84 protein-coding genes (2 of these 84 running past the window's edge) are annotated in these 115343 nt (G+C 35.8%); 29 read left to right on the top strand and 55 right to left on the bottom strand.

Annotated features, from left to right (window positions below; genetic code table 11):
• On the bottom strand, positions 1-2436 hold the 5' portion of the coding sequence (gene priA / locus GTR01_RS05320; protein WP_160136825.1) for a primosomal protein N'. It extends 12 nt beyond the left edge of the window; the window shows 2436 of its 2448 coding nt (coding positions 1-2436); it begins with the start codon at positions 2434-2436; the stop codon falls past the left edge of the window.
• A gap of 151 nt (positions 2437-2587) precedes the next feature.
• Positions 2588-3496 (bottom strand): AEC family transporter, encoded by a 909-nt coding sequence (locus tag GTR01_RS05315; protein ID WP_160136824.1) that lies wholly within the window; start codon positions 3494-3496, stop codon positions 2588-2590.
• 523 nt (positions 3497-4019) lie between these two features.
• On the opposite strand from GTR01_RS05315, the gene GTR01_RS05310 reads away from it, so the two are divergent.
• Together GTR01_RS05310 and GTR01_RS05305 are read left to right on the top strand one after the other, a co-directional pair.
• Positions 4020-5129 (top strand): alkene reductase, encoded by a 1110-nt coding sequence (locus GTR01_RS05310; RefSeq protein ID WP_160136823.1) that lies wholly within the window; start codon positions 4020-4022, stop codon positions 5127-5129.
• 18 nt (positions 5130-5147) lie between these two features.
• Complete coding sequence (locus GTR01_RS05305) at positions 5148-5909, top strand: DJ-1/PfpI/YhbO family deglycase/protease (protein ID WP_160136822.1); 762 nt, start codon at positions 5148-5150, stop codon at positions 5907-5909.
• Between the two features lie 211 nt (positions 5910-6120).
• Here GTR01_RS05305 and GTR01_RS05300 read toward each other — a convergent pair whose 3' ends face one another.
• The 6 genes from GTR01_RS05300 to GTR01_RS05275 form a co-directional block, all read right to left on the bottom strand.
• Positions 6121-6366: a type II toxin-antitoxin system ParD family antitoxin gene (locus GTR01_RS05300; RefSeq protein ID WP_160136821.1), complete on the bottom strand. Its 246-nt coding sequence runs from the start codon at positions 6364-6366 to the stop codon at positions 6121-6123.
• Between the two features lie 96 nt (positions 6367-6462).
• Entirely contained in the window at positions 6463-8928 is a 2466-nt protein-coding gene (locus GTR01_RS05295) for a beta-mannosidase (protein ID WP_160136820.1), read from the bottom strand.
• Positions 8921-9307 carry a GxxExxY protein gene (locus GTR01_RS05290; RefSeq protein WP_160136819.1) on the bottom strand — a complete coding sequence of 129 codons (387 nt, stop codon included), beginning with the start codon at positions 9305-9307 and terminating at the stop codon, positions 8921-8923. The genes GTR01_RS05295 and GTR01_RS05290 overlap by 8 nt, the downstream gene beginning before the upstream one ends.
• A gap of 345 nt (positions 9308-9652) precedes the next feature.
• Positions 9653-10315 carry a copper homeostasis protein CutC gene (locus GTR01_RS05285; RefSeq protein ID WP_160136818.1) on the bottom strand — a complete coding sequence of 221 codons (663 nt, stop codon included), beginning with the start codon at positions 10313-10315 and terminating at the stop codon, positions 9653-9655.
• A 21-nt stretch (positions 10316-10336) separates the two neighbouring features.
• The gene (locus tag GTR01_RS05280; RefSeq protein ID WP_160136817.1) at positions 10337-10897 is read right to left on the bottom strand and encodes a hypothetical protein; all 561 of its coding nucleotides are present in this window, start codon (positions 10895-10897) and stop codon (positions 10337-10339) included.
• A gap of 209 nt (positions 10898-11106) precedes the next feature.
• Entirely contained in the window at positions 11107-12102 is a 996-nt protein-coding gene (locus GTR01_RS05275; protein ID WP_160136816.1) for an isoaspartyl peptidase/L-asparaginase family protein, read from the bottom strand.
• 108 nt (positions 12103-12210) lie between these two features.
• On the opposite strand from GTR01_RS05275, the gene GTR01_RS05270 reads away from it, so the two are divergent.
• From GTR01_RS05270 to GTR01_RS05255, 4 genes are all read left to right on the top strand, one after another.
• The gene (locus tag GTR01_RS05270; RefSeq protein ID WP_160136815.1) at positions 12211-12816 is read left to right on the top strand and encodes a Crp/Fnr family transcriptional regulator; all 606 of its coding nucleotides are present in this window, start codon (positions 12211-12213) and stop codon (positions 12814-12816) included.
• Positions 12817-13034: 218 nt separating this feature from the next.
• A complete protein-coding gene (locus tag GTR01_RS05265) occupies positions 13035-13406 on the top strand; it encodes a DUF3302 domain-containing protein (protein WP_160136814.1) in 372 nt (123 codons plus the stop codon).
• Positions 13407-13411: 5 nt separating this feature from the next.
• A complete protein-coding gene (locus tag GTR01_RS05260) occupies positions 13412-14569 on the top strand; it encodes an HlyD family secretion protein (protein WP_160136813.1) in 1158 nt (385 codons plus the stop codon).
• 1 nt (position 14570) lies between these two features.
• Positions 14571-15971, top strand: a complete 1401-nt coding sequence (locus tag GTR01_RS05255; RefSeq protein ID WP_160136812.1) for an efflux transporter outer membrane subunit — start codon at positions 14571-14573, stop codon at positions 15969-15971.
• A gap of 63 nt (positions 15972-16034) precedes the next feature.
• Here the strand turns inward: GTR01_RS05255 and GTR01_RS05250 are convergent, their stop codons facing one another.
• From GTR01_RS05250 to GTR01_RS05225, 6 genes are all read right to left on the bottom strand, one after another.
• Positions 16035-16523 carry a DUF6691 family protein gene (locus GTR01_RS05250; protein WP_160136811.1) on the bottom strand — a complete coding sequence of 163 codons (489 nt, stop codon included), beginning with the start codon at positions 16521-16523 and terminating at the stop codon, positions 16035-16037.
• Positions 16524-16547: 24 nt separating this feature from the next.
• A complete protein-coding gene (locus GTR01_RS05245) occupies positions 16548-17111 on the bottom strand; it encodes a YeeE/YedE family protein (RefSeq protein WP_160136810.1) in 564 nt (187 codons plus the stop codon).
• A 12-nt stretch (positions 17112-17123) separates the two neighbouring features.
• Positions 17124-18536 (bottom strand): MBL fold metallo-hydrolase, encoded by a 1413-nt coding sequence (locus GTR01_RS05240; RefSeq protein WP_160136809.1) that lies wholly within the window; start codon positions 18534-18536, stop codon positions 17124-17126.
• Between the two features lie 238 nt (positions 18537-18774).
• Positions 18775-19569 (bottom strand): sulfite exporter TauE/SafE family protein, encoded by a 795-nt coding sequence (locus tag GTR01_RS05235; protein WP_160136808.1) that lies wholly within the window; start codon positions 19567-19569, stop codon positions 18775-18777.
• 144 nt (positions 19570-19713) lie between these two features.
• The gene (locus tag GTR01_RS05230) at positions 19714-20349 is read right to left on the bottom strand and encodes a Crp/Fnr family transcriptional regulator (RefSeq protein WP_160136807.1); all 636 of its coding nucleotides are present in this window, start codon (positions 20347-20349) and stop codon (positions 19714-19716) included.
• Positions 20350-20367: 18 nt separating this feature from the next.
• Positions 20368-22617 (bottom strand): family 20 glycosylhydrolase, encoded by a 2250-nt coding sequence (locus GTR01_RS05225; RefSeq protein ID WP_160136806.1) that lies wholly within the window; start codon positions 22615-22617, stop codon positions 20368-20370.
• A gap of 320 nt (positions 22618-22937) precedes the next feature.
• Between GTR01_RS05225 and GTR01_RS05220 the strand changes: the two genes are divergently transcribed.
• On the top strand, positions 22938-23768 hold the full coding sequence (locus GTR01_RS05220) for a DUF4197 domain-containing protein (protein WP_185155094.1): 831 nt from the start codon (positions 22938-22940) through the stop codon (positions 23766-23768).
• 264 nt (positions 23769-24032) lie between these two features.
• Here the strand turns inward: GTR01_RS05220 and GTR01_RS05215 are convergent, their stop codons facing one another.
• Entirely contained in the window at positions 24033-24686 is a 654-nt protein-coding gene (locus GTR01_RS05215) for a CoA transferase subunit B (protein WP_115970983.1), read from the bottom strand.
• A 257-nt stretch (positions 24687-24943) separates the two neighbouring features.
• Here GTR01_RS05215 and GTR01_RS05210 point away from each other — a divergent pair, with 257 nt between their 5' ends.
• A complete protein-coding gene (locus GTR01_RS05210) occupies positions 24944-26749 on the top strand; it encodes an ABC transporter ATP-binding protein (protein ID WP_160136805.1) in 1806 nt (601 codons plus the stop codon).
• A gap of 65 nt (positions 26750-26814) precedes the next feature.
• Here the strand turns inward: GTR01_RS05210 and GTR01_RS05205 are convergent, their stop codons facing one another.
• Positions 26815-27516: a CoA transferase subunit A gene (locus GTR01_RS05205; protein WP_068942396.1), complete on the bottom strand. Its 702-nt coding sequence runs from the start codon at positions 27514-27516 to the stop codon at positions 26815-26817.
• Positions 27517-27902: 386 nt separating this feature from the next.
• Here GTR01_RS05205 and GTR01_RS05200 point away from each other — a divergent pair, with 386 nt between their 5' ends.
• Positions 27903-29441 (top strand): membrane-binding protein, encoded by a 1539-nt coding sequence (locus GTR01_RS05200; protein ID WP_160136804.1) that lies wholly within the window; start codon positions 27903-27905, stop codon positions 29439-29441.
• 181 nt (positions 29442-29622) lie between these two features.
• On the opposite strand, the gene GTR01_RS05195 is transcribed toward GTR01_RS05200, so the two are convergent.
• Positions 29623-32370 carry a fibronectin type III domain-containing protein gene (locus GTR01_RS05195; protein ID WP_160136803.1) on the bottom strand — a complete coding sequence of 916 codons (2748 nt, stop codon included), beginning with the start codon at positions 32368-32370 and terminating at the stop codon, positions 29623-29625.
• Positions 32371-32664: 294 nt separating this feature from the next.
• Here GTR01_RS05195 and rplS point away from each other — a divergent pair, with 294 nt between their 5' ends.
• Complete coding sequence (gene rplS, locus GTR01_RS05190; RefSeq protein ID WP_002980648.1) at positions 32665-33021, top strand: 50S ribosomal protein L19; 357 nt, start codon at positions 32665-32667, stop codon at positions 33019-33021.
• Positions 33022-33150: 129 nt separating this feature from the next.
• Here the strand turns inward: rplS and GTR01_RS05185 are convergent, their stop codons facing one another.
• Entirely contained in the window at positions 33151-33597 is a 447-nt protein-coding gene (locus GTR01_RS05185) for an SRPBCC family protein (protein WP_160136802.1), read from the bottom strand.
• Positions 33598-33776: 179 nt separating this feature from the next.
• Entirely contained in the window at positions 33777-34559 is a 783-nt protein-coding gene (locus GTR01_RS05180) for an AraC family transcriptional regulator (RefSeq protein ID WP_160136801.1), read from the bottom strand.
• Between the two features lie 77 nt (positions 34560-34636).
• On the opposite strand from GTR01_RS05180, the gene GTR01_RS05175 reads away from it, so the two are divergent.
• On the top strand, positions 34637-35791 hold the full coding sequence (locus GTR01_RS05175) for an MFS transporter (protein WP_160136800.1): 1155 nt from the start codon (positions 34637-34639) through the stop codon (positions 35789-35791).
• On the opposite strand, the gene GTR01_RS05170 is transcribed toward GTR01_RS05175, so the two are convergent.
• From GTR01_RS05170 to rpsA, 6 genes are all read right to left on the bottom strand, one after another.
• Positions 35781-36293 carry a DUF3592 domain-containing protein gene (locus GTR01_RS05170; protein WP_160136799.1) on the bottom strand — a complete coding sequence of 171 codons (513 nt, stop codon included), beginning with the start codon at positions 36291-36293 and terminating at the stop codon, positions 35781-35783. The two genes, GTR01_RS05175 and GTR01_RS05170, sit on opposite strands and share 11 nt — an antisense overlap.
• Positions 36294-36374: 81 nt before the next feature.
• On the bottom strand, positions 36375-37370 hold the full coding sequence (locus GTR01_RS05165; protein WP_160136798.1) for an alpha/beta fold hydrolase: 996 nt from the start codon (positions 37368-37370) through the stop codon (positions 36375-36377).
• A gap of 87 nt (positions 37371-37457) precedes the next feature.
• On the bottom strand, positions 37458-38444 hold the full coding sequence (locus GTR01_RS05160) for an EamA family transporter (protein ID WP_160136797.1): 987 nt from the start codon (positions 38442-38444) through the stop codon (positions 37458-37460).
• A 128-nt stretch (positions 38445-38572) separates the two neighbouring features.
• Positions 38573-41215 carry a T9SS-dependent M36 family metallopeptidase gene (locus GTR01_RS05155; RefSeq protein ID WP_228452164.1) on the bottom strand — a complete coding sequence of 881 codons (2643 nt, stop codon included), beginning with the start codon at positions 41213-41215 and terminating at the stop codon, positions 38573-38575.
• 207 nt (positions 41216-41422) lie between these two features.
• A complete protein-coding gene (locus tag GTR01_RS05150) occupies positions 41423-44023 on the bottom strand; it encodes a T9SS-dependent M36 family metallopeptidase (protein WP_228452163.1) in 2601 nt (866 codons plus the stop codon).
• Positions 44024-44389: 366 nt separating this feature from the next.
• On the bottom strand, positions 44390-46180 hold the full coding sequence (gene rpsA / locus GTR01_RS05145; RefSeq protein ID WP_066691910.1) for a 30S ribosomal protein S1: 1791 nt from the start codon (positions 46178-46180) through the stop codon (positions 44390-44392).
• 517 nt (positions 46181-46697) lie between these two features.
• On the opposite strand from rpsA, the gene GTR01_RS05140 reads away from it, so the two are divergent.
• Positions 46698-48005, top strand: a complete 1308-nt coding sequence (locus GTR01_RS05140) for a DEAD/DEAH box helicase (RefSeq protein ID WP_160136794.1) — start codon at positions 46698-46700, stop codon at positions 48003-48005.
• A gap of 102 nt (positions 48006-48107) precedes the next feature.
• Here GTR01_RS05140 and GTR01_RS05135 read toward each other — a convergent pair whose 3' ends face one another.
• Entirely contained in the window at positions 48108-49001 is an 894-nt protein-coding gene (locus GTR01_RS05135; RefSeq protein ID WP_160136793.1) for an SMP-30/gluconolactonase/LRE family protein, read from the bottom strand.
• Positions 49002-49259: 258 nt separating this feature from the next.
• On the opposite strand from GTR01_RS05135, the gene ccoG reads away from it, so the two are divergent.
• Complete coding sequence (gene ccoG / locus GTR01_RS05130; RefSeq protein ID WP_160136792.1) at positions 49260-50702, top strand: cytochrome c oxidase accessory protein CcoG; 1443 nt, start codon at positions 49260-49262, stop codon at positions 50700-50702.
• 183 nt (positions 50703-50885) lie between these two features.
• On the opposite strand, the gene GTR01_RS05125 is transcribed toward ccoG, so the two are convergent.
• Both GTR01_RS05125 and GTR01_RS05120 read right to left on the bottom strand, forming a co-directional pair.
• The gene (locus GTR01_RS05125; RefSeq protein ID WP_160136791.1) at positions 50886-51764 is read right to left on the bottom strand and encodes an AraC family transcriptional regulator; all 879 of its coding nucleotides are present in this window, start codon (positions 51762-51764) and stop codon (positions 50886-50888) included.
• A gap of 116 nt (positions 51765-51880) precedes the next feature.
• A complete protein-coding gene (locus tag GTR01_RS05120; RefSeq protein ID WP_160136790.1) occupies positions 51881-54583 on the bottom strand; it encodes a reprolysin-like metallopeptidase in 2703 nt (900 codons plus the stop codon).
• A gap of 182 nt (positions 54584-54765) precedes the next feature.
• On the opposite strand from GTR01_RS05120, the gene GTR01_RS05115 reads away from it, so the two are divergent.
• Positions 54766-55110, top strand: coding sequence for a MerR family transcriptional regulator (locus GTR01_RS05115; protein WP_160136789.1), 345 nt, complete (start codon positions 54766-54768; stop codon positions 55108-55110).
• A gap of 143 nt (positions 55111-55253) precedes the next feature.
• Complete coding sequence (locus GTR01_RS05110) at positions 55254-56540, top strand: helix-hairpin-helix domain-containing protein (protein ID WP_160136788.1); 1287 nt, start codon at positions 55254-55256, stop codon at positions 56538-56540.
• Between the two features lie 79 nt (positions 56541-56619).
• Here GTR01_RS05110 and GTR01_RS05105 read toward each other — a convergent pair whose 3' ends face one another.
• The 6 genes from GTR01_RS05105 to GTR01_RS05080 form a co-directional block, all read right to left on the bottom strand.
• Complete coding sequence (locus GTR01_RS05105) at positions 56620-57843, bottom strand: YncE family protein (RefSeq protein ID WP_160136787.1); 1224 nt, start codon at positions 57841-57843, stop codon at positions 56620-56622.
• 220 nt (positions 57844-58063) lie between these two features.
• Positions 58064-58786, bottom strand: coding sequence for a 23S rRNA pseudouridine(2604) synthase RluF (gene rluF, locus GTR01_RS05100; protein ID WP_160136786.1), 723 nt, complete (start codon positions 58784-58786; stop codon positions 58064-58066).
• Between the two features lie 26 nt (positions 58787-58812).
• Positions 58813-59511: a tRNA pseudouridine(55) synthase TruB gene (truB, locus tag GTR01_RS05095; protein WP_160136785.1), complete on the bottom strand. Its 699-nt coding sequence runs from the start codon at positions 59509-59511 to the stop codon at positions 58813-58815.
• Positions 59512-59537: 26 nt separating this feature from the next.
• Positions 59538-60356, bottom strand: a complete 819-nt coding sequence (locus GTR01_RS05090; protein ID WP_160136784.1) for an undecaprenyl-diphosphate phosphatase — start codon at positions 60354-60356, stop codon at positions 59538-59540.
• Positions 60357-60453: 97 nt separating this feature from the next.
• A complete protein-coding gene (locus GTR01_RS05085) occupies positions 60454-60750 on the bottom strand; it encodes a DUF3098 domain-containing protein (RefSeq protein ID WP_160136783.1) in 297 nt (98 codons plus the stop codon).
• A 2-nt stretch (positions 60751-60752) separates the two neighbouring features.
• Positions 60753-61652: a cell division protein FtsX gene (locus GTR01_RS05080; protein ID WP_160136782.1), complete on the bottom strand. Its 900-nt coding sequence runs from the start codon at positions 61650-61652 to the stop codon at positions 60753-60755.
• 92 nt (positions 61653-61744) lie between these two features.
• Here GTR01_RS05080 and rsmA point away from each other — a divergent pair, with 92 nt between their 5' ends.
• Positions 61745-62515: a 16S rRNA (adenine(1518)-N(6)/adenine(1519)-N(6))-dimethyltransferase RsmA gene (gene rsmA, locus GTR01_RS05075; protein ID WP_160136781.1), complete on the top strand. Its 771-nt coding sequence runs from the start codon at positions 61745-61747 to the stop codon at positions 62513-62515.
• Positions 62516-62611: 96 nt separating this feature from the next.
• Here rsmA and GTR01_RS05070 read toward each other — a convergent pair whose 3' ends face one another.
• The 8 genes from GTR01_RS05070 to GTR01_RS05035 all read right to left on the bottom strand — a co-directional run bounded on the left by GTR01_RS05070 (position 62612) and on the right by GTR01_RS05035 (position 75437).
• Positions 62612-64969 (bottom strand): choice-of-anchor L domain-containing protein, encoded by a 2358-nt coding sequence (locus GTR01_RS05070; protein WP_160136780.1) that lies wholly within the window; start codon positions 64967-64969, stop codon positions 62612-62614.
• A 277-nt stretch (positions 64970-65246) separates the two neighbouring features.
• Positions 65247-68840, bottom strand: a complete 3594-nt coding sequence (locus GTR01_RS05065; RefSeq protein ID WP_160136779.1) for a choice-of-anchor L domain-containing protein — start codon at positions 68838-68840, stop codon at positions 65247-65249.
• Positions 68841-69009: 169 nt separating this feature from the next.
• Positions 69010-71373 carry a choice-of-anchor L domain-containing protein gene (locus GTR01_RS05060; RefSeq protein WP_160136778.1) on the bottom strand — a complete coding sequence of 788 codons (2364 nt, stop codon included), beginning with the start codon at positions 71371-71373 and terminating at the stop codon, positions 69010-69012.
• Positions 71374-71576: 203 nt separating this feature from the next.
• Complete coding sequence (locus GTR01_RS05055; RefSeq protein ID WP_160136777.1) at positions 71577-72152, bottom strand: DUF1003 domain-containing protein; 576 nt, start codon at positions 72150-72152, stop codon at positions 71577-71579.
• A gap of 12 nt (positions 72153-72164) precedes the next feature.
• Complete coding sequence (locus GTR01_RS05050; RefSeq protein WP_410492568.1) at positions 72165-72935, bottom strand: TIGR02757 family protein; 771 nt, start codon at positions 72933-72935, stop codon at positions 72165-72167.
• A 6-nt stretch (positions 72936-72941) separates the two neighbouring features.
• Positions 72942-73856, bottom strand: coding sequence for a ribonuclease Z (locus GTR01_RS05045; protein WP_160136776.1), 915 nt, complete (start codon positions 73854-73856; stop codon positions 72942-72944).
• Positions 73857-73991: 135 nt separating this feature from the next.
• A complete protein-coding gene (rdgB, locus tag GTR01_RS05040) occupies positions 73992-74576 on the bottom strand; it encodes an RdgB/HAM1 family non-canonical purine NTP pyrophosphatase (RefSeq protein ID WP_410492567.1) in 585 nt (194 codons plus the stop codon).
• A 30-nt stretch (positions 74577-74606) separates the two neighbouring features.
• Positions 74607-75437, bottom strand: coding sequence for a CPBP family intramembrane glutamic endopeptidase (locus GTR01_RS05035; protein ID WP_160136775.1), 831 nt, complete (start codon positions 75435-75437; stop codon positions 74607-74609).
• Positions 75438-75530: 93 nt separating this feature from the next.
• Between GTR01_RS05035 and GTR01_RS05030 the strand changes: the two genes are divergently transcribed.
• The 5 genes from GTR01_RS05030 to GTR01_RS24750 all read left to right on the top strand — a co-directional run bounded on the left by GTR01_RS05030 (position 75531) and on the right by GTR01_RS24750 (position 80374).
• Positions 75531-76244: a hypothetical protein gene (locus GTR01_RS05030; protein ID WP_160136774.1), complete on the top strand. Its 714-nt coding sequence runs from the start codon at positions 75531-75533 to the stop codon at positions 76242-76244.
• Positions 76245-76253: 9 nt separating this feature from the next.
• Positions 76254-76958 (top strand): hypothetical protein, encoded by a 705-nt coding sequence (locus tag GTR01_RS05025; RefSeq protein ID WP_160136773.1) that lies wholly within the window; start codon positions 76254-76256, stop codon positions 76956-76958.
• A gap of 206 nt (positions 76959-77164) precedes the next feature.
• On the top strand, positions 77165-78760 hold the full coding sequence (locus tag GTR01_RS05020) for a peptide chain release factor 3 (protein WP_160136772.1): 1596 nt from the start codon (positions 77165-77167) through the stop codon (positions 78758-78760).
• Positions 78761-79095: 335 nt separating this feature from the next.
• On the top strand, positions 79096-80043 hold the full coding sequence (locus GTR01_RS05015; protein ID WP_160136771.1) for a DUF4349 domain-containing protein: 948 nt from the start codon (positions 79096-79098) through the stop codon (positions 80041-80043).
• Between the two features lie 205 nt (positions 80044-80248).
• A complete protein-coding gene (locus GTR01_RS24750; protein WP_262885742.1) occupies positions 80249-80374 on the top strand; it encodes a hypothetical protein in 126 nt (41 codons plus the stop codon).
• 310 nt (positions 80375-80684) lie between these two features.
• Here the strand turns inward: GTR01_RS24750 and GTR01_RS05010 are convergent, their stop codons facing one another.
• Positions 80685-81050, bottom strand: a complete 366-nt coding sequence (locus GTR01_RS05010) for a hypothetical protein (protein ID WP_160136770.1) — start codon at positions 81048-81050, stop codon at positions 80685-80687.
• Between the two features lie 23 nt (positions 81051-81073).
• Positions 81074-82213 (bottom strand): acyl-CoA dehydrogenase family protein, encoded by a 1140-nt coding sequence (locus GTR01_RS05005; protein ID WP_160136769.1) that lies wholly within the window; start codon positions 82211-82213, stop codon positions 81074-81076.
• A 356-nt stretch (positions 82214-82569) separates the two neighbouring features.
• Here GTR01_RS05005 and GTR01_RS05000 point away from each other — a divergent pair, with 356 nt between their 5' ends.
• Complete coding sequence (locus GTR01_RS05000) at positions 82570-84348, top strand: AMP-dependent synthetase/ligase (RefSeq protein WP_160136768.1); 1779 nt, start codon at positions 82570-82572, stop codon at positions 84346-84348.
• Positions 84349-84739: 391 nt separating this feature from the next.
• On the opposite strand, the gene GTR01_RS04995 is transcribed toward GTR01_RS05000, so the two are convergent.
• Together GTR01_RS04995 and GTR01_RS04990 are read right to left on the bottom strand one after the other, a co-directional pair.
• On the bottom strand, positions 84740-85516 hold the full coding sequence (locus GTR01_RS04995; RefSeq protein WP_129058254.1) for a zinc ribbon domain-containing protein: 777 nt from the start codon (positions 85514-85516) through the stop codon (positions 84740-84742).
• A 2-nt stretch (positions 85517-85518) separates the two neighbouring features.
• A complete protein-coding gene (locus GTR01_RS04990) occupies positions 85519-86616 on the bottom strand; it encodes a Nif3-like dinuclear metal center hexameric protein (protein WP_160136767.1) in 1098 nt (365 codons plus the stop codon).
• A gap of 729 nt (positions 86617-87345) precedes the next feature.
• Here GTR01_RS04990 and GTR01_RS04985 point away from each other — a divergent pair.
• Complete coding sequence (locus GTR01_RS04985; protein WP_160136766.1) at positions 87346-88173, top strand: ion transporter; 828 nt, start codon at positions 87346-87348, stop codon at positions 88171-88173.
• Between the two features lie 294 nt (positions 88174-88467).
• Here GTR01_RS04985 and GTR01_RS04980 read toward each other — a convergent pair whose 3' ends face one another.
• The 4 genes from GTR01_RS04980 to dnaE all read right to left on the bottom strand — a co-directional run bounded on the left by GTR01_RS04980 (position 88468) and on the right by dnaE (position 102116).
• Positions 88468-91266 carry a T9SS type A sorting domain-containing protein gene (locus GTR01_RS04980; protein ID WP_160136765.1) on the bottom strand — a complete coding sequence of 933 codons (2799 nt, stop codon included), beginning with the start codon at positions 91264-91266 and terminating at the stop codon, positions 88468-88470.
• Between the two features lie 293 nt (positions 91267-91559).
• On the bottom strand, positions 91560-93527 hold the full coding sequence (locus GTR01_RS04975; RefSeq protein ID WP_160136764.1) for a T9SS type A sorting domain-containing protein: 1968 nt from the start codon (positions 93525-93527) through the stop codon (positions 91560-91562).
• Between the two features lie 126 nt (positions 93528-93653).
• A complete protein-coding gene (locus GTR01_RS04970) occupies positions 93654-97106 on the bottom strand; it encodes a T9SS type A sorting domain-containing protein (RefSeq protein WP_160136763.1) in 3453 nt (1150 codons plus the stop codon).
• 342 nt (positions 97107-97448) lie between these two features.
• Complete coding sequence (gene dnaE, locus GTR01_RS04965; protein ID WP_160136762.1) at positions 97449-102116, bottom strand: DNA polymerase III subunit alpha; 4668 nt, start codon at positions 102114-102116, stop codon at positions 97449-97451.
• 405 nt (positions 102117-102521) lie between these two features.
• Between dnaE and GTR01_RS04960 the strand changes: the two genes are divergently transcribed.
• The 3 genes from GTR01_RS04960 (at position 102522) to GTR01_RS04950 (ending at position 108065) form a co-directional block, all read left to right on the top strand.
• Positions 102522-104678 carry a S8 family peptidase gene (locus GTR01_RS04960; protein ID WP_160136761.1) on the top strand — a complete coding sequence of 719 codons (2157 nt, stop codon included), beginning with the start codon at positions 102522-102524 and terminating at the stop codon, positions 104676-104678.
• A 76-nt stretch (positions 104679-104754) separates the two neighbouring features.
• Complete coding sequence (locus GTR01_RS04955; protein WP_160136760.1) at positions 104755-106827, top strand: thiamine pyrophosphate-dependent enzyme; 2073 nt, start codon at positions 104755-104757, stop codon at positions 106825-106827.
• 206 nt (positions 106828-107033) lie between these two features.
• Positions 107034-108065, top strand: a complete 1032-nt coding sequence (locus GTR01_RS04950) for a bestrophin family protein (RefSeq protein ID WP_160136759.1) — start codon at positions 107034-107036, stop codon at positions 108063-108065.
• A 46-nt stretch (positions 108066-108111) separates the two neighbouring features.
• Here the strand turns inward: GTR01_RS04950 and GTR01_RS04945 are convergent, their stop codons facing one another.
• Entirely contained in the window at positions 108112-108570 is a 459-nt protein-coding gene (locus GTR01_RS04945) for an Lrp/AsnC family transcriptional regulator (RefSeq protein WP_160136758.1), read from the bottom strand.
• Between the two features lie 157 nt (positions 108571-108727).
• Here GTR01_RS04945 and GTR01_RS04940 point away from each other — a divergent pair, with 157 nt between their 5' ends.
• Positions 108728-109954, top strand: a complete 1227-nt coding sequence (locus GTR01_RS04940; protein WP_160136757.1) for an aminotransferase class I/II-fold pyridoxal phosphate-dependent enzyme — start codon at positions 108728-108730, stop codon at positions 109952-109954.
• A gap of 96 nt (positions 109955-110050) precedes the next feature.
• Here GTR01_RS04940 and GTR01_RS04935 read toward each other — a convergent pair whose 3' ends face one another.
• The 3 genes from GTR01_RS04935 to GTR01_RS04925 form a co-directional block, all read right to left on the bottom strand.
• On the bottom strand, positions 110051-111055 hold the full coding sequence (locus GTR01_RS04935; RefSeq protein ID WP_160136756.1) for a glycosyltransferase: 1005 nt from the start codon (positions 111053-111055) through the stop codon (positions 110051-110053).
• An 84-nt stretch (positions 111056-111139) separates the two neighbouring features.
• A complete protein-coding gene (locus GTR01_RS04930; protein WP_160136755.1) occupies positions 111140-111556 on the bottom strand; it encodes a branched-chain amino acid ABC transporter substrate-binding protein in 417 nt (138 codons plus the stop codon).
• 5 nt (positions 111557-111561) lie between these two features.
• Entirely contained in the window at positions 111562-112728 is a 1167-nt protein-coding gene (locus tag GTR01_RS04925) for a class I SAM-dependent RNA methyltransferase (RefSeq protein ID WP_160136754.1), read from the bottom strand.
• Positions 112729-112865: 137 nt separating this feature from the next.
• Between GTR01_RS04925 and GTR01_RS04920 the strand changes: the two genes are divergently transcribed.
• Together GTR01_RS04920 and GTR01_RS04915 are read left to right on the top strand one after the other, a co-directional pair.
• The gene (locus GTR01_RS04920; protein ID WP_160136753.1) at positions 112866-113591 is read left to right on the top strand and encodes a class I SAM-dependent DNA methyltransferase; all 726 of its coding nucleotides are present in this window, start codon (positions 112866-112868) and stop codon (positions 113589-113591) included.
• Positions 113591-114298: a ZIP family metal transporter gene (locus GTR01_RS04915; protein ID WP_160136752.1), complete on the top strand. Its 708-nt coding sequence runs from the start codon at positions 113591-113593 to the stop codon at positions 114296-114298. The genes GTR01_RS04920 and GTR01_RS04915 overlap by 1 nt, the downstream gene beginning before the upstream one ends.
• 85 nt (positions 114299-114383) lie before the next feature.
• Here GTR01_RS04915 and GTR01_RS04910 read toward each other — a convergent pair whose 3' ends face one another.
• Positions 114384-115343 carry the 3' portion of an OmpP1/FadL family transporter gene (locus GTR01_RS04910; RefSeq protein WP_160136751.1) on the bottom strand. Its footprint extends 444 nt past the window's final position, so only the last 960 of its 1404 coding nucleotides appear in the window; the start codon falls outside the window, past its right edge — the gene reads right to left on this strand; its stop codon occupies positions 114384-114386.

Raw genomic sequence — 115343 nt, 5'->3', positions numbered from 1 at the left:
AAAAACATCCTTTTTAATGCTTTGATAAGCAGTAATTTCATCAAATTCTTTTAGACTTATCAATACCAAGCTTTTAAACTTTTCATAGTTTTTCCCTCGTGGTAATTTCAATAAAATCTGGAACTGATATAAATTATTCAGTCTTGCAATCTGAGCCCTTTCCGGCCCTAAAACACATTCCTCAGGAAGGTATTTTCTCAGAATAGATCCTAAAAACTGGGAGGCACGGTCTGCTTTATCATCTCTTCGATGCTTCAGTTCGATCATAATCAGTTTGGTAAACGGCGGATAGTGGAATTTCTGACGTTCGGTAAGGATATATTTATAGATCTTCGCCGGATTATTCATTTTAATCAACTGAAATACTGAATGATCAGGATTATAAGTTTGGATAAGGATTTTACCTTTCCCGGAAACTCTTCCGGCTCTTCCCGAAACCTGAGTAATTAATTGATACGCTCTTTCTTCTGCTCTGAAATCCTGTACATATAATAAGGAATCAGCTTTAGGAATAGCAACCAGTTCTATATGATCAAAATCGAGTCCCTTGGAAATCATCTGTGTTCCTACCACAATATCGGTTTCTCTGTCTTCAATTTTCTCATACAGTTTTTCGTAGGCAAATTTCTTACGCATGGAGTCTACATCCATTCTGTCTACCTCATTTTCAGGAAACAGTTTGGAAACTTCCTCGTGAATTTGTTCTACCCCTACTCCTCTTTCATTCAGGTTTTCGGAGTTACATTTAGGGCAGGTTCTCGGCTTGGATGCTCTTTGACCGCAATAATGACATTTCATTTCATTGGCAGCCTTATGATACGTCATGACCACATCACAATTGGAGCAATAGTTGACATATCCGCAAGTCTCACATTCTATGACGTTGGCATAACCACGTCTGTTGTGAAGAACGATAGCCTGGTTCTTTTCGTCAATAGTATGCTTGATAGCATCAATAAGCCTTGTAGAAAAATTTCCGGATACGTTTTTAGACTCCTGAGCTTCTTTGAAATTAATCAGTTCATATTCAGGAAGGCTTACATTCCCGAATCTTTCGTTCAGGAAAATGTATTTCATTTTATCTTTTCTGGCTCTGTAATAGCTTTCAACAGAAGGTGTTGCTGAGCCCAGAATGACTCCGGCTTTATATAAACCACCCAACACCAACGCAGCATCTTTAGCATTAAAATAAGGAGTAACTTCTCGTGGTTTATACGCTGAATCATGTTCTTCATCTACAACGATCAGTCCTAAGTCCTGATACGGTAAAAACAAAGCATTTCTTGTTCCTACAAGAATACGAATGTCATTCTGCCTGATTCTACGCCAGACTTCTACTCTTTCAAAATCTGTAAGTTTCTGATGATAAAAGCCTAATTGTCTACCGTATTTTTTCTCCAGTCTCTGGGTAATCTGCTTTGTCAGAGAAATTTCAGGCAGTAAAAACAGAACATTTTTTCCTTCCCTGATACATTCCTCGATTTTCTCTAAGTAAATATGAGTTTTTCCAGATGATGTTACACCATGAAGCAATACATTTTTTCCTTCTTCAAAAGCTTCATCAATCTCAGATTTTGCAATTTTCTGCTCCTCAGAAAGCTCTTCCAGGTCTTCAATTTCTCCTTCATAGCTTTCAATCCTATCTTTTTGCATATAATACTCTTCAACGAGACCTTTGTCTGACAATGCCTTGAAATGAGAGCTTCCAAAATAGCCATCTTCAAACAGTTCAGCTTTTTTAATATGAAGATCAGGTTTTTCAGTCTGCTTTTCCAAAATAAGAAGAAACAGATCTTTCTGTTTAGGGGCTTTATTTAATTTTAAAAGAATTTCTGTAAGATTCTGATTGCTTAAAACACTATCATTGATTCTTACATAAGCGACCTCTTTAGCCTTATATTTTTCTGCAATTTTCTCATCAATTTCTATATACTGAAGATCGATCAGAGAATTGATGGTTTTAATAATTTCTTTCTTAGGAATGAATGCTTCGATATCTGTAAGATTGACTAGTTGTCTTACTTCCAGCGCCTGCACCAAATACATTTCATTGACATCCAGATTTTCAAAGTCAACAACTACTCCTGGTTTTAATTTTAAATAGGTCTCACTTTCCAGTTTTAATGAAGATGGAAAAGCCAATCTGTAAATTTCACCAAGGTTACACAGATAATAATCGGAAAGCCAGTTCCAAAAACGGATTTGCTCTTCAGGAAGGATAGGTCTTTCATCTAAAATACTGATGACATCCTTTGCTACAAAGTTATCCGGAGCATTATCATGAAGTTCCAAAACAATTCCGGTATAAATTTTCTTTCCACCAAATGGAACCAGCACACGCATTCCCGGCTGAATTTCAGACATCAGTTCTTCCGGAACCTTATACGTAAAGGATCCTTTTAAATTCAGAGGTAAAACAATTTGAGCGTATGACAAGGGAAATATTTAAAGTGTAAAATTAGATTTTTCTGAAGAGAACTGCAACTTTTGAGATCGTTTCAGTGGTATGACCATCCCGTCAAATTTTTGATTTGACACCCCTCCAGCGGAGGGGAATGTTCAGCCTTTCGACCTGAGCATTGAGTAATTAAAAGAAATATTCAGTAATCTCGTACCACATCGCAGAGGTGAAGAATCCTACAATAATGCTGACTCCGATAATCAGGTTGGTCAGTTTTGTATTCAGCCTGAACTGTTCTGCAATGATACTGGAGGTTACCAAGGTTGGCATGGCCGCTTCAAATATGGTAATTTTTGCTACATCTCCTTTTATTCCAAATAATAAAGCCATTCCTAACACCATTGCCGGAGCCAGAATCAATTTATATAACATGGAAGCTGACATTTGAGGAATCAGTTTTTTCCAGCCATTAAATTTCAATTGCAATCCAACAGAAAACAAAGCTAATGGGCTTACTGTAGCTGCTAATTTATCAAAAAGTGGTTCTGCAACAGTTAAATCGATAAATTGAGACAACACCAATGCAGAAATACAGCCTATTAATGGCGGAAATGTAATTAACCTTTTAAAAATAAATGCTGCACTTACCTTTCCTGATTTGCTTCCTCCTTTCACCGCGGCAATAATCCCTAATGTTGAAAGGGCAAAAAACATGGTTTGGTCGCAAATAATGGCAATACTTAAAAGACTCTCTCCATAAAAAGCACTGATCAAAGGAAATCCTATAAAAGAGGTATTGCTGTACCCGCTGGCCAGTTCTAAGGTACTTCTGGAACGTCTTGAATATCCCCTACTTTTACTGTAAAACATTACATAAAAAAAACAAAATACAGAGACTAAGAAAGTGGCTGCAATTGGAAAAAGCATTTCCGTTGTCCATTGTACTTTCGGCAGATATTTGAATGAAACTGCCGGTAGAGCAAGATAAAGAATCCAGGTATTGATCCCCTTATGGGCATCCGGGTGGATAGATTTTGTTGCTTTGAATATCATTCCTGCAATAATGCACACTGCAATCAGAACAAAATTTACCATAACTATAAAGAAATATACTGCAAAGTTACGGCTGATTTTTGAGGTGAGAATGGAAAAACACCTTTTTTTGATGATAAGTTCCATTCATCACATGGTATTCTTCTGAAAATGAAAATTCTAAACAGCCGGGGTTTGAAGCCGGGAGCTGGAAGAAGGAGTTATAGAAGTCATGAATAATAGCTTTTGTCTTTTTTTAGAAGTTCAATTGTATAACAGGTAGGTCTTATTCTTAAAATTAGCTTTCTCTGTTGTGCTTCCCTCCGTCTACAGTTTCTTTACTCAACTCTTCTTACTTATAGATTCCCGATCAAGAAATCTAATTTTACAAACTATTATTTTTATTATAACTAAATATAAATTATATAATTTTTATAATAACAAAATATAGCAGAAATTTGTACCATCAATTACAAATAAGATCATTAATTAAAACAAACAGCAAAATCGATTCGATTATTTCAATTTGTAAAATTATAGATCAAACAGCAATTAATCATATTATTAATACCTAAATTTTCAAGCTATGAATATTAATATTTTTAAAGAAGCAACCATTGGTTCTCTACAACTAAAAAACAGAATTGCCATGGCACCTATGACCAGAGCCAGAAACGAAGATGGTATTCCAAAAACGTTTAATGCAGAATATTATGCACAACGTGCAGACACAGGATTAATTATCACAGAAGGAACCGCAATCTCTCCGACTTCAAAAGGAGTGCTTCACATTCCTGGACTCTATACTTCCGAGCAGACTGAAGGTTGGAAACTGGTTACAGATGCCGTTCACCAAAAAGGAAGCAAAATATTTACCCAATTATGGCATGTAGGCCGGGTTTCTCACGTTACCAATCAACCGGATGGACAGGCTCCTGTATCGTCATCTGATATCCAGGCAGGAGAAACTCATGCATGGGGTTATGATGAAAACGGAAAAGAAGGTTTTGTGATCAACTCTAAACCAAGAGCACTCGCCACAGAAGAAGTAAAACAAGTAGTTAAGGATTTTACAGTAGCCGCTGAAAATGCTATAAAAGCGGGTTTTGACGGAATAGAACTTCACGGAGCCAACGGATATCTTATTGAGCAATTCCTCAATCCTTTTGTAAATAACAGAACTGATGAATATGGTGGAAGTATCGAAAACCGTTCCCGATTTTTACTGGAAATTGTAGATGCTGCAATCGCTGCAATCGGAGCTGATAAAGTCGCTATACGATTGACTCCTTATGGTGGTTTATACGAGATGCCTCATTATGATGAAATTGAAGCTACTTATGAATATCTGGCGAAAGAGCTTTCAAAAAGAAAAATCGTTTACATCCACATTATGGATCAAAAATCGAGAGGAAGCTTTGCTTTACCTGAAGATTTCATGAAACGTTTCCGTACCTGGTATGATGGAATTATCATCCTTGCCGGTGGTATGGACAGAGAAAGATCCGAAAAGCTTATCAACGAAGGAACCATTGATATCGCAGCATTCGGCGAAGCTTTTATATCTAACCCTGACCTTGTGAGCCGTCTTGAAAACGACTGGCCTCTAACCCCTCCTAAAAGAGAACTTCATTATGGATTAACCATGGAAGGATACCTTGACTGGGAGACTTATCAACAAAAACAATCAAATTAACATTTTAAATCATTAAAAATGGAAACCAATATAGATGCTCAAAACGTAGCAACACAAAATGGTGTTAACACCCTAGAAATCCTTACTCAATTATCATCAAAAACTGCTGTGGGAAGCTTTCCGCTGGCTCAATTCTTAAATGCACCGGGAAATGAAAAAGTAAAAGACTTCTTCTTTACTCCAGTAACAGAAAAAACATTAGCTGGAAAAAGAATTGCTGTGATTTCATCAGACGGTTTTGAAGAGATTGAATTAACGGGTCCAGCCTGGTACTTTCGTCAATTAGGTGCTCAGGTAGACATCATCGCCCCTAAATACAAACCAGCTCCAGCCAACTTTGGATTAAGCATGCCTGAAGAGATGTCAAAAACTCACATCATGGCAATACAATACCTATTACCTGTAGGCTGGATCAAAGTAGATCATACTGTAGATCAAATCAATGTAAATGATTATGATGCGGTCTTTATTCCTGGTGGCGCATGGAATCCGGATAACCTTCGTCATGATCCTGAAGTGGTACAGTTTGTTAAAGATTTCAATGCTACAGGTAAACTGGTTGCTGCGATCTGTCACGCCACTGTAGTATTAATCAATGCTGAGATCATTAAAGGTAAAAAATTAACCGGATACTGGAATATTCAGATTGATCTTAAAAATGCAGGTGGAATTGTGTCTGATGTACCTGTTGTTGTAGACGGCAACCTGATTACGAGCAGACACCCTATTGATATTGCTGATTTCTCAAAAGCGGTAGAAAACTGGCTGATTGAGAACTAAGATATTGATTAAATACTGTTTAAATTTTTCTCTATACTATTGAAGAAAGCTGCCTTTAGGGGCAGCTTTCTTTATTGTTCTATTGTAATTTTTTCAAACCTTATAGGTTTCAGAAACCTATAAGGTTTGATTATTTTCTCTCGCAAATTAGGCAGGATTTAGTAGATCTTGGTCAATGCATTACTCATCTATCCTATTACTTCCAACCCATTTATTTTTTCATTTTAGACTTTAGAAACTCAAGATGCTTTTCATAGTTAAAGTCTGTTGCAATCTCACTGTAAATTCCTTCCTTAATTGCATTTTTAAGAAGCTGAAATTTATTTTCTTCTTCTTCCAGCAATCTTAATCCAGCACGAATAACTTCACTCACGTTCTTATACCTACCTTCTGAGATTTTATGATCTACAAAATCTTCAAAATAATCTCCCAAAGAAACAGATGTATTACGTCCCATAGCATTCTGATTTTAAATTTCATATCAAATTTATCAAAAATTGGTAACTTTAATACTCCTAATTTACCAATTTATGGTAATTCAAAAAACTGTTTTTCAAAAAGTATCAAACAAGCTCATCACCTCAACTTTCTCCAAAGATCTAGAAAGGGTAATTTTCTTTGAAGTTCCCGGCAACAGATCAAAGAAGTTATCACTGAAATGAGCATCACCGATAAGATATACGTCTTTTGCCAGAACATCTGTTGAGACTTCAATTTCTGTTGGAGATATTTTTTTAATAATGATATTAGGTTTTGAAAGTTTTAAATCTTTTGGACTCTTAAAGAAAAACAACTTTTCATTTTTTACTGAATCGTTATTGAAATAAACCTTAAGTACTGCTTTTGACAGATCAAATCCTGAAAATTGACTTTTCGAAATATCAAAATGTTTCTCACTAGAGTTGGCTGGCAATTTGTCAAGAGCATCTATTCCCCACAGAAGTTTACCCTCGAAATCAAATAACCTGGCTCCTGACTCTCCTTCATACTCTTTAATAAGATCATTAATAAAGTAGATATCATAAGTATTTTCTGTTTCTATAACTGATGGCAATACAGATTCATAACTTCTTTTTGCCTGATAGTGAAATGCTTTCCAATTTCCTAAATAATCAATAGATGCCCATGAAACCACCGGCCAACAGTCATTAAGCTGCCAATATAAAGTCCCCATATTATAAGGTTTTGCACGGCGGTGTGCTTCTATCGCAATCTGCATTCCTCTCGCCTGCAACAGTTGAGAAACATAATTGTATTTTACAAAATCTGTTGGGATCTTATAGTCCCGTTCCATATATTTATTGATGATTTCCCAACCTCTTGAATGCTTTTCATGAGCTTTAATGGTCGCGTTTTTAAGATTCAGATCCGGAGCCCCCGAAAACATTGATTGTGTAGTTTTCAAAGTGGGCATTCCCTGAAAACCATATTCAGATATAAAGCGGCCTACTTTTTCATTATAGATTTCAAAAGGCTGCTCTCCCCACCAAACGCCCCAATAATGAGAATCTCCTTCTGTAAGACTTTCCTTATGCCCCCATCCTATTAACGGCGAACTTGGCCAATATATATTTTTATTCGGTGTCAGGTTTTCCCTTAATGTATTGGGAATAACTTCATGAAACAGTTTTCTATAATTTTTCCAGACCTGTAATGAATCTTCTTTTGAATATTTAAACTGCTTCTGATATCCCCAATTGACAATGGCTTCATCAATTTCATTATTTCCGCACCACAACACGATGGATGGATGGTTCTGAAGTCTGTTGACCTGATCTTTTACTTCTTCTTTTACATTGTCCAGAAATTCGCTGTCTGCCGGATAAAAACTTCCTGCAAACATAAAGTCTTGCCATACCAAAATTCCGTTCTCATCACAGGCTTTGTAGAATTCTTCATCTTCATAAATTCCACCGCCCCAAACACGGATCATGTTCATATTGGCATCTTTAACCGCCTTAATCAATTCCTGATATTTTTCTTTTGTTGTTCTAGGCGAGAAACTATCCGCAGGTATCCAATTTGTTCCTTTAATATATAAAGGATGCCCATTGACTTTAAAATAAAAAGATTTTCCCTTTTCATCTTTCTCCTGAACAAAATCCACTGTTCTTAACCCGATCCTGATATTCTTGGTATCAATACTTTTATGATTTTTTGAAAGTTTAATTTCAAAATTATGGAGATTAGCCTCCCCTCTGCCATTAGGATTCCAAAGTTTCATTCCACCCATGTCATAGGGAATCATCATTGTGTTAATCCCTTTTTTCAGGCGGATTTCTTTAATCATCTTATTGATACCCAGCGTATACACCCCTTCTTTATCTGCATAAATTTCTATTTCAAATCTGAAATCATTAAATGCTTCAGGAGACATATTCTGATGATCTTTAACGATATTGATTTTTGCATGATTCCAAAACTGCAGTTGAACATCTTTCCATACTCCCGCAGTTACCAATCTCGGCCCCCAATCCCAGCCAAACTGATATTGCGCTTTTCTTACCAGGCTTCTGGGGGATTCAGGCAAAGTAAATGGAACTTTTTTTGCAAGTTCTTTTCCTGTACTTACTGCTGATTTAAATTTTACCTGTAACAGATTGGTTCCCTGTTTCAAATATTCTTTTACAGGAATCTCCCATTTCCTGAACATATTATCTGTTTTCTTCAACAGTTTTCCGTTCAGATAGATTTCTGAAAACGTATCCAATCCATTAAAAACAAGATCGATATTAGTAAAATTAAATTCTTTGGATGAAATCTCAAAATAGGTTTGATAATCCCAATCCTCATTTTCGACCCATTGAACTTTTTTCTCATTTTCATCCTTGAAAGGATCAGGAATAAGTTTGTTCGCCATCAGATCCAGATGCACCGTTCCCGGGATCTTGGCGGGAAGCCAGTTTTTATCTTTTGAATTTTTGAACTTCCAGCTTTCAGAAGAGAGACTTCTCTCTGAATACTGAGCAAAAAGAACATTCTGAATGAGAATAAAGGCAAAAAGTAGAGTTTTATGCATCAATAATTTTGTTTACAATTCTGTGAATCCCATATTTAATGAGTTCACTATTAAAATTAATAAGAAGCCCAAGTTTTATCTGAGTTTGTTTTAAATAAGTCAATATCTGAGCATTAAAAATAGGATGTAATTCCAGTACAGATTTAACTTCAACAATCACTTTATCTTCTACAATTAGATCAATTTTATATGCGTTTTCTATTGAGATTTCTTTGTATTGTAATGGCAACGCAACTTGCTGTTTTACATTAAAACCTAAAGTTCTCAACTCGTAAGCCAAAGCTGTTTCATACGCATTTTCTAATAGTCCCACGCCTAAGTTTTTATGAACCTCTATAGCAGCTCCTATTATTTTGTAAGATAATTCGTTTTCAGTCATTTGTATGTTTGTTTTTTTAACGCAAAGTTTTTATTTTAAGTACGCCTTATTTTTAAGGGAGCTAAGAAAGAATCGATTAAAAATCGATCCTGATGAAGCGAATGGTATCTTTCAGCTTATTCAGCGGCTTCGCCGCATTACTTTGCTTCCTTAAAATATAACAGTATATTAAATAAAACTTTGCGTTTAAATTAAAGATTAATATGTAAAAGTTTAACATCAATAAATGAAAATCATTTACATTATATCATTAAAAACTAATAGTAGTTTTGTCATTACGAGGAATCTCTATAATGCTTTGAGATTTTTCACTACGCTCAGAATGACAAATGAAAGATATAATGACTATTTATTCTTTAAAGCAACTACCTCATCAGGATTGGCAAAAGCACCACCATCAGTAATGGCTGAAGAATGGAAATAGCCTGCTTTTGTAGCTTCTCTGATTCCTTCAATATTTGAGGAACGAAGCCCTCCACCCACAAGAATTTCAATTCTTCCATTGGAAAGAGCAACTAATTTTTTCAGGTTTTCTTTTCCTTCAGATACATTAGGTTTCTGACCTGATGTAAGAATCGTTGTAAAGCCACATTCAATTACTTTCTCCAGAGATTCTTCCAGTCCTTTTGCCCTGTCGAAAGCACGATGGAATGTGCATGGAAGCGGTGAAGCCAGTTCTACCAAAGTTTTATTATGTTCTTTATTCACCTCATCATTTTCATCCAGAATACCAAATACAAAACCATCAACATTCAATGATTTTAATGTGGTCAAGTCTGATTTCATTTGCTCAAATTCAGCATCAGAATAAGTAAAATTTCCACCTCTCGGACGGATCATTACGAAGATTGGAATGTTGATTTTCTCTCTTAATTTTTTGGTAGTTTCAAAATCAGGAGTGGTTCCTCCTTCACTTAATCCTGCACATAATTCTATTCTGTCGGCTCCATTTTCAAAAGCAATTATTGCTGATTCAGGATTGAAGCATGCTATTTCTATTTTTGACATTTTTATTTTGTATGCTTAATGTTATTTTGGTTCTTCTTGCAATACATCTGCAATCAGAAAAGATCCGTTTTCTTTTATTACTTTAACCACGGACGGGTATTTAGCTTTAAAGCCATCATCTCTCAATACCACATTGAAGGTATATTCATCTTTGGAAGCGGATTTTAATTCGCAGCTTCCAACTTCAATATTGATCCAATCCTGTGCGGGAATAAGAAACCCAATGCCAATTCCAGCTTTACTTGTATCAAATTTACCCTTCCATTTATCTTTGAATTCCTGTTCAGTAAGACTTCCATCTACATCAAGATCTACATTCGTGGCATCTGTTTTATAGTCGTAATAGTCTTTAGTAGTCATTTTCTGCATATTTTTGTCCTGCTTGACAAGATCTGCTTTAAAATAATCTACAATGCTTTTCTCCAGCCATTTCTGAGCGGTTTCAGATTCATTGGATTCATTATTCAAAACCACTTTTTCTTTTACCTGTTCAGCTTCAGGTTGTGTTATGGTTGTGTTCTCCTTCTTTTCTTCCTTACATGCTATGATTAAAAATAAGGAAGCGATAATCGTTCTTTTCATATTTTATTTTGATCTCTATTTTGGATAAAGACTTTCTTTATTCAGTTCTTTATTTCTGCTTATGGGCTGGATGGCACAAAGACGCAATTTTCCTTTCTATATGAGAATTAAGGCGCAAGAATACGGCTTATAACAGCCACGAATGCACGAATAAAATAATTTGTGCATTCTTGGTAAAAACAGCTGTTTTTGTGTGCTCCTGCACAATATTATTTCACTGCAAATTCAGGTTTTTCAAGGCGGTTTCCTTTCTGATCGTATACGGCAAAGTTAAATCCGTCCTGAATACAGTAAGCTCCGTATTCTCCTTTTTTATTGATGGCAATAAAGCCCACCTGAATATCTTTAAGGTTTTTATTTCTTCTCTGATTGATCTTTACAATTCTGTCTACAGCTTCTTTACATGCTTGTTGTGGGCTTCTTCCTTGTCTCATTAGTTCTACCACAAGATGTGTACCTACTGTTCTTATTACTTCTTCACCATGTCCGGTTGCGGTTGCCGCTCCCACTTCATTATCTACAAATAAGCCAGCTCCGATAATAGGAGAATCCCCTACTCTTCCATGCATTTTGAAAGCCATTCCGCTGGTGGTACACGCTCCGGAAAGATTTCCTGCAGTATCAAGGGCGATCATCCCTATGGTGTCGTGATTTTCAATATTGGCAATGGGTTTATACTGGCTTGTTTTCAGCCATTCTTTCCATTCTTTTTCAGATTCTTCGGTAAGAAGATTTTCTTTTTTAAAGCCTTGGGAAAGGGCAAATTGTAGAGCTCCATCTCCTACCAGCATGACGTGAGGTGTTTTTTCCATCACAGCTCTGGCTACGGAAATCGGGTTTTTGATATGTTCAAGACAAGCAACTGAACCAATATTGTAATTATCATCCATGATACAGGCATCCAATGTTACCCTGCCATCTCTATCTGGACGTCCGCCATAACCAACACTCCTCTCTTTGGGATCCAATTCTACCAGTCGAACTCCTTTTTCAACAGCATCCAGTGCTTTTCCTCCTTTTTCAAGGATTGTCCAGGCTTCTTCATTGGCTTTGATCCCGAAATTCCAGGTAGAAAGAACGATAGGCTGGTTGGTAACTGTATTATTTTCAGGCAATTCTTTAGCCATCAGATCCAAAGGATTTACAGCCAGTGCTGCTGTAGCGATTCCCAGTTTTTTGATAAAACTTCTTCGGTTATTGTTCATTGTATATCAAAATTATAGTATTAACAAATCTAAAAAAAACTTCTCTGAAATCCTTATGATGTTGCAACGAATATCTATATCTAATTTTTAATTATCTTTACTGCTGTAATGGACTTATTTAAGACTTTTAAGAATATTGTTTTCTTCCAGGATTTATCTGATGAAGAGATTAATGTTTTGATACGTCTCAGTACCCCCAGACTTCTTAGAAAAAAAGAAACGCTGGCAGAACCTGGACAGTCTTTTAATCAATTATTTATTCTTTCCAACGGATTATTGAGATTTTTCTTTGATGATGAAAATGGTGTTGAAACCAATCTTTTTCTACCTTCTGAAAAAGAAGCTGCCATTATGGAAAGCCCGGAATCATTTTCGGGAGAAAGTGAAAGAAAATATACGATTGAAGCCGTTATAGAATCTCAGATCTTTTTATTTAACAAAGCTGAATTTGAAGAAGCTGCATTTCAGCACCGGGGAATTTACAATGCTTATCTAAAATCTTTAAAACAGATCATTAACACCCTAAAAGTGCGCACGGAACAGCTTTGCTCTACTTCTCCACATTCACGATATGAAGAGTTTCTGGAGAGCCGTCCTTTCACCTCTCAAAACGCTAACAGAAAGTACATTGCCAATTTTCTGGGCATTACTCCCAACTCCCTTTCAAGGATGACCGCAAGGGTTCATAAAAAAAGGAACGAAAGAAAAAAATAACTTAGGAATACTTTTTCTCACTTTATTCGATCTATTTTTGCTTCATCAAAATACTGTTACACAAATCATTAAAAGCAAAAATGAGAAAAAATATTATTCACAAAAACGTATCACATTAAATCATCTCCATCCTTCATGAAGATGTAAGCTAACTGACTGGCATTTACAGTCCGGTTGCCTATTGTTATACCTTTAATTATACCTTATACCAATATATTATGCAAAGAATATCCATACTTCTCTGCCTGTTACTTTCATGCAATTTTGTTCAGGCATCTACAGGAATAGAAGACCATATAGCTGATGTTGCATCCTGGGTCATTTTACTTGTTTTACCTTTGGCCGGGATCTACCTTTTCTGGAAAGTTCACATTTATCCGGAGAAAGTAGCTGAAAAGAAGAATCATCCTCAGCTCAACGCCATAAAGAGTATGTGCCTCCTTTCTCTTGTGTTTGGAGGCCTTTTATGGCCTGTTGCCTTAATCTGGGCGAATTATGATTACGGCAATCAAAATCAATCTAAAAATAATTCTGATACGCCTAAAGAACAGGAACAGGAAGAAGAAGAACTTAACACAATTGAAAATTAACCAACATGCTAGAATTACTCATCGCTATATATGCCGGAATCTGCTGGCTGCTTATCAAAAAATTAAAATTAATTCCGTGGACATTTACCACTCAGGTTGTGGTGTACTCTCTTCCTATTTTTGGATCTATCGCTTTAATATTAAGCCTTAATTACTATTGCCCCATTACTTCTGATGTGAAAGTCGGGAACAGAAGTGTTGATATTACCACTCAGGTGCTAGGAAAGGTAAAAAAAGTATATGTAAAGACCAATCAGGAAGTGAAGAAAGGTGATACTTTATTCGTATTAGACAGAGAACCTTATCTACAGGAAATTAAATCATTGGAAGCGAGACTTAGCAATATGAAAGCCACTGTGAGCTCTTACAATACGGATATATCTGCTTCTCAAAAAAATATTGCAGGATTGCAATCGCAATTGGATCTGGCTAATAAAAGGGTTTCTCAATATAAAGAGCTTGTGGAGGCAGGTGCTGCCAACAGATTTGATCTGGAACAGGCCATAACCAATGTAAATGATCTTCAGTCGCGAATCAGTGCGGCTCAAGCCCAGCAACAATCTTTGGAAACCAAATCGAATGCTTCTTATAATGGAGAAAACTCATCGGTCTCTGAAATTCAGGCAAAATTGGATCAGGCAAAATGGAACTTGTCCCAAACGGTTGTTTTAGCTCCTACAGATGGTATTATTCCCAATGTTCAGCTTAATGAAGGGGCAATCATGGCTCCTTTTAAATCTGCTTTTGTCCTGATCCAGAAACAACAGTCTGTCATTGGGTTCTTTGCTCAAAATGAGCTTGAAGCAGTAAAAAACGGAGATGAAGTAGAACTTGCTCTTAAAACAGAACCGGGAAAAGTCGTTAAAGCCAAACTTGAATATGTGATTGATGCAACCAGCCAAGGAATCATGAATAATGCAGGCGGAATGCTGGGTGGAAACGGATCTACAGCAGGACTTCCCGATACAGCCAGACAATTACCGGAAACAGATGGGAAGCTGATTGCTAAATTTATACTGGAAGACAGCCAGAAACAATTGACCGTGGGAGCTAGAGGAACGGCTGTAGTTTATTCGGATCATATCAAACCTTTACATCTTATCCGAAAGGTAATGGTAAGAATCAACAGTAAAATCAACTTCGTTATTCCTAAACTTCATTAATATGTATAAAAGATTCATTACGGCAGGAATCCTTGTTTTAAGTCTGAGCTCATGCATAGGCTACAAGGAACCTACCAAAGAAAACATAGCTGAGTTAAAGGAAAAAAGTGAAGTAGCCTCTCATATTATGATTCCTGATGAATGGATTTTTGATAGAAATGCCGATGCAAGGGCTCTTTCTTATGAATGGATTAAAGATCTTAAAACACCTCAACTGAATGCACTCATTCAGGAAGGAATGTTATATAATGCCGATATTATCATTGCTAAAGAAAAACTCAATCAGATTGAACTGGCGATGGAAATTGCAGGGACTAATCTTTATCCAAGTGTAAGTGCGGTTGCCAATACATCCAATAATCTGGTAAGTGAAAGCCAAATCCGCCGAATTGGATTGAAAGCCAATTGGGAAATTGATTTATGGGGTAAAAATAAATCAGCACAAATGGCCAGTACCAGTGATTATTATTCTGCTAAACAACAAAATATCTTGTTGCATCAGTCTATAGCGGCTATGATTGCAAAAGCTTATTACCTTAATATTACCGGAAATATTCAGGAGGATATGATTACAAGCTATATTCAGAAGACAAAAGAACTGGAGAAATTATACGCGGTTCAGAAAAAGGTTGGAACAGCTAATGCTTTGGATCTATCAAATATCTCTGCTGAAATCATTTCTTTGGAAGGATATCTTGAAAAGATCAGGAATGCCAATACCCAGTCCAGAAGGTCTCTTGAACTTCTGACCGGAAAATATCCTGAAGGAAAATTGGAGACTCAAAACTTTTTTAATCCTATAGAAAATAAGATTCCTTCTTCTTTTCCATTAGAGCTTTTAGAGAGCAGATCTGATATTCAGGCTTATCATTTTCAGATAGAAAAATCTTTTTACGAAGTACAGCAGGCCAAAGCAGCAAGGCTTCCTTCTCTTACTATAAATACTTCTTTAGGAACAGCAGGAAGTAATGTGGAAGCCATCAACTCTTTATTTTCAAACCCATTGCTTAGAGTTGGCGGTGGATTGGTTTCTCCTCTCTTCAATAATGGAAAGCTGAAAAAGAATGTGGAAATTAAAAACTCACAACAAAAACAAGTGGTTGAGGAATATTCAAAAGCGGTTCTAAATGCTTTGAATGAAGTGGAATCTTCATTAGCCAACCTGAATTCTATTGAAAAACAAATGGATTTCAACGGTAAAGCAATCAACGAGCTGAAAAACAATATTAATCTCACTCAAAAACAAATCAAAGTGGGAACTAATAATAGTTTCGTTCTGATCCGTAAGCAGCGGGATCTTCTTAAAAATGAGATGAACCTCATCAATCTGGAACTTCAGAACAGAATGGAGCGCATCAATCTTTATATGGCTCTGGGTGCAAAAGACTTCATATTTTCATAATTTTATACTGAATAAAGACTGCTGAAATAGAATCAGAAGTCTTTATTGTTATATTCATTTACCTTAATGAGGCAACTTATCTCTAAAATAGCCATATACCCAGGTTCCGGCAACAGCACTTAAAAGGGTTACGGATACTGCCAACGCTCCTGTCCCGATCTGAGCAAAAAGCGGCCCCGGACAAGCTCCGGTAATTGCCCAGCCAAAACCGAAAATCAGTCCTCCATAAATCTGACCTTTATTGAATTGCTTTGGAGCCAGCGTTATGGGTTCTCCGTAGATTGTTTTGATATTAAATTTTTTAATCAGCCAAACGGAAATCATTCCCACCAAAACAGCACTTCCGATAATTCCATACATGTGAAACGATTGCAGACGAAACATTTCCTGAATTCTGAACCAACTGATGACCTCAGCTTTTACGAAAATGATCCCAAATATAATTCCTGCTGCCAGATATTTCAAATGATGATACCATTTGTGTTCTACTCTACTTTCGTTCACACCAACCGATGCCTGATAACGAATATTTTGTTCTTGTTCTTTTATCATTGATTTGATTCTTAAAAATTAAACTTACAGGGCAAGGATCATCGGCAGAATAAAATTTGCCATCAAAAATCCACCGATCATAAAGCAAATAGTAGCGACCAAAGAAGGCCATTGCAAATTGGAAAGCCCCATAATAGCATGACCACTGGTACAACCGCCTGCATATCGGGTTCCAAAACCTACCAGAAATCCACCTACAACCATCATGATAAACCCTCTTAAGGTCAAAAGGCTTTCAAAATTCATCAGCTGAGCCGGAACAAGATGGGTATAATCTGTAATTCCGTAGCCTGCCAATTCCATTTTTAAATCAGGATTAACTACAATTTCAGATGGATTAAGAAGAAAATTGGCAGTGATCATTCCGCCAAAGAAAATACCTAATACAAAAAATAAGTTCCAGGCTTCCTTTTTCCAGTCATATTTAAAAAAGCTGACATTAGCCGGTATACAGGCAGCACATACATGTCTCAGTGAGGAACTTATCCCAAAAGATTTATTTCCCATGATCAACAAGGCAGGAACGGTTAATCCAATCAAAGGCCCCGCTACATACCATGGCCACGGCTCTTTTATCATCTCCAACATATTTTTATTCTTTTATTTTAAAATTTTAGTTTGACAAACAAATTCACTTTTAGGGATATCTGTAGAAGCAATGGCATTAAAACCACCTTCTATTTCCGTAAAATTTCTATATCCTCTTGCCTGAAGAATACTGGCTGCCATCATACTTCTATATCCTCCTGCACAATGCAGATAAAAATGTTCTTCCGGCCAGATCTCTTCCATCCATTCATTAATATACGCCAAAGGTTTACTGTAGGCTTCATTCACGTGTTCGGCAGCATATTCACTTTCTTTTCTTACATCAATAATTTTCACTACTCTACCTTCGATTTCTTTCTCAAATTGTCCGGCAGAAATACGGTTTACAGAATCAGTTTCATTTCCACTGTTCTTCCATTCTTCAAAACCACCTTGTAAAAAGCCCAAAATATGATCGAATCCTACCCGGCTTAAACGGGTTACTGCTTCTTCTTCATCTCCTGGTTTTGTCACCAACAGAATAGGTTGATTAACATCTGCAATCAATGCGCCCACCCATGGTGCAAAATCACCATCCAGCCCTATATTGATAGATTGAGGAATAAATTCTTTGGCAAACTCACTATTATTTCTCACATCCAGCATCAAGGCTCCGGAAGCTTCGGCTATTTCTTCAAACTGTCTGGGAGTAAGAGCTTGTAATCCTTTTGACAATATTTCCTCAAAGCTATGATATCCTTTTTTATTCATCATCACATTCATTCCGAAATAAGCTGGCGGAGGTAAAAGTCCATTTGTTACTGCTTGAATAAAGCTTTCTTTTCCGTTCTGATTAAGAGCATAATTCGTTTTCTTTTGGTTCCCTAATGTATCAATGGTTTCCTTCTGCATATTCTTGCCGCATGCTGAACCTGCACCATGAGCAGGATAAACTGTAATATTGTCATTTAAAGGCAAAATTTTATTGTATAAACTATCATAAAGCAATCCTGCCAGGTCTTCCTGCGTCATATCTGCTGCTTTTTGAGCAAGGTCCGGACGACCTACATCTCCGAGAAACAATGTATCTCCACTGAAAAGAGCGTGCTCATTCCCCTGTTCGTCAATCAATAGATAACAGGAACTTTCCAATGTATGCCCTGGCGTATGAAGAACCTTAATTTTAACATCTCCTATTTTAAATACCTGCTCATCTTCTGCAATGACAGCATCAAACTCTGGTTTTGCAGTAGGCCCATAAACGATGGGAGCGTTGGTCTTCTTGCTTAAATCAATATGTCCGCTCACAAAATCAGCGTGGAAATGAGTTTCAAAAATATATTTTAATTGTACTCCATCTTTTTCTAATCTTTCCACATAAGGTTGGGTTTCGCGTAAAGGATCGATAATTACAGCTTCTCCGGCTGAAGTAATATAATAAGCACCTTGTGCTAAACATCCTGTATATATCTGTTCTATTTTCATCTTCTTTATTTTTGATTTTGTTTTCTCAGACAAATTTCCTGTTTCCTGTTTTCTCCTACAGCTACTTTTGTTACATAACAGAATTTTGAGTGTAACCATTGCTTGTATTTATTTTTTTAACCACAAAAGGCACAAAAGTTTTTAAATACTCTAGTTTATTTTAAGTAACATACTTCATATATTGTAAGAGCTTATCGTTACTTAAATTTCAGCATATTTTCTGCCTTATTATACAAGCTTAGAGAAATATTTCCCTGGTGATTATATAAATTCCCATTATCAGAACAAACCATCCAAAGGCTGGTTTTAATTTTTTACCATCTATCTTTTTTGAAATTTGTGATCCAATGATAATTCCAACAATAGCAATCACAGCAATGGTAATGAGTAAATTCCATTCTATTTTTGCATTGTCGATAGATGAAGAAAAACCGATGAGAGAATTTAAAGAAATAATAACCAATGAAGTTCCTATTGCAGTTTTTACCGGAACTTTCAAAAGATTCACCAATGCCGGGATAATCATAAAGCCTCCTCCAGCACCAACTAATCCTGTTAAAATACCGACTATCATTCCTTCGCCGGCAGCCAATAAAGCTTTATTGTTGTTCAATTCATTTCCACCTGCCTCTTCCGAGGTTTGGCTTTTAATCATTTTATAAGAAGCCAGCATCATCAGAACAGCAAAAATCAACAGGAGAAAAATATTTTTGGTTACGGTAAAACCTTTTATGCTGAGCAGCTCCTCCGGAATCAGAGGCAACACATACATCCTGGTTAGAAAAATTGAAATGATAGAAGGGATGCCAAATATCAGAGCCACTTTAAAATCTACTAATCCTTTTTTAAAATAGGTTATAGAGCCCACAGCACTGCTGATGCCCACAATAAAAAGAGAATATTCTGTAGCCAGTAAAGCATCGATTCCAAAAAGATACACCAATACAGGAACAGTGAGAATACTTCCGCCACCACCGATTAAGCCTAAAGAAACACCGATTAAAATAGATGCTATATATCCTATGATCTCCATTTGTTCAAATATTATGATGCAAAAATGAGGTTGTTTGCGAAGACCTACAGCTACTTTTGTTACATAGGGAATTTTACCCTAAAGAAGATAAAATTTTTATTATTAACTGATAGGCGGAAAAGACCAAGAAGAAGGAAATTGGAATTAATTTGTAGAGATCAGAAGGGTAATCTTGTTTCTTCCAAGTTTTAGTCTTCCATCTTCTTCAAGCTGTTTGAGCAGCCTGGATACAACTACTCTGGCAGTACCTAATTCGTTAGCAAGCTGTTCATGGGTAATTGTAATGATATCAGAACCTGTAAGATCAGATTTTTTCTGAAGAAGATTCAGGAGTCTTTCATCTACTTTCTTGAAAGCAATCGCATTGATAATATCAAGCAATTCTTCAAAACGCTTGTGATAAAGTCTGAAAATATAGTCCAGCCATTCCGGATGTTCTTTGATGAATAAAGAAACCTTATCTACAGGAAGAAAAAGAATCTCAGCATCTTCTTCAATTTCGGCTTTTACGATACTTTTCTCATGATGCATTCCTCCCAGAAAAGACATGATACAGCTCTCTCCTGCTTTGATATAATACAGAAGAATTTCACGCCCATCCTCTTCTGTTCGGATGACCTTCAACATTCCTTTCATCACAATAGGAATAGAACGTATAGAGGCATTTTCATCCAAAATAATATCTCCCTCATGATAGTTTTTGGTGATTCCGTATTGATATAGTTTTTCAACCAGATCTGGTGAAGATGAAAATTCGGAAGAAAGTATGGTATTCTCCATTGTATAAAATTGAATAGGCTAATTTACGCCAATTTCATCAACAAACAGCCACGCACTTGAATCTGCCCCAGGATTTCCGGCTGGAATAATTCCGGCATTTTCGATGATCACTTTAAGGTATCTTGCATTTTGGGTTCCCAGGTTTACTCGTATTTTTCCTTTAGTGTTTTGAATGTCTTCTTTTCCTATTTCTTTAATGATTTTAAAAGTATTATTATCGTCTGAAACAAAAATTTTAGCTGATTTTGCAAGGTGAATCCAGCTTCCTTTATTTTCTAATGTATTAAAATAGATTTCTGAAAAAGCGGTTTTCTGTCCGAAATCTATGGTTGCCGTCACATCTTTTCCCTGAAACCCAAGCCATGTCTTCCCCAACTGTTTTACATTTCCAATAATTCCGTCTACCAAAGTAAATGCGCCACCAAATGAATAATTTTCACTAGGTTGCTGTTCAAGGGTAATTTTCTTTCCTGTTGACTTTGACACGGTAAATTGTTGGGATGAAACAGCACTTTTCAGCTGTCCATCTTCAAAATAGGCAGATTTAATCATTAATGAATTAGGGATGGAAACAGGTTCTTGATAAACCTTAGAATGTAGGGTTGGTACAGTTCCATCTAAAGTATATCGGATTCCGTTCGAATGTTGTGAGGTAGAAAGTTCGTAGGCAATTCCATTGTTTGAAGGAATCACTTTTCCTGAAATATTGTAAATACTTTTAGCATAATTAATATTCATTCTATCCAGGATTTTGAAATGGTTGATGACTCTGTTCTTAAAATTTTTGTAATTTTCAGGATCGGAGGTTCCCCATCCTACTTCGGCAAGAGCCATCAGTCTTGGAAAGATCATATATTGTACCTGCTTGAAATCCAAAATATATTCCGTCCACAAATTAGCCTGAACTCCCATAATATATTTTGCCTGTTCAGCATTCAATTCAGCGGGAATTGGATTATAAGAATATACTTTGTTCAATGGAGTAAATCCCCCAAAAGCGTTTGGCTCTGTCTGAGGATCTCCTTGATAGTGGTCAAAATAACAGTAAGCTCCAGGTGTCATCACAGCAAAATGTTTTGCTTTTGCAGCTTCAATTCCTCCGTTTACTCCCGTCCAGCTCATTACAGCGGCATTAGGAGCCAATCCGCCTTCTAAAATTTCATCCCAGCCTATGATTTTTCGCCCTTTGCTATTGATATATTTTTCAATTCTTTGAATGAAGTAGCTTTGCAGGCCATGTTCATCCTTTAAATTATTCTTTTTGATTAATTCCTGACAATGGGTACATTCTTTCCATCGTGTTTTAGGGCATTCATCTCCTCCGATATGAATATACTGAGAGGGAAATAACTGAATAACTTCATCCAAAACATTTTCTAAAAATGTAAATGTCTCCTCTTTGGGACAGAATACATCATCAAAAACACCCCATTTAGTAGCAGACTCGAAAGGGCCTTTGGTACAAGCAAGTTCAGGATACGCGGATAATGCTGCTAACGCATGCCCCGGCATTTCAATCTCCGGAACTACGGTGATATGTCTTTCCTGAGCATATTTTACGACATCTTTAATCTGTTCCTGAGTATAAAAATAGGGGCCATAAGGTTTACCATCGAAGGTATTATCTACATAAGCTCCAATCATTGATTCTTTACGCTTTGAACCAATCTGAGTAAGTTTTGGATATTTTTTGATTTCAATTCTCCAGCCTTGATCATCCGTTAAATGCCAATGAAAAGTATTGAGCTTGTACATCGCCAGATAATCAATGTATTGTTTCACCTCATCTACGGTGAAAAAGTGACGACAAACATCAAGATGCATTCCACGCCACGCAAATTTTGGCTGGTCTTCTATTTTCATTGCCGGAATTTTCCCAGCGCTCTTATACTCATCAAATAACTGGATCAAAGTTTGAAGGGCAAGAAAATATCCCTGCTGGGTATATGATTGAATCCTAATCTGCCTAGAGTTTATAATAAGGCTATAAAATTCTTTATTTTCAGTTGTATTTTTGGGTAATTGTGTATACACCAGCTGTGCCTCAGTCTGTTTTGAATCCTGTAATTTTAATACAGAACTTAATCGCTTTTTGAAATATCCGGTTTCATTCTTAGGCAAGTCATTACTAAGTTTGAAAACTTCAGGAATTATAAAGCTTCCTTCACTCAACTGTACATTTTGAGGATAGGGAATCAAATTCAATGTATTTTGAGAAAAAACAATATTTGAAATTACTAATAGCACGGCTAATAAAATACGGGTCATGGAATCAGATTAAGTGGATACTAATATACTTATTTTTCAAAACTTTTAAATGGTTCAGTCTGTATATTTTAACGATAAAAGATGATTATTTAACTCCTTCCACTTACCCAAAAAAGTAGATTTATTTTCTGAAAGTCTATTCATATTCAGAAATAATTCAATCAATACACCAGATTTTTACAGCATAAAAAAACACTACAAACCAAACACTTAAACCAACTTCACTCTCTTTTTTTAAGTCGAAAAAAAATTATGGTTTATTTTTTGATAAGCATACGTCATTTAAAAGATTAAACATCTAAATTTGTAAAAAAAATACAATGAGAAAAAACATTTTTATTGCTGCAGGATTATTACTTTCAATCTCTACACAGGCACAACTTTTTGATATTATAAAATCAACAGTTAAAGATAAAACAGGAATTGATCTTAATACTCAACAGCCAACCAAAGGTTCCACTACTGCTGCAACAACCACAACAAAGCCTACTACAACGAACGTTTCAACTAATACATCTCCTGTAAATCTAGGAAATCTTACCTCAACACAAATTTCTTCCGGATTAAAAGAAGCATTAAATATTGGAGTAACAGATGGGGTAAAGAAACTGGCATTAACAGATGGCTTTTTGAAAAATGAAGCAGTAAAAATTTTAATGCCTGAAAAATTAAGAAAGGTGGATGCTACACTACGTTCTGTAGGATTAGGCAGTCTGGCTGATGAAGGGGTAAAATTATTAAACAGAGCTGCAGAAGATGCTGTAACAGAAGCGGCACCTATTTTTACCAATGCCATCACTTCCATGACAATTACAGATGCTAAAAATATCCTGTTAGGAAATAATAATGCTGCAACAAGCTACCTTCAAAGCAAAACTCAAAGTCAGTTATTTACAGCTTTCCAACCAAAAGTAAAAGCATCTTTAGGGAAAGTGGGTGCTGATGCTGTTTGGAAGAATCTGATTTCAAAATACAACACCTTTACAGGACAATCTGTAACCACTGACCTTAATGAATATGTTACTACAGAAACGATCAATGGAGTATTCAAAATGGTAGCAGATAAGGAAAGCGGAATCAGAAATACACCTGCAATGAGAACAACAAACATTTTACAAAAGGTTTTCGGAGCTCAGGATGCCAATAGATAAGATTAAAGGTTAACTCTAAATACTAAAAAGGTTGCTTCACTTGTGAAACAACCTTTTTTATGCTTTAATTTCTTTTGTCTTGAAACAAAAATTCAAGACTTTGATTTCTACGCTAAAAATATCTACCAATTTCTGTTATGATTTTAAATAAGATTTAGAGATTGTTTCAACTTTTCTGTCTTTAGTTTCTTTGACCTAAAAATCTGCTTACTTTTAGCATTTATTCATAAAAAAACCTTGCAGTGGGCAAGGTTTGAATTGTATTTAGAATTGCATTTCAGGAATTTCACCTTCAATGATAAGGTCTGCTTCTGTTGCTTTGATGATATCTTCTACTGACACTCCCGGCGCTCTTTCCAGAAGTTTGAAGCCTTTTGGTGTTACTTCCAGTACGGCTAATTCGGTAACTACTTTTTTCACACAGTTTACTCCAGTCAAAGGAAGAGTACATTTTTTAAGAATTTTACTTTCTCCAGCTTTGTTTACGTGCATCATCGCAACGATAATATTTTCTGCAGAAGCTACTAAATCCATGGCTCCGCCCATACCTTTTACCATTTTTCCAGGAATCTTCCAGTTGGCAATATCTCCATTCTCTGAAACTTCCATGGCTCCAAGGATGGTAAGATCCACTTTCTGACCACGGATCATCCCAAAACTAAAGGCAGAATCGAAGAATGAACCTCCGTCTAAAATAGTAATGGTTTGCTTTCCTGCATTGATGACATCTGCATCTTCTTCTCCTTCGAAAGGGAAAGGCCCCATTCCCAGAACTCCGTTTTCACTTTGGAATTCTACGGAAATACCTTCCGGAACATAGTTGGCAACCAAAGTCGGAATTCCGATTCCCAGGTTTACATAATAACGATCTCTCAGTTCTTTTGAAATTCTTTTGGCAATTTGTTCTTTTGTAAGCATAATAAAAACTTAGACTGCAATTTAATTATTTTCAACCGAATACAAAAGGGGTTTCGAAGCTGGAGGCAGGAAGAAGGAAGCCAGGAGTAAGTTTTAGTTGAAAAACGACTATACTACTCTATAATTACTGATGTACTTTGTAACTTATTTTTTGGAGATCTGGTTTTTAAATCTTCCTCAACAAGAGGTCATTATCATTAATAATTAACATCGTTAGTAAAAATAATATCATTAATTTTGTATCCTTATTTAATAGAATGAAAATACTTTTAAGATACCTTAAACCTTATCAATGGCTAATTATTATTTCTTTACTATTAGCCACTATTAACCAGGTTTTTTCTTTATTTGCTCCTGCTATTACAGGAAATATTCTGGATCAGCTGGTTACCCATCCTAATTTCTTCGATAAAGAAAAACTTTTACCCAGAAACATAGATGAATACCTTTATGGAACCTCGGTTTACCATGGAGCATTCTACTTTTTAGGATTGCTTATCGGAACAGCCATGGTAAGTAGGATTGCCAAAGCTTTTCAGGATTATGTGGTGAGTGTTATTACTCAAAAGTTTGGAGCGAAGATTTTTACCGATGGTCTAAAGCATTCCATGGCGTTACCGTATCAGGAGTTTGAAGACCAAAGAAGCGGTGAAACTTTATCTATTTTAACGAAAGTAAGAGAAGATTCTGTGAAGTTTATTACCAATTTCATTAATATTTTCTTTGGGATTTTGGTCAGTATCATCTTCGTTTCAGTGTATGCGATCCGCCTGCATTGGTCTATCATGCCTGTATACATCTGTGGAATTTTCCTGATTGCTTTTATCACGAATTTATTGAGTAAAAGAATAAAAGTCATTCAGAAAAATATTGTTTCGGAAACCACTGCATTAGCAGGAAGTACAACGGAAAGTCTTAGAAATATTGAGATCGTAAAGAGTTTAGGTTTAACGAATCAGGAAGTTATCCGTCTGAACAACAATACTTATAAAATTTTGGGACTTGAACTCAGAAAGGTAAAAAGTATCCGTTCTTTAAGCTTTATTCAAGGAACAATGGTTAATTTTCTTCAACAGATGATTACCCTGACGCTTTTATATTTAATTTTTAAAAATATTGTAACTCCGGGGCAATATCTTTCGCTCATGTTTTATGGCTTCTTTATTTTTGGGCCTATGCAGGAGATTGGAAACATCATTATCTCTTATCGTGAAGCTGAAGCATCCCTTCAGAATTTTGATCGCCTCATGAAAAAAGATGTGGAAGAAAAGCCTCTTCATCCGAAGCAAATTGGCGCTATTGAAGAACTGGAATTCAAACATGTTTCTTTCAAGCATCAGTCGGCTCAGTATAAAGCCTTGAATAATATTTCTTTTGATGTTAAAAATGGAGAAACCATTGCTTTTGTTGGGCCAAGCGGATCTGGAAAAAGTACATTGGTTAAATTATTGGTTGGGCTTTACAGGCCACAGGAAGGGAATATTTTTTACAATGAAATTAATGGAAAGGAATTTGATTTTGATGAACTGAGAAATCAGATTGGTTTTGTAACTCAGGATACTCAGCTGTTTGCCGGAACCATCAAAGAAAACCTTCTCTTTGTGAATCCGAAGGCTACAGAACAAGAACTTGCCATTGCTTTACAGAAATCGAGCTGTACTGCCTTGTTGGAAAGAGCCGAAAAAGGCATTGAAACCGTTATCGGAGAAGGAGGATTGAAATTAAGTGGTGGTGAAAAACAAAGAATAGCTATTGCACGAGCGCTTTTAAGAAAACCTCATTTATTGATATTCGATGAAGCAACTTCTGCTTTGGACAGCATCACTGAAGAAGAAATTACCACGACCATCAAAGGTATTTCAGAAGAAAGAGAACAAATTACCGTTCTGATTGCCCATCGATTGAGTACCATCATGCATGCAGACAAAATCTATGTATTGGAACGCGGACAAATTGTAGAAACGGGTTCTCACAATCATCTTATTGCTGAAAAAGGACTTTATTATGCGATGTGGAGACAGCAGATTGGAGAAAGGAAAACAACAGTTCCACAACAATCATAAAATAAAGAAAGCGCTGGCAGATGTCCAGCGCTTTCTTTTTATTGTCAATCGTATCTCTTCAGAAATTATTCTTTAGTTCTAACGGTTCTTTGTTCAATTCTTTTTTCAAATTTTTCTCCCTGGAAAATCCTTTGAATCATAATGCCCGGAATATGAATTTCATTAGGGTCTAATTCTCCTGGTTCTACCAGCTCTTCTACCTCAGCAATGGTAATCTTTCCAGCTCCTGCCATCGGATGATTGAAGTTTCTTGCTGATCCTTTAAAAATAAGGTTTCCTGCATGATCTCCTTTCCAAGCTTTTACAATAGAAAAATCTGCATCAAAAGCATGCTCTAAAATATGAGGTTTTCCTTTGAAATCTTTTACTTCTTTTCCTTCCGCCACTTCAGTTCCATACCCTGCAGGAGTATAAAAAGCAGGAATTCCAGCCTGAGCAGCTCTGCATTTTTCAGCTAAAGTTCCTTGTGGAGTAAGCTCTACTTCCAATTCTCCTGAAAGCATTTGTCTTTCAAATTCAGCATTTTCTCCCACATAAGAAGAGATCATTTTCTTGATTTGTCTTTTATGAAGCAGTAATCCCAATCCAAAGTCATCTACTCCGGCATTATTTGAAATGCAGGTAAGATCTTTCACATCACTTTCCACTAAAGCATTAATTGAATTTTCAGGAATTCCGCAAAGTCCAAATCCGCCTAGCATCAGCGTCATTCCATCTTTAATTCCTTCGATGGCTTCCTTTGCATTTTTTACTCTTTTATCTATCATGAAATATTAGATTTTTCTGTTGGCTAAATTTAATAAAAATTTATCGTATCTGAGACGGCCAGAAAAAGTTCCTTTTCTCTATCCCATCCTGAATACCTATTTTTCATATTAAAAATATCACAATCAAAATTTTACAGCTAAAAGTGAACAAATCGGTTCATTTTTTCTATATATCTCGTAAAATTGAGTTATATTTGGCGTTCAAATTCAAAAAAACCACATCTTTTTCAATCTTCGGATATAATTGATTTAAACACAATATTAATGTAAAAATTATTTCTGGCAGTTTATCAACTGTCTTTTCAATGCTTTTACTCTTACTTTCCTTCATATTGGAATCCAAAAGCAAATCATCACAAGCTTAAAATCAGAACTTAATATAAAACATGAAAAAACTATTCACGTCAGCGTTACTTGCATTAGTACTCAGCATCAACGTATACGCACAGGAAAAAACTTATTTTGATGAAAATTGGGAAAAAACGACCCAAGAAAATATGGAGTATTACCGTGAAACGTCTCCCAAAGGTAAACTTACTTTAATTAAAGATTTTTATAAAAACGGAACGCTTCAAATGGAAGGTCTTGCTTCTGATACTACTCCAAGCAATGAAGTTTTTGACGGTAAAGTGACATGGTATACTCCTGAAGGAAAAGTAATGAGTATGGTGAACTATTCTAAAGGGAAACAAGTTGGAGCTTCTCAGAATTATGATGCTAAAGGGAAATTAATTGAAGACCTTGTTTATAAGGCTGATGGTACTTTTTCAGGAAAATCATTCAGTTATAAAGATCCGGAAAACGAAATTTATTACAATACCCTTACTGTATATGAGAACTCTACTCCTACTCAAACCATTATTTATGATGAGGATATCAAAGGAATCAGAACCGAAAGTATTATAGGTAAAAACGGCACTTACGAAAATAAATACTATGGTGAAAAAGGTAAGTATATTGGAAGTGGCAGCTCTGAATCCAATAGTGAAAGTACCCAAGTAGATTATTATTACAATCCTATGAGAGTTTCTAAAATCGAAAAGTATAAAAGTGACGGAAGCATCAAAGAAGGAGTAATCTATACTAAAAGCGGAAAAGTTCTTCAGGAACAGAAAAGAGGCAAAAAAGATGGTTCTAAAACTACTTACGATGAATCTGGGAAGAAAATAGCTGATCTTACTTATCAATATGATAAAGAGAATGACACCTACAACCCTATGGATGGTGAAGATTATCAGTTCGCCTATGATTACAGCCACATCTCAACTATAGATGTTTATAAAGGGGGATTACAGGTTCTCAGTAAAGAATTTAATGAGGATGGAAAACTAACTACTGAAAAAATTCTAAAAGACGGATCTACTCAGGAGATTAAATATTATACTCCTGATGGAAAACTAAGATCTACATTAACTTATAAGGATGATATGCCTTACAATGGTGCTTCCTACGAGGGACTTACCGAAATGCAGTATAAGGATGGTGTTCTTATGAATACAAGAAACTACACGGAAGAGAATAAGCTGAAGTTTGAGAAGAAATTAAATGCTAAGCAAACCGCTTACGATGCAACGGTATATGATAATAAAGGTGCTATTTTGTACACTTATAACCAACCTCTAAATGATGATGAATACGATTACAGTTTTACTGCTCAGATTGTACAATATGTAAAAGGTAAACCAGCGAATAAATCTTCTGTAAAAGGAGGAATTCTTCAAAGCGGAAAAATCAGAATAAAAGACTATTATGGAGCAAAGGAACTTGAACGTAATGGAAAATGGGTCTTATTAAAAGTTTATAATTCAGAAGGTAAACTTGTTCAGGACTCTAAAATATTGGCTGATGCCGATGATAGCTTCTCTAGCGAGAGCCAGATTCTCATTCAGGAAGATCAATTGAACACTAATTTTGATTCATATTAAGATCATTTGATATATAAAGCAGTTTCAGATTTTGAAACTGCTTTTTTTATGGGAGCCTACTGACTGATTATAATGATTTTGCTTATGATTCAGTGATTCTTGGGGTTTAGCTGAGGGGTTTCAAATACAAACAGACTGTCATTTCTGACAGCCTGTTTATTTCATGGTTATTTTTATTCTGTTACTGGATAATCAGTTTTAAAGTAAATAGCTTTCTTGCGTGAACTTTCACAAAATAAACTCCTTTCGGAAGGCTTTCATTCACTAAAGAGAAACGTTGGTTATGAATATTTTTTGATTCATATAACAATTCTCCTGCTGCGGATACCAATTCGATTTTCTCAATCGGATAATCACTCTTAATGAATGTTGGTTCGCCCGGTTTTGTAGGGTTTGGATATAAGATTACATTTTTCTCTGTACTTTTAGCCTCGTCTACCCCTAAAGATCCTGAGCTTACCTGGAATTGTACTCTGTTTGAAACTTCAGTATAAGAATCGTTGGTAAACATTACCATATAATAATTACCTGGTGTAGTAGGGACACCGTTTACATTTCCTGTAACAGTTTTGCTTCCTTGTGTTACTCCATCGAAGTAAGTATAAGAAACAAAATTGTCATCCGGTGTCTGGACATTTTGAGGGTAGATTCCCAACCAGTCTTTAATAATTCCGGGTGAATCCGTCCATGAAGCGGTGATATTTTCACCTAATGAATACACAGGCTTATTGATCCATAATTCAGTAACAATATCTCCTACTTTAAAGAATACTTTTTCTCCGATTCCGTTGTAACCATCTTCCAATAAGTATTGCGCATAATAATATCCTTTTGGTAGACCTGTAAAATTAAGAGTTCCAGACGCTGTCGTTACATAGCTCCATTTTATTGAAGTGGTAGTTCCCGGAGTCTGACCCATTTTATAAATTCCGATCCAGTCTTTCTGAAGAGTCGGAGCATTTGTATAGTTAATCGTTACTGTTCCACCTACAGGATAAGTATCTGCAGTAGCCTGTAATTGTACTTTCGGGCCTACATAGAAACTTTTTCTTGCTGTAATATCCGTATATCCGTTGTTGGCAAAAAATCCTGCAAAATATTGACCTTTGTTAGGCAAGCCATTATTGAAGGTAGCTGTTCCAGCTGTTTGTCCATTCGTATAAACATAAGTTTGTGAAGTTGCAGAACCACCCGGAGTCTGTCCTTTTTTATAAATTCCTATCCAATCCTGCTGATTTCCAGGGCCTCCTGTATAAGTAGCAACGATAGGCTCATTTTGGGTGTATTCCGTTTTATCTAAAGTAAATGTAGGATTCGAAACTACACTTCCGGTAATTTCAAACTGTTTTACATCACTCCATTCACTCCACTCCAGGTTTCTGTCTCTGTAACGGGTTTTCACATAATAAATTCCGTTCGGGATAGAATTCGCTGCTAAAGTTACTTTTGTAATATCTACTCCTTCATTTAAATTCTTAGCCTTATCCGGATTTCCATTCCCGTCTTTTCCAAACCAGTTTTCAAAATCACGGTAGAATTCTTTTTCAATTACAGAAAAGTCTGCAGCTTTACTGATCAGAAACTGAGTCGTGTTTAAAAGTTCACCGTTAGAGGATGAGAAAGCACTTCCATTCAATGTTAGAGGCAATGTAACCGAACCTGAGAATGTATTGGTAACAGAAGGTTTTGCCGGCTTAGGCTGGTTCTTATACCTGTGGAATGAATCTACCAGTTCATTGTTTTTCTTGGTATACTTTCCTCCGATTGAGTAGCATTCTACATCTACCTTCCCGGTGGCTACATCTACTTCCACGATTTGATACGTCCAATCAGTCAGTGTCTTCTGAACATCATCAAAATCCTGCTCGTTAGACATTCCCCAATACTGATCCCAGGCAGTTCCTCCTGAAATAATCTGGTAATTGGGAGTATTTTTCAGCTGTCCTCTGTGGTACAAATGATGGTGAGCTCCCACATGCATTAGATATTTATCAGATGTGACCAACATTGGAACCGCATTATTTCTTACCCATGTAGAAATATCTCCCACATACTGTTCTGCCTGATAGGGTCTGTGGCTTAATGAAATAATCCAATCCACTGTAGAATCGTTATTAGCTTCGTTTAGGATCTGCTGAAGCCATGTTTGCTGAGCGGCTCCTGTATGTTCAGAACTTAAACTGATAAACAATACATTCCCTGCCTGCTGAGCATAGTAATTTTCGTTCCCGGAAGTGATTCCTTTGTATTTGATCTCATCAATATAGAAATGAGCATAGTAAGAATTCATTCCCAAAGTTCCATAGGTTTCATGGTTTCCTACCGTTGTTTGGATTGGCAGATAAGGTGATAATTTGATATTCTTTTTGAAGTGAACATTTTCATAATGATCCAATGTTCCTACATCCACCTGATCACCTACCATAAAAGTAAGAGCAATATTATCTGAAGGGTCAGAATTGGCTCCAAATTTTTCTTTTAGCTTTTTATAAGCATTCAGGGTAAGACTGTCATACCTTGGCTCAGCTTTGATCTGGTTGTCCCCCATGATCAGGAAACGAATCTTTCCATTAGCTGTTACCGGCTGCCCTGGTAAAGGAAGCGTTCTGAAGTTGTATACCGCAGATTCATTAGCTCCGGTTTTAATCTTATAATAATACTTGGTATTCGGCTGCAGATTGCCAATTTTCGCTGTGTGATAATAGTAATTATTATTATATCCAGTATCTGAAAAAATGTTGGTAGTACCGGTTACCGTCACATTCAGATTCGTTGGGGAATCCCCATAAATCACGGTTGTTTCATTATCAGAAGCAGTCTTCCAATTGACGATCATAGAATTCGGAGTCGGGTTTTGCAGATATGGGAACAAAACCTGTCCGAACGCCATTTGAGCCACGAAACAAAAAAAGAAGAAATAATGTTTCATAATTGTTGAATTTTAAAATGACATATAGATTTTTAATTTGTGAATCAATAATTTAAAAAATCATTACTCTGATTTTTATTTCGGGCAAAAGTAGATATCCCATGTAAACTCTGATTGATGGAATCTTAACGAATCTGTTAATTTTTTAGCAAAACCGGAATGAAAAAATTATAGTTTTTAGTACATTAAATATTTGGTTTATTCAAAAACTATTTTGTACATTTGCAACCTGTTATTCAACCTCTGACGATAAACGTGTAAGTTGCTTAGCTTTAACATTTTATTTTATTAATAATGGATTTATTAAAGTACGTACAAGACAAGTACATTGCGAAAAAAGAATTCCCTGAATTCAAAGCAGGTGATACAATTACTGTGTATTACGAAATTAAAGAAGGACAAAAGACTAGAACTCAGTTCTTCAAAGGGACAGTTATCCAATTAAGAGGTACTGGTTCTACAAAAACTTTCACAATCAGAAAAATGTCTGGTGATGTAGGTGTAGAAAGAGTATTCCCTATCAACATGCCTGCACTTCAAAAAATCGAGGTTGACAGAAGAGGTAGAGTTAGAAGAGCTAGAATCTACTACTTCAGAGATCTTAGAGGTAAAAAAGCGAGAATTAAAGACGCTGCTTACAAGAAGAAATAATTCAGACAACAATAAATGCAAAAGGAAGCTGTTTACTCGTAAACAGCTTCTTTTTTTATGAGGCAATCCTATATGAGTAATAAGCAATACTATTTACGGATACATATATCCCTCTGAATTCAAAGTATGCTATTTTTCTTTGTATGGAGCTCCTTTTCCGGTTTCCAGGAAAAGTTTCAGACTACTCAGGAATTGTACCCAACCATTAGAGCAGATGTCATAACATTCAACATCAGGATTCAAACCGATATGAGTCACTTTAATCCGTGCGATTTCTTCTTTCTGTTCTATTTCCCAAACAATCGTAGTTCCTATCCATTCTGTCTGGTTCTTTAATTCCGGAAGTTCAATCCGCGAGTCTTCTACATCCCATACCATCTTTGAAATTGGTATAGATTCTTTCACCCGCATTGTTTTGTAAATAGTATTTCCAAATCTTATGGTGAAGAGATCTCCTGTTTGCGTAGAAGAACCTTCAAACATCTCCGTCCACCAAAGCGGAACCTGATGTGCTAAAGCAGCATAAGATTTGTCTGCAGTAGTTTTTACTTCTATTGTATTGGTATAATTATCCATGGTATTTATTTTAGTTTGGTTATACAATTTTATGAAAATTAATTGCCAATGGACTTTACATAGGACAAGAAATAAATTGGTGAACAATGCATTGACCACCCCGTTAAAAATTCTTTGGATTTTTATCACCCCTCCAGAGAGGAGGAAAACGATTACGTCTTCAACTGGAATGTTATGATTTACCCGTTATTTATGAGATATTGTAGAGGTGTAGAACCAGTATGCTTTTTAAAAAAATCAATAAAAGCACTGTCTGAAGAGAAATCTAACATATAAGATACCTCCCCTATTGAATTTCCGTCCACCAGAAGCTCTATTGATCGCTGAAGTCGCCATTGCTGCCTCCATTCCTGATAAGAAAGATCAGTTTCTTTTCTAAAAATACGGGTAATTGTTTTTTCAACAGCCCCGGTTTGTTCTGCAAGATTTTTCAGCATTGGCGGCATAGAAACTCGTGTTGTCCACTCTTCCACCACTCTTTTAAAGCGACTATCACTAGGCATTTTAAGATTCAGGTTTTCTTCAGGAGCCTGCTTTATTTCATCCCAAAATACATTTAAAATATTATTCTGAGTAGTATCCAAAGCCTCCCATTCCCAAAAACACATTCTTTCAATAATTTCTTTTAGTAAAGAGTTTACATGCAATACTTTGAGACCTGAACTCATATACTTTTCAGCGTATTCACTGTCGAAATAAACAGATCTGTAAGCTACAACATTCCGGAAATTAACCCTATGAATTTCATTCGCAGGAATCCACAGCATCCTGAATGGCGGTAATACAAACTGCCTGTTGGAAGTGGTTACTGTCATACAGCCGGAAGGTGCGTACAACAATTGAGCCTTGAACTTGTGATCATGAAATCCTGAGTCATGCATAACCATATCCGAAGCAATACCAATAACTTTTCCTTTAAGAGCATCTGCGTTAAACTCTTCATTCTGCTTTAATACAGCCATGTCCTATTTTTGATATTTTTTGTTTTTATATCATTATAAATATACACTGAATTTTTCAAAACTTTGCAGAAAAAAAAATGAAAAAGACAAATCCTCTTTGGTTACTCACACTGCTTGTCATGCTTCCTCAGTTTGTGGAAACCATCTACAGCCCGGTTTTGCCAATGGTACAGGAAAAATTTGAAGTAAATGAAGAATCTACTACTTTAACGATAAGCCTTTATTTTATTGCCTTTGCTCTTGGAGTAGCATTTTGGGGTGTACAATGTGATAGAATCGGAAGAAAAAAATCATTGGAGTATGGGCTACTCACTTATGGAGCTGGAACTTTAGCTGCTATTTTTGCGCCCACTTTTACCCTTTTACTGGCTGCCAGAATTACTTCCGCTTTTGGAATTGCAGTTGGATCCATCGTTACTCAGACCATCTTGCGAGATACTTATGACAAAGACCATATCAGCAAAGTATTTTCATGGATTGGAATTGGCCTATCCATCAGTCCGGTAATCGGAATGACCACAGGTTCAGTTCTCGCTTCTTCAATGGGTCATCAGGGAGTTTTTATCACTTTATGTCTGGTGGCCATTGTATTTTACATTCTTTCCAGAAGAAATGTTTCTGAAACCTATCATTCCGGAAAAAAGATCAGTTTTCAAATTCTGTTCAGTTTGTTAAAACGAATGCTCAAAGACCAGGAAATCATCAAATGTTGTTTATTGATTATGAGTTTTAATGTGTTGTTATTTTCATATTATTCATTAGCTCCTTTTATCTTTAAAGAACAGCAATATTCATCATATATTTTTGGATACAGCAGCATTGTATTAGCAGCAGGAACATTTGCGGGAGCTAAGCTTAACAGATTTTTACTTCTTAAAAATAGGACTCCTAAGATTTTAGTAACATCAAGTGTAATAGGATCATTCACAGCTTCCGCTTTTGTGTGGCTCTTGGCTGATCATAGTATTTATTTCCTGATTCCGTACTTCTTTATTGTAATGGCCTTCAGTATTGCTATTCCAAATATTCTGAGTACTGCCCTGATCAATTATAAAAATGAAACCGGAAGCGCAGGAGCTCTGCTTGGGCTTATCTATTATATACTGATAGGAGGTGGATTGATAAGCATAGGATTTATTCAAAATCTGGGAATTTCATGCCTTATTTTTTCAGGGATTGGAGTAATTACTTTACTGATATTCAAATCAAAAGAAAAACCGTTTAAGTTATAAACGGCTTTTTATTTTTTAATGTTTGAATGTAATATATTATAACAAACAATCCAATTAATAATGGGGTCATATAAAGGCACAGGAATACAAATGGTAAAAACCAAAGATGCCAAAATCCACTATGAATGGCGTTGGAAGGATCTTTTTTATCAAAATACACGGTTACATCATTAGACCATTCTTTGCTGCTACTACCATAATCAGCATGAAGGATATACGAATGATTGGAAGAATCATAATAAGTGATTATCGGAGAATATATTCTGGTATATATATCCTGGTCACTATCCTTTGACCAGCTTTCTTTATACCCTGTAATCCTCGCTTCCGTTTTGACTCCATGAGATACTAAATCAATATGCCTGTAAATTTTACTACAACTATAATAGACTCCTCCAATCCCCATTGCCAGAAATGAAAGGGTAAATATAATGGATAAAGAAACCACCAAGAAACGATTATTTTTTGTCTGTTTTTCGGGGGCTTTTAAACTACTTTTCATTCAATTTTCTTTCAATGTAAAAACCAACATTTTCGTAAATACAGAAGCAATTTTCATTCTGAAATTGTCAGATCTGTTCACTTATTTTATAAAATTATATAAGGTATCAAAAAATTTAGAATAGACTTCTATATGAGGCAGATGTCCCACATTTTCAAGTTCCACAAGCTTTGAGCCTTCAATTTCACGCTGGGTTTTCTTCCCCAGCTCCTGATACTGGCCCATTTTAGGCTGAAGTTCCTTCGGAGCCCTGTCTTTTCCTATGGCGGTTCTGTCTCTGGTTCCAATAATCAGTAAAGTAGGTGTTTTTATGTTTTTAAATTCATAGCAAACAGGCTGATTGTAGATCATATCGGAAGTGAGGGCCGCATCCCATGCTACCTGTGGATAATCCTTATGAAGTGTCCATCCGGCAACAAGATCAAGCCATGGCTGATATTCTTCTTTCCATTGATTGTCATAATAGAATTTCAGCTGATAATTTTTATAGGTTTCAGCAGTATTTTTAAGTTCAGATTGGTAAGCCTGGTCTATATTCTGATAGGCAGCAAATGTTTTATAATCCTCAAGCCCAATAGGATTTTCCAGGATCAGCTTTTGAACTTTCTCAGGATACAGTAAAGTAAATCTTGTAGCGACCATCCCTCCCATTGAGTGTCCTAGAACGATTGTTTTATCAATTCCTAATTCATCTAAAACAGCCTTAGTATTTTCTGCTAATTGTGAGAATGAAAACTGATAACTATGAGGTTTTGATGATTTTCCAAAGCCAATCTGATCCGGAATAATCACTCTGAACCCTTTTTCTGACAAATCTTTAGCTGTTCTTTCCCAATAAGCTCCATTAAAGTTTTTCCCATGCAGCAACATGATTGTTTTTCCGTTGGCTCTTTTTGGTTTCACATCCATGTAAGCCATTTTCAGGGTATTCTGCTGGGATTTCAAATCTATAAAACGAACTTCGTAAGGGTATTTGTAATCAGACAACATGGCATCCAGTGGTCTTATTTGTGAAAATAATTCTCCTGATACAACTACTAATGCTATTACAGTCATTACATTTCTGAAATATCTCATATTTCTTTACTTTAAAGTTCCTAAAATTAAAAAAACCGCTCCAAAAAGAACGGTTTTCAACTGCTATTTTTATTTAAATATTATTTTTTAAGATATTTCTGCCATTGAAATCTCTTTCTCTTTTTTAGAAGGAAGATTCATGAGAACAATAGCGAAAAGAATTAATGCTATCCCTACCCATTGTATAAGAAATACTTCTTCTCCTAATAGAACAAAGGCCATTGTCACAGAAACCGGAAGTTCTAATGAAGAAACGATACTTCCCAATCCTAATCCTGCATTAGGGAAACCAATATTGAATAGAATTGGAGGTATAATTGTTCCAAACAAAGCCAAAACAGCTCCATATGTCCAGAATATTGAATAATTAAAAGGATGGATATGCTCCGTATTTTCTGTAAAGTTGAGATAGAAAGTCTTTAATCCGTCAAAATACATTGGCCCAATCTGTGCGAAGAATAAAAATGCAAAAACCACGATAGAACCACCGGTCAGCATAATAATACTTTTTCTGAAAACCGGAAGATGAGTAGCTAATGTATTAGAAGTAAACATCGTTAGTGTATAAGAACCTGCAGCCAGTAGCCCCCAAAAGACTCCATGCCAGTCCAGTTCAATTTCCATATTGATCAGGTTGGTAGCAAGAACAGTTCCCAGCAATACAATAATTACGGCAACAATTTTTCTTGCATTAGGCAGCTTCTTAGTCAGAATACTTTCTACTACTACACTGAACCACACCGATTGCATCAGCAATACAATAGCAATGGAAACATTGATATACTGCACCGCTATATAATAAAACAAACTTGTTCCTCCCAATGATGTTCCGGCAAGTATCAGCATTTTGACCTCTTTCGAACTTGGCATTGAAAGCTTCTTTTTTGACGTTAGGGTTTGAATAAGATTCAGGATCAAAAGTCCTGTCAGACCTAATACAAATTGGGATGTGGTTACTTCAGACGTTGTAAAACCATCATGATAAGCCATTTTCACAAAAGTGGCTAACATTCCGTATATACTAGCCCCAATCCCTACAAATAAAACACCTTTTAGTATATTTTTCTTCTTCATAATTTTTTTAACAGCCTGCAAAGGTACAACATATAAATTAAAGTACTTAGAAGTGTTGCTACAATAGATAAATAAAATCGCCACAAGCTTTGCTTGTGGCGATCTTTTCGATTGATTATATAAGTTAATTATTTTTTCACAATCACTTTAGAATTAGCTTCAAAACCAAGTCCTTTCACTTTCACGATATAAGTACCATTTACTAAACGGCTTGTTGAAATCGCTTTTTTATTTTCCGGAGAGATCTTATCTTCTGAAGAAACCAATTTACCAGACATATCATAAAGTTCTACACTTACTTTTCCAAGAGTTTTGCTTGGGAAATCGATATAAAACTCATCTTTCGCAGGGTTTGGATAAACAGAAACCTTGCTATCTTTAATGGAAGTAAGCTCATCTGTAGCTAACGTAGCACATTCTGCTGGTACATCAAAATTTTCTACCTGATCGTTAATATTCGTTTTATCTCCAGCTGATGCATTTACTCCTAATCCTCTTTTTGCAAAAACCTTCCAGATCATACATTTATCCTGACCTTCTGTTGCTGCCAATTCCGCAGCTAATATTGCGTTTCTTCCTTCAATAAAAGAAGGGTCGCATGCTTGTAGTTTAAGTCCATTAACAATTAATTGTAATACTCTTGAACTTCCATTTGTTGCATTAGCAGTTACATCAGATGAGTATCCATATTTTTCAACATATTTCCAGTGAAGATCCCACAACATTGTTGCCCATACAAATCCTATAGAGTGGGCATCAGCAACCATTGTTCCGTTGTCAGAATACTCCATTCCGTTTGTATTACCATACGTATAACCGTTTACAGCGAAATTCGGAGAATATTGTTTAGGTCTGATTCCACCGCCTGTTATTGGCTGTCCCGCTGGATAAGTCCCTATTCCTCTTGCAACAGTAGCGTTATCGCCTGGCTTGTTAGTCAGCAGTAATGCAAAGATGTCAGACCATCCTTCACCCATTTGTTCTTTAGAATAAGTTTCATTGCCGTTATAAGGTCTTGAATTTAAACAGCTATACCCATCTCCTGTTAATCTATTGGAAATTCCATGACCATATTCATGGGTAACGATACCATTATCAAAGCTTCCATCGTATTTTGTATCCGCTCTTAATGTTGTATTTACTGTTGTATTCGCGTCAAGCTTACCTTTCATAAACAATCCTTCCGCTTCAGTCACTAATATAGAAGGTATTGTAACTGTTGGAGAAACAATTCCATCTCCTGCCATATTACCCAGTGTAGATCCGTTTGCCGCATTGTTATAAATAATAGCTCCTATAGCTCCTGCTGATTCTGCATTTTTAACTTTAATAGCAAAACCACAGGTTCCTCTTTGAATTAAAGCGATCTTACCCGTTAATTCACCCGCCGGAATACTTGTACAAGCTTCTAAAACAGTAGGTATCTTAACATCTCCGGTAATTCCTATATCATTAAGCTGACGGCCAAACTGAGCTATTCCGGCATTTACAACTCTGGAAGCAGCATCTGTAGGGGCATTATACCAAAGTTTTCTATTAGATCCTAACCAAAGATACATTTGCATTATTGGATTATAGTTATCCGGATACGTAGCAAAGTTGGCGTTATTAAACCCTCCTCCATCTTGAGATTGGGCAAAAACCTCATCATCATCTAATCCTCCGTTTCCAAAATTATTACTTTGGAAATTTCTTGCAGACTCCGTAAACCCGAATTTATAGAATATATCATGTACCATATTGCTGATATAGAACAAATTGGTAGTTGCTGCAGATAAATTATTGAATGTTAAGGCATTCGCATCATAAGCGAAATTAAAATTTCTTGTTGCTCCTCCATCAGGTGAAGCTCCAAAAGTAGTTTCATCATTATCTTTATCATCATAAGCATATACATTATTTCCTCTTGTAATCGTATAATGATTAGTTACGTTAGAATGCCATCCTTCAGGTGAAGAAGCTAGTATCCAAGGATTATTCACTATAGAACGCTGCCCAAAAGTAGGAGCCTCAAGGGGTAAAGCAAAAACGTTATATGAAGCATTATCCGGAGCAAGAAACATCATATTCTTCTTTTGGATATTATCATGGATATAAAAATCCTTTAATTGCGGCATCATATTTACATGGCTTTCGCTGTGGTCATGCCCATAAGCATCATCGTGGAAATTACATGAAAGGTTCAGGTTAATTTTACTAAGAACTTTTCCGTTATTAGCATCAATCAGAACATTCCAAGAATCTGCTTTACCTGGTTCTTTAAATAAAAATTCATACGCTAAACGCAACTCTTTATTTTGATCACTGATATAAACAAGTCTTTGCTTTGCCGAAGTCAGTTTATCTGTTCCTTTTTCAAAAAAACCAATAATCGGAAGGCTTGAAATCTTATCATTTTCAAGATCGATTGCAATATTTTTAAGTGCTATTTTCTCACTTATTGAAGCGTTTTTCGCCGGTGCGCTCACATAATCCTTTATAAAATTATCTGTATAGTAAGTCACCTTACTATCTTTAATAAGCGCTGTTCCTACTGAACTATATATTGGCAAGCCATTATAAGTTTGTATCAGTTTCACAACATCACCATTCAATGATTTTGAAGGATCTACATTATCAACAATAAAATTATTGAGGTCAGACTTCTTATATTCTCTTATTTTATTTTGAGAAATATAATCCTTAATAAGCTTTTCATTATCTTGTCCGAAAACAATAGTCGGAAACACAGAAAAAACTGCAAATAAAAGAGGTAGAGTTTTGTTTTTCATATTCATTATCAAAGCGGCCAATTTACAAATATTTTATATAAAAATCATAAAATAAATACACAAAACATAAAATTAAATTTAAATTATATTTCAAACCTCTCAATATGAAGAATTCATTTCAGTTTTCCAGGCTCAACAAGATATTTCCTAAAAAGAAAAAAACTGCTCATAAGAGCAGTTTTCTATTATTAAATATTCTGTTAAAAGTTATTTTCTTACCATCACTTTTGAGCTTGCTTCAAAACCAAGTCCTTTTACTTTCACAATATAAGTACCATCCAATAAACGGCTTGTAGAAATTGATTTCTTAGCATCCGGTGAAATTTTATCTTCAGAAGAAACCATCTTACCAGACATATCATACAGTTCTACACTTACCTTTCCAAGTGTTTTGCTTGGGAAAGTGATAAAGAATTCATCCCTAGCCGGGTTTGGATAAATAGAAATTTTATTTTCCTGCACAGATTTTACTTCATCTGTAGCTAATGAACGACATTCTTCAGGCAAATCAAAACTTTCGACCTGATCATAAATATTATTTTTAACACCTGCCGATGCATTTACACCTAATCCTCTTTTTGCAAAAACCTTCCAAATCATACATTTATCTTCTCCATTTGTGGTGGCTAAATCTGCACTTAAAATTGCATTTCTTCCATCAATAAAGCTAGGGTTACAAGCCTGAAGTTTCAAAGCATCAGTCACCAACTGCAATACTTTAGTGCTTCCATTTGGAGTGCTCGATAAAACATCAGAAGAATATCCATATTTTTCAACATATTTCCAGTGAAGATCCCATAACATTGTTGCCCATACAAATCCTATAGAGTGAACATCAAGAGACAAACCACCATTCGCGTTGGTATATACCATTCCGTTTGTCTTTCCATAAGTATAATTATTGATTCCAAAATCAGGGGAATATTGAGCAGGTCTGATTCCTAACTCAGCCGGAGTTTGCCCCATCACATATGTTCCTATACCTCTAGGAATCGAAGCATTATCTCCAGGTCTATTGGTTAGCATAAGCGCAAAGAAATCTGACCAACCTTCTCCCATTTGCTCCATACTAACGCTTGCATTTAAACAGTTTGAACCTGCTCCTGTTAACCTGTTAGAAATACCATGTCCATACTCATGAGTAATAATACCATTATCAAAACTTCCATCCGGAGTCATGCTGGTAGCAGGATCATTTTTCAAGGTAACATTTACGGTTGTATTGGCATTCAATAGCCCTTTAATATAATTACCTTCAGATTTTGTAATCAATACGGTAGGAATAGTAACTGTTGGATCAACTCCTGTCATATTACTTAATGAATCTCCATTGGCATCATTATTATAAATGATCGTTGCCACTGCACCAGCATCCTGAAGATTTTTAGTTTTAACAACAAATGAGCATGTCCCCCTCTCAACCAATCCGATCTTTTCTAAAAGAGATCCTGCTGGTAAAGCTGTACATCCATCAGGAACCGGAGACAATTTTACATCACCTGTAAGCCCCACCGCATTCAATGGACTACCAAAGTCGGCTGTTCCGACAAGAGGTTTTCTTGAAATAGCAGTAACTGGTGCATTATAATAGAATTTTCGATTGACAGTACTCCATAAATACATTTGCATTCTTGGCTTACTACCATCTGCCGGGCTTGAAAAGTTTGCATTATTTGTACCTCCGCCGTCTTGTGCTTCTGCATTCACATAGTCATTTCCTACTCCTCCTAGTCCAAAATTATTTTGTTGGAAGTTTCGTGCCGTCTCTGTAAATCCAAATTTATAAAAGATATCGTGCACCTTATTATTAATGTAAAATAAATTGGTAATGGCCGCATTTAAGTTACTATCCGGAGTTCCATTAATACTGAATGGAAAATCAAAGCTTCTATTGGCTCCACCGTCAGCAAAAACGCCTGGTACATTAGTATTAGCTTTATCATCGTAAGCAAATACGTTATTTCCTCGGGTATTTGTATAATGATTTGTTCCATCAGAATGCCATCCTTCAGGCGATGAAGTAAGCAACCAAGGATTCGTTACGATTGATCTTGACCCAAATGTTGCAGATTCTATAGGTAATGGAAATACATTGTAAGTAGCATTATCCGGAGATAATAAAGCAGGCTGAGCATTCATTTTTACCGGCCCTATAAAATCACTTTGAGCAAGCATTGATTCACCGTGTGAAAAAGCATCATCATGGAAGTTACAGGAAAGGTTAAGATCCGATTCACTGATAATTTCTCCTGTTTTTGCATTGATAAGAATGTCCCAATAACTCGGAGATTTTGGATCTTGAAATGTGAATTGATAAGCCAACTTCAAACTTCCTTTATCTTCAGCGTATACTAATCTCTGTTTTGCAGCACGCCCATTTTCAGCATCTTCCTCCGCATATCCAAGAATATGATAAGATTTAACCTCATCCCTTCCTAAGTGATCTGCAATCTTCTGCAAAGCATCTTTTGCTGCAATGGTAGCATTTCCTCCAGTAGACTCTTTATAATCTTTTACAAAATTATCTGTATAATAAACAATCTTATTATTTTGAATAAGTACAGTTCCTACTGAGCTATATACAGGAAGACCATTATATGTTTGCAGAAACTTCACAACATTTCCGTTTAAGGATTTTGACGGATCTACATTATCAATGATAATATTATTAAGATCAGATTTCTTATATTCTTTAATTTTATTTTGAGAAATATAATCTTTAATAAGCCTTTCATTATCTTGTCCAAAAACAATTGCTGGAAAAACAGAAAATACAGCAAATAAAATAGGTAGAGTTTTATTTTTCATATCCATTATTAAAGCAGGCAATATACATATATTTAACAATATAAAAAGATATATATTGAATAGTAAACATATATAAATACAAAACAATAAAGAATAAAAATTTTAAACAAACAAAATACTTCTCAACAAAGAGAATTCATTTTATTATTATTCACTCAGAATACCGCAACCATAATGCTTTACATACCATTATCATCCCCTAATAGAGAGAAAAAAAATATCAAAAGACTAAAAATCGTATTAATTCATCTTATATATTTTAATTTTTTTTTAATATTTTTCATTCATTCAACACGTCAATTTTAAAATAATTCATAAAAAAAGCCGCTCAAATGAGCGGCTCAATATTTATAAATGGTTTAAGGATTATTTACCTTCTTCCATTTTTCTTTTCAACTCTGCTAATGCATCGATGTCTCCAAGAGTAGATCTTTCTTCGTTGTTAGAAGAAGAAGATACGTTTCTAGAAGAAGCTTCTTTTACGTTTTTCTTCTCTTCGTCTCTGAAGATACCTGTGTGAGAAACTACAACTCTCTTGAATTCTTTGTTGAATTCAATTACTTTGAATTGAGCATCTTCACCTTTCTTGATTTTAGATCCATCTTCTTTCTCTAATAATCTTGAAGGGCAGAAAGCTTCAACCTCAGCATCTTCGAATTGTACAGAAGCTCCTTTATCATGAACTTCTACCGCTTTACCAGCGTGGATAGTTCCTTCAGCATATTTAGTTTCGAATTTATCCCATGGGTTTTCAGTCAATTGTTTGTGACCTAGAGATAATCTTCTAGCTTGGATATCTAGCTCAAGAACTACAACATCTAATTTATCACCTACTGCACAGAACTCAGATGGGTGCTTGATTTTCTTAGTCCAAGAAAGATCAGAGATGTAGATTAGACCGTCGATACCTTCTTCTAACTCTACGAATACACCAAAGTTAGTGAAGTTTCTTACAGTTCCTACATGCTGAGATCCTACTGGATACTTAGCTTCGATGTTTTCCCATGGATCTTTAGATAATTGCTTGATACCAAGAGAAATTTTTCTTTCTTCTCTGTCTAAAGTTAATACTTCAGCTTCAACTTCATCACCTACTTTTACGAAATCTCCAGCAGATCTTAAGTGAGTAGACCAAGACATTTCAGAAACGTGGATTAATCCTTCAACACCTGGAGCGATTTCTACGAATGCACCATAGTCAGCAAGAACTACTACTTTTCCTTTTACTTTGTCACCAACTTTTAAGTCAGCAGAAAGAGCATCCCAAGGATGAGCTTCTAATTGCTTCATACCTAATTGGATTCTTGTTTTCTCATCATCGAAATCAAGGATAACCACTTTCACAGTTTGTCCGTCCTCAAGGATTTCAGATGGGTGGTTCACTCTAGACCAAGAAAGGTCTGTAATGTGAATTAATCCATCTACACCACCTAAGTCAATGAATACACCGTAAGAAGTGATGTTCTTAACAGTTCCTTCAAGAACTTGACCTTTTTCAAGTTGAGCGATGATTTCTTTTTTCTGACCTTCGATATCTGCTTCGATCAATGCTTTGTGAGATACTACTACGTTTTTGAACTCAGGGTTGATTTTCACAACTTTGAACTCCATAGTTTTTCCTACGAACTGATCGTAATCTTTAATTGGCTTAACGTCAATTTGAGAACCAGGTAAGAATGCTTCGATTCCGTGAACGTCAACGATCATACCACCTTTAGTTCTAGACTTAACAAAACCGTTAACGATTTCTCCAGTTTCGTGAAGTTCGTTTACTTTATCCCAAGCTTTAAGCGTTCTAGCTTTTCTGTGAGATAATTGTAATTGACCAGTTTTGTCTTCTCTCTTGTCAACCATTACTTCTACCTCATCACCTACTTTTAGGCCTTGGTTGTAACGGAATTCGTTAAGAGAAATAACACCTTCAGATTTGAAGTTGATGTCTACGATAGCTTCTTTATCAGTTAATCTTACAACTTTACCAATTAGAACGTCGTTATCGTCTAAGTTGTTTAATGATCCGTTGTAGATCTCTTCTAAATCGCTTTTCTCTTTTCTAGCATCAGCATCAAGACCAGATTCGAAAGAATCCCAGTCAAATTGTTCAGGTGCTACGTTTTGGTTTAATAATAATTCTGCTGAATTTGTCTCTTTTGACATAATTCTAAATAAATTTGTATTCCTTCTCTTTCAACGGTCTTAATCAATGTGACTGAAAAATACGGAAGTTATTAATATATAATATTTTACTTTCTTAGACCTTTACCACAAAAAGTGGGTGCAAAGATATGATTTTTATTTGAGATAAGCAATAGTTTGGCTTTTACTCACTAATCTATTAAGAGCCTGATTATCAACAATATTCACTAACAACTATAGGAAAACGTTTTGTGTCATACTAAAAGGCTTGGGCTCCGTTCAGCCTGATAAGGTATAATTCAAGAGTATAGTATTAGAACTGCCATGTTAAGCGGAATCTAAGCATCTCTATTTTGCAATAAAGAAAACAATTCATAAAAAGTTGAGATTCTTCATTATGCTACGCCTTTCAGAATGACAGCTCCAAAATTCAAAGAAGAGCAATAATTTGCATTCGCTCTCAAACTCTTTAATTCTCCCACTCTAAAACCCTCAAACCCTTCAACCCTCAAACACAAAATTCACTACCTTTGCACCCATGGAACTACAATCAATTTATCAAAAGCTGCAGATTCAGGATATGAATCAGATGCAGAAATCTACTTATAAAGCGTCTGAAAACAATACAGATATTGTTCTGCTCTCTCCTACCGGATCAGGAAAAACATTGGCATTTTTATTTCCGGTGCTCAGAAATCTGAAAAAAGATGTTCAGGGTGTTCAGGCATTAATATTAGTTCCTGCCAGAGAACTGGCATTACAGATTGAGCAGGTTTTCAAATCGATGGGAACTGATTTTAAAGTTTCTGTTTGCTATGGTGGACATGATAAAAAGATTGAGGTTAATAATTTAATTGAAGCTCCGGCTGTTTTAATCGGAACTCCAGGAAGAGTTACTTATCACGTTAGAAATAACAATTTTGATCCGAAAACGATTAAAACATTAGTTCTGGATGAATTTGACAAGGCTTTAGAATTAGGCTTCCACGATGATATGGAATTTATCTGTAATTCTTTAAAAGGACTTTCTCAAAGAGTTTTAACTTCTGCAACAGCAATGGATGAAATTCCGGCATTTACAGGATTAAAAGATGAGAAAATCATAAGCTTCCTTAAAGAAAATGACGTAAAACCGGATCTTCAACTGAGAAAAGTAATGACTATTCCGGAAGAAAAACTTGATACATTATTTAACCTGGTTTGCAAAATCGGGAATAAAAGAACTTTAATATTCTGTAACCACCGTGATGCAGTAGACCGTATCTCTGAGCTTCTTCATCAAATGGGAATCGACAGAGAAACCTTCCATGGTGGAATGGAACAGGATGAAAGAGAACGTGCTTTACTGAAATTCAGAAATGACTCTGCAAGAATCCTTATCACCACAGATCTTGCTGCCCGCGGACTTGATATTCCGGAAGTGGAATCTATTGTACATTACCAATTGCCTCCAAAAGAAGATGCTTTCATCCACAGAAACGGACGTACCGCAAGGATGAATGCGAAAGGTTTTGTATACCTGATCATGAATGAAGATGACAACTTCCCTTTCATCAAAAATGATGTACCTGAAGAAAGTGTTGCCGGATTTACCAAAGTTCCTCAAAAAACGCCTTTCCAAACCATCTATATCAGTGCCGGAAAGAAAGATAAAGTAAACAAGGTAGACATCGTCGGGTATCTTATTAAAAAAGGAGAATTACAAAAAGAAGATGTTGGTGTTATTGAAGTAAAAGATACTACTTCTTATGTTGCTGTTTCCAGAAATAAAGTAAATGCTGTTTTGAGAAAGCTTCAGAATGAAAAACTGAAAGGGAAAAAAGTGAAGATGGAAGTTGCTTATTAAAGATAAGCTCAGGATTATCTTCAATAAATTGAATACTGCTAATAAGAAATATTTTAATTGCCAGAAATGCACGAATAATATTCGTGCATTTCTGGCAAAATTTTATTTTATTCCTCTCACTCTCGTCGGAAAAGTATATACCGATTTTGATGCAGTGATGAATAATACTTCATTATTTTCACCTCCAAATGTTACATTAGATGTCCATTTTTCAGGAATGGTGATATGGTAGATTTTCTTTCCTTCACGGTTAAAAACATGAACTCCATCTCCGGTTAAGTATAGGTTTCCATGTTTATCCAATGTCATTCCATCTGAACCCATCTCACAGAAGAGTCTCTTCTCAGATAATTTTCCTTCACCCAGAATATCATACACATAGGTTTTTCCGGCATCAATGTCTGAAAGATATAGTTTTCTCAATTTTTCACTTCCTACGATTCCATTAGGCTGAGTAAAGGTCTCCAGCTTAGCAATTTTACCTTCTTTATTTCTGTAATAAAGGCTTTTGTGAGGCAGTTCTTGTTTAAAGTTTATCCAATAATCCCTTTCATATAAAGGGTCGGTAAAATACATTCCTCCAAAAGTATCATTCCAGACATCATTAGGCCCGTTTAACCTTTTCCCTTCAAAATCTTTTAGTAATACCTCTACTTTTTTATCTTTTGAAATCTTCCAGATCTCTCCTTTATCGTCTGAACAGGTGATCAAAAAACCATCTTTATCAAAATGGGTTCCGTTGGCTCTTCCTGTCTTATCTAAAAACTCTACAATCTGATTACTTTTCCAGTCCCAATAATAGATTTTATCATTAGGCTGATCCGTAAAATAAACATTCCCTTCTTTATCTGTTGAAGGCCCTTCTGTAAAGCTAAACTTATCCGAAATCCTTTCCGGCTTCACTCCCTCATAAAACATTTTACTACTATTTACTGATTGGCAGTTTACCAATGCGAAAACCAAACCAATCAGGCTTGCTTTACAGATATTCTTCATACTTCATTTTTAGATCTGCAATTTACGATATGCCTGATCGGTTTCAAAAATATTTTCTCATTTTGATAAATTATTCTTCATAATACAGAATGTCCCAATTGTCCTATTTTTGAAGTAGATCATATTAGGAGTGGAAAGAGATTATTAAGAGCTTTGCAGTAGAGGAATCGATACCGTTTATCTATGTAAATTCAGTGGGATAAATAGGAGTTGATTCGGATGAAAAATATTACCAAAATACTTTTATAGCATACGATAATGAGCGCAGAGTCCAACAACATCAAATCCCTGGATATTGAAAATGAAGATTTTAGAAATTCGGTAGGAACAATGGATGAGACCGGAAAAAGAAAATGGATCTTCCCCAGAAAACCTAAAGGAAAATACACCAATTACAGAAACTATACCAGCTATGTTTTATTAGCCTTATTCTTCGGATTACCTTTTCTAAAGATTAATAATAATCCTTTCTTCCTATTTAATGTTATAGACAGGAAGTTCTTTATTATCGGGCAGCCATTTTACCTTCAGGACTTTTTTATCCTTGCCCTTGGAGCTGTTACCTCTGTCATTTTCGTGATGCTGTTCACTGTAGTTTTCGGAAGAATATTCTGCGGGTGGCTTTGTCCGCAAACTTTGTTTATGGAAATGGTATTTCGTAAAATAGAATATTGGATTGAAGGTGACCGAAATAAACAAATGAAGCTTGACAGACAGGAATGGGATGCTGAAAAGATCAGAAAAAGAGTTACGAAATGGTCTGTATTTATTTTAATTTCTATGATCATTTCAACTTTTATGTTCATGTATATTGTAGGGTATGAGCAAGTCTTCCAAATTATGGTTGAGGGGCCGTCAGAACACCCATTAAAGTTTATCACAATGATCTTTTTCACGATGACTTTTTATTTTGTTTTCGCATGGCTTCGTGAGCAGGTATGTACCCTGGTATGCCCTTATGGAAGACTTCAAGGGGTGTTAATTGATAAGCAGACCATCAACGTATATTATGATTTTAAAAGAGGAGAAGGCCGCTCAAAATGGAGAAATAATGAAGATAGAAAAGCTGCCGGTAAAGGAGATTGTATAGATTGTAATCAATGCGTTGTGGTCTGCCCTACGGGAATTGACATCAGAAACGGACAGCAATTGGAATGTGTGAACTGTACAGCCTGTATTGATGCCTGTGACGAGATCATGGATAAAGTAGGACTGCCTAAAGGATTGATCCGTTACGCTACAGAATCTGAAATCGAAAATCAGGAGAAATTCAAATTTACTTCGAGAATGAAGGCCACTACTGTTATTCTGGCTCTTTTAGTTGGATTCCTTGGCTTTTTAATGTATGACCGTGGTTCTATGGAAGCGAAGTTTATTAAACCAGCTGGTTCTACATTCTTCATTAAAAATGGTAAAATTACTAATACTTTTATCTACACTCTTCTGAATAAATCGAATGAAAAAAAGATGCTGACCATTAAAGTTATCAGCCCGGAAGATGCTGAAATCACCTATTTCGGATCTGAAAAAATTATACTGAAGGGAGACCAAATCTTAAAAGGAAATATCAATATCTCTTTCCCTGAAGATAAAATTAAATTCTCTAAACAAAATATGGTCATTGGTGTGTTTGATGAAAATGGAAAACTGGTAGATTCTTTTGAAACCACCTTTGAAGGGCCATTTAAACTTGCATTATAAAGCAGGTAATAAACTTTAAGGAACAGGAATTAGAGCATGTGTGTTCTGTAGTTGATAAGTGACATTTTTAGAGGTGCGTGGTTCGGGTTCTGAAGTTTGAAAAGACATATTACATTGAATAACTGATAACCATCATTATAAATTTTCAAACTTTGAAACCTTGAACCTCAAACTTTAACTCAATTAGGCCTTATATTTCCTCATAAACTGAGTAGGAGTCATTCCGGAATTCTTTCGGAATACTCTTACAAAGTAGGAATACTCTTCATAGCCTAACCTGAAGGCAATTTCAACAAGGTTTTCATCAAGATACATCAGCATTCTTTTGGCTTCCAATACGACTCTTTCCGTGATGACTTCTGTGGCTGTTTTTTGAACTACCGCCTGCACGATTCTATTCAAATGTTTGGATGAAATCCCCAATAAGGATGCGTAGTACGCAATGGATTTATGTTCCGTAAAATATTGTTCAATAAGACTTTCAAAATCTTGATAATGCTTAAAGTAAGAAAGTCCGGCAGAAGAAGTTAACGTATCAAAATCCTTTGAAAATAACCGAGTAGCATGAATGAAGATCTGGGACATCAATGATAAGATAAGTCCGTTTTTCATCAAATCTTTAGATTCGTATTCTTTTTCCAGTTCCTGAAATAAATGAATATACTTCTCTAGTTCTACGGTATCCAATTGCAATTTCCTAGGGAAAGAAACAGATCCGAAAAAAGGAAAATTTCGAAGCTTCTGATTCACATAATGCATTTCGTAAAATTCCTGAGAACAAAAGAAAATATATCCTTCTATATCTTCTGAAAGCTCCCAACTATGAATCTGTCCTGGAGATAAAAAAAATAAACTTCCTTCCGAAACATCATAACGCTGGAAATCTATCTCATGCATACCACTTCCTTTTGTAAAGAGAACAGCAGCATAGAAATCATGCCTGTGTGGTTTTTCTATGTGCTGATGTCCCACAATCAAATGCTTTTTCATGGTATTAAAATAAAAATCCGACGGATTCTTACCCTGAAAGAGATCAATATGAAGAACGGAAATAGAATTCATCCTATACAATGGATTAATAAATAGCTTATAAAAGTACTATAAATAAAGCCAAGCTACAAATTCAGCAAAAAAAAGGATCGACAACCGCCGATCCTTTTTATATAATTGATTGATTATTATTTTATAACCATTTTACTGTTATATATTCCTTTTGAAGAGCTTATGCTGATAACATATACTCCTTTAGGTACATTCACATTCAGTTCTTTAGTATTATTTCCTTGGCTCTGATATGCTGATGAGTAGATTAATCTTCCACTTGAATCAAATAAAGTAACTTTTACCTCTCCTTTTATATTCTGAGACTTGATAAAGAAATTACCGTCACTTGGATTAGGATATACTTTAATATCATTCGCCAGCGGAGAAGATACTTCTTTAGTAGATAGACTCTGAGTCTCCTGTGTACATACTTCCAGTGACCATCCTGTAATACTTCCTGCGCTTCCAAGATAATTATCTGATGCAAAAAGCTTCCATTCTCCCTGAGCTTTATGTCCTTTAAATATCCCTAAAGATTCAAACGATTTGGTTTCTCCCTGAACCGGTGAAGCACAAGCAACTGCACTACCTGTATCACTGAATGAAGCCGTAATGCCTGAGGAGTTATTACATTGGCGATTCCAAACAAGCGCTGAAGAGCCTATCGGGCTTTCAATTCCAATAGATACATGTCTCACATTCGGATGGGTAACCGTTGGGGTAACCTTAATTTTAGTGATCGTTCCTGTATTATTTACCATTAATGGAATGGTTACTTTAGGGGAAGATATTGGGTTTCCTCCTACTCCACCAGGGCCATCAATAATCGCCACCGGATCACCGTTATAAGTATAGGTATTACAATTTTCTCCTATCACCGAATAATCAATGACAAAACTTGGGCTTACTGCATAATAAACATTATCAACGGCTTCCACCATAATAAAAGCATTGGCAGACATAGAACCTGTTGGAATTGTTACTTGCTCAGTCCCATCATTAGGAGTATTCGCAGCAATTACAGTAAATGTTTTCCCTCCGTCTTTAGATAATTTGATATTAACATTTGCTGTGTTAATCGGAGCTTGATTAGTGTTGGCAACATCCCAGGTTACATTGAATGTATTTCCGGAACTTAATGACTGTCCAAATGCAGGTGCTGTTATTTGAAACGGCCCAGCCGATGCGTTTACAGTGACTACCATCGCATCTTTACTTGTTTGTGGATCGGTAGGACTATTATTCCTTGCTGTTAGGGTAAAATTGAGGCTTCTAGCTACACCTGAAACAGACTCCCAGCGAGTAGTAAGCACTCCTGCTAATACTTTATTAAAATCAGGAAAGTATCTGATCGGATCGATGATTGGTGATAAAGATCTAAAGTTCGGCCCGGCAGGTTTTGCAAGATAAGCAATAGAATTGGCACCCACTACCGTACTTCCGGCGGCATCCATCTGTTCCCATGTATACGTATAAGATGAACTATTTGCATCAGACGTTGTTCCTTTCAGAACAAAAGGGGTAGATTTTGGAATAATATAATCTGCTCCGGCATCCACCGTTGGGGCAGCTGTTGCGAAAGGGGTATTCACCCCACAGGTAACTCCATTTATTTTATTCTTAATCTCCGTTACATTAAAAGTGTGGTAATAATCATTGGAATTAAACTGAACATCTGTATTACCTCCTGTAATTCCAGTATATGCCATAATTGTAGTTCCACTTCCTGGCTCAACTTCTGAAGTACCTGATCCATTTAAATAAGAAGAAAATGTATGATTGGCACCTAATTGATGTCCCATTTCATGCGCTACATAATCGATATCAAAAGTATCACCCTCCGGAAAATTACACGATGTATATCCCGCAGCTTTATAAGTACCGCATATTACTCCTAATCCGGCAACGCCATTGGCACCTCTTTTATCAAATAAATGTCCCATATCATAATCTTCAGCATTAATGCGTGTAGATATCGCATAATATGCTCCTATATGATCATAATCATTTGTATCGTCTGTATCTGATTCATCAAACGGATCTGTAGCAGGATCTAAAAATACGATCAGGTCGTTATTGCCAATCAGATTAAAGTGCAGCGATAGATCTTTTTCAAAAACAGCATTCATTCTTGTTAAGCTGGCATTCATTGCGGCCAATACGACTCCTTTTTTCTGTGCATCCGGAGCATTCGCCGGGGTTCCTGCAGCATTCAGATGATACTGAGCATATTCTCCTGTACAGGTAATGGCAAGTCTGAAAACATTAAACCCTGCCGTCTTTTTATTTACTGTATTTTTTTTTTCGGCAGCTGCTTTTTTTATCCCTTCATCCATGGTAGAACATTCAAAAGGTTCCTTCTCCTGCCCTCTTCTGGCATTGGAATCAAAAACGGCATATACTGTTCTGTCTTCTGAATAAGGTTCAATAAATTCTGTTATTCCGGAACGGGTAATCATAGAGGAAAAACCAACCGGAGACAGACTGAATCTCAGGTATACAGAAGGGTCTTCCAGTGCGGTTCCCACATAAGATTTAATATCCGGATACTTTTTTTGCAATTCCGGCGCTAAATTGGAGTATTCCCAAACCTGGAATTTTTCTAATCCGCCTTTGACAGTAGGAAGAGAAATAACAGTTCCTTTAGGGCTTGAAAAACGAGCCGGAGCCTTTTCCAAAAGTAACTTGAGCTGATCTGTATTCAGCGAATACAATCCGGAATATTCGAGCTTTTGTTGTGATTTTTTTACTTTCTGAGCTCTAAGTTCGGTTCTTGTCCACTGTGAAAATCCAAAGAAAGGAATCATCAGTATAAAAATTAAGAAATAATGTTTCATATCATTGTAGGGTTTTGTTTTTCACTAAATTATAAAAAAAATCAACTGTATTTTATATTTTTTCACAACATCATGATTTTTTTTTTTCATTTTTAAAAATGCAAGGATATAGTGGTACTTTGCAAGATATATTTGGATGAAACTTTAAAAAATTTTTATCTTTGAGGTTTAGGAGCTGTAAAATGAAAATAAACTTACCTGATAAACTGTATTATTCTATAGGAGAAGTCGCTAAGGCCTTCGATGTAAACACTTCATTAATACGCTATTGGGAACAGGAATTTCCTATTATCAAGCCTAAAAAAAATAAAAAAGGAAATCGTTACTTCACTCCTGAAGACATCAAGAACTTACAGATGATCTATCATTTGGTAAAAGAAAAAGGCTATACATTGGATGGAGCTCGTGTTGCTTTAACTACCAATAGTAAAATTTCTGAAACCATCACCATTATTGACCGTCTAGAGTTTGTAAGAGCTGAGCTTTTAAAGCTGAAAGAATCGCTGGGTGATAAAGATTCTGAATAAACTCTCAATATTTCTTTAAATAATTCTCTGTTAAAGGAGATAAAACATTAATTTTTAAGAGATTAAAACTTTTTATATTTTAAAATCAACCATTCAAGCCTTCCCTCTTGTGATACATGGTTTTTATCAATATGTTTATACACATGATGAGAAAAAACTATTACCAAAAACTGGCTTTTATGGTCACTTTACTGGCTATACTATTAGCTTTCCAGAAATATACCAGCAAGGATAAAGAGCCTTTTCCTGAGGTGAAGTTTATTGCTGCTCCTTCCGTTTCTGCAAATTTATCAGATTTTGATCCTAATATTTTAAATCGGGAGCAATGGCAAAAGCTTGGTTTTTCCGAAAAACAAATTTCCACCATTATTAAGTATAAAGATATTGTAGGAGGAACATTTACTTCAAAGGAACAGCTGAAAAAATGCTATGCTATTTCCCATGAAAAATTTGAAGAACTAAAGTCCTTCATTCTGCTGCCTGAAGGTTCAGAAAAAAATAATCCCAAATATTCCCAAAGTTTTGCCAAGAAGGAAATTATCGTATCCAAAAAATTCAATCCTGATCTCTTCATTGCTCAGGAATGGATCAAAATGGGATTCAGCGAAAGGCAGGCGGAAGCTATTTTAAAATATAAAAGCTATCTGGGTGGGAGCTTCATCAGTAAAGAGAAATTCAAAGAATGCTTTATTATTTCTCCCGAAAATTACAATACATTGGAACCTTATCTTCTTTTACCGAGAAAAACTCCGGAGAATTTTAAGGCTTCCGGAACTCAATATCCGATAAAACCCAAAGTACAATACCATCCTTTTGATCCTAATCATCTTGATGCTGATGGGTGGAAAACATTAGGTTTTACAGAAAAACAAGCCCATACGATCATCAATTACCGGAATAAAAATCTGCGAGGCAGTTTCAAAAACCTTGATGATATTCAAAACTGCTTTGTTATTACTCCAGAGAAATTTCAGGAAATGAAACCTTTTATCAAACTTAATCCTGAAATGATGATAAAGAAAGAGGAAATTAAGCAGGAAAAAACAGATTTTTCAAAAACAGATCTCAACACCATTACGTTTAAACAGCTTATAGAGTTTGGTCTGGATGAAAAAAGCGCCGGTTCAATTATTGGTTTTAGAAAAAAATTAAGAGGTTTTGTGAATAAACAACAGATTTTGGACACCTACAACATTGATAAAGAAATAGTTCAGAAATTAATCTCTATAGCTCCATTGGATACCTCTGGTGTTCCTAAATATACTCTGGCAGATGCTCCCGAAGAATGGCTAAAGGATCATCCTTATTTCAAATATTCTGCTGATAAGATTATATTCTATCGGATTACCTATCCTGATGATAAAAAGATATTGAAATTTTTAAAATTAAAACCTGAGCATGAAGAAAAAATGAAATTATATTTAAAATAATCCCAGTATCATACAAAACGATCCAAAATAGCAAATACTGTCTTGGATCGTTTCTATTCTTAAATATGTCTTTACATTTTTAGTGATGCATATAGCTGCTGGGGCCGTTGGTTCCTTCAATAGATTCTGGAAGTATTCCATATTTGGAACGTAAATTAACGGTTCCTAGTGTTTTTCCGGTCTCGATTTCAATGACACTAATAGTTCCGGAATTTAAGTTAGGAATATTCAGTAGGTTATTTTGTACTGCTACAACTTCTTTTCCTTTTTTGGTCTTAAAGAAAACCATATGATGTGCCCCTTTATCTGCAGTAAGGGTTTTTAAAAGTTTCAACTGTGGAAGATTACTGATATCAAAGACCAAGACTTTTCCCGGATCTGCAAAACTTACATAAAGCCGGTTGTTATCATCAATATACATTTCCAGAGTCCAGCCTAATCCTTGGGTGCTTCCATCAAATATTTTAGTGAAGGCATCGTATTTTTTGGTTGTAATATTGTATGGAGCTATCCAGATATCTCCTCCAAGCATCGTTGTGGCAAGTGCAAATTGAGGAAATTTTCCACGAAGCAACAAAACTTCAACAGGGCTGGACAAATCTGTTGGTGAATCTGCCACCTGGTAGGTTTCTTTTACTTCATAAGTATTCAAATCTATTAAGGTACAGGTATTACCAAAACCACTGGTAAGATCAGGATGGATGGTTGAAGTTACCATCATAAGTCCTTTTTCTTCATTAACAGAAATACCATGTGGATACATAATAAATTTATTAGGATTATCCTGAATTGGAGCTTTAATGGTCTTGATAAGCTGATTATTATTGGCATTAAAAACACCTACACTGCCATCTTTCAATCCTCCTGCCCCACCCATAAAGGTCATAAAGAATCTTCCGTCATTGGTAAAAAATAAGTTTTCACCTACTGTATTTTCACCGGTATCAATAGGTGTTGCGCTTACTAATTTGGGTTGCCCAATTTGATCTTTTTCAGTTTTTACCTGATAAAGATAGCTACCTCCTAAAGCTGTTGTATAGAGTTTGTTTGCACTCTGGTTATAATAAATATGGTGAGGCAGGACACCTATACCTAATTCAAGCTTACTGCTAATATTTCCAAAATTGGGAGCTTCGGGATCGAGCTCTATTACAGCTATTCCATCTGACTGTCCTGTTAGGCTTCTATAGTCAATATAAAAAGCTGTATCGTGTGGAATCTCTGGATGGTTGTCGTGTTGACAATTTGCAGTGATCATCAGAATAATGATCAACAAGGGAACTTTGTTGAATTTTAATTTCATGATTTTCAGTGATTTAATTATATACATTATAAATATATAACATAATTTTAATAAAACTGAAAATATTACACAATTTAGTGATTATTTATAAATAACAATCTTGTAAAGCCTCTTCAATCCTTTCTTTTTCACAAAGAATAAGTCAATTACCCAACGGATCATAAAAAAAGTAGGAAAATATTTCCTACTTATCCTATATAGTTTTAATTCTATAATAATCTTAATCGATCGTTTTGCTTGAGTCTGTGAGCAAAGTATTTAATGTATTCAGCTCATCCTCGGTTAAATCTCTCCATTTTCCGATGGGAAGATCCAATTTGATATTCATGATACGAATTCTTTTCAGTTTTTTCACTTCATAGCCTAAGTATTCGCACATTCTACGAATCTGTCTATTCAATCCCTGAGTAAGAATAATTCTGAAATTCATTTCATCGATTTTCTCTACCTCACATTTTTTGGTAACAGTATCAAGAATTGGAACTCCGTTTCTCATTTTTTCAAGGAATCTTGGAGTGATTGGTTTATCAACTCGTACCAAATATTCTTTTTCGTGATTATTTCTTGCGCGTAGAATTTTATTTACGATATCACCATCACTCGTTAAAAGAATAAGACCTTCACTGGGCTTATCCAATCTTCCTATTGGGAAAATTCTTTTAGGGTGATTGATATAATCTACGATATTATTCTTCTCACGCTTGGTATCTGTAGTACATACAATGCCTACGGGTTTGTTGAATGCAATATAAACAGGCTTTTCCTGAGGTTCTCTGATAGGCTTTCCATCTACTTCTACTACATCTTCATCGGAAACTTTGGTTCCCATTTCCGGAACTTTCCCGTTGATCTTTATTCTTCCTTCTTCCAATAGCTTATCAGCTGCTCTTCTTGAACAGTAGCCTACTTCTGATAAATATTTATTAATACGTGTCTTTTCCATTAGTTTCTACCGCAACCGGTATCATTTTATTCGCCTTGAAATCTAAAATCATTATTTAAAAACTGATCTGTGGCATCTTCAATTTTATAATCTCCGATTTTCGTTCTTCTCAACTGTGTCAGATAAGCTCCTACTCCCAACTCCTGCCCGATATCATGGGCAAGGCTTCTGATATAGGTTCCTTTGGAACATCCCACTGTAAAGCTTATCAAAGGAAAATCTATTTTTATATCATTGAGATAATGAATCGTGGTTTTTCTGGATTTCATTTCTACCTCTTCTCCTGCTCTTGCCAGATTATAGGCTCTTTCACCATCTATCTTTATGGCTGAGTAAACAGGTGGTTTCTGCTCAATTTCTCCTACGAATTTCTCCAAGGCTTCTTTTACCTGTTCTTCTGTGATATGCGTAATATCCTGATGAAGAATTTCCGGCTTTTCAGTGTCATAAGACTCTGTTTGTACTCCTATTTTGATCTCCGTCCAATATTCTTTTGGAGCATCCTGGATTTCAGGGATCTTTTTGGTAAATTTTCCGCAACATACAATCAGAAGTCCTGTAGCTCTGGGATCCAGGGTTCCTGCATGTCCGATTTTAAATTTTTTAGGAAGATCAAACTCCCTTTTAAGTTTATATTTCATTTTATTGACAGCCTGGAAGGAAGTCCAATCCAAAGGTTTGTCTAATAAAAAAATGTGTCCTGATTTCAGTTCTTCAGCAGTCATGAATGAGTATAAAAAAGAGGAATTTCTTATTTAAAGAAATAAAAATAAATTAGTAAGGCGATTCCCACAAAGATACGGTACCATCCCCAAGGTTTGAAACCATACTTATTAAGCACTCCAATGAATGCTTTAATTGCAATAAGAGCCACAATAAATGCGACAACATTTCCAATAATGAAAATCATAATGTGATCCTGAGATGCCATGATCATTTCATATCCTTTCTGTGGATTCGGAGTTTCTTTACCCCAAGTTTTTACAAAAACAGAATATACGGTTACCGCCAGCATAGTAGGTACCGCAAGGAAGAAAGAAAATTCAGCAGCAGCTTTTCTGGTAAGCCCTTGTGCCATTCCTCCAATAATGGAAGCCGCACTACGGCTGGTTCCCGGCATCATTGCCAAGCACTGCCAAAATCCTATGGTCACTGCTTTTTTTATCGTAATTCCTTTTTCGTCATCAATGGTAGGATTCTTAAACCATTTATCGGCAAATAATAAAACAACTCCTCCTAAAACCAATACTGAAGAAATAGCAATCTGATTTCCCAGAACGGCTTCAATTTTATCATCAAATAAATATCCTAAGACCAGTGCAGGAACAACTGCAAAGGCTAGTTTAAAATAAAACTGAATATTATTCAGATCAAAAAATTTCTTCCAATAGGCCACAACAACGGATAGGATCGCTCCAAACTGAATGGAAACCTGAAACATTTTCAAAAATTCATCATCAGGCATTCCCAATAGATTAGCTGTGAACCCCATGTGCGCCGTAGATGAAATAGGAAGATACTCCGTTAATCCTTCTACAATGGCAATAATAATTGCTTTAATTAAATCCATATTCTTTTACCAAAATTAAAAGATTAAGAGATTGAGATATTTAAAGTACAGGACTCTAAATGTCTTAATCTCTTAATCTCTAAATATAAATTTTTGTTTATTTTCTTTTTAAAATAGCGTAGACTTCTATGACAAAACCTATCACAACAAATAACGGTGCAATTCGGATTCTTCTGATGGAAAAGATATCATCATTCCACGAATTAGGGTCAAATTTACCATCTACAGTATTAGCATCAGCTCCCATCATCAAAAGAAATCCAACTACAATAAATGCCAATCCGATCAGCATCCATTTAAAGTTCTGCTGTCCAAAATAGAAAGTATTTTCCTGTGGCGCTTCTGCTTCGCTTCCAAAGTTTGAAGCAGAGAATTTATTTGTTTTTTTGCTCATTTTTAAGAGTAATATAAATCGTCAACGTTTGATTTTAAGAATCTCCATGTAGCGAAAATAGTACTTAATACAGAAATAAAAATTCCTACACCCAATACTAACACTACCAACCAGAAATACTGATTATTGTCCTGCACGAAAGCCGATCCGATCTGGCTTGTGAAATAATACCAAACCCCACCTAAAGCAAGAAGACCTATGAAAGAACCGATAGCTCCCAAAACAATTGCTTCTACAATAAAAGGTTTAAGAATAAATCTTCTCTTCGCTCCTACCAACTGCATAGTTTTGATAATAAACCTCTTAGAGAAAATTTTCAAACGAATAGAGTTGTTGATCAACACGACTGCTAATACTAAAAACAATAGTGAAAATCCAAAAATCCATTTTAAAATTCTGCTCAGATTGTTGTAAACGTCCACCATCAAAGTACTATCATTCTTCACATCAATGATACCTGGAACAGATTTGATGACCTTGATTGCCTCATCAATTTTCGCAGGATCTACATATTCAGGTTTTAAAGCTACTTCGATAGATGATGGGAAGATATTTTCTTCAAACAATGCATCACTATCAATACCCATACTTTTCTTAGCTTCCTTAGCGGCCATGCTTCTGGAAATATAGGTTGCTTTTTTTACAGGAGCTAACGTCTGTACCTTTTTAAAAGTTTCTTCCTCTAGTTTTGCAATTTTTACAGAGTCTTTAGCATCATAGTTTTCATCAAAGTAGGCATTCACCACCAATTGTTCTTTGATATAGTCAGAATACTTTTGGGCATTAATTAAAATAAGCCCCATTAATCCCAACAAAAATAGCACTAAGGCAATACTTATCACTACTGTAATATTGCTGGACCGAAGCCTTTTCTTATTAAACTCATCTACAGATTTAGCCATTAATATTAAAATTTTTGGCTAAAATAGAAAAAATCTTCCGAAATTTGGGAACGAAAAAGAGAAAATCACTGTTAATAAAATCATAAAAAACATTGAGTGTAAAAGCAAAAAAACATCTTGGTCAACACTTTTTGACGGATGAAAACATCGCAAGAAAAATTGTAGAAGGTCTTAGTTTTGAGAACTATAATAACATCATGGAAGTAGGCCCAGGAATGGGAGTTCTTACCAAATATCTTCTGGAAAAAGATCAAAACATTTACCTTGCAGAAATCGATACAGAATCTATAGAATATCTGAAAAACAATTATTCGAAGGTTACAGAAGATACTTTTGTAGGAGATTTCCTGAAACAGGACTTTAATTTTATTAAAGATGAGCAAATTGCCATTATAGGGAATTTCCCCTATAATATTTCTTCACAGATATTATTTCAGATCGTTGATTACTATGAATTGATCCCTGAAATGGTGGGAATGTTCCAAAAAGAAGTAGCCGAAAGAACAGCTGCTGTACCCAGAACTAAAGATTATGGTATCCTTTCGGTTCTTATCCAGGCTTATTATGATGTATCGTATATGTTTACAGTACATGAGAATGTCTTTAATCCTCCGCCAAAAGTAAAGTCTGGTGTAATCCGTCTTACAAGAAACCCTAAAGAAGGTTTAGCAGGTAATGAAGTTCTTTTTAAGCAGATTGTAAAAACAGGTTTCAACCAAAGAAGAAAGAAACTATCCAATGCTTTAAAAACTCTAAATATTCCTGAAGCTTTAAAAGGTCATGAATTTTTAGATAAAAGAGCGGAAGAACTCAGCGTATCTGATTTCATTCACTTTGCCAACCTTTGGAAAGAAAACCAATAAAAATACATAACAAAAGCTCCTTATGATAAGGAGCTTTTTTATTTGTAATATGATAAAAATAAGACCTCTCTGATTGAAAGGCCTTACATTATTATATTATTCTCTGTTCTTCAGCATGATCCAACCAGACCAGCTCATCTGAGCTTTGGATTTTGGATATTCATAGGTAAACTTATACCAATACGTTGAAGAAGGTAACCTCTTTCCTAATACAGTACCGTCCCAACTTGGAGTTTCTTTTGTAAACTTGAACATCTCAACTCCATATCTATCATAGATTGAACCGGTAAAGTTCTTAAACTGACCTAAAGATTTCAGATCCAATACATCATTAATTCCATCGTTATTAGGAGTAATTACATTACTGATCTGTAAAGTAAAGAAATCGAAAGTTCCTATACAGTGAGTTCCTACTCTTCTTATCAGAATGGTATAATTGGTATTATCTAAGAGTCCGGAAAAGATATTGGAGTCCTGCCATGTAATTCCATTATCAATAGAATATTCCAGAGTACTTGGAGTATTATTCATTGGTGGATTTTCTGCGGTAATCGTTAAGGTCTTTTTAGAAGTTTCATAGTTTATTGCAGTTACATAAGGAATTCCTGCACCTCTTACTTCTGCAGAGAAGGTTTTTTTACAATATCCATTATCAATTTCAACGGTATAAATTCCCCATTTTTCTACATCAATCTTCTGTGTAGTGGCACCTGTATTCCACTTGTATTTATATTTAGGACCTGCTCCTGCATCAAGGGTAACACGATCTCCATCACACATTTCAACATCGGCTAATGTGCTTTTAATTTCAGGAACCACTTCAATTCTTATAGTGGCTGGGTTTAGAGATTTACATCCTTTTTCTCCTATTGCATATACATTAAACACGGTAGTTTGATATAAGGTAACTATTTGTATATTACCTGTTCCCGGGAAGTTATCCCAAAGATAAGTATTTCCTCCCTCACCGGTAAGTGTTACTGTTTCCCCCGGACATATTTGCATACTGGATGCTTTTACTTTAGCGACAGGGGTTTCTTCTTTTAATAATTTCAGCTCTACCAATTTACTACAGAAACCACCATTTGAAACTACCACATACAGTATTTGACCATCGGTACCGTTATAATTCAGAATATTTTGGATATAATTATTATTCTCGGCAACGGCATCCGCCTGTTTTTCATAAAACTTAAATATTGCTCCCGATGTTGTACTAATAATTGGTTTAATGGTACTTAAATCGAAAGTCGTAATATCCGGGGTACTACAAAGCAATAATGTAGCATCATTTGCTTGAGGAGTGGTACCTCCATGAATTTCTATCGAAGCTTTACCAGGGCATGGATTTCCAGGGACACTTACTTCAATGGTATAAGTTCCAGGTTGAGTAGCCGTAACGGTATTACTTGCGGCATTAGGAATTAAGGTTCCGTTATAATACCATTGGTACAATAAATTAGGGTCATTTACAGAAGCTGTAAGCACCTGAGGCACATTATCACATACATTAATATCACTAGGCAGTTTTGTTCCACCAGGGCCTAATAGATCTACTCCGATGTTAAATGAACCTCCTTCTAGAAATACTGCAGAATCATAACTATGGTCAAGATAATCTGCAATAACCATCTTAAAATGATATTGCTGCCCTGCCATTACGTCTGCTACAGCAGTAAGCGGAACTGTTCTTCCATTAAAATTCGTTTCAATATTGGCTGTATTGTACCCTCCGAAATATTGTTCGTTCACCGCTCCACAAGTGGTTCCGATTGCTGGGTGAATATTGGTGATACTTACCGGGCCGGCACCTCCAGGTAATATGGCCATATTTGTGTATGGCCCACCTGATGAAGGCTTCAGTAATATAACAAATGCATCGGCATATTTACAAGGAAAGGTTCCAGTATACTCTTCAGATGCAATCAAATAGTTGAATTTAATTTGAGAAGTGGTAGGAACAAAGTCAAATTCCAAAAGTACGGCATCATTTAAGTCGCCTGCAGGAACTCCAATAACTTGTGCAAGGTCAGAATCAGTTCCACCTCCGTTGGTATCACTATTACTGGATTCAAAAGCATTACCTGCCTTTCTTGCATATCCTGTAGACAGTACAATCCCATCTTTAAAAGGAAATTTCGTAGTTCCTTTATGAAAGTATCCCCAAGCTCTGTTGGCATCTCCCGGGCTATGATTAGGAGTAATTTTTACATTCGTAACATTCGGAGTGATACAAGTATTGGTTCCGGAAGAAATCAATACATCTTTTACCAGTTTTTCTATAGTAAAAGCTGATTCCGGATATCCCGGAGCATTTACATCAATAAAAGCGCCTGCTTTTTTAGATTGAGTAGTCGCTTGTTTCTTTAGCGATTGTCTCGGCTGTTGATTTTGAGAAAATAAAGAATTTGAAAAAAATAAAAAAAACAAACAAAGCGGTAGGTATCTTATCATAATATTCTTGTTTCAACAAATTTAATTTTTTTTTAAATATCTCATACACATATTTACATTTTTTATAAAAAACAATAACATTTCAGCCAACAAAACAAAACTATAGACAATAACACTCATTTTAACAAAATGATAATACAAATTAAAAATACAATTTATAAAATTCACCAATATTCGAAAAACATTTTAAAATACAAACAACATTCTCCTCTAATAAACAAACAAACCCCTCATGATCGAGGGGTTTGTTAATCTATATTATATTTTCACAATAATTTTAATTTCTATTTTTCAACAATATCCAACCGGAACGTTGCTCCAATTTTTTATTTGCAGGATTTTCCCATTGAACTCTATACCAATAAGTACCTGTAGGCAAGTTGATTCCTTTTAGAGATCCTCTCCATATCACATCTTCTTTGCTAGCCTTGAAAACCTCAGCTCCATATCTATCAAAAATGGAAGCTGCAAAATCTTTATATCCGCTTATTCCTGTAAAGTCTATGGTATCGTTTACTCCATCCATATTCGGTGTAATAGCATTACTTAATACGAATGTAAAATAGTCTATCGAGGTTCCACATTTTGCATTCTTCACTCTCACCCTCAAATGATACATGGTATTATTCAAAACTCCATTAAATACATTTGAAGATTGCCAGGTCACCCCGTTATCCATAGAATATTCCAAAACACCTCCTGTCGGATTGCTTGCTGTAAGTGTCAGTGTCCGGGTATTCTTATCATGAACAACATTAACAATTTCAGGTAGTTCAGGATTAATAAGCTGTGCCGTAAAGACTTTAGAACAAACACCATTACTAATTGTTACAGAATATGTTCCGGCAACTTTTGTAGTAATCGTCTGCGTAGTAGCTCCTGTACTCCACAGATAAGTATAGTTAGGGCCAGCTCCGGCATCCAGAGTACCACTATCTCCCGCACAGACAAATACATTTTCTAATGTAGAAACGATAGCAGGAACTACTTCAATTTTTATCTTAGCAGGATTAACAGAGCTACATCCGTTTCCTCCCAACGCAAATACAGAGTACTCTGTAGTAACTGTAGGAGTAACCACCTGTGTATCTCCGTTTCCGGTAAGACCTACCCAGTTATAGGTAATACCCCCTGTTGCGGTAAGAGTAACAGATTCGCCAGCACATATCTTCATTTTATCAGCAGACACTCCGGCAATTGGAGGCCCTACTTGAACTGTAACTGTTACAGGTGTAGAAGCACATCCATTAGCACCTATAGCCGTTACGGTATATACAGTAGTGGATGTAGGTGATACAGTTTGGGTATTTCCTGTTCCTGTAATACCATTCCCCCAACTATAGGTAACTCCACCAGATGCAGTTAAAGTCACTGATTCTCCCACACATATACGAGGTTGTGATGATACAAGTGCTGCCACCGGTGGTACTTTATCCTGATTTACCGTTATGGACTCAGTATATGAACAAGACAGATTTCCAGGCTGAAATACATTGGAAACTGTTAAGGTATATGTACCTCCTGCACTTACTACAGGAGTAAGAGTATTACCCCCTGACACAATAGCTCCTCCAACTGTAGTCCAGGCAATAGTAGATCCTGGTGGTACTACAGAAGTTGATGCATTAAGTGTGATCTGAGGTGTTGTACAGGTAATAGTCTGCGGTGTTGCTATAGTTAAGGTTGTCTGTGCAGTTCTCAATAATTGTAAAGTAACCACATAACTACAACCACCATTACTCACTCTCACAAAGATTGTTTGATTTGCTGAAGTAGGCGAATATGTCGTAGGAGCTGCAATAAAATTAGCATTCCCCACATCTGCATCTGCCTGATTTACATAATAATTAAATGTCACTCCTAAAGCGGTCGTAATTTGACTTTCCGATTCTTTAAGATTATATGTTAATCCCGGCTGATAGCATTTATGCAGAATTGCATTTTGTGCTGTAAATGGTTCGGATACTTCAATGGTGATTGTTGCTGGTGTAGCAGAAGCACATCCATTCGCTCCAATAGCAGTTACACTGTATGTTGTAGTCGTTGTAGGAGATACGGTTTGAGTATTCCCATTTCCCGGAAGGCCGCCACCCCAAGTATAAGTAGCTCCTCCTGAAGCAGTCAATGTTATAGATTCTCCTTTACAGATCTTTAATTTAGGAGCTGTAAGGGATGGATTAGGCGGTGCGCTGTTTCCTGTTACCGTTACTGTTGCTACTGCTGTACAATTGATATTCCCCGGTTGATAAGTCTGAGAGATCGTCAACGTGTATGTTCCCGGCGCATTGATTACAGGATTTAAAGTAGTACCTCCTGAAACAATATTCCCTCCTGTAGTAGCCCAGCTAAATGTAGCTCCGGTAGGGTAAACTGAAGCTGAAGCATCTAATGTAATCTGAGAATTAGCACAAGTAAGTACTTGAGGAGGCACAATAGATCCTGTCATCTGTGGAGCCTTAACGAGATTCAATTCGGCTACTTTAGCACAGAAGCCAGTCCTCACCCTCACATATACAGTTCCACCCGCACTTTGATAAGCTGTTGGGGTAGGAATTGTATTATTATTTCCTGCGTTAGCATCTGCCAATGTTGCATAATAAGTAAAGACCGCTCCCGGTGTTGTACTTATTGCAGATTGTGCTGAAGGCAAATTAAAAGTAGCATTCCCAGCTGTATAGCAAGCCGTTAATGTAGCATTTTGTACCGTAGGAGAAGTTCCGCCCACAACAGTAATGCTTGCTTCTCCCGGGCAAGAACTTCCTTGTACATATACCCTAACAGTATACACACCAGGTTGTGTTGCTGTATAACTGGCACTGGTAGCTCCCGGAATAGGATTATTATTTAAAAGCCATACATAGGTTACATTAGGTTCCTGAACAGAAGCTGTAAAAGTCTGGGGTGTATTATCACACATATTCACTGAGCTTGGAAGCTGTACACCTCCCGGCCCCAAAATATTCACCCCAATATCAAACGAACCAGCATCTAAAAACACGGCCGAATCATAATTAGCATCCTGAAAATCAGCTAAAACCATTTTAAAATGATACTTTTGTCCTGGTACAACAGTAGCTTTTGCCGTTAAAGGAATAGTACGACCATCAAAATTAGTTTCAATCTTAGGGTTACTATTGGTACCTCCGTAATAAGCCACATTTTTAGGCCCACAGTTTGGATATGCTGGGTGAATATTTGTTACACTCACTGGCCCAGCTCCTCCCGGAAGTACTGCCATATTGGTATAAGTAGGATCACCTACTTTTTTCAACAATAAAGCAAAACCGTCTGTAATATTACAAGGAAAATTGTCTTGATATTCTTTCGATGCAAACAAGTATTTAAAGGTAACTTCAGAAGAAACCGCCACAAAATCGAATTCTATATAAGTAGCATTAGTCAGTTTGTCTCCAGGAATACCCAAAGCCAATGCAAGGTCTGCGTCTCCTGTTGTTCCCAGATCATCATTAAGATCGCCTATAGCATAATTTCCTGCATTTTTCGCAAATCCGGTGGAAAGAATAATTCCTTTATTGAATGGAAAATTCGTAGTTGCTTTATTGAAGTATCCCCAGCTTCGATTTTGATTTGTTGGAGGTAGATTGGGATATACCACTACATTGCTTACATTATTACTGGCACATCCTCCTCCTGATATGAGAACATCTTTTATCAACTGAGTAATACTGTATGAAGACTCAGGATAATTGGAAGTATTTACATCTATAAAAGCTCCGGCTTTTTTTGCTGCTATGCTATTATTTTTTGAGGGTAATTCTTTTTTCACCACCCTATTTTGAGCAAAAACGAAGCTTCCTATAAAAGCAAAAAATAACACTAAAAATAAACTTCCTTTCCTCCTATTTAACATTTTATATTATTTTAAACAAAAATACTATTTTTTTTGATTTAAATTCAGTTTAACATAATTTACATTGCTACTAATTCAAATTTATTTATCGTAGAATATCAACTTTATTTATTTCAATATCATAAAAAAAGACTGACAAATTAGTCAGTCTTTCAATTATTGTTTTAAATTATTCTATATTTTTAAGCAAGATCCAACCGGTTTTTACGGTAAGCAACTTACTCGCGGGATCTTCAAAGGTAACCTGGTACCAATACGATGCAGAAGGTAATCGTTTTCCCTGGAAGTACCCATCCCAATATGGCCTGATCCTTTCAGCTCTAAACACTTCTTTTCCGTAGCGATCGAAAATCTTACCACTGAAGTCTTTATATCCTATTATTCCTCGGAAGTCAATAAAATCATTAATATTATCACCATTCGGAGTAATCACATTTTTCATTACAAAAGTAAAATACTGAAGAAAGCCTACACAACTTGTATTCTTCACCCTCACACGAATAGAAATGATTTCATTTTTAGTCACATTGTTAAATACATTAGAATTCTGCCATGTAAGCCCGTTATCTACAGAATACTCTAAGATCCCATTACTAGGATTGGATGCTGTAAGAACCATGGTTCCTTTGTCATTATAATTAACGTTAATAATTTCAGGAACAACAGCTTTGATAACTTGTGTTTTAAATTCTTTAGAACACACTCCATTGTTGATGGTAACTCTATATTCTCCCGGTTTATTCACCGAAATAGATTGTGTTGTCTCTCCGGTACTCCATTCATAGGTATATCCAGGGCCTGAACCTGCATCCAAGGTAATCCTATCCCCTTCACAGATATGACCGCCTTTTAATGTTGAAACAATTGCAGGAACTACCTCAACAGTAACTTCTGCCGGCACTGGAGATTTACATCCTTGTGCTCCGATAGCATATACAGAATATTTTGTTGTTTTGGTAGGACTCACTGTTCTGATTCCATCTGTAATAGAAGCATTATCACTCCATAAATAAGTTGCTCCTCCCGTTGCTGTCATCAGTACCGATTCCCCCAAACATATTTTCAATCTTGCAACATTAAGGCCTGCAGTAGGTGTGGCTTCCTTTTTCAGAGTTAGCGTTGCTATTCGGCTACAGAACCCTCCATTACTTACAAGAACATGTAATACATCACCGTCGTTTCCATTATAACTGGTTGTATTTTTAATATTATTATTATTTTGTGCCTGTGCATCGGATAGTTTAGTATAAAAACGAGTTACCACTCCAGGTGTTGTTGTGATCAAAGGCACCGCACTATCTAAGTCAAAAGCAGTTACCGTAGGTGTTGTACAAAGCTTAAATACAGCATTTTGCACGGTAGGACTTGTTCCTCCTATAACCGTAATTTTAGCTTCTCCCGGACACTGACTTCCAGGACTCATTACTTTTATGGAATATACGCCTGGCTGAGTCGCCACGTAAGCTACATTAGTTGCTCCGGGAATTAAGACACCGTCTTTATACCATTGAAAGGTCGTTCCTGGAGTCACTTGCACCTGAGCTTTTAACGTCCTAGGCTCATTATCACACATATTAATGGTAGGAGGTAGATTTGCTCCAGTTTCATCTATAATTTTAACTCCAATATCAAATGACCCTCCTTCTAGGAAAACAGCAGAATCATACTGATGATCCGTAGCATCTGCAATCACTAGCTTAAAATGATAGGTTTCCCCAGGAATTACCGTTGCAATAGCCGTTAAAGGAATCGTTCTCCCATTATAGTTGAATCCCACATGTGGATTATTCATTTGTCCAAAATAAGCCTCATTAATAGGTGCGCAGGTAAAACCATATCCTGAAGGAACAATATTCGTAACACTTACCGGCCCTGCATTTCCTGGCAATACGGCTAAATTAGTATAATTAGGATCTCCTACTTTCTTTAACAAGAGAGCAAAAGCGTCGGAAAATGAACATGGAAAATAACCCGTATATTCCTCAGAAGCAAATATATAGTTAAACCTTACCTGAGTAGAATTGGGAACGAAATCAAACTCCAATGATACAGCATCTTTTAAAACTATACCAGGGGCAGGGTTAGTAGCAGCTACAAGATCAGGATCACTTCCTGTTCCTACTTTTTTGTTCACATCATCATTAAAGCTATTTCCTGCATCTTTTGCATAGCCAGTGGTGAGTACAATTCCATCTTTAAAGGGAAAATTTGTTGTTCCTTTGTTGAAATAGCCCCAAAATCTATTATCATCAAATATGGTATGATTAGGAGTTACTCTCACATTGCTAATATTTGCGGTTGTACAGGTACTTCCCCCATTAATCAAAATATCTTTTACCAGTTGCTCAGGAAAATAGCCTGTAGGCGGATAGGGAGGAACATTTACATCGATAAAGTTATCAGCTTTTAAACTCGCTCCGGTAGGTCTTACTTTTACCGGCTTTCTATCAGGACGAACCTGTGAAAATAGAGAAACGGTACTCAATAAAAACATTAAAAGAAAAAAGTAGTGTTTAAATCTATAATTTAACATTTTGATTTCATTTTCCTCAAATGTAGCAAAAATAATTGGATCAAATCAGTATCTGAGACACCTATTACCTTATTTTTTGCAAAAATTCACAATAAATACATTATATTTTTATATTTACTGTAAATAATACACACTATTAGAGAAAAAAAACAGATCAATAATATTGATCTGTTTTTATATCTTAATTTTTTTCAGAAAGTCTCTTATTCTTCTTTTTTCAGTTCATCAATTTCATTTCGAAGTTGAGCAATGATATCCTTCAAAGCTTTTATTTCGTTCTTATTAGAACTTACATTGCTTTTCAATATAGCATTCTTTGCTTTTTCATTATGATCTTCCTCATCTTCCTCTTCGTTAATTTCTTCAATATCCTCACTGATCTCCTCAATGTCTTCCTGGATATCTTCTATATCTTCGTTAATTTCCTCAATATCTTCACTAATCTCTTCAATGTCCTCACTGATTTCCTCAATATCTTCCTGAATATCTTCTATATCTTCACTGATTTCTTCAATATCCTCCTGAATATCTTCAATTTTTTCGTGACTTTTATTCACCGACATCTGAATGAAAATAGCAAGATAAATAGCTTCCAGTGAAAGTACCGTAGTAAGAATCAACAGCATTTTATCAAAATCGACAATATTCAGCATTGGAAGCAAAAACGAAGTAACAAACAACAGAGTATGCACTATCAAAGACTGAATAGATCCTATCCAGGAGGTAATACTGTCTGCTATTTTTTCAAGAACTTCTGTTTTTTCATTATATTTTTTCATCTTTTATATTTTTTACAAGAGTTCTTTAGTTACTCCTAATCCAAACAGTGCAAAATCGTATTTTGCAGGATCTTTTTCATCAAATTGTCTGATAGCCAAATCTAATTCCTCCACTGTTTTCCAATCGTTCTGAGTTCTTTCTACCAATCCTAATTTTCTAGAAATATTTCCGGTATGTACATCCAATGGAATAGACAGGTATTTCTGATCAATATCTTTCCAGATTCCAAAATCCACACCACGTTTATCTTTACGCACCATCCATCTTAGAAACATAATAATTCTTTTAGCTGAGGAATTTTTGTACGGTGAACTGATATGCTTATGACTTCTATGTTTTTCTATTTCCAGAAAACCGCTTCTAAACCTCTCTATGGCATGCTGAAAATTAACCTCCGGATCTTTTACTTTAAACAAATCCTCCAGACTCTCATTTTCTTTATAAATCCTGTTGAATTGTTTAATAAAATAAGAAAAATCTTCTCCATTAAAGGTTCTGTGAATGCTTTTATCCTGAATATCCTTTAGGTTTTTTTCAGAATAATTTAATACAAAATCATAAGGAGAATTCCCCATAATATCCAGCATTTTATTGGCTGAATTGATGATTGATTTTCTGTTTCCCCAGGAAATTGTTGCAGCCAGGAATCCTGCAATCTCTATATCTTGTTTTAATGAAAAACGATGCGGAATCTGAATCGGATCATTTTCTATAAAATCGGGAGTATTGTATTGATCGGCCTTTTCATCCAGAAAGCTTCTAAGCTCTTCAAACTTCAACATATTTATTTAAATTTTTACACTTTCCAGAGCTTTCGGAAGGAATGAATTAGGAAAAATACTTCTGGCCTCATCGGTAAATACGGTTAAATCTGCATATCGATTGGAAAAATGTCCTAAAATCAATTTTCCCACCTGAGCTTTTTGAGCAATAGTAGCCGCCTCCAATGCTGTAGTATGTCCTGTATAATCTGCCATTTCCTTTAAATCATGCAGGAAAGTAGATTCATGATACAGAACTGTAGCATTTTTAATGATCGGAATTACACTCTCAAGATAGCGGGTATCACTACAGAATGCGTATGATACTGATGGAGCCGGATCAACGGTCAGCACTTCATTTTTAAGAACATAGCCATCACTTAAAACAAAATCTTTCCCTGCTTTTATATTATGATAATCACAGCTTTCAATTTCGCTATATTTAGCGATTTCTTTCATATTCAGATGTCTATCCTTTGGTTTTTCTTTAAAAAGATACCCATTGCAATATATTCTATGATCCAAAGGAATAGTATACACTTCTACCCTGCTATCTTCATAAATTTTTTCTGAATAATCTTTATCCAATTCATGATAAACCACTTCGAAGCCACGATGAGTTTCTGTAATCTGAAAGATCGTTTCCAACATCTTCTTTATTCCTTTCGGCCCATACACATGTAATGGATTCTCTCTTCCTAAAAGGCGGAAAGAAGCAATGAGTCCCGGAAGTCCAAAACAATGGTCTCCGTGAAGATGAGAAATAAAAATATGGTTGATCTTTGAAAATCTAGCTTTTGCTTTTCTCAACTGCACCTGTGTTCCTTCCCCACAATCGATCAGGAAGTTTCTTTCTTCCATTTCCAGTAGCTGAGCCGTTGGTGAGGTATTGATCGTTGGAATCGCTGAATTAAAACCCAATATTGTTAAATAAGTACTCAAATCAATTGTTTATTGTAACAAATGTACGACAGAAATTTTAAAACATATATTTTACTGCTAAATTTAAGCAGGAAAAGCATAAAAAAACCACTTCTCTTTTATAGAGGAGTGGTTGATATCGATCTACAGTATAACTTACTTTACTTTTAAAAAGTCCATAAAAAGATCCAATGCCTGTTTACGGTGGCTGATCTTGTTTTTATCTTCCGGTTCCATTTCTGCAAAGGTTCTGTCATAGCCTTCAGGAACGAAGATCGGATCATATCCGAATCCTTTGTAACCTTTATTTTCGGTCAATAGATTTCCATGAACTCTTCCTTCAAAATATTGAGCTCCATTTTCATCATAATAGCATAGAACAGTAACGAAATAAGCTTTTCTGTTTTCTATTCCCTGCATTTCCTCCAATACCTTTTCAATATTTTTAGCAAAATCGTGGTCTCCGGCATAACGGGCAGAAAAAATCCCTGGTCTTCCATCTAAAGACTCTACCACAAGTCCGCTATCATCTCCTAAACTTGGAACGCCTGTCTTTTCAAAACAGTATTTAGCTTTAATTAAAGCATTAGCATGAAAAGAATCTCCATCTTCTACAATTTCTTCGTGAATATTATAATCCGTAAGACTTTTAACGACACAGTCATTCCCTAAAATCTGCTGAATTTCTTCTTTTTTATGCTCGTTGTGTGTAGCGACCAATAATTCCATTTCTATATTCATTTTCAATTTTACTTTTTAAAATAGTGTTGATTACATTTCAGCATAATGTACTTTGTATTTCTTCATAAAAAGATAATAGAACAAAGCAAAAAGTACAATTCCTACTGCCAATATCAACCATTCTGAAACATTAAAGACTTTTGCAAAACTTTCTTCTTTACCATACAACACCAATAATGACAATGTCAGATTATTGAAGGCATGCAATAATATCGGCATCAGTAAAGATTTTGTTTTATGATACACCAATCCCAAAACACATCCCAGCATTACTGCACTAATAAACTGCCACGGATTTCCGTGGACAACGCCGAAAATAATGGATGCATATAAGATGGCTTTCCAAGGGGTTACTCCTTTATTAATTAATCCTTTCTGAATAATCCCCCTGAATATGATTTCTTCAAAAATAGGAGCCATGATCACGGTCATAATAATCATCACCACAGGATTATCGGTTAGCTGGCTCATAAGCTGAGTAAAATATTCATAGAAATTTCCAAAAAAAGGCCCCGATGTAGGAATCAGTGTTGTGGTAAACTCTGAAATAAACATCATTCCGGCCATCATTGGAAAAATAAGGAGATAGGTAGAAAAATTAACGGATGAAAGATTGAAATTAAGTCTCTGCTGAGTTGTTCTTCTCACAATGAAAAAGTCGAAGAAAGCAATTGCCATAACAAATCCCACAGAATTGGCTACCATCAGAAACCAGTCTTTCAATTCAAGATTCTCTTTGAAAACTACTTTCCAAAAGGTACTGAATAAAGAAACAGCCATCGTTCCCACAAACAATCCTACCACTAAAGTAACGCCACCTAACCATGTGAAAGTAAACTTCGGATACCTGCTATTTTCCATTCTTTTTTCTGTAAAAGTTTATTGAAACAAAGATAATTTTTTTGAGTGCTACAGGCAACTAAAAAAGAAAATACTTAAATTAGCTCCATTGCCATGAATATCACAAAAACAAATACAGTCCCTCTTTTTCCCAGCGTTGAATCTGAGATTAACCGATGGGTTACTTTTATGCTGCAGACAACCTATTGGGGAATTCTTACACTCTTCTTTTTCCTTTTCATTATAGGCCCAGCTTATGGACTCTATAACAAAGGAACTAAGATGATGCTTTCAGTAGCATTAATATCCTGGGGATTTTCACTCCTGATTTTAATTCCCGTCATCCGACAATACCTCATAAAAAGAAAGAATATTGCCAATAGAATTGTTATAGACCATACAGGGCTTTTATTTTACAATGCAAAAAATGAAATCATACAACAAGTATTATACTCTGAGCTTCGTTCTTCAAAACAAAATTTTGATATTTACACGGTAACAACAACAGGCGGAAGTATTATCCCCTTGCTGGAAATTACCGTACAGCAAGAAAAACATGATCATGAAACCAGACGTATAGACATGAACCTTCCCCTGCAGGTTCTGAAAAACAAATTTACGCTGTACGCTCATTTTATGCATGGAATTGCTGTATTTCGTTCAGATTTAAAAATAGATCCAATGGCTCTTAAAAGTTTTTCTATTGATCCAAACTCCTGGCATGTTAACAGTAGAAAAGGAGTTTCATTGGGTGGCTGGCTATTTATTTTGGCAGTGATTGTTATTACGTGTATCCTTGTGGCCATTCCATTTTTATTATCTAAATAGCAAATTGATATGACAGAAAAGTTTCAAACCGTTACTTCTAAAGTTAATAAACCGACCACTTACCTTCTGATGGGAATGATGTGGGTAGTCGTCATTATTATTGTTGTCATCATCGGAGTTGTTTTTGAAAATATGTATAGCCACTTTAAAGACTATTTAAAAAATGATCTCGGTACTTTTTTCATGCTTATTTTTGCTCTGTTTCTATTGGCGTTTTGTTTTGTCGCCATGATGATGAGTTTAATATATCGAAAAAAGGAGCACATCCGAACAGCCATTATAGATAAACAAGGCATTACTTTTTACAGTAATTCGGGCAATATCATCAATACCATTTCATATCATGACCTGCAACGGGCTAAAATTGGATCATATGACGCTTATATATACAGCATAGGAACAAAATATCCCAAAACGTATTTGAGTATATATCTTAAAAATCCATCAGGTGAAACGACAATGACCCGTATAGATTTCAACTTTGAGTATGTTATTCTGAGTAATCAGTTTGAAATGTACCGTCAGTTTTTAAGAGGAATTCAATGTTTCAGACCTGATCTGAGGATAAGTCCGCAGACGATTGAACAATACAGCCTTACTCCAGACTTTCCGTCGGTAAAAGACACCCGGATATTAGAATATCTTATCGCATTTCTTTTTACTTTTGCTATTCTTGCTTTAATTTATTCTATTTCCCTGCTCGTATTACGTTAAAATTGCGTTGAGAGGTTCATCACCTCTTTCAATCTACAATTCCTTTTACAAAGTAAAACAGACCTTGATAAAACGGAGAATTTGCTTATTATTTCATCTTTTACTTCTTATTATCAAATCTCTCTTTTTCCTCTGACGAATATTGTTCTCATTTAAATTTGAAAACCTCATAAAAAATCACGATTTTTGCAACTTCAAAATACGATATGTCAGACTTAATCAAAGAAATACAAAAAAGAAAGACCTTCGGGATCATTTCCCACCCGGATGCCGGAAAAACAACTCTTACTGAAAAGCTTCTTCTTTTCGGAGGAGCAATCCAGGAAGCGGGTGCGGTAAAATCCAACAAAATAAAAAAAGGAGCTACCTCCGACTTTATGGAAATTGAAAGACAGAGAGGGATCTCCGTAGCAACTTCCGTATTGGCTTTTGAATATAGAGACCATAAAATCAACATTCTCGATACTCCCGGTCACAAGGATTTTGCTGAGGATACTTACAGAACATTAACGGCTGTAGATTCGGTAATCGTTGTGATTGACGTTGCAAAAGGGGTTGAGGAACAAACTGAAAAGTTGGTTCAGGTTTGTAGAATGAGAAACATTCCGATGTTGGTATTCATCAACAAACTTGACCGTGAGGGTAAAGATGCCTTCGATCTTTTGGATGAAGTAGAACAGAAATTAGGATTAACGGTTTGTCCTCTTTCTTTACCAATCGGTATGGGAAGTGATTTCCAGGGAATTTATAATATCTGGGAAAACAATATCCAACTGTTCTTAGAGGAGAAAAAACAAAAAGTTGGAGATTCTATCAAGTTTGATGATATTAACGATACTTCAATTGATGATGTAATTGGAGAAAAAGCAGCGGCTAATTTAAGAGAAGAGCTTGATCTGATTCAGTCTGTTTACCCGGAATTTAATCGTGAAGATTATATGAAAGGGGACTTACAGCCGGTATTCTTCGGTTCTGCTTTGAATAATTTTGGAGTTCGTGAGCTATTAAATGCTTTCATTGATATTGCTCCAATGCCACAGCCTAAAGAAAGTGATACCCGTATGGTAAAGCCTGAAGAAAGCACTTTCACAGGGTTTGTTTTCAAGATCCACGCAAACATGGATCCTAAGCACAGAGACAGACTGGCTTTCGTAAAAATTGTTTCCGGTACTTTTAAAAGAAATGAAAACTACTTGTTGGTAAGAGAAGGTAAAAAGATGAAGTTTTCTTCTCCGAATGCTTTCTTTGCGGATAAAAAAGAAGTAGTAGAAGAAAGTTTCCCTGGTGATATCGTGGGTCTTCATGATACGGGAAGTTTCAGGATTGGTGATACTTTGACAGGTGGTGAAAAACTAAGCTTCAAGGGAATTCCAAGTTTCTCTCCGGAACATTTCCGTTATATCAACAATAATGATCCGCTTAAAGCCAAGCAATTGGCAAAAGGTATCGATCAGTTGATGGACGAAGGGGTTGCTCAGCTATTCACATTAGAAATGAATGGAAGAAAGATCATCGGAACAGTGGGAGCACTTCAGTACGAAGTTATCCAATACCGTCTGGAGCATGAATATGGTGCAAAATGTACTTATGAGCCACTTTCTATGCACAAAGCTTGCTGGGTAGAAGCTGATGAAAAATCTGAAGAATTCAAGGAGTTTGCAAGATTAAAGCAAAGATTCCTTGCCAGAGATAAATACAATCAATTGGTATTTTTAGCAGATTCTTCTTTCACGATTCACATGACTCAGGAGAAATTCCCGAATGTGAAGCTTCATTTTATTAGTGAATTCAGAGAGAACTAAAAAAGCAAAATCGCGAAAAAACGAATTTGTTTAAGATATAGATCCGCAGAAAATTTCTGCGGATTTTTTTTTGATTACCACCCCGGCAAAAATTCTTTGAATTTTTGCCACCCCTCCGAAGAAAGGGAATTATCACATCTTCAATTATAATATTTGCTATTGTTGGAATGTTCAGAATCCAATATTCAGTATAAAAACGCTTTGTAAATCTTTTGTAAAACAGATACAAAACACTGAAAATATTACAGTTATAATTTTACGATTAGAATACACCCTATTTACAAGTGCTTCAGAATCCTCATGACTAATTTTACTTCATCAAAAAAAATAATGTTATGAAAAAGTTCATCTTACTCATTGCTATTTCAGGTTCTTTTATTGCCTGTAAAAAAGGAGGAGTTTCTCAATCTAAAATGGAAGAAACTGTTAACAGTATAGACAGTACAGCTTCCGTTGCTTCAGATGCTATTGATAATGCCGGTAAAATAGCAAATCAGGCTCTTGATTCTGCAAGTATAAGAATAAAAGATATTGAAGGAACCAAAAGTGATATTCAGGATAAAATAGAAAGCACTTCTAAAATGGTAGATTCTCTATCTGATAAGATTGCTTCTACAAAACTGGAATCAAAAGTTGAGAAAAAAGATTCTGCTTCTAAAAAAGCTGAAAAAATTGTAGTCAATGTTCCTGCTCCTAAAGTGATTAAAGAAACCAAAGTTATTTACAAGGAGAAACCGAAAAATGACAGCTACGAACTGAATGTCTCAAAAGATAAAATGGTAAAAACAGGATATCTTGTGGTAAGGGCAGATAACGCCGAGACGGTAAAAGAAATCATCAGAGAAGAAGCTATCAGAAACAATGGCTATATTAAAAGTGAAAACCAGTCTTATATTGAATCAGCGAATCCGCGTGATGAAAATCAAAAGATTTACAGCATGAATATCAAAGTTCCAATCCAACATTTTGATGGATTAATGGAGGCTCTGAACAGCAATATAGGAGATATTGAAACCAGAGACATTCAGGTTACGGGAAGAAATTATGCAGACAACACCATCTGTAGTATCGATGTCAATATCACTGATAAAACAGCATTAGAAAAAGAGCCTAAAACATTTGGCGGAAAATCATTAGCTGCTATTGAATCGGGCTGGGACGTGATTACTTCCATCTTCCTGTTTATCCTTCCTTTATGGCCGGTATTTTTAATCGGAGGTATTGGGTACTATTTTTATAAAAAGAAGAAAAACAATAATATTCCTAATCAGGATTCTCATTAGAATTTCAAAATCCATCCTTGTGATGGATTTTTTGTTTTTTGGGGTGATTTTTATTTTCAACCACGAATTGCACAGGTTTTCACAGATGTATTTTATGTGTAGAAAGTAAAAATTGATGGTAATAATTGTGAGATGAGATTGCTTCCCTACGCTCGCAATGACCGAGTTGTGATATTTGTGGGATTTGTGTTTTAATTTTTAGGTTTTGGCTAAAGCCAATGGAATATATGTTATTTATTTAGGCGGGCTAAAGCCCACCCCTATTGATATTGATATTGATATTGATATTGACATTGATATTGATATTGATATGTGGATGGATAGCCGATGATTAAAATAATATCTGTCATGATGATCTTTTAAAATGTATGATGTGAGATCCTTACAGGATGACAAAACTGGTTAAGATACAAAAGTTATGATGCTGGAAATCTTCTGTTGATATAGTAATACTGTATTAGGATCTAGCCCTTATATTACTTTTATTCTTTATTCTTTATTCTTTTTACTCATAAACCTAGCCCCGATAGTAACGGTTACCCCGCAGCATGAATTGGGCACAGCCTGGCGCGAGGAGTATGAGTGGATAGCGGGAAAAAGCTCCTAAAAAGAAAAAGGCCTCCAAAACGGAAGCCTTTTAATTATTTCATGTTCACGACTTTGTCTACGACAAACTTTGTGTTTCCTCTCCAAGGAAGAGCACCATTGTATTCTTTGTAATGGAGATCAAAGGTTTTGCCACTGTTGGTTTCCAATTGCTTGAAAACTTCAGGGTCATCTACAGAAAACTCGAACTCATAGCTTGTAATGCCTCCTGTTTTTCCTTTTCCAAATCCTTCTTGAATCAATTTACCTTCATACGTTTTGAAGACATAGCCTTTTTTCATGGCATAATTCAGGTATCCGGATTTTACGCCTTCCCCGAAAACGAAGAAGAACTTATACCATACAAATACTCCTAACAATAGCAGTACGACCCCAAGGGTGATCCACAAAGATTTTTTCATAGGTAAGTGTGTTTTATTAATTCTTATTTTGCAATACTTCTGGAGATCACGATTTTCTGGATTTCAGAAGTTCCTTCGTAAATCTGAGTAATTTTTGCATCTCTCATTAATCTTTCTACGTGGTATTCTTTAACATATCCGTATCCACCGTGAATCTGTACAGCTTCAATAGTAGTATCCATTGCTACCTGAGAAGAGTATAATTTTGCCATAGCTCCACTTTCAGAGATGTCTTTTCCAGCATCTTTCTCACAAGCTGCTTTGAAACATAACATTCTTGCAGCAGTGATCTGAGTAGCCATATCAGCTAATTTGAATGCGATAGCCTGGTGGTTGATGATCTCTGTTTTGAACGCTTTTCTTGTTTTAGCATATTTCAATGCCAATTCGTAAGCTCCTGAAGCGATACCTAATGCCTGAGAAGCGATACCGATTCTTCCGCCATTCAATACAGCCATTGCAAAATTGAAACCAAACCCGTCAGCACCAATTCTGTTTTCTTTTGGAACTTTTACATTATTGAAGATCAAAGAGTGCGTATCACTTCCTCTGATTCCCAGTTTATCTTCTTTTGTTCCGATTTCGAAACCTTCCCAACCTCTTTCTACGATGAAAGCATTGATTCCTTTATGTTTTTTCTCTGGATCAGTTTGTGCAATTACAATATAGTAAGTAGCTGTTCCACCGTTCGTGATCCAGTTTTTAATACCATTTAAAAGATAGTAATCTCCTTTGTCTTCAGCAGTAGTTTTCTGAGATGTTGCATCAGAACCTGCTTCCGGCTCAGATAAAGCGAATGCTCCGATCACCTGTCCGCTTGCAAGAGGAGTAAGGTATTTTACTTTTTGTTCTTCAGATGCAAATTTTTCAAGACCGGCACACACCAATGAATTGTTTACAGACATTACAACTGCTGCAGAAGCATCCACTTTTGCAATCTCTTCCATTGCCAGCACGTAAGAAACGCTGTCCATACCTGCACCACCGTATTTTGGATCCACCATCATTCCTAAAAGTCCCATTTCTCCCATTTTTTTCACCTGCTCTACAGGGAATTTTTGGTCGCGGTCTCTTTCAATAACTCCAGGTAATAGTTCGTTCTGTGCAAAGTCTCTTGCCGCTTGCTGAATCATCAGCTGTTCTTCCGATAAATTAAAGTCCATAAAAAAAATAATTAGATAGCCGTAAATTTACACTTTTTAAGCAAATCTGAAAAAATAAATTAAAACAAGGGAAAATACTGATGTAAAGGGAGATGGAAGAGATACAGGCTGCCAGATTTGAGAGGTATGATTTTATGATATTAACGGCTTATAAAACAGATATTGGTATTATTCGTAAAATATAATGAGTAATAAAGCATAATCAATTCAACAATCCTGTTTTATGGCTCTCAGAGGGCGTTTCCGCAGAAACTGCTATGGTACACATTCAACTTATCTCTAATTATCAGATTCAAATGTATACAATTAAAAAAAATGCTTATATTTAGATTTCTTTATAAATTATTTAAAAAATCATGACGATCAAGAGATTATTCGATATTCCACACTACGCTTTAGAAAAATATCCTAAAACGGATATGTTTGTAACGAAGTATCATGGTGAATGGAAAAAAACTTCCACACAGGAGTTTATTAATGAGGGAAATAAGATATCCAGAGGATTATTGAAGCTAGGAATAAAGCCTGGGGATAAGATCGCTTTGATCACTACCAATTCCCGTACGGAATGGGCTATTATGGATTTTGGACTATCTCAGATCGGTGTTGTTTCGGTACCGGTTTATCCAAGCATTTCTCCGGAGGATTATGAATTTATCTTTAATAATGCTGAAATCCAGTATTGCTTTGTTTCCGACAAAGAATTGCTTAATAAAGTAATGAAGGTAAAACACAATATTCCTACCCTTCAGGGAATCTTTACTTTTGATAAAATAAGCGGTGCTGCCAACTGGAGTGAAATTCTGGATCTTGGTGAGGATGAATCTACTCAAATTGAAGTGGAAGATCTGTCTAATGCTATCAATACAGAAGATTTAGCGACAATCATTTACACTTCAGGAACTACAGGAAGACCTAAAGGAGTAATGCTTACTCATAACAATATTGTTTCCAACGTATTAGGTTCTATTCCAAGAATTCCTAAGAAGAAAAGCCTAGATTACAAAGAAACAAGAGCATTAAGTTTTCTTCCTATCTGCCATATCTTTGAAAGAATGCTTTTTTACCTTTACCAATACAACGGTTTTTCCCTTTATTTTGCTGAAAGCATTGATAAAATGGGGGAAAATGTAAAGGAAGTAAAGCCTCATTACATGACTGTAGTGCCAAGATTGGTAGAAAAAGTATATGATAAAATTTACAATACCGGTTCATCTGCCGGAGGTTTGAAATCTAAAATATTCTTCTGGGCTTTGAATTTAATTACTAAAAAGAAGTCAGTTTCAAAACCATCGGGTATTCAGGAACTTATTGCAGATAAATTAGTATTTTCTAAATGGAGAGAAGGATTAGGAGGTGAAATTGTTACTTTAGTTTCAGGATCCGCTGCCCTATCTACAAGACTGAATTTAATGTTCCAGAATGCAGGAATTCCTATTTTGGAAGGGTATGGTTTAACGGAAACTTCTCCTGTAATTTCTGTAAACAGTTTTGAAAAAATGAAAGTAGGAACCGTGGGTGTTCCTTTGGACAACCTACAAGTAAAGATTCAGGAAGATGGTGAAATTACCGTAAAAGGGGCATCTGTTTTCAAAGGGTATTTCCAAAATGAGGAAATGACCAAAGAAGCGTTTACTGAAGATGGATTCTTTAAAACAGGAGACATTGGTCATATTGATAGTGATGGATTTTTACAGATTACGGATCGTAAGAAAGAAATGTTTAAAACATCCGGCGGAAAATATATTGCTCCTCAAACGATTGAAAATTTAGCCAAAGCATCAAAATTCATTGAGCAGATTATGGTCGTAGGTGATGGTGAAAAAATGCCATGTGCCCTGGTACAACCTGATTTTGAGTTTGCTAAAAGCTGGGCTATGAGAAATAACCTCAACATTGGTTCTACTCCTGCTGAAATTGCCAGCAGTACAGAATTGAAACAAAGGATTGAAAAGGAAATCGAAGGGATTAATGAACACCTTGGAAATTGGGAGAAAATTAAGAAGATTGAGCTGACTCCTGAAATTTGGAGCATTGAATCCGGACTTCTGACTCCTACGCTGAAATTGAAAAGAAAAGCGGTAAAAGAGAAATTTATGAGCCTTTACAATAAGATGTATGATCATCAGGATTAAAAAATAATAGCCGCTTCAAATGAAGCGGTTTTTTTGTGGGATCTATTGACCGTTTGATTTAGGTTTTGGCTAAAGCCAATGGAGTTTGTTATTTTTTTAAACGGGCTAAAGCCCGCTTCTATTGAATTTTTTATTCTCACAGATGTAACGGATTATGCAGATTTTTAACCGTAATTTGTCATTCTGCAGGAATCCGGCCTTACATTTTTATTCTGCGATGTTGAGATTCTTCCTTCGTCAGAATGACAAAGAGACTGCTATAAGACAATTAACAGTATTTATAAAAAAACATCTGTGCTATTTGTGAAAATATTTGTGACATTTGTGTTTCAATAAAAATAAAAAAGCTGTCTCAAAATGAAACAGCTTTTATATTGTCGAAAATCAATAATTAGAATTTAATTACAGATTTCATTCTTTCGTTTTCCTCCATTACCAACTCATCGTCAACAAGGATTTTTCCAGAGTGCTCATCAATGATGATTTTCTTTCTCTGAGCGATTTCCATTTGCTTTTGTGGTGGAATAGTGAAGAAAGACCCTTTTGGAGCTCCTCTTTCTAATCCTACTACTGCAAGACCGTTGATAGAGTTTGTTCTGATTCTGTTGTAAGAAGCTAGTAATCTCTCGTCAATTTTACCTGCATATTCTTTAGATTGCTCTAATAAATATTCTTCTTCTTTTTGAGTTTCAGAAATTAAACCTTCTAGTTCTTCTTTCTTGAATTTCAAGTGGCTTTTCAAATCGTTGATCTTTGCATTCAACTCGCTTAAAGTTTCGTTTTTGTGAGCGATTTTAGCTCCGAATTCTTTAATTCTCTTTTCAGCAAGTTGGATTTCAAGATCCTGGAATTCCATTTCTTTTCCTAATGCTTCAAACTCTTTATTGTTTCTTACATTATCCTGCTGAGATTTGTATTTCTCAATTAAAGTTTTAGCATGGTTAATTACTTCATGCTTTGTTTTGATTTGATCGTCCTGATCTTTAATGTCTGCATGAAATTTTTCAGCTCTCTTTTCAAGACCTTCAATCTCGATTTCAAGATCTTCAACTTCAATTGGCAATTCTCCTCTAGTATTTCGGATTTCATCCAATCTTGAATCAATGATCTGTAAATCGTATAAAGCTCTTAATTTTTCTTCAACTGAAATATCGTTGGTTTTTGCCATATTTAAATGAAATAATTTACTGGGTTTGTTTTTTCAATAGATTTTGAAATTGCAAATGTACTAAATTTTTGTGATAAAATTTCAAATAATTGTTGAGTTACAAATTGTTCTGATTCATAATGTCCTATATCACAGATCAACATTTTAGACTCTGCTAAAAAATAGTCATGATATTTAAGATCTCCAGTAAGGTAAACATCACATTTTTTGGAAATTGCAGAACGTATTCCACTGGCCCCGGAACCACCAAGGACTCCTACTCTTTTGATTTTTTTATTATTAAAAGCTGAGTGTTTGATGACTTCAAGACCAAATTTTTCTTTTACAAACCCCAGGAAATCCTTTTCTTCCATTTCTTCTTCCAGCTCACCATACATTCCCAGCCCGGCATGATGATTTTTATTATCGAGACTATAAACCTGATGGGCAACTTCTTCATAAGGATGAGCTGCTTTCATTGCTCCTATAATCTGTCCTTCTTTATAGGTTTCAAAAATTACAGAAATCATATCTTCATCAGCATTCTCACGAATGTTCTGTTGTCCTGAAAATGGATTTGAACCTTCAACCGGTCTGAATGTTCCATTTCCATTCACTGTAAAGCTGCATTCGTCGTAAAAACCTATGCTTCCTGCTCCGGCAGAGAACATCGCTTCTTTTACTTTTTCTGAATAGTCTTTAGGTACAAAAACAGTAAGTTGTTTCAAATTATTTTGTTTGGGCTGAAGTATTTTCATGTTTTTCAATCCCAACTGGCTGCATATTCCATAATTGACTCCAAAGAAATCATTATCAAAGGCGGTATGAATAGCATAAATGGCTATTTTATTTTCAATAGCTTTTAAAACTGCTTTTTCCACATAGTTTTTCCCGGTTAACGATTTCAATCCCGAAAATATAATAGGATGAAAACACACAATCAGGTTGCAATTTTTTTCAATGGCTTCATCTACTACATTTTCTAATGCATCATGGCAAACCAGAATCCCAGAGACATCACGATCCGGAACTCCACATAATAGCCCAACATTGTCAAAATCTTCTGCCTGTCTGATACTTATTTCCTCTTCTATCTTTGAAATTACAGTTCTTAGCTTCATTTACTCTATATTTTACAGTTACAGCGAAGATATTAATTTTAGAAGGATTCGGAAAAATTTTCTACAGCTACAGAAAACAAACTGACGAAAATTGCAATAAGTATGTGAAAGCTTAATGGGTAAAAAAGGACTCTTTTGCTAAAAAGGCAACTTCGGCCAAGCTTGTACAAAAATTAGAAAAAAGCACAAAGCACCTGTACTCTTACTTAAAACGGACGTATTTCCAGGTGCAGTTAAACCGAGAGTGGACTTTACATTTGCGTTTCCAGAATTTATCTTCATAACACCAGCATGACCAACCTGAAAGGATGTAGGAACAAAAAAACATCTTCAGAGAGGTTCTATTCAATTATTCACTGACATATTAAAAATAAGAGCTTCAGCAATAGAAATTATCTCTTCATTAAGGCCATACCATCAATCTTAATCTATCAAGATCTAAAATGATATCCAGATACTTTTTTATGAAGTTAAAATTTTTATCAAAATCTCATATTTTGAAGAATAAAATTACAAAACAGAACCCAAAATATGTTAAAATTTTTTTTTATATGTCATATTTTATGCGTACTTTACAATTTATAATTTTTTAAAACCCAGAATTTTAGATATAATCATTCACGGCTAAACAATGGGAAATTCATGAATATTTGCTAAATTCTTTTAACAATCATATATTTACCCTACTTGATTGAAATGATTAACTTCGTCATGAAATAACCCTAAAAAATGGAAAGAGAACATAATCTTATTCCTGAAGACACCTTATGGAAAAGATTCCTTTACCGGATAATTTATCGCTCCGACACCAGGCTCGGAAAACTGTTCGATATTATTTTATTGTCATTAATTCTTACAAGCACTGCCATTATTATGATGGAGAGTGTACCAAAGCTTGATAAAAGATTCCATTATACTTTCCTGATTCTCGAATGGATTATTTCCATTTTTTTCACCATTGAGTATTCTATGCGAATCACTGTGATTAAAAATAAGAAGAATTATATATTTAGTTTTTTTGGACTTATTGATTTTCTTGCTTTGGTTCCTTTTTATCTCAGCTTCTTTTTTCCAATCACAAAGTATTTTTTGATCTTCAGAATGCTGAGAATGTTGAGAATTTTCAGAATTTTCAACTTATTGGACTTTATGAATGACGGCTACCTTATTGTAAGGGCTTTAAAAAACAGTTCCAGGAAAATTTATATATTCCTTTTATTCCTGATTATATTTTCAGTGATTGTGGGTTCCCTGATGTTTATGGTGGAAGGTGGCCGACAAGGGTTTGAAACCATTCCTCAATCTATCTATTGGGCTGTAGTAACTGTAACTACCGTGGGATACGGAGATGTCTCCCCCATCACCCCGCTAGGGAAGTTTTTTGCGGTTGTCTTGATGCTTGCTGGTTACTCCATTATTGCAGTTCCTACAGGAATAGTAACAGCAGAAATGCGAAATAAAAGACAAAATCTGGAAAAGGTGTGCGACCGCTGTGGTAATGAAGATATTGATGATGATGCAAGGTATTGCAAACAATGTGGCAAGAAATTAGCTTAATATTAGGTAATTAGTTAAATCTATTCACCAAATACCACAAAATCATGGAACCACAAAAGAAAAACAAACCGAATAGCTTAGTAATTATTCTTTTTGTACTCATCGTACTAATGATCATAATTTACTTTATTCTCGCAATGTTCTTTCCAACCGTTTTCGACCTTATGAATAAGGGAGATATACAACCGATACCGAACAAGTAACCAATAATGGGTAATAAGTGATGGATCATTTACAATAAAAAAGATGGGCGAAAATTTCGCCCATCTTTTTTTATGAAGTAAGGTTTATTCTTTATTTTTTTATGGCTTTCATTGTTTGCTTAGTACCATCTTTCATATTCAGCATTATCAGATACATTCCTTGTTTCAGGTCTCCTAAATGAAGAACGGAAGAAGGAGTCTCTATTGTTTTCACTACCCTTCCGGAAATATCCAGAACAACAATTGATTTTACCTGGTCTACTTTTGAAATATTCAATACATCAGCAAATGGATTTGGGTATATTTTTATTTCATTCTTATCTTTCGCTGTTTCTGAGGTTCCAAGGGTCTGTTTGTTAATAGTAATGGTAAATGTTCCCTCCATTTTATCCTCATCATTATCATAATGTCCTACATTTACTAAATATACGGTTCCTGCAACTGTTGGGATCGTCATTGTTTCTTCTCCTCCACTTAAACCGGCATCTATAGAATTCACACAAGTTAAGTTGCCACATGTACCGCTATACACTCCTAATTCAGCATCAAAATCACTTCCTGATGGCATTGTCACTTTGATCTCATGTTCTGTTCCATCTCCGGTAAAAGTAAACCATGTTCCATCATTCATCCCGGAAGAACAAGCTGTAATAAATCCGTCATTATTGGTAGCTCCTGCAGCATCAGTCTGTGTGTAGGTGTAAGGGAATACAGAGGCAACCAAAGCTCCCGAACAAGCATCGTTTGCCGGTGGCGGCGGAATAGTTCCTACACAAATATCAAAACTTTGTGCATTTCCTGCTCCATCACCGGTATATACTCTTATATAATAAGTTTGCCCGATTGTAAGACCGGAAATCACTTTTATATCTTCGTAATCTGAACAGTCCACACTAGCCAGATTACTACAATCTCCGCTGAACACCTGGAATAAAAGTGAATAACTAGATACAGAACCTATGGACATGGTATTACCCAGCGAAATAACATGGGTATTTGAAGTTGCTGTAAATTTAAACCATACATCATCATCTGCTTCTCCATCACAAGGATCAACAGGTAGGTTGGAATCAGTTGCTCCAAGGGTATGTCCGGATGTTTTATTTCCGCAATTCATATCAGGGTTTACCGTTAAAGTAATCGCTGTAGTACATTCATCATTTAAAGGAGGCGGAGGTAATGTACCAATACAAATATTGAAACTTTGAGCAGATCCGGCTCCTCCATAGCTGTATACTCTTACATAATAAGTATTCCCTACAGTAAGTCCATCTATGATTCCATAATCAGGATCAGAACAAAAAACATTGCTTAAGCTATTGCAATCTCCACTTAAAACCTGAAAATAAATATCTGAACTGGTTCCAATTCCGGCAGGTTCTACATTTTTGAGTGAAACAATATGAGATGAATGTGTTGCTGTAAATTTATACCATACATCATCATCTGGGTTCCCATAACAAGGATCTGGATCTACTCCTGAATCTGTTGCGGAAAGTGTTGTTCCCGCCGTAATAGATCCACAATTCATATCCGGGTTTACAGCCAGCGTAATTGCAGCTGCACAATCATCATTAGATGGCGGTGGTGGTAATGTACCAATACATATATTAAAGCTTTGTGCATATACAGCACCTGCAGCATAACTAAAAACTCGTATATAATAAGTATCTCCAGGATTAAGTCCGTTAACGGTTCCCGTATCAGGATCCGAACATAGAATACTATTCATAGTTCCACAACTTCCACTAAGAACCTGAAAATAAGTATCAGTACTAGAATTGGATCCAACGGAAGTGATATTTTTAAGAGAAATTATATGACTGGAAGCTGTAGCCGTGAATTTATACCATACATCATCATCTGGGTTACCATAACAAGGATCTGGATCTACTCCTGAATCTGTTGCAGAAAGCGTTGTTCCTGCAGTAGTTACAGCACAATTAAGATCTGGATTTACAGTTAATGTAACAGCACTGCTACATTCATCATTGGTCGGCGGCGGCGGTATTGTTTTAAATTTTATAGTAGAACAATCTACTGACTCTCCTCCTGATCCTACTGAAACTACTCTAAGATAATAAGTTGTATTAACAGAAAGTGGAGATGAAGGAGTAAAACTTGCAGTGGTTACTGTTTGTTGGTTCACTATATCTGTTCCTCCAGGTGTTGTCCCTATAGAAACTTTATAACTTGTAGCTCCTGGTGACATTGCCCATGTGATTGCAGGAGAAACAGGTATAAGAGTTGCATTATTTACCGGATATGTCACAGAAGCACATGTTGGTATTGAACTTGGAGTAAGCCCTGTTATACCAGTGGCCGCTCTATATTCTTGTAAGGTTCCCGTGGGAGGACTTGAAGGATCGGGATCATTACCATCTGATCTATATAAAATAGCCCTGTTTTGGGCATTGGGAAGAGTATATACAGTAAATGTATTATTGTCAAAATCATAACCTGAAGTATTTTCATCTACTGCAATCACTAGATTCTGGCTATTATCATAGGCAAAAGGAGTAGAAAATACAATTTCCACTACTCCATTTGCATTGGTAACAGTTCCTGAGAAAACTTCCGTAAGATTTGCAATAGGAATCCAGTCGCTTCCTCCAGAAAAGTTTGTTTTAGAAGTATGCCCAAGATAGACCACCCAGCTTGAGGAATTGTCAAGACCTGCAGAGGGATTTGCAAAGAACTTCAACCCTGTAATATTTCCTGCGGCACTCGCATTAATCTCTTGCTTAGTAAAGATTTGTTGAGAATAGGAATAGCCATAATTTGTATTGATCGGAACATTTCCAACCGCTGTGCTCCCTTCCCCTAATGTGATCTGAGCATTTAAAATTATGCTTACCATCAGTAAGCACCAGAGTAAGATTTTTTTCATATATATTTATTTTTGGTGTTAAATTCAACAAGTAAATTAATAATATTTTAAATAAAATACTAAAAACAACCCACACAAAAGCAAAAAAACCAACAAATAATTATATTTATAATACAATTAAATTTATTCCATTGATTATTTTACATACTTCAATGAATTTAAAATAAAATTTAAACCAACTGATTGTACTTAAATGTTCTATCCTTAGATAAAAAGCTGATATTTATTCACAGAAAATACAGGTATAAAAAAAGACGAATCTAAAATGATTCGTCTTTTTTCTAATAGTTTAATTATTTTTTGATCGCTTTAACCGTCTTTTTAGATCCATCTTTCATATTCAATACAACCATATATATACCTTGTTTCAAATCTCCCAAGTGAAGGGTCGCAGAAGGGTTTTCAATGGTTCTCACCAATTTCCCTGAAATATCAAGAACAGAAACGGATTTCACCTGGTCTGCCTTTGCGATATTCAATACTTCTGCAAATGGATTTGGATATACTTTAATTTCATTTTTATTCTTAGAAGCTACTTCAGAAGTTCCAAGACTTTCTTTATTAATGGAGATAGTAAATGTACCTTCCATTTGATCCGAATAGTTACTATAATGTCCTACATTCACATAATATACAGTTCCTGCTACGGTAGGTACGGAAGCCGTTTCTGTACCACCAGCAGTTCCATTATCAGCCGTTTTTTCACAGCTCAAACCACCACATGCACCGCTATACACCCCTATCTGAGGATCAAATGTACTTCCTGTCGGCATTGAAACTGTAATATCATACACGCTACCATCACCTGTAAAAGTAAACCATGTACCATCGTTCATCTTGTCTTGACAGGTATCAATAATTCCGTCATTATTGGTAGCTCCCGCAGCATCAGATTGTGTATATGCATAAGGGAATGTTGAAACAGTTAAAGCTCCAGAGCAAGCATCATTTACAGGAGTTGGAGGAAGCGTTCCTACACAAATATCAAAGCTTTGAGCTTGTCCTGCACCCCCATCTGTATACATTCTTAGGTAATAGGTTGCACCCGGAGTAAGTCCAGAAATAATTTTCAGATCATCATAATCTGAACATTCAACACTTGCCAAACTAGTACAATCTCCGTTTAAAAGCTGGAACATAAGTGAATAACTATATTCTGATCCAATAGAAACGTTGTTACTAAATGAAATAACATGGGTATCTGAAGTTGCCGTGAATTTATACCATACATCATCATCTGCTTCTCCGTAACAAGGGTCTATTGTTAGATTTGACGGAGTTGCTCCAAAAGTATGTCCAAATGTTTTATTTCCGCAATTCATATCCGGATTTACCGTTAATGTAATCGCTGTAGTACACTCATCATTTAAAGGAGCTGAGAGTTCGGTACTGAATTTTGTTTCTGAACAACCTGAAGATTGTCCTCCTGCTCCTACAGCTACAATTCTTACATAATAAGTGGTATCAGAAGAAAAAGGAGCTGCTGGGGTAAAACTTGTAGTACTTACCGACTGCTGATTCACAATATTTGAACCGCCAGGTGTAGTTCCTATAGATATTTTATAACTTGTTGCTCCAGGCGATGGATACCAGCTAATCACAGAAGATAACGGCACCATAATTGCATTATTAGCAGGAGACATTAGAGAGGTACACGCTGGTGTTGTACCAGGAGTTAATCCATTAAAAGTGATCACAGATCTATAATCAAACAGACTTCCATAATCAGGAGTTGAAGGATCAATATTTTCATAGCTACTTATAGTACTAATCGTTGATTTAGTTGCATTATTAAGCTGATGTACATAAAATACACGATCATCATCATATTCCGGGTTATTTTCATCCACTGCAACCACAAGATTCTGCGTATTATTATAAGGAAAAGGTGTTGCAAAAGTAACTTCTACAATTCCGTTTACATTACTCACTGTACCAGCATATACTTCTGTAAGATCCGAAACAGGAATCCAATCATTGTCATCTGCAAATTCAGTTTTAGAAGTATGCCCCAAATAAACAACCCAATCTGATGAGTTCGTTATATCTCCAGCAGGATCCATGTAAAATGTAAGACCTGTAATATTTCCTGCAGCATTCGCATTGATTTCTTGTTTTTTAAAAATTTGTTGAGAATAGGAATACTCCCAATAGCTGTCAACCGGAACTTTTCCGACAGTAGTGCTTCCCTGTCCTAAAGTAATTTGAGCACTTAAAATCACGCTCATCATCGACAAGCACATAAGTAAGATTTTCTTCATATACAATTTTTTTTAGGTGTTAATATATTTGCCAAATTAATAATAATTTTAACACAACATTAAAAAAATATTAAAAAAAAACAGCAACTATTAAGTCACTGCTTTAAATTATTATATTAATTGGTTTTACCTCTTAATAACTTTAATAGTTTGTTTGGTATTATCTTTCATCTGAAGCACCACCAGATACATTCCTTGTTTAAGGTCTGATAGCTGAAGTACTGAAGAAGGATTTTCAATGGTTTTCAACACTCTACCCGATACGTCTACGATCTGAACCGCTTTAACTTTAGAAATATCTGTAATATTCAGGGTATCAGAGAATGGATTAGGATAAACTTTGATTTCATTTTTAACCGTTGCTACTTCAGAAGTAGAAAGGTTTCCGGCTTGATACACAAAATTATCAATCAATACACTGTTAGCTGGAGATCCTGTATGCTTGAATACAAGCTTAGTAACTCCGGCAGGAACTCCCGTAATATTTAAAGAATGATTATCGATGGCAGTCGTACTTGAAGCTGTATAAGTATCCAACACTACAAAAGTAGAAACATCTGCAGGATTCGTTAGATAACCAATCTGAACAACTCCACCAGCAGTAAGATTTGCTCTTCCTTTGAAGCTGATTGTTGAATTGTTAGAATCCAAGCCTATAAAATCAGGTGTTGAAACCATCCCTGTACCTGTACTGCTACTATAAATATAGAGAGCATTAGGAGCACTTGCAACCGTTGTTGTTGTATAAGCAGATACTTTCGCATTACCAACAGTCGTTCCTATGCTTGTCCAGCACGCAGGAAGTGTATCAACAGGGATTGCATCAAAATTTTGAGAATATACCTGTAATGGTGCACATGCTGTAGCAAATGTTGCTGCCTGTGACCAAATACTCTTATTGGTAGCACTACATGATGAGCGAACCCAAACATAATAAGTGGTAGCAGGGGTAAGTCCATTGAGAACAGCACTTGTAGTAGTACTTGTTCCTGATACCGCTACGTTAGCAGTAGGCACTGTATTAATGGTAGAATAATAGTATTCATATCCATTAGCAGGTAATGAAGCAGGAGCATTCCAAGATAAGTCTGACGTAGCACCAGTAACATTCGTTACCACTGGAGAATCCGGTTCCATACATGTTGGTATAGGCTCTACAATGAAATCGTCAAGATGGAAATAAATATCAGGCGAAGTAGAACTTGTAGTTGCAACAAAAGCTACTTTAACAGTACCAGAATACGCTGAAAGATCAATAGTTTCTGTTTGACCTGTATTAGAATAGGTTCCGGCTCCTGTATACGTTTTTATAACATTAGTATTGCTCCAGGTAGTTCCTCCATCTGTAGAAATAATTACTCTAACCTGGTGTGTCCCTAATGTTGACTGAGCAGTAGTACCTGTATAGCTGGTAACAGCCATTCTATATCTAATTCTATTAGCCCCAGGAGTTGCTCCTAGATTGATTGGCTGAGAAATTAGCCAGTCACCGGTGTTTGTTCCATATAAATTCAATTTTACAGCCGTATTACTGCCTGTATTAGCAAAACCTGATGCAGCTGTCCATTTACTACTTCCATATGTTAAAGTAGAATTAGCAGTCACATCCCCTTTAGCAGTAGACCAGCATGTTGGAGTCAATGTACTGAATCCTTGTGAAATAGTTGGTATATTTTCAGCCCCGCAAACCGTTGTAAAGTTACGTTCAGTACATGAAGCAGAAGTACTTGTCGCAGTATAGGCGTTTACTGTATAATAGTATTTTGTAGTATAATTAAGTGCCGAAGAAAGTGTATATGAAGTAATGTTTCCAACATCAACATTGTTCATAACATCAGTTCCGCCTGTTGTGGTTCCTATAGATATCTTATACCCTGTCGCATCTGTTACAGCTCCCCATGTGATGGTTGGCGTAAGAGAAACTCCTGATGCCCCTGATGCAGGTAACGTCACTGAAGGACAACCAATATTTTTTGTAGTAAATGATACTTCTGTACATCCGCTTGCTGTTCCAGTAGTGTTGGTAGGCAATATAGTTGCATAATAAGTCGTACCATATAATAACTGACTAGCTGCAGGGATAGTATAAGTAAGTACATTTCCAACATCTACTCCGGCCATCACATTGGATCCACCTGGTGTAGTTCCCAGCTTTAACTTATATGAAGCTGCATTAGGTGAAGCATCCCATTTAAAACTTGGGGTAACTGCCACTCCTGTTGATGCGTTGGCAGGGGACGTAATAGGAGAACAGTCAGGAACAACTGCTACAGCAGAAACTTTAACATTGTCCACGTAGATATCATCACTTCCATTATCTCCTTTCGCTAAAAATCTTACGATAGCATTAGGACTGGAAGATGCTAAATTTACATAGTTTGTAACCCATGGTGACGTTGATGAAGTAGCTCCAAACGGAGTTCCTAAATCGGTAAATGTTATTCCATTGTCTGTTGAAATTTGTATTTTCAAAACATCTGCTCCGGACGGATTGGCATAATCAAAACTTAGAATCCTATCACCAGAACCTGATGATAAATTAATGTATAAATCCATATACCCTGAAGCATATTGACAGTTGTAAGAGTGGAATCTTGCCGCAGGAGCTACTGCAGACCCTCCAATTGTTACAGACCCACTGGTACCTGTCCATCCTGATGTAGATGTAAATCCACTACTTGAAATATCACTTTGTCTCCAGGAATTATCACCTCTTGACGGCCATGTTCTCCAGTAATTGGCATTCGGTAAATCCAAGGTAGAATTACCATTTTCCCATGTACTGAAAGTTTCAGTAAAAGGTAAAGTAGCAAAGGTAGTAGGGGCAGACTGCCATGTTCCCGGAGTAAAAGTAAGGGTTAATCCTGAAGCAGGAACCGTTGTTCCATTACTCGTCCCTAAAGTTAAGCTGGAAGAAATGGAAGTCCCCACAGCAGGGGTCGTCCAATTTGTTCCCGTAAAATTGTTAATATCTGATGCTTCAGATCCTCTTATCCCTACCTGACCAGAAAGTGTAGCGCTTCCGGAAACACAGTTTCCATAGACGATAGCTACCGCTCCAGTGGTAAGGTTCAGCTGAATCTGAAAATTCAAAAGTTGAGCCGCAGATCCTGAACTCCCTTGCAAATCAGTAAACTGCACAATGAATTTATTACCTACTGTTTCATAGGCAATTTCAGAAGTCGCAGTATTTGCATTTCTTAAATTTGCTGAAAACCCGGCAAAAGCAGCCTCATGAGTAGTGGGAGAATTATCCGTAGATAATGAACCATAAGTTCCATTAGTTGTTGCAGCCCCCAATGTAACAAAACCATTATTGCTGATATAAACAGAATTATAATTCTGGTTATTGTATTTAAAAACGGAAGGTAAAGGAATCGCTCCCGATACTAAATCCGTAGCCAGTGTAGCACCCGCTTGCCATACAGTTCTACTTGCAGATAATGGGGTGTACGTTTCGGAGGATTGTGTAACTCCATATCCGTTATTCGTGTTAGGGGTAGCAATTTGTGGCGGCCCCACCTGTGCGGACACGCAATAATAAAAAGCGGTCAGGCACGTGAGTAAAATTCTCTTCATAAATTAGTAATAATAGTTAGGGCGATAAATTTAAAAAATATTTAAATAAATATCATAAAATATTTAAAAACATTATTTAATGAATTAAAAATAGCATTTATTTTTAAATCAAATCAAACAATTATTTAAATTTAACATTTATTTACTAATCATTTACTATAAATACAAACAACTAACTATCAACTATTTAAAACAAAAACAACACTAAATATTGTCCTGTGAAAAAGTCAAACTTAACATAAAATAATATTTCTACATAAGACAAATAATATCAGTTATTTAATACATTCAAACAAAAAAAAGTGGCCAAAAGCCACTTTTCAAATTATTATATGATTATTTTTAATTCAGATAGAACTCATATTTGTTAAGTAATTGTATTTCTTTAATCAAATCTCCATTCAAATCTACAGAATGTTTCATAGACTGAACTTCAATATGGGAATCGTCATCAATGTTCTTAATGAAGAATTTTAACTTCTGATTTCCTTTATTTCTATCCAATACAGTTCTGAAGAAATCCAGATCTTCAAGTCTTACATCCATTACATCCATCACCAGAGAGATACTCTTAGCAAACCTTTCAAATGCTTCCTGAAGCTCAATTACATCATTTACATTTACAAAGACTCTACCATCTTTAACCTGAGCAAATTTTATTTTAAAAATAACAAATCTTTGCACCTCAAGCTTTTCCTTCAATTTCATATAATCCCTATCCCCTAGTCTGAAAGAATAAGACCCGGAATAATCTTCCAACGTCACAAAAGCAACTTTTTCACCGCTTCTGAAACCATCCTGTACTCTATACTCCGTAATAAGCCCTGCTACGGTATACTCTTTTCCACCGCCACCATTTTCTCTTTCTTTCTGAAGGGTTTTCCAGTCTTTCTTTTTTTCTTCAAATAACTCATCCTGTTTATTAGCAAAAGCTTGCTCTTTGTAAGCATCTACCTCATCAAGATTTAAGAATAAGAAATTTCCTTTTGGCTCAGCCTTTTTGGTAGTTTCTTCTATTACCCCTTCTTCTCCTACAGACAATTCATCAGAAACGATTTCAGTAAGATCGGTAGTTTCGTCCTGCGAATCCTGTTCAAGAACAGGCGCTTCATCAGTAACCACCTTCTCTTCTTCTCCTTTTTCCAAAACTGATTTCTTGGAAAGTCTTCCTTGCATAAACTGGAACTGATATTTAAACTCATCTAATGGATGGGCAGAAAGATAGAATCCGATCGTTTCTTTTTCCTTATTTAGCTTATGCATATTGGGCCATTCAGGGCAAGGAGGTAATTTAGGCTGCTCAATTTGAACCTCATCCGCAAAATCAGCAAACAAGGAATGCTCCATTTCATTTTTACTTTCCTGAAAGCTTTGTCCATATCTGATCAATCTTTCCAGGTTGGTTTTTCCTGCCATATCAATATCAAAGTATTGACCTCTGTGGAAGACATCAAGTTCATCAAAAGCTCCGGCAACCACTAAACTTTCCGCCACTCTTTTATTCATTTGGGAAGGTAATATTCTTTCAAAAAAATCATAAATATTTTTAAACCTTCCGTTTTCTCTTTCTCTGGTAATAGCTTCACTTGGCCCCTCTCCGATTCCCTTAATTGCTCCCAGACCAAAACGGATCTGTCCTTTTTCGTTTACAGAGAATTTATATTGGGATTCATTCACATCAGGCCCTAAAACATCAACCCCCATACTCTTACAATCCTCCATAAACATGGTAATTGAATCGGTATTGTTAATGTTATTACTCATTACACTCGCCATATATTCCGCAGGATAATTGGCTTTTAAAAAGGCCGTTTGATAAGCAATAAACGCATAACAGGTAGAGTGAGATTTATTGAAGGCATATTCTGCAAAGGCTTTCCAGTCATTCCAGATTTTTTCTAATCTTTCCTCGTTCAGATTATTTTTTCTACCTCCTTCAATGAACTTAGGATACATTTTGTTAAGAACATCGATCTGTTTCTTACCCATAGCTTTTCTAAGCGTATCCGCTTCACCTTTCGTAAAGTTGGCTAACTTCTGGGAAAGAAGCATTACCTGCTCCTGATATACGGTAATCCCGTAGGTTTCCTTTAAATATTCTTCCGTTTCCGGCAAGTCATAAACAATCTCTTCAATACCATGCTTTCTATTGATAAAGTTCGGGATATATTTAATCGGCCCCGGACGGTAAAGAGCGTTCATGGCAATAAGATCGGCAAAAACAGTAGGTTTAAGTTCCCTCATGTATTTTTGCATCCCGGGACTTTCATACTGGAAAATCCCGACTGTTCTTCCTTCTTTAAATAACTGATACGTCTTGGTATCATCCAGAGGAATAAGATCCGGATCTATATCTATTCCATATCTTGCTTTTACTAATTTTAAAGCATCTTTAATGATCGTCAGTGTCCTAAGACCCAGGAAGTCCATTTTCAGAAGACCTGCACTTTCTGCCACCGAGTTATCAAACTGAGATACCAAAATATCGGCATCTTTAGCCGCGATCGTTACCGGAACCAAATTACTTACATCTTCCGGAGTAATAATTACACCACAGGCATGAATACCTGTATTCCTGATACATCCTTCCATCTTCTTAGCACTTGCTAAAACTCCGTGGCGGGAATCATCGGGACTCTCCAGAACATATCTCATTTCATCAACAAGCATTTGTTCTTCCGGCTTCAGTTTATCATATTTTGCTAATGCTTTCGCAATATTCATTCCTGGTGTGGAAGGAATAAGTTTAGCAATATTATTGGTATCAGGAATTGGAACATCCAACACCCTTCCCGCATCTTTAATAGCTGATTTCCCTCCTAAAACGGAGTAAGTAATAATTTGTGCTACCTGGCTTTGTCCGTATTTTTCGATTACCCATTTGATAACACGGTCTCTACCTTCATCATCAAAGTCAATATCAATATCGGGCATCGAAACCCTTTCCGGATTCAGGAATCTCTCAAAAAGGAGGTCATATTTAATAGGGTCAACATTGGTAATTCCAATACAGTAAGCAACAGCAGATCCTGCAGCAGATCCCCTTCCGGGGCCTACCCAAACTCCCATATTTCTAGCTTCATTACAGAAATCCTGTACAATAAGGAAGTATCCCGGATATCCGGTATTGGCAATTACCTCAAGTTCGAAGTCCAGACGTTCTTTAATTTCATCTGTAATTCCAGTGTCAAGATATCTTTTTCTTGCTCCTTCATAAGTAAGATGGGTAAGATAAGCCATCTCCCCTCTTTTCCCTCCATCTAACTCATCTTCTGCATGGATAAATTCTTCAGGAATATCAAATTTTGGAAGGAGTACGTCTCTTTTAAGGGTATAAGGTTTAAATTTTGCAAAAAATTCCTCATACGCCTCAAATGCATCCGGGTAAGCAAGAAAAGCTTCCTTGATCTCGTGGGAATTTTTCATATAATACTCTCCCGTTGCCAATCCTCTTCTCTTACCAAACCCCTTTCCAATAGGTGTTGTCAGCTTTTCTCCATCTTTGATACAGCTTACAATATCCTGAATATTCGCATCGTCTTTATTGGTATAGAACGTTTCGTTCTGTGCTAAAATTTTAACATTGTATTTATCTGCAAGATATAAAAGAACCTCATTTAAGTGTTCTTCTTCAGGCAGATTATGATTTTGAAGCTGAACATAGAAGTCTTCTCCAAAAGTTTCGCTCCACCATTTAAAAAGCTCTTCTCCTTTCTGTTCACCGGTATTTAAGATCGCATCGGGAATATCTCCCATAATTCCGGAAGTAAGTGCAATGATTCCTTCTTTATACTCAGCAATCAATTCACGGCTAATCCTTGGAACTCCAAAATAGAATCCTTTAAGGAAACCAATACTTGAAAGTTTTGCTAAGTTTTTATATCCGTTAAAATCTTTTGCCAGCAGCACCACTTGGGTTCTTCTATCCGGATCATCTTTGGTAAACTGCTTTTGCTCGTACCGTTCAGAAATATAAAATTCACAGCCGACAACAGGGATCAATGGTTCAGAAATAGGCTCTGACTCATTAAATTCAGTTCCATTTTCTTCTGCCTCCTGTTTTTTAGCCAGATATTCTTTATGTTTTTTTGCTCTGTCTCCGTTTGCTCCTTCCACTGCAGATACAAACTTAAAAGCTCCCATCATATTTCCCAAATCCACCATTCCGACTGCCGGAAAGTTTTCATCAGAAGCTTTTTTAATTAAGTCATTAATACTGGTAGTAGCCGTTAGCGTAGAAAAAACACTATGATTATCAAAATTGAAGTATTTGCCTAAGTCAATTTCATCAATACTTCCGAAATCCTGTTGCTTCTTCTTATTGTGAAAATCTGCAATCTGTCTCCTGATAACAATATTAAAAGGCTTAATCGGATCAGGATAAAGGCTCTTGAAATAGGCTAACTGATCTTCTGAAATTTTTAATGTTTCAGCAGGAACAACTCCAATTCTTACCATTTCGAAGAATGCTCTGGCTGTAGCATTTACGTCGGCAGCAGCATTATGGGCTTCATCAAATTTATTCCCATACAATTTTTCATAAAGCTCCTCTAGTTTGGGAGATTTATATCGGCCGCCACGACCTCCTCCAAGCTGACAGTAATCTGTTCCCAGGATCATTGTATCAGCTCTTGGCTTTTCCTGAAGGTTGTCTTTTATATTTTTTCTATATAATTCTGCTCCTACAATATTGTAATCAAATTCAACATTGTGTCCGGAAACTACTCTTATCTTTTCCAGAACCTTAGAAAACTCTTCTAAGATCTCCTGCAGATCACGTCCTTCTTCATTGGCTATTTTCGTTGTAATACCGTGAATCCTCGCCGCATTAAAGGGAATATCATACCCTTCAGGCTTTATTATATAATCCTGATTTTCAATTAAATTACCATCATCATCATGCACCTGCCATGCAATCTGTACCATTCTTGGCCAGTTATCAGAATCTGAAAGGGGTGCATTGAAATTTTTTGGTAAACCTGTTGTTTCTGTGTCAAAAATTAAATACATATAATTTTCTAACTTTTTTATAAAAAAGAGAATGTAAAGTTACTTCATTTTTTCCAATTATTGATTTGAAAAAGTAGTTAAACACTCACCCAATTCTTTATAAAAAATCAAAAATGATACCGATATTGAACAATATCCCTATTGATTTTTAATCAAACATTTATTTTAAGTCAAATTTCATTAAAAATAAAAACTCTATTTAACCACTTCAGCATGATCCCTATCTCAACTTGAATGAAAATAAAACTATAAAATTAAAAAACAATTTAATATTTTAAATAAAAAAATTGCAAAAACACAATAAAGGATGTAAAAAATCAAATTACAAACACTAAAAAAGGAATAAAAATACAATATTCATATATTTGAAAAAACACAACAACTCATAAACATTTATCAAATATTATGAACAAAATCTTTATTTCGATCAGCATTTTAACTATTTCATTAGCAAGTGCGCAAAAAAACAATGAATCTCTGAAAAGAGAATTTGAAAAACAAAGATCAGAAGACATTCGAAAATTTGAAGCCTATGTTGCTAAAAATTTTGGCTCAAACAGAAATCAGGAAACCTCCAAAGAAATTGAAGAACAAAGAGCTAGCCTAGCCGGATTTACAGATGGCAATAAACCCTATTTCTACAAAATCCATGATCTGGATCAGGTTAAAAATTCCAATTCCGATTATCTTCAAGGAGGTAATATTACGGGATTAACAGGTTCCTTTAATGGCGAAAATATCAAATTCACCATTTTTGATGGCAGCACTGTATCCAGTACAGCAAGGGTATTTGCCGGGCATGTATTTTTCAATAATGCGGCCAACAGAATTACCAATAAAGAGAATTCCACCCTTAATTATGGAGACCATGCTACTGCTGTAGCTAGTTTTATTGGAGCCAAAGACTATCCATTTACCTTAACTTATACCAACGGAACAACCAGACAAGTGAATTTTAGAGGAATTGCCCCCAACTGCACCATTGATGCGTACTCCTTTGGCAGCTCTACACTTCCGGGAGAAACAACCTCAAGCAATGTATTCCAGAAAATCTTAAAAGCGGCTCCTAACATTTCTAATCATTCTTATGGAATCAACGCAGGCTGGGATGCTCAGAAAATCAATAATGAAAGTGCCTGGGCATGGCTGGGATCTTTTACGCCTTCAGCAGCATCTTATGATATGCAGGGCTCCTATATCATCAATGATAAGTTTTATGATTTACTTGTTTATAGTGACCCTTCATATATTATTGTAAAGTCTGCTGGAAATTCATTCGGAATGGGAAATCCTAATTATTCTACCGCCACTTCCAGTTTTAAAAAATATTACAAAAACTCTTCAGGAAACTGGACTGAATTTGCAGCAACAGACACTACTCCTCCTTACAACTGTTCACTAGGTTATGACTGTATTTCACCAGGATCGGTAGCTAAAAATATTATTTCAGTAGCTGCTTCAGATAGAATTACAACAAATGATGCCAGATACACTACCTCTTCAGATGTAGTTCATTCAAGCTATAGCAGTGCCGGCCCAAGAGATGATGGTGGAATAAAACCTGATATTACAGCCGTAGGAACTGATGTTGCAAGTGCCTCTACTGATAATAATGCAACAGGTGGCAATAAAGTTGCTGTTGGAGATGGCACTTCTTATTCCGCTCCAATTGTTACAGGAATTATCGGACTTTGGACGCAAATTAATAAGCAATTATTTGCGGGAAGTTTGTTAAATGCAGCATCCGCAAAAACCCTAATGATTCATTCTGCTTTAGAAGCAGGCAATATAGGTCCGGATCCGCAATTTGGCTGGGGATTTATTAATGCTAAAAAAGGAGCAGAGCTTCTTGTAGGAAAATCCAACAATACAGTGATTTTTAGTGATGAAACATTAACAAGCGGAACTCCCAATCAGAAAACAGTTATTGCATCCGGAAGTGAACCTTTAAAGGTAACGATTTCCTGGGTTGATCCTGAATACCCAAATGTTGACGGCAATACTACTTTAGCAAATTTGTATAACAACAGAACATCCAAACTGGTCAATGATTTGGATTTAAGGATTACTGACATTACAACGAATACAGTGCATTTGCCTTGGAAATTAGATCCTAACAATCCAATAACTGCAACAAAAGGAGACAATACTGTAGATAATGTAGAACAAGTAATAGTAGATAACCCAGTTGCAGGAAGAACTTACAAAATAGAAATTACAAACAAAGGTACTTTAAAAAATAACAATGCTGAAAATGCCCCTCAAAACTATTCTATTCTAGTAACCGGATATAGCGAAATATTAGGAACTAAGGAATCTAAATCGGGAATTTTAAGTGGTCTTTCTGTTGTTCCTTCCGTTACAAAAGACATAACAAACATCCTGAAAGCGCCATTGAAATCCACCTTCTCTGTATACGACATGTCTGGTAAAAAATTACACACAGGAACCATCAGCAACGATAAGGAATCCATTGATTTATCGACTTATACAAAAGGAATTTATATCATTGAGATTAAAACCGACAAAGAGGTTATTTCTAAAAAAATAATTAAAGAATAATCAGTAAAATCATATTTTTTTTGCAAAATACTAACAGTTGTTAGTATTTTGTTTTTTTTATATATATTTGTCTCCTATGGAAAATGCACTTCACGAAAAAGTTTCTCAGGATATTTTACTTAAAGCGTATCATCACATGATGCTTGCTAAAGCTATGGCAGATATTTATGAGGAAAACAGAAATATTTGTAAATATGTTCATAGTACTTCAAGAGGCCACGAAGCCATCCAGTTAGCAACCGCTTATCAATTAAAAAAAGAAGACTGGGTTTCCCCTTATTATAGAGACGAAAGCATTCTTTTGGGAATTGGTTTTGAACCTTATCAACTGATGCTTCAATTACTGGCCAAAGCTGATGATCCTTTTTCAGGAGGCAGATCTTATTACTCTCATCCTTCAAGCAGAGATGAAAACAAACCAAAGATCATTCACCAAAGCTCTGCTACCGGAATGCAGACTATCCCTACAACCGGTGTTGCACAAGGATTAAAATACATTCAGGATTTCAATCTTCAAGAGTTTGAAAACAACCCTGTTGTAGTTTGTAGCCTTGGTGACAATTCCGTAACAGAAGGTGAAGTGAGTGAAGCATTACAATTTGCTGCGTTACACCAGCTTCCGATTATTTTTCTGGTTCAGGATAATGAATGGGGAATTTCAGTGACTAAAGAAGAAGCCAGAACCTGTGATGCTTATGATTTTGTAGCAGGATTCACAGGATTAAGCAGAATGAGAGTAGACGGAACTGATTTTGTAGAGAGTTTCGAAGCTATGAAAAAAGCTGTAGATTTTGTAAGAACAGAGAGAAAACCTTTAGTTGTATGTGCAAAAACAGTATTAATTGGGCACCACACTTCAGGAGTACGAAGAGAATTCTATAGAGACGAAGAAGACTTAATAAAACATAGAGCTAAAGATCCGGGAGAAATCCTTAGAAAGCATTTACTGGAAACAGGTGCAGATGAGGATCTTTTAAAACAAATCACCAAAAAGACACGCCTGGAGGCTGAAGAAGCTTTTGAAAAAGCTAAAAACGCAGAAGATCCAAAACCTGAAACGGTGATGCAACACGTATTTGCACCTACTCCCATTACAGAAGAAACAGGAACACGTGAACCTGCCGGCGGAGAAAAAATTGTCATGGTAGATGCAGCCATTCATGCCATCCAGGAACTAATGTGGAAACATCCGGAAGCTCTTTTGTATGGACAAGACGTAGGAGAAAGAATCGGTGGTGTTTTCCGTGAAACAGTGACGCTTGGAAAAAAATTCGGAAGTAAAAGAGTTTTCAATACAGCCATTCAGGAAGCTTATATCATTGGTTCCACAACAGGAATGAGTGCTGTAGGCCTAAAACCAATTGTTGAGGTTCAGTTTGCAGACTATATTTACCCAGGAATCAATCAACTGATCACAGAAATTTCAAAATCCAACTATTTAAGTGGTGGAAAATTTCCGGTAAGCAATATTATCAGAGTACCTATTGGAGCTTATGGCGGCGGCGGCCCATACCATAGTGGCAGCGTTGAAAGCATTCTTGCCAATATTAAAGGAATAAAAATAGCCTACCCAAGTAATGCTGCAGATTTCAAAGGATTATTGAAAGCAGCTTATTACGATCCAAATCCGGTGGTAATGCTGGAACATAAAGGATTGTATTGGAGCAAAGTTCCTGGAACTGAAGATGCTAAAACTATTGAACCTGCTGAAGATTATATTTTACCATTCGGAAAAGGCAAAATAGTTATTGAAGCGGATAAAAATGAAACGGAAAAAGGCAGAACCTTATTAGTAGTAACCTATGGAATGGGGGTTTACTGGGCCAAAGAAGCAGTGAAGAACTTTAATGGAAAAGTTGAAGTCATTGATTTAAGAACTTTAATTCCTCTTGATGAAGAATTGGTGTTTGAAAGGGTAAAAGCCCATGGAAGATGTATCGTTCTTACAGAAGAGCAGCTTAACAATTCTTTTGCAGAGGCTTTTGCACACCGAATTGCTAAAAACTGTTTCAGATATCTGGATGCCCCGGTAGAAACGATGGGAGCTTTGGATGTACCAGCAGTTCCTATCAATCTGGTACTAGAAAAAGAAATGCTTCCCAATGCAGAAAAGCTTTCCAAAAAGATCGCAGAAATGTTACAATATTAAATCAATATAAAATAAGACCTCTAAAAAAAATTAGAGGTTTTTTTATGCATTTTTTTTATTACTTTTATTTAAGATTATCAAACTCAATCCGAGAACATTATCATCAAACAGAAACTGAAATTAAATTTATAACAGACATTCCCTTACTAAACACTTAAAAAGTTTGGTACTTATTTTGTCTGTACACGCAAAACACATTCATCTTTATGATCACTACTAAATACGTCAATTATAAACAAGTTCTCAATCTATCCGGAATACATCTTCTTTTAATATCAATTTGGTGCACCTTGATTGCTGTTCTGTTTTATTTTTTCAACTGGCATTGGATGTCTATTCCGTGGGTACCTGTTGCATTGATTGGTACCGCAGAAGCATTCCTTGTAGGTTTCAAAAACAACCAGGCTTATGACCGACTTTGGGAAGCCCGAAAAATCTGGGGTGGAATCGTAAACTCCAGCCGTTCATTTGCTTCTATGGTACAGGCGTTTGATACAAAAAATGAAGAAATAGGTGTTTTTGATCTTGAAGATCGAAAGAAAAAAATTATCTATCGTCATATTGCATGGCTATATACATTCCGTGAACAGCTTTTGGTACCAACAGAATGGGAACACATCAGCAGTGATAATAATAAATTCGGAAATATTAATCTTAGGAGAAACAGATTAATCAAAGCCGGCTTTCCGGATTATGGAAGAGCTCCTATTTTCTTACATAAATATCTTTCCGAAGAAGAATATGAATTAAAAAATGAGTATAAAAACTTTGCCACGTATTTGATTTCTCAACAGGCAAAAGATATCAACGAGCTAAAAAACATGAATGCCATCACAGATTTCAACCAGACACAGCTACAGAACAGTCTGAACGAATTCTATGGTTTTCAGGGACAGGCAGAAAGAATCAAAAAATTCCCTTCCCCAAGACAATTTGCCAGCACAGCATTTGTCTTTAATATTCTGTTCATTACCTTACTCCCTCTTGGATTAGTGAATGAATTTGCAAAATTAGGAGACTGGGGAATCTGGACATCTATACCTTTCTGTATCATCATCGGATGGATCTATATCATCATGGAACTTGTAGGGGATTATTCGGAAAATCCTTTTGCTGGGTTAATGTTTGATGTTCCTATGCTTTCCATCTGTAGAACGATTGAAATTGACCTTCTTCAAATGGTAGGAGAAACAGAATTACCGGATCCGATCGCTTCTAAAAACGGAGTCCTGGTTTAATGATGGGTAATGAACAATGAGTGATAAGTAAATATCCTTACTAATTTTATAAAACTATTGCTGTGGTATTTTTCACCTCAGAAATCATAAATGAGCTGTGCGTGCTTGCGATGTGTTGAAGTGTCGTAAGCTTCGTCAGCATAAAATTTCGATAATCTTCAATATCCTTTACTCCTATTTTAAGGATATAATCATAATCTCCACTCACATGAAAGCATTCCGTAACTTCAAGGAGATTCATCACTTCTTTTTCAAACTGCAGCACAAATTCTTTCTTGTGTTGGGTTAATTTTACGTGACACAAAACAATAAATTCACGGCTGATCTTTTTTCTGTCCAATAATGCCACATATTTGGAAATAACACCTGCATTTTCCAACTTTTTAATCCTCTCATACACAGCCGTCACCGACAATCCTAACTTACCAGACAGCTCTTTGGTGGTTTGCTTACAGTCTTCCTGCAAAAACAACAATAATTTCTTATCAGTTTCATCAAATTCCATAGATAAATTTTTGGTGAAAATTTAATATTTCCGAAGATAGCAATTATATTTTCTAAATAAACAACATATTACAGTTTTATATTCTATAAATTCAAATTTATATTGTAATAATTAGGAAAATGACGCAAATTAGGCCAGTAAAATAAAAACAATGCTTATGGAAAACTTTAATGCAGCCAACGAGATCCAGGATCTTCAGTACTTTGGCGAATTCGGAGGAGTAAACCCTTCCATTTCTGACAGCTCTACTTATACTTTCCTTTCTGCGAAGACTATGTTTGATACTTTTGAAGGGAATGCAGAAGGATGTTACCTATATTCCAGACATTCATCACCTATGAATCTTTATCTGGCGCAAGCTTTGGCTAAAATGGAAAATACAGAATCTGCTAATGTTACCGCATCCGGAATGGGTGCTATTACTTCTGTTTTGATGCAGGTATGCAAAAGTGGAGACCATATCATTTCAAGCAGAACCATTTATGGAGGTACTTATGCCTTCTTAAAAAACTTTTTACCCCAATTCAATGTAGGAACCACTTTCGTAGATATCAATAATTTTGATTCCATAGAAAAAGCTATAACTCCTAATACGAAAGTAATCTATTGTGAAAGTGTAAGCAATCCATTGCTTGAAGTAGCAGATCTTAGAAAGCTTTCTGAAATTTGTGAAAAACACAATTTAAAACTGATTGTAGACAATACATTTTCCCCACTTTCCATCTCGCCTCAATTATTTGGAGCTGATGTTGTAATTCATAGTTTAACAAAATTCATCAATGGAAGCAGTGATACTGTAGGTGGTGTATATTGTAGTACGCAAGCATTTATTGATGATACCAAAAATGTAAATTCCGGAGCATGTATGCTGCTGGGGCCAACTATGGATAGCTTGAGAGCATCAAGTATTCTTAAAAACCTCAGAACACTTCATATCAGAATAAAACAACACAGTCACAATGCTATGTATCTTGCTGAAAGGTTTGAACAAGATGGCTTAAAAGTGTCCTATCCTGGATTACCTTCCCATAAAAATCATGAACTGATGAAGAGCATGATTGATAAAGAATATGGTTTCGGAGGACTGTTAACGTTGGATGCTGGAACTACAGAAAAAGCCAATGAATTGATGGAAATGATGCAGACAGAAAACCTTGGATACCTTGCGGTAAGCTTAGGTTTCTACAAAACATTGTTTTCATGTTCAGGAAAATCTACATCCTCTGAAATTCCTGAAGAAGAACGTGCTTCCATTGGTATTTCTGATGGGTTAATCAGATTCTCCATTGGTCTAGATCACGACATCAAAAGAACTTATCATAAAATGAAAGAATGTATGCTGAAAGTAGGCATTCTTTCCCATGAAAACATCTCTATATCCTAAATTTTATTGTACAAAAGAAGGCTGTTTCAATTGAAACAGCCTTCTTTATTTTTTATTTAAAATCTACGTAAAAAAACTCTTCAGCGTAGATATCCGTTATTTCTTATGATAATGATGAGGAAATGCATCTTCAGGTTTCATCCTCAAAACATTCAGCAAAACCCAGGATTTCAGAAATCCATACCCATAAGAAAACATCTGTATATACGTGGAAATGACCGCCATTCCGGCAATACTGATATTCTTGGTCAATAATAAAGCATGGAAAAACACCAGGAATGTATACAGCCCATAGAAAGCAAGAATAAATCCTTTTCCTAACATGAAATATTCAATAAATCCCATAAGATATCCCAACATAAATAAGGTAGGAAATGCAAAGGATATTTTTACATAATTCGGATGCCTTTGGTTAAGAATAGGTCGTGCGCATCCAAATTGATACACCTGCTTGGAAAACTTCCCAAGATCTACCCTACGCTTATGATATACTGCAATATCATCAAAAAAAGCTGTTGTAAATCCGCTTTCCCAAAGCGTCATCGATAAGTCCGGATCCTCTCCTATTCTCATTTCAGAAAAGCCACCTACTTTTTCAAAGGCTGCTTTTTTCACACCCATATTAAAACTTCTGGGTTGGAATTTTGAAACTGCTTTTTTACTTCCTCTTATTCCCCCGGTAGTAAAAACCGAAGTCATGGAATATGAAATCGCTTTCTGCATCAGATTAAACCCCTTATGAGCTTTATCTGCCCCTCCGAAAGCATCACAAGGAATGGTTAGAATATCTTTTTTAATATGTTCAATATAATCCTTTTCAACAATCACATCACTGTCTACAAATACCAGCCATTCGCCGGCAGCTCGTTCTGCGCCATAATTTCTTGTCAGCCCAGGCCCGGAGTTGTCTTTTCTGAAATATTTAATATCCAGAATTTCTTCAAAACTCTTGATCGTAGGTTTCAGATCAATGACTGATCCATCATCAACGATAATAATCTCAAACTCTTTATCAGTCTGATGGGTCAAAGAAGTCAGCAACTCGAAAAGCTCATCTTTTCTGTTGTAAATAGCAACAATAATGGAAATACTAGGTTTCAAATTGAAAATTTTTCAAAATTACTTATTCGTGAAGGAAACCACAAACAGTTTAACAGCTTATTGGAAGAATTAATTTTTACAATATTAAATAAATATTCCAGACTTATAATAAATACACATCACCAAAGCCACAAAAAATGCGATCACAGAACAGCTAAAAAAAAGCAGTTTGAAAATGCTTTTGAAATAATAAAGCTCCATAAGATTTAGAAGAAAAAACAGTAAACCTGAGATGGCTGTTCCTATTAATGAAGACACAATTAAAGCCGTTGTTTGATCTCCTATTGGCAGAGGTTTATGAAAAACGATGAAAAAGAGAACGACAGACGCAAGCATAAATCCTGCACTGACTTTCTCTTTAAAATATTTATCTTCTTTCTTACTTTGAGGTCTTTCGTCATAGTTCAAACTCTTTCTGTCTGAAGATGAAGATGAGCCTGAACTTAATAAATCCAAAACATCTAAAGCTCCATCTAACACATCAAAAATATTCAAAGACATAAAGATTAAGATTTATCCTCTAGTTTATGAACCTTTTTTGTTCCTTCATACATTTCATACTGTAGGAATCTTGTTTCCAACTTTCCATTAAAAAGTTTTATTTTTCTTGAAGGACGTAAACCTATCTTTTTCACCGCTTCCAGATCAGATGAAATTAACCACGCCAATGTATTTGGATAATGTGTTTTAAAGGTATCTCCGATCTTTTTGTAGAAATCATCATCGTTGATGGAAATTCTCTCATCATATGGTGGATTAAACACCATCAATAATGGGAAAAGGTCTTTTTTAGAATCAAAGAAGTTCTGTTTTCTGATCTCAATGACATCTTCCATTTCTGCCGCTTCCACATTCATTCTGGCAGCATTCAGCATTCTTGCATCAATATCATATCCAACGATCTTACCATTGAATTCTCTTACCCTATTGATTCTGAATTCTTTTATTTTTGAGAACAAATCAGCATCATAATTTTTCCAGTTCTGGAATCCAAATCTTTTTCTGAAAATCTGAGCCGGAAGATCCATAGCAATCATCGCTGCTTCAATCAATAATGTTCCTGAACCGCACATAGGATCAAGGAAATTTCCTTTTCCGTCCCAGCCTGCCAATTGCAGCATTCCGCTTGCCAGCACCTCATTAATCGGAGCCTCACCTTGCTCTCTTCTATATCCTCTTTTGAATAAGGCATCTCCTGAAGAATCCATGGAAATCATTACCAATTCTCTATCGATATGAAGATGGAACTTAATCTCCGGATTTCTGGTTTCTACATTAGGACGTCTTTTGTATTTCTCCTGAAAATAATCTACAATTGCATCCTTCATTTTTAAAGTCACAAACTGAGAATGTTTGAATGTCTCAGAATTTACCGTAGCATCAATAGAGAAAGACTGATCTACATCCATAAATTCATCCCATTCAAATTTAAACAGTCTGTCATAAAACTGATGCTGGTTAAAAGCCTTAAACTGATGAATCGGAACCAAAATCTTTAATGCCGTTCTTGCCGAATAATTGATTTTATAAAGAAAACCAAGATCTCCTTCACAATTTACTGCTCTGTTTTTAATTTCAACCTTTCTTCCCCCTAATTTCTTGATCTCTTCTGCTAAAATTTGCTCCAGTCCGAAGAATGTTTTGATCTGTATTTGTAGATTTTCTATGTCCATAATTTCGAATTAAAAGTTTTAAAGCATTAACAATTAAAAGATTACCCATTCAATTTATTGACCAATTGAATTTTTCAATCATCTCATGTTATAAAATACTTTGCTTTTAAGACCACAAATTTAACTATTTTTGCGTTATGGAATGGTTTGAATCTTGGTTTGATACCCCTTATTATCATTTGCTTTATAGCAACAGAGACTATACTGAAGCTGAAAACTTCATTACAAAACTTACTGCGGATCTGCAACTTCCGCCTCAATCCAAGATCATCGATCTTGCCTGTGGGAAAGGAAGACACTCTGTTTTCCTTAATAAATTAGGGTATGATGTTTTGGGGTTGGATCTTTCAAGACAAAGTATTGAATCTGATAAACAGTATGAAAATCAAACCCTGATTTTTCAGGTTCATGATATGCGAAATCCAATTGATACAGATCCGATGGATGCTGTTTTCAACCTATTCACAAGTTTCGGCTATTTTGACAATGAAAATGATGACAAGAAGGTTTTTCAATCTGTCTACAATGCACTGAAGCCGGGAGGATACTTCGTTTTGGATTATCTGAATGAAGAATTTGTAAGAAACACATTAGTTCCTGAAACCACCATCACCCGTGGCGACATTGATTTTAAAATTCTAAAGAAAATCGAAGGCAGACATATAATCAAAGATATTCGTTTTGAAACAGAAGGCCAGCCTTTTCATTTCTTTGAAAAAGTAAAGCTTCATACTTTAGATGCCATCCATGCGTATGCTTCGGATTGTGGCTTTGAAAGAGTAAAAATCTGGGGAGATTACCAGCTGAATGAATTTAACAAAGAAACTTCCCCACGTTGTATCAATTTATTTAAGAAAAAATAATGGTAACAGTACTTTTACTGATTCTAAGTGTCATCACCGGAGTCTTTCTGGGAAAACACTTTGGTAAAAAGGAAAAACTGGCTAAAAACCTCCTAGTATTAAGTGCAGGTTTCCTGATTACAATCTGTCTGAACGAAGTTTTCCCTGAAGTTTATACATCTTCAGCAGGCAGCAGTCTGGGAATATTCGTCATTGCAGGAGTTCTTCTGCAAATGATCCTTGAAGCCCTTACCAAAGGTTTTGAGCATGGACATTTTCATCATCATGGTGAGCACAATATTCTTCCAATGGCTTTAATGGTAGGATTATTCATTCATGCATTCATTGAGGGAATTCCATTAGCTAATGAGCATGAATTATCTCCTTATCTTTTAGGAATCGTATTTCATAATCTACCTATTTCATTTATTCTGGGAGCATTTTTATTCAACAGGAAAGGTGAATCAAAAAGCTCATCATCTTATCCGTCTTTATTAATTGTAGCTCTTTTTGCATTAGCATCTCCTATGGGAATGTTATTGGGAAATTATTTCAACCCCAACCTTCAGCCTTATTTTCTGGCTATCGTAGGTGGAATTTTCCTTCATATTTCATCGGTAATTATTTTTGAAAGCAATAAGAACCACAATATTGATTGGGTGAAAATAGGACTTGTTGTATTAGGTGTTTCTTTAGCTCTGGTTATGCACCTCTTCCATCATCATTAAAAAAATAAAAATATTTAAACATAAAAAAAGCTCTGGACTACAAAATCCAGAGCTTTTATTTTTATTTCCTCATATCGATTGAAAATTAGAATTTCCAACCTACCGTAAGGAAGAAATTATTTCTGCTATTTTTAACTTCACTTACAGCATAAGCGTCATTCTCATAAATAGACTTAGAACCTGTTGAATAATAAGCACTATCATAATCATTTCCAATCAGTCCTCTTACAGAAGGGCTGCTATACTTGGAGGTTATATTCTGATAAGATGCATCAATATAAAATGCTTTGAAGTCATATCCAATACCAAATGAAACCAGATTTCTATCGCTCAGCATCAGATTATTATATGATTGATCTCCTACATTACCCGCATTATCAAATCTGGTAATAGTAAGCGCATCAAGAGGATTGGATAAATAAGAATACCCACCTCTTAATCTAAATTGCTGTACTCTATATTCTGCTCCTACTCTCACTTCCGACATATTCTTATAATTCTCTTTAAAGAATGAATTAAGATCACGCTCTATGTTACCATATACTTTATAATCAGGTTTTGTAAGCCCTAATGTATAGTCTACGTTCAAGGAGAAGTTTTTATTGGCTACAAATGCAGCACTCACAGTTGCTTTAAGCGGAGAAGTAAATTTTCTGTTTTCTGATCCTATACCATTTCCATAGTTCGGATTATCATAGAAGCTAAAATCACGATCTATACTCCAGAATGTAGGTGTTTCAAGGGTTGCTCCTACTCTGAAATTAGGACTTAATTTTCCAATTACCCCTAATGATGCAGAAAAACCTGAAGCTCTTTCCCAGTAAGGACTATCCTGCTTGTGAAAGTAATCAACATTATTACTATTAGCCATTTTAAAAGCCAATTGGTCTGTCTGATCAATGGATGCATTGAAAAAATTCAATCCTGCTCCGATGTAGAAATTATGATTGTAATTGGCACCCACACCAAAACTCATCTTTGATAAATTCCCAGCTCTGTAATATTGATGTCCTGCTAATGACGCATTTCCATCTGGTAATTTAGC

This window comes from Chryseobacterium sp. c4a, from assembly GCF_009900745.1.
Lineage (GTDB): Bacteria > Bacteroidota > Bacteroidia > Flavobacteriales > Weeksellaceae > Chryseobacterium.
This window is presented reverse-complemented; position numbering and strand designations above follow the sequence as displayed.

Excerpts from the sequence above, each read along its gene's own strand:
- GTR01_RS05185 (WP_160136802.1), bottom strand. The coding sequence starts at position 33,597 with ATGGATAATTATACCAATACAATAGAAGTAAAAACTACTGCAGACAAA.
- GTR01_RS05155 (WP_228452164.1), bottom strand. The coding sequence starts at position 41,215 with ATGAAAAACAAAACTCTACCTCTTTTATTTGCAGTTTTTTCTGTGTTT.
- GTR01_RS05265 (WP_160136814.1), top strand. The coding sequence starts at position 13,035 with ATGCAAAGAATATCCATACTTCTCTGCCTGTTACTTTCATGCAATTTT.
- GTR01_RS05135 (WP_160136793.1), bottom strand. The coding sequence starts at position 49,001 with ATGAAGAATATCTGTAAAGCAAGCCTGATTGGTTTGGTTTTCGCATTG.
- GTR01_RS05055 (WP_160136777.1), bottom strand. The coding sequence starts at position 72,152 with ATGAAAAAATATAATGAAAAAACAGAAGTTCTTGAAAAAATAGCAGAC.
- GTR01_RS05215 (WP_115970983.1), bottom strand. The coding sequence starts at position 24,686 with ATGCTTACAAAAGAACAAATTGCCAAAAGAATTTCAAAAGAACTGAGA.
- GTR01_RS05270 (WP_160136815.1), top strand. The coding sequence starts at position 12,211 with ATGGACTTATTTAAGACTTTTAAGAATATTGTTTTCTTCCAGGATTTA.
- GTR01_RS05105 (WP_160136787.1), bottom strand. The coding sequence starts at position 57,843 with ATGAAATTAAAATTCAACAAAGTTCCCTTGTTGATCATTATTCTGATG.
- GTR01_RS05175 (WP_160136800.1), top strand. The coding sequence starts at position 34,637 with ATGAAAAAGACAAATCCTCTTTGGTTACTCACACTGCTTGTCATGCTT.
- GTR01_RS05140 (WP_160136794.1), top strand. The coding sequence starts at position 46,698 with ATGGAACTACAATCAATTTATCAAAAGCTGCAGATTCAGGATATGAAT.
- GTR01_RS05250 (WP_160136811.1), bottom strand. The coding sequence starts at position 16,523 with ATGATAAAAGAACAAGAACAAAATATTCGTTATCAGGCATCGGTTGGT.
- GTR01_RS05225 (WP_160136806.1), bottom strand. The coding sequence starts at position 22,617 with ATGACCCGTATTTTATTAGCCGTGCTATTAGTAATTTCAAATATTGTT.
- GTR01_RS05060 (WP_160136778.1), bottom strand. The coding sequence starts at position 71,373 with ATGTTAAATTATAGATTTAAACACTACTTTTTTCTTTTAATGTTTTTA.
- GTR01_RS05260 (WP_160136813.1), top strand. The coding sequence starts at position 13,412 with ATGCTAGAATTACTCATCGCTATATATGCCGGAATCTGCTGGCTGCTT.
- GTR01_RS05160 (WP_160136797.1), bottom strand. The coding sequence starts at position 38,444 with ATGAAGAAGAAAAATATACTAAAAGGTGTTTTATTTGTAGGGATTGGG.
- GTR01_RS05205 (WP_068942396.1), bottom strand. The coding sequence starts at position 27,516 with ATGATAGATAAAAGAGTAAAAAATGCAAAGGAAGCCATCGAAGGAATT.
- GTR01_RS05115 (WP_160136789.1), top strand. The coding sequence starts at position 54,766 with ATGAAAATAAACTTACCTGATAAACTGTATTATTCTATAGGAGAAGTC.
- GTR01_RS05005 (WP_160136769.1), bottom strand. The coding sequence starts at position 82,213 with ATGGACTTTAATTTATCGGAAGAACAGCTGATGATTCAGCAAGCGGCA.
- GTR01_RS05120 (WP_160136790.1), bottom strand. The coding sequence starts at position 54,583 with ATGAAACATTATTTCTTAATTTTTATACTGATGATTCCTTTCTTTGGA.
- GTR01_RS04955 (WP_160136760.1), top strand. The coding sequence starts at position 104,755 with ATGGAAAATGCACTTCACGAAAAAGTTTCTCAGGATATTTTACTTAAA.
- GTR01_RS05195 (WP_160136803.1), bottom strand. The coding sequence starts at position 32,370 with ATGAAACATTATTTCTTCTTTTTTTGTTTCGTGGCTCAAATGGCGTTC.
- GTR01_RS04945 (WP_160136758.1), bottom strand. The coding sequence starts at position 108,570 with ATGGAATTTGATGAAACTGATAAGAAATTATTGTTGTTTTTGCAGGAA.
- GTR01_RS05035 (WP_160136775.1), bottom strand. The coding sequence starts at position 75,437 with ATGGAAAATAGCAGGTATCCGAAGTTTACTTTCACATGGTTAGGTGGC.
- GTR01_RS05280 (WP_160136817.1), bottom strand. The coding sequence starts at position 10,897 with ATGAAAAGAACGATTATCGCTTCCTTATTTTTAATCATAGCATGTAAG.
- GTR01_RS05150 (WP_228452163.1), bottom strand. The coding sequence starts at position 44,023 with ATGAAAAATAAAACTCTACCTATTTTATTTGCTGTATTTTCTGTTTTT.
- rplS (WP_002980648.1), top strand. The coding sequence starts at position 32,665 with ATGGATTTATTAAAGTACGTACAAGACAAGTACATTGCGAAAAAAGAA.
- GTR01_RS05025 (WP_160136773.1), top strand. The coding sequence starts at position 76,254 with ATGACAGAAAAGTTTCAAACCGTTACTTCTAAAGTTAATAAACCGACC.
- GTR01_RS04920 (WP_160136753.1), top strand. The coding sequence starts at position 112,866 with ATGGAATGGTTTGAATCTTGGTTTGATACCCCTTATTATCATTTGCTT.
- GTR01_RS05065 (WP_160136779.1), bottom strand. The coding sequence starts at position 68,840 with ATGTTAAATAGGAGGAAAGGAAGTTTATTTTTAGTGTTATTTTTTGCT.
- GTR01_RS05240 (WP_160136809.1), bottom strand. The coding sequence starts at position 18,536 with ATGAAAATAGAACAGATATATACAGGATGTTTAGCACAAGGTGCTTAT.
- GTR01_RS05300 (WP_160136821.1), bottom strand. The coding sequence starts at position 6,366 with ATGGGACGTAATACATCTGTTTCTTTGGGAGATTATTTTGAAGATTTT.
- GTR01_RS05255 (WP_160136812.1), top strand. The coding sequence starts at position 14,571 with ATGTATAAAAGATTCATTACGGCAGGAATCCTTGTTTTAAGTCTGAGC.
- GTR01_RS05030 (WP_160136774.1), top strand. The coding sequence starts at position 75,531 with ATGAATATCACAAAAACAAATACAGTCCCTCTTTTTCCCAGCGTTGAA.
- GTR01_RS05125 (WP_160136791.1), bottom strand. The coding sequence starts at position 51,764 with ATGAATTCTATTTCCGTTCTTCATATTGATCTCTTTCAGGGTAAGAAT.
- GTR01_RS04980 (WP_160136765.1), bottom strand. The coding sequence starts at position 91,266 with ATGAAAAAAATCTTACTCTGGTGCTTACTGATGGTAAGCATAATTTTA.
- GTR01_RS05165 (WP_160136798.1), bottom strand. The coding sequence starts at position 37,370 with ATGAGATATTTCAGAAATGTAATGACTGTAATAGCATTAGTAGTTGTA.
- GTR01_RS05090 (WP_160136784.1), bottom strand. The coding sequence starts at position 60,356 with ATGGATTTAATTAAAGCAATTATTATTGCCATTGTAGAAGGATTAACG.
- GTR01_RS05170 (WP_160136799.1), bottom strand. The coding sequence starts at position 36,293 with ATGAAAAGTAGTTTAAAAGCCCCCGAAAAACAGACAAAAAATAATCGT.
- GTR01_RS05080 (WP_160136782.1), bottom strand. The coding sequence starts at position 61,652 with ATGGCTAAATCTGTAGATGAGTTTAATAAGAAAAGGCTTCGGTCCAGC.
- rdgB (WP_410492567.1), bottom strand. The coding sequence starts at position 74,576 with ATGAATATAGAAATGGAATTATTGGTCGCTACACACAACGAGCATAAA.
- GTR01_RS04925 (WP_160136754.1), bottom strand. The coding sequence starts at position 112,728 with ATGGACATAGAAAATCTACAAATACAGATCAAAACATTCTTCGGACTG.
- GTR01_RS05230 (WP_160136807.1), bottom strand. The coding sequence starts at position 20,349 with ATGGAGAATACCATACTTTCTTCCGAATTTTCATCTTCACCAGATCTG.
- GTR01_RS05200 (WP_160136804.1), top strand. The coding sequence starts at position 27,903 with ATGAAAAAACTATTCACGTCAGCGTTACTTGCATTAGTACTCAGCATC.
- ccoG (WP_160136792.1), top strand. The coding sequence starts at position 49,260 with ATGAGCGCAGAGTCCAACAACATCAAATCCCTGGATATTGAAAATGAA.
- GTR01_RS05315 (WP_160136824.1), bottom strand. The coding sequence starts at position 3,496 with ATGGTAAATTTTGTTCTGATTGCAGTGTGCATTATTGCAGGAATGATA.
- GTR01_RS05085 (WP_160136783.1), bottom strand. The coding sequence starts at position 60,750 with ATGAGCAAAAAAACAAATAAATTCTCTGCTTCAAACTTTGGAAGCGAA.
- GTR01_RS04970 (WP_160136763.1), bottom strand. The coding sequence starts at position 97,106 with ATGAAGAGAATTTTACTCACGTGCCTGACCGCTTTTTATTATTGCGTG.
- GTR01_RS05220 (WP_185155094.1), top strand. The coding sequence starts at position 22,938 with ATGAGAAAAAACATTTTTATTGCTGCAGGATTATTACTTTCAATCTCT.
- GTR01_RS05290 (WP_160136819.1), bottom strand. The coding sequence starts at position 9,307 with ATGACTGAAAACGAATTATCTTACAAAATAATAGGAGCTGCTATAGAG.
- GTR01_RS05295 (WP_160136820.1), bottom strand. The coding sequence starts at position 8,928 with ATGCATAAAACTCTACTTTTTGCCTTTATTCTCATTCAGAATGTTCTT.
- GTR01_RS05210 (WP_160136805.1), top strand. The coding sequence starts at position 24,944 with ATGAAAATACTTTTAAGATACCTTAAACCTTATCAATGGCTAATTATT.
- GTR01_RS05010 (WP_160136770.1), bottom strand. The coding sequence starts at position 81,050 with ATGAAAAAATCTTTGTGGATCACCCTTGGGGTCGTACTGCTATTGTTA.
- GTR01_RS05275 (WP_160136816.1), bottom strand. The coding sequence starts at position 12,102 with ATGAACAATAACCGAAGAAGTTTTATCAAAAAACTGGGAATCGCTACA.
- GTR01_RS04940 (WP_160136757.1), top strand. The coding sequence starts at position 108,728 with ATGGAAAACTTTAATGCAGCCAACGAGATCCAGGATCTTCAGTACTTT.
- GTR01_RS05310 (WP_160136823.1), top strand. The coding sequence starts at position 4,020 with ATGAATATTAATATTTTTAAAGAAGCAACCATTGGTTCTCTACAACTA.
- GTR01_RS05235 (WP_160136808.1), bottom strand. The coding sequence starts at position 19,569 with ATGGAGATCATAGGATATATAGCATCTATTTTAATCGGTGTTTCTTTA.
- GTR01_RS04975 (WP_160136764.1), bottom strand. The coding sequence starts at position 93,527 with ATGAAGAAAATCTTACTTATGTGCTTGTCGATGATGAGCGTGATTTTA.
- GTR01_RS04995 (WP_129058254.1), bottom strand. The coding sequence starts at position 85,516 with ATGGCAAAAACCAACGATATTTCAGTTGAAGAAAAATTAAGAGCTTTA.
- GTR01_RS05180 (WP_160136801.1), bottom strand. The coding sequence starts at position 34,559 with ATGGCTGTATTAAAGCAGAATGAAGAGTTTAACGCAGATGCTCTTAAA.
- GTR01_RS05305 (WP_160136822.1), top strand. The coding sequence starts at position 5,148 with ATGGAAACCAATATAGATGCTCAAAACGTAGCAACACAAAATGGTGTT.
- GTR01_RS05285 (WP_160136818.1), bottom strand. The coding sequence starts at position 10,315 with ATGTCAAAAATAGAAATAGCATGCTTCAATCCTGAATCAGCAATAATT.
- GTR01_RS04990 (WP_160136767.1), bottom strand. The coding sequence starts at position 86,616 with ATGAAGCTAAGAACTGTAATTTCAAAGATAGAAGAGGAAATAAGTATC.
- GTR01_RS05050 (WP_410492568.1), bottom strand. The coding sequence starts at position 72,935 with ATGTTGAAGTTTGAAGAGCTTAGAAGCTTTCTGGATGAAAAGGCCGAT.
- GTR01_RS04950 (WP_160136759.1), top strand. The coding sequence starts at position 107,034 with ATGATCACTACTAAATACGTCAATTATAAACAAGTTCTCAATCTATCC.
- GTR01_RS05245 (WP_160136810.1), bottom strand. The coding sequence starts at position 17,111 with ATGTTGGAGATGATAAAAGAGCCGTGGCCATGGTATGTAGCGGGGCCT.
- rpsA (WP_066691910.1), bottom strand. The coding sequence starts at position 46,180 with ATGTCAAAAGAGACAAATTCAGCAGAATTATTATTAAACCAAAACGTA.
- GTR01_RS05020 (WP_160136772.1), top strand. The coding sequence starts at position 77,165 with ATGTCAGACTTAATCAAAGAAATACAAAAAAGAAAGACCTTCGGGATC.
- truB (WP_160136785.1), bottom strand. The coding sequence starts at position 59,511 with ATGACTGCTGAAGAACTGAAATCAGGACACATTTTTTTATTAGACAAA.
- GTR01_RS04960 (WP_160136761.1), top strand. The coding sequence starts at position 102,522 with ATGAACAAAATCTTTATTTCGATCAGCATTTTAACTATTTCATTAGCA.
- GTR01_RS04915 (WP_160136752.1), top strand. The coding sequence starts at position 113,591 with ATGGTAACAGTACTTTTACTGATTCTAAGTGTCATCACCGGAGTCTTT.
- GTR01_RS05015 (WP_160136771.1), top strand. The coding sequence starts at position 79,096 with ATGAAAAAGTTCATCTTACTCATTGCTATTTCAGGTTCTTTTATTGCC.
- rluF (WP_160136786.1), bottom strand. The coding sequence starts at position 58,786 with ATGGAAAAGACACGTATTAATAAATATTTATCAGAAGTAGGCTACTGT.
- GTR01_RS04985 (WP_160136766.1), top strand. The coding sequence starts at position 87,346 with ATGGAAAGAGAACATAATCTTATTCCTGAAGACACCTTATGGAAAAGA.
- dnaE (WP_160136762.1), bottom strand. The coding sequence starts at position 102,116 with ATGTATTTAATTTTTGACACAGAAACAACAGGTTTACCAAAAAATTTC.
- GTR01_RS05000 (WP_160136768.1), top strand. The coding sequence starts at position 82,570 with ATGACGATCAAGAGATTATTCGATATTCCACACTACGCTTTAGAAAAA.
- GTR01_RS05070 (WP_160136780.1), bottom strand. The coding sequence starts at position 64,969 with ATGATAAGATACCTACCGCTTTGTTTGTTTTTTTTATTTTTTTCAAAT.
- GTR01_RS04930 (WP_160136755.1), bottom strand. The coding sequence starts at position 111,556 with ATGTCTTTGAATATTTTTGATGTGTTAGATGGAGCTTTAGATGTTTTG.
- GTR01_RS05110 (WP_160136788.1), top strand. The coding sequence starts at position 55,254 with ATGATGAGAAAAAACTATTACCAAAAACTGGCTTTTATGGTCACTTTA.